Genomic DNA, 114,422 nt, shown 5'->3' with positions numbered 1-114,422 from the left:
GACGCCGCCAAGTGCGCGCTGGCGCGCGGGCCAATGGCTTTACCGCGCCAGGCCGATCACCGCCGTGCCGGTGTAGCCCGCCGACGGGCTGCCGGTGAGCGTCGGCGTCTGCTGCGCGATCTGCGCGGCGGTGTTGTCGCCGAAGACGTTGTCGCTCGCCAGGGTGATGCGGGCGAGGTTGGTGGCGCTGGCAGGATAGGCGGTGGTGTCGGCGTAAACCGCGCTGCACACGGCGGCGGGCAAGGCCAGCTGCGAGACGAGGCTGGCGTAGCGGCCGCTGGTGGCGGTCGACAGGCTGGAGAACACCTCGAAATGGATGTGCGGCCAGCGGCCGGAATAGCAGCCGGGCACGATCAGGGTGAAGGTCACCTGGCCGTTGGCATCGGTGACCTGGATGCCGCGCAGGTAGCTTTCCGCGGCGGCGGTGTAGAGCGAGTAATTGCCCGACCGGTCGCAGCACCAGATGTAGACGGCATAGCCCGCGAGCGGCGCGCAGGTGGCGTTGACGTTGACCACGGTGAGGGTCAGCGTCAGCGCGACGCCGGTGGCGACGGTGGTGGTCGAGAGGAAGCTCGACCGGATGTCGCTGCGCACGATGCCGGTGGCGGTGAGCGCGTTGCTGGTCGAACCCGAGGAGGTGTTGGTGCCGTCGGCGGGGTAGGGGCCGTTGGTCTCGGTGGGATCGACGATGCAGGTGCCGGCCGCGGCGGTCGCGGTGGGGCTGGGCGTCGGCGTGGCGGTGGCGGTCGGCGTGGGGGTGGCCGTGCCGCTGCCGCTGACCACCGCGACGCTGCCGCTCGCATCCGATCCGCTGCCGCCGCAGCCGGCGACGAGGGCGGCGGTGCCGGCGCCGGCGAACCATTGCAGGGCACGGCGGCGTGCGACCTGGGCGTGGAGCAGCGGCAGGTCCTCGGCCAGGCTATGGCCGTGGGGCGGGGCGGTATCGTGATGGTCGTGGGGCATGAGCGCGTTCTCCCGGAAACGTGCCCCGATCCTGGCGCCATTGCTTTGCCGCGATATGTCCGCGCACGGCGTTCATGTTGCCGTCATGTTGCGGCGGTCGATCATTCGGGCGCGAAACCGCGCAGGCCGCGCAGATATTGCAGGCGGATGGTGACCGGGGTGACGCCGCCGCCCGCCTCGATCACCGCCTGTTCGACGCGGGGCCGGGCGCGGCCGATCGCGCGGTCGGCGGGGAAGCCGGCGCCGTCGCTCCAGAAGGAGAATTTGTCCTTGCCGGTGCGGTTGTGGCGGACGAGCAGCGCATAGCGGCCGGCGCGCGGCAGGCGGATGCAGGTGGCGACCGGGCCGGCCGGGGGCAGTGCGAAGCGGATGCGGCGGAAGGTCTTGCCCTCCTGCGCCAGGCTGGTGTCGTCGCGCAGGAAATCGGCCTCGGTGGCGGGGTAGAGCTCGATCCAGAGTTGGCCGCGGCGATCCTTCAGGCCCTGTACGTCGATCGCCACCGCAGGGCCGTGGCCGGGCCGGCAGGCGGCGGCATCCTCGCCCAGCGTCTGGGCGGGCGCGGCGGCGGGCAGGAGGAGGAGGGCGGCGGCGGCAGGCGCGATGCGGCGGATCATGCTGGTGAGACGATGCGGACGGCGGCGATCCGCAGTGCCTCACCGGCGCCGCGGCAGGTCGCGGCGCAGATAGACCAGTAGGTGCGCATCCTCGCGCGGGGCGGCGAGCACCCGGCGATAGTCGCGGGCGAGGGCGGCGGTCATCATCGCCTGCGTCTGCGGGTTCCAGGGGGCCATGGGTTCGTCCATCGTGACGATGACGGGCGGCCGGCCGGCGAGGATGCGTCCGACCTCCGCCACCTCGTCCGCGCCGGAGGCACCGCGTTCCGGCTCGTAGGCGAGGGTGGAGGGAAAGGCGTAGGCGGTGGGAATGCAGGCGCCAGCGAGATGGTAGAGGATGGCGTCGCCCGCGAAGACATAGGGGCAGCCGCCCCGGTCGTTGGCGCGCATCACCTGCGCCACGGCGCGGGCCGAGGCGGCGTCGGTGGGGACGAAGGCGACGCGGGCGGCGAACAGGATCAGCCCATAGCCGATCAGCGCCACCGCTGCGCCGCGTCGCCCGGAGAGCGCCGGGGCGGCGATCATGGCGAGCGGGACCAGGAGCGGCAGGGCGTAATGATCGAAGAAGGCGCCGATCATCGCAAAGGCGATCAGCGCCGCCGCCAGCCAGCCGTAGGCGATGAGGGTTTTGGGCAGGCGCGGCCGCTGGCGCCAGGTCAGCACGGCGCAGACGGCGAAGGGCAGCAATTGCGCCGAGGTGCCCGCCAGCCGGCCGGCGATCTTGGCGGCGGGATAGCCCTTGCGCAGCGCGATCGACCCGAAGTTCGAGAACCAGAAGGCGTCGAACACCTCCGGTCCGCGTCGCCAGTAATCCATGGCGATCGCCGCCGTCGGCAGCACGCCGAGCAGCGCCCATAGCAAGGCCGCCGCGGCGATGCTCCCGAGCCCCGCGCCCGCGCGCCGCAGGTAGACGAGATGGACGAGGCCGAAGAACGCGCCTTCCACGACCGGCGTATATTTGGTCTGGATGGCGAGGCCGGCGAGCAGGCAGGCGGCGGCGCCGTTGGCGACGATGCCGCGCCGGGCGCCCGCGGCGGCGAGTGCCGGCAGCCGCAGGGCGAGCACGCCGGCCGCCGCGACGAACAGGTTGTAGAAGACCGGCGACTGGCCGCCGCGGCCGCTGAGCAGCGACAGCCACAGGATATAGGCGGCACCGGCGACCAGGGCGCCGGTCCGGCTCGCGCCCAGCCGGATGCCGCCCGCCGCCACCAGCCACGCGGTGAGCGCCGCGCAGAGCGTCGCGACCAGCTGATAGGCGAGGATGCCGTCGCCGGGCAGCAGCCGGATGGCGGCGAAGATCAGGAACAGGCCGACCGGCTTCCTGTCCCACAGGTCGATATAGGGCAGGGCGCCGTGCAGCATGCGGTCGCCGACCAGCAGGTAATATTGTTCGTCGACATGGATGATCGGATTGCCGAAATCGCGGCAGCGCACCGCCACCGCCCAGGCGAGCAGCAGCAGCGCGGCTGGCCAGAGCGACGCCGTGCCGGTTGGCGCCCGCACGCGCCCGATCGTTCCGCTGGTCATGGGCGCTCCATAGGGCGGACGGGATTTGCGGTCATGATCGTAAATTTTTCCTGATCGAGGTGAGGATCGGCCGCGGTCGCATCGTCTTCCCCATGAGCATCGCAGCGCCCGGCGCGCGGCCGATGCGGTCCGCCGGGGAGGGTGGCCGCGTCGTGCAGCAGCGGCGGGGGCGGCGGCGCACGGATCACCGGGGGCGTTATGTATCTCATCACCGACCATGACCGATTGTCGCGCAGTGCCGCGGGATCCTCGATCGCGGCGCGGCGGCTGGACCGGCGGCCGACGCCGCTGTGGACGGTGCTGATCCCGTTCTTCAACGAGCGCGACTATCTGGCCGCGACGATCGCCAGCCTGGCGGCGCAGGACGTGCCGCTCATCATGATCCTGGTCGACAACGGATCGACCGACGGCAGTGCCGACGTGGCGCGTGCCGCGGTGAAGGCGCATGGGCTGGACGCGCTGGTCATCACCGAGCCGACGCCGGGCAAGGTCGCGGCGCTGCGGACCGGGCTCGGCTGGGTGCGGACGCGCTATGTCGCGACCTGCGACGCCGATACTGTGTACCCGCCGCATTACCTTGCCGCGGCGGAGCGGCTGCTGGAGCGGGACGGCTGCGTGGTCGCCGGCGCCTATTTCGTCGCGCCCGATGCGAGCCGCGCCGCCTGCGATGCCGAGGCGCGGCGCATCCTGTCGTCGGCGCGGGTGCTGCCGCGGCAATGCCATGCCGGCGGTGCCGGCCAGTGCTTCGCGGTGGAGGCGCTGCGCGCGGTCGGCGGCTTCGATCCGGCGATCTGGAACTATGTGTTGGAGGACCATGAGGTGATCCACCGCACGATGGCGCAGGGCACGATGCTCTACGCCGAGGATTTCTGGTGCACGCCGTCGCCGCGCGAGCGCGACCGCGATTCGATCCGCTGGACGCTCGCCGAGCGGCTGCTCTATTCGGCGACCGCGCCATGGGCGGGCGGCTGGTTCTTCTACCGCTTCCTCGCGCGCCGCCTCAACCGCCGCCGGTTGCAGAGCATCGGCATGCGCGAGCGCGCCTTCCAGCAGACCGATGACCAGCAGACCAACGAAAGGCCGGCCCTTGTCCCGTCTTATTCTGTGCGCTGACGATTTCGCCTTTTCGCGGGAGGTGAGCGAGACGATCGCGGAGCTGGCCGCGGCGGGCAAGCTGAACGCCACCAGCTGCATGACGCTGATGCCCGGCTGGGCGAGGGATGCCGAACTGCTGCGCGCGCTGCCGCCCGGTGTCGCAGTGGGATTGCACCTGACGCTCACCGGCGAACGGCCGCTGACCGCGATGCCGCGGTTCGCGCCCGATGGCATGATGCCGGAGATCGATCCGCTCGCGCGCCTCGCCGCGCGCCGCGAATTGCCGCTGGAGGAGATCGCGGGCGAGGTGGTGGCGCAGTTCGACGCCTTCGTCGCGGCGATGGGGCGGGCGCCCGACTTCGTCGATGGCCACCAGCATTCGCACGCGCTGCCCGGTATCCGCGATATCGTGTTGTTCGAAACCGCGAATCGCGCGCCCGATGCCTGGGTGCGCGATTGCGTCGACCGGTTGGGCGCGATGCTGGCGCGGCCCTTCGCCGGCAAGGCGATCGGCAGCGCCTATCATTCGCGCGGGCTGCGCCGGGCGGCGGCGCGCTATCGCCTGCGCTGCAACGACAGCTTTGCCGGCCACTATGATTTCGCGAGTGATTACCGTGCCTTGTTCCCCCGCTTCCTGCGGCGTGCGGCGGGCATGCACCTGGTGATGTGCCACCCCGGCGCCGGCGTGCGGTCCGGCGATGCGATCGCGGAGGCGCGCCCGCGCGAGGCCAATGCCTTGCGGAAATGGTCGATTGCCGACATGGCAGCGGCGGAAGGGCTGGCGTTTTCGGCCTGATATGGGGAGCGCGCGCGGAGTTTGGCTGACGATCGGCTGGCGGACGGTGGGCTTCGCGCGATCTTCCTGGAACAGCGACCGATGCTGCTGCGGTTGCTCGCCGCGCGCCTCGGCAGCCGCGACGAGGCCGACGATGCGTTGCAGGACATGTGGCTGCGGCTGGATCAGGGGATCGACCGGCCGATCGCGCAGCCGGTCGCCTTCCTCTATCGCGTGGCCAACAATCTGGCGACCGACCGCCGCATCGCCGGTGCGCGGCGCGGCGCGCGCGATGCGGCCTGGCTCGATGCCCAGTCGATCGCCGAGGATATGCCCGACGCCGAACGGGCATTGGTGGCGCGCGACGAATTGCGCTGCGTCCAGGCGGCGATCGACGGCATGCCCGAACGGATGGCGACCGCGCTCAGGCTGTTCCGGATCGAGGCAAGGCCGCAGCGTGCCATCGCCGAGCAACTGGGCATCAGCGTGAGCGGCGTCGAAAAGCTGTTGCAGCGCGCCTATCGGATAATTCTCGCCCGCGTCGAACAGGCTGGTGCGGATGTGCCGCCACCGTGTCGTCATGATGGTGGAAGGGGCAGGGGCCTGTGACCAACGACGTGACCAGCATCATCGACCAGGCGATCGCCTGGCATTTGCGGCAGGACGCGATGGCGGATGCCGATTGGCCGCGGTTCGTCGCCTGGCTGGAGGCGGACCCGGCGCATGCCGACGCCTATGACCGGGTCGCGGCAGGCGATCGGCAAGTTGGCGAAATGGTGTTTCCGGCCGAGCGGCTGGCGGCGAACGACGATATGCCGGTCGAGCGTGGGCGGCGGCCGTGGCGGCTGGTCGGCGGCGGGATCGCCGCGGCGGCGGTCGCGGCGCTGCTGGTGCCGCTGGCGCTGCCGCGCACGCCCGGTGCGCAGGTCTTTGCGACGCGCGACGGCGAGCGGCGCGACGTGCGGCTGCCCGACGGCACGACGATCGCGATGAACGGCGGCACGACGGTGCGGGTGACGGCGGGCGATCCGCGCAGCCTGACGCTGGAGGGCGGGCAGGTGATGCTGAGCGTCGTGCACGATGCCGCGCATCCCTTCACCATCCAGGCGGGCGGGCAGGTGATCCGCGATCTCGGCACGCGGTTCGACGTGACGCATGAAGGCGACGACGTGTCGGTCGCGGTCGCCGAAGGATCGGTGATGTTCCAGCCGGCGTCCCAAAGCGGGACGGCCGCGGTGCGGCTTGGCGCCGGCGATGCGCTGCGCTTCGCCGGGAAGACCGGGCTGATCGCGCGGAGCACGGTCGCCGCGGCGGCGGTCGGCGGCTGGCGCACGGGCATGCTCAGCTTCAACGGCCAGCCGCTCGGCGAGGTCGTCGCCAGCCTGCGCCGGCTGCACGGTACGGTGGTGACGCTGGCCGGCGACTTGCCGCGCCGGCCGTTTACCGGCATGATCCATGTTACCGGGGCCGCCGATCGCGACATTCCGCATCTGGCCGATCTGATCGGGGCGACATGGCGGCGTGAAGGCAAAGGCTGGGTCTTGGCGGAGCGTACGGCGGCGCCTTAATGTAGCATCGTTGTCCATCGCGCTGCTCGCCTGTCCGGCGGGCGCGGCCGGTGCCGCCGATCGCCGGGTGGCGGTGAACCTGCCCGCCGATACGCTGGATGCGGCGCTGCTGGCGCTGGGCGCGGCGAGCGGGACCGAGATCGTCAGTGTCGAGCGCGGGCTGCGATCGGTGCGGACGCGGCCGTTGCGGGGATCGATGACCGTGGGCCGGGCCCTCGACCGCCTGCTGGCGGGGACCGGCTATCGGGCGATTCCCGGCGCGGGCGGCAGCTACCGCGTCGTCGCCGCGCCGCGGCCGCGGCCACGTGCGCCGGTGCGCATGCCGCATGTCGAGCCCGAGCCGGCGGTGCCTGCCGATATCGTCGTCACGGCGAGCAAGCGGCGGGTGCCGCTGCTCCGCTATCCCGGCAGCCTGGCGCTGGTCACCGGATCGCCGGGCCGCGCCGATGGCGGCACCGGGGATATCAGCGACCTGACCCGCACCCTGCCGATCCTGCAGGGCACGCAGCTGGGGCCGGGGCGCAACAAGGTGTTCATCCGCGGCATCGCCGACAGCAGCTTCAACGGCACCACGCAATCGACCGCCAGCGTCTACCTGGACGACGTGCAGCTCAACGCATCCGGGCCGGACCCGGGCCTACGTCTCTACGACATGCATGCCGTCGAGGTGCTGGAGGGGCCGCAGGGCACGCTCTATGGTTCGGGTGCGATCGGCGGCGTGCTGCGGCTGACCTCCAATGCGCCGGACCTGAACCGGGTCGGCGGATCGGCGGCGGGCGGCGTGACGGTGACGCAGGGCGGGGCGCCGGGGTTCGACTTGGCCGAAATGGTCAACCTGCCGCTCGTTCGCGACGCGCTGGCGCTGCGCGGCGTCGTCTACCGTGCGCAGGACGGCGGCTATATCGACGATCCGCGGCGTGCCTTGCGCAACATCAACCGCACCGACACGCTGGGCGCGCGGCTGGCGGTGCGCGCCGATCCGGGGGATGGCTGGCAGGTCGACGCGAGCGGCGTCGCGCAGCGGATCGAGTCGCGCGACGGGCAATATATCGATCGGCCCGATGGCGTGCTGACGCGATCGACCATGGTCGCGCAGCCCTTTGCCGATCGCTTCCTGTTCGGGCGGCTGGTCGTCGCCAAGGATTGGGACAGCGGGTTGCGGCTGGTGTCGGCGACCGGCGTCGCCGATTACGCCACCGCCGACACGTTCGACGCGACGCCCAACATCCGCGCGGCGCGGCGGCCGATCGTCTACACGGTGGATACCGACAAGCTGCTGCTGTCGCAGGAATTGCGGCTGTCGCGATCGCTGCCGGGCGGGCGATCCTGGCTCGCCGGCTTCACCCTGGTCAGCGACCGGTCGATCCTGTCGCGCGGCCTGGGGACGCCGGGCAGCGAGATCGACATCACCGGCGTCAGCAACGTCACCCGCGCCGCATCGGCGTTCGGCGAGGCGACGGTGGTGCTGCTGCCAGGCCTGTCGGTGACGGCGGGGGGGCGCTTCACCACCGCCCGCGTCGACGGCGAGCCGTCCAGCACCCGGCGCCCGGCGAGCTATATCAAGGGGCGATCGACGCAGCGGCTCGATCCGACGCTGGCGCTGTCCTATCGGCTGGCGGCGGAACTGGCGCTGTTCGCGCGCTACCAGACGGGTTTTCGTACCGGCGGCCTCGCGGTCGCGCAGGGGATCGGCCGGGTCGCGACCTATCAGGCCGATGCGATCGGGCTGGTCGAGGTCGGGCTGCGGCGGCTGCGCAGCGGGCCGACCGGGATCGGCCTGTCGGTGAGCGCGTCGACCGCGCATTGGGATCGCATCCAGGCCGACCTCATCAACCGGCGCGGTCAGCCGTTCACCACCAACCTGGGCGATGCGCGCATCCAGACGCTGGAGGCGTCGCTCGACTGGGTGCCGGTGCCGCGGCTGACGCTCGCCGCGTCGGCGCTCTACACCCACAATCAGGTGTTCGGGCCGATGGCCGACCAGTCGCGCGAGGACAACCGGCGGCTGCCCGAAACGCCGCCCTTCGCCGGGCATGCCGGCATCACCTATGCCTGGGCAGATGGCGGCGCGGTGACGCCGCGGGTTGGCGGGACGATCGACTATGTCGGCCGGTCGGTGCTGGGCACCGGCGACCTGCTCGACGTCAGCCAGGGCGATTATGCGACGGCGAGCCTGACCGCAGGCGCGCGCTGGCGCAATCTCGACGTGTCGCTAGGGCTGGACAACCTCACCGACGTGCGGGCGAACCGCTTCGCCTTCGGCAACCCGTTCGGTCTGGCGGGCCGCACGCAGGCGACGCCGCTCAGGCCGCGCAGCCTGCGGCTGGGCATCGCCGCCGCCTGGTAGGCCGCGTCACTGGCCGAAGCCGGTGTCGCCCGCCCGCGCGATGGCGTCGTTGGCGGCGGCGAGGATCGCGCCCGCCTTGGCCTCGCACTCGCGCTGTTCGTAGGCGGGCACGCTGTCGGCGACGATGCCGGCGCCGGCCTGGGCGTGGATGGTGCCGTCCTTCACCACCGCGGTGCGCAGGACGATGCACGAATCCATCGATCCGTCGGGCGAGAAATAGCCGACGCCGCCGGCATAGGCGCCGCGGCGCTCGGGCTCCAGCTCGGCGATGATCTGGCAGGCGCGCACTTTCGGCGCGCCGCTGACCGTCCCGGCGGGAAAGCCCGCGAACAGCGCATCGATCGCATCGGCGGACGGCGAGAGATCGCCGACCACGTTGGAGACGATGTGCATGACGTGGCTGTAGAATTCGATGCCGTAGCTGGCGGTGACCTTGACCGATCCCGGCGCGGCGGCGCGGCCGACGTCGTTGCGGCCGAGATCGAGCAGCATCAGATGCTCGGCGCGCTCCTTGGGGTCGGCGAGCAGGCTGGTCCGGTTCGCCTCATCCTCTGCGGCCGTGCGGCCGCGCGGGCGGGTGCCGGCGATCGGGCGGATCGTCACCTGCCCATCGCGGACGCGCACGAGGATCTCGGGGCTGGAACCGATCAACGCGAAGCCTGGCAGGTCGAGGTGATAGAGGAAGGGCGAGGGGTTGATGCGGCGTAGGCTGCGGTAGAGTTCGAATGGCGGCAGCGCGAACGGCGCGGAGAAGCGCTGGGCGAGCACGACCTGGAAGATATCGCCGGCCGCGATATAGTCCTGCGCGCGGGTGACCATCGTGGCATAGTCGGCGGGTGCGACGGCGGGCGTGTAGGCGACCGGCGCCAGTTCGTCGCGCACGCGCGGCGGGATCGGCGTGGTGGCGAGCCGCGCGGTGGTGGCGTCGAGCCGGTCCTCCGCCTCCGCGACCAAGGCCGCGGGATCGCGGCGCGGATCGGGCCATACCGGCGCGACGAGGTACAGCGCGTCCGCCAGCCGGTCGAACACGCACAACACCGTCGGCCGGACGAACAGCATGTCAGGCAGGCCGAGCGGATCGGCGGCGGGCTGTTCCAGCCGCTCGACGAGGCCGATCGTCTCATAGCCGAAATAGCCGACGAGGCAGGCAAGCGCGCGCGGCAACTCGGCCGGTACGTTGGCGCGGCATTCGGCGACGAGGGTGCGCAGCGCCCCCAGCGTCGGCTCGCCGGCGGGCAGGAAGGCGTCGCGATCGGTCGCCCAGTGGCGGTTGATCTCCGCCCGGTCGCCATGCGCACGGAAGACGAGGTCCGGCGCGAGGCCGATCAGGCTGTGGCGGCCGCGGGTGGCGCCGCCCTCCACCGATTCGAGCAGGAAGTCGCCGCGGCCCGGCTCGATCAGCTTGAGTGCGGCGGCGACCGGCGTTTCGGTGTCGGCGATCTGCCGGCGCCAGACGAGCGCGGGGCGCCCCTCGGCGAGCGCCGCCCGCGGATCGGCCATGTCAGTTGCCGTTGCCGGTGAGGTCCGCACGGACGCGGGCAAGGGCGGCGGCATCGGTCTTGACGCCGACCGTGTTGCGCACCGCGCGGGCGAACTGTTCGGCATATTCACGGCCGACCAGCCGCGCGATGCTGCCGCGCGCGCCGGCGATCGCTTCGGGCACCTTGGCGGCGTTGCCGGGGACGATCGTGTCGAGCTTGACGATCAGCCAGCCGGCATTGTCCGGCGCCTCCAGCAGCTTGGCATTGCCCTGCGCCATCGAGAACATCAGCGCGAGCGGCGCCTGGACGTTGCCCTGCGCCGCGGCGAGCTGTGCGCGGGTAGCGACGGCGGGCTGGACCGGCGGCAGCGGCCGTCCGGCGCCGGCGATCGCCTGCGCGAGCGGGGTGCCCTTGTTGACCTTGGCGAGGATATCGCTGGCGAGCTTGCGGGCGGCGGCGCGGGCGCGGTCGGCGGTGATGTCCGCCACCACCCGGTCGCGGACCTGGGCGAGCGGACGCGGCGCGGCGGGAACGACGCGGCCGATCGCGACGATCGCGAAGGTGCCGTCCTGGCCGATCGGCACCAGCTGCGCCGGATCGCCCTCCGCCATCTGGAAGGCGGCGCCGACGATTGGCGTCAGCGCGGCATCGGGCGCCGTCGTCGGCGCATCGGGGTTGATGCCGCTGGCGAGCAGGGCGGGCGTGGTCCGGGCGGCCAGCGACTGGTCGGCGACCGCTTCGTCGAAGGTCGCGTTCTTGGCGAGCGCGTCGTCCAGCTTGTCGTGCACGTCGGCCAGCGCCTGTTGCAGCTTCTGCTTGGACAGTTCGGCGACGATTTCTGGTCGCGCCTGTTCCAGCGTCTTGCCGGCGACCTGTTCGACCGAATCGACCTTGGCGACCACCCAGCCGAGCGGCCCACGCACCGGACCGATCACGCCGCCCTGTGGGGCGGCAAAGGCCCCGTCGGCGATCTGTGCGCTGCTGGCGGCGGCATAGGCGGCCTTGGTGACGCCGGTCTGCACCGCGGGTTCGAGGCCGGCGGCACGCGCGGCGTCGGCGAGCGAGGCGCCGCCCTTCACTTTGGCGGCAAGGGCGTTGGCGCCCGCCTGATCGGCGACGACGACCTGGCTGATCGTCCGCTTCTCGGCGGCGGCGAAGCGCGGCTTCTGCTGGTTGTAGGCGGCGGCGACCTCCGCGTCGGTCGGCTGGCTGCGCGCCTTCACCTGATCGGGCGCGACGATCGCATAGCGGACGACGCGACGTTCCGGCACGGTGTAGCGGGCGACGTTGCGCTGGTAGAAGGCCTGCAATTCGGCGTCGGTCGGCGCCGCGCCCGTATCCACCGCCTTGGCCGGCACGAAGGCGATTTGGCCCGAGCGCTTTTCCAGCATCAGCGAGGCATAGGGCAGGGCGACCTTCATCGGCACCTGCGTCGCGCCCTGCGTCGGCAGCATCAGCTGCTGGGCGATGATATCGCGCGCGATATCGGTGCGGACCTGCGCATCGGTCAGCTTCTGATCGGCCAGCAGGCGCTGGTAGTTGACCGGATCGAACTGGCCGTTGGGGCCGCGCAGGCCGGGGATGCTGGCGATGACGCCGTCGATCGAGCGCTTGCTGACGATTATGCCCTCATCGTGGCCGAACCGCTCCAGCGCGAGGCCGTTGATCGTGCGGTCCAGCGTCGCCTGCAGGCCGCCCTGGTCGAGCAACTGCTCCATGGTCACGGTCGGCTGCTGCTGGCGCGCGGCCTGCAATTCGGTCTGCACCCGGCTGCGCAGTTCGGCGGCGCCGATCTTTTCGCCGCCGACCGTCGCGACATTGTTGCCCGACAGGCTGGTGGTGCCGCCGCCCAGCCCGGTGATGTCGCCGGCGGCAAAGGCGAGCGCGATGACGCCGAGCACGATGAAGGTGACGATCACGCCGGCCTTGGAATTGATGATCCGGCGAAAGAAGCTGAGCATGGAGAGGCCGATCGTCCCTTTGATTTGGTCCACGCTTTAGGGGCGCGGCGGCTTGCCATCAAGCGCGGGTGGCGGCATTGGTTGTTGAACACGTTAAACGGGAGGTCGGATGACGCGGCGCAAGCTGGTGGCGGGCAATTGGAAGATGAACGGCTCGCTCGGCGCGCTGGCGGAGCTCGACGGCATCGCCGCGGCCGCGGCCGCGGCGGCGGCGGCCGGCATCGACGTGGCAGTCGCGGTGCCCTTCACGCTGATCGCGCCAGCGGCGGTGCGGGTGCCCGGGCTGGAGATCGGCGCCGAGGATGTGCACGAGGCGGAGAGCGGCGCGCACACCGGCTGCGTCTCGGCGGCGATGGTGGCGGAAGCCGGCGCGCGCTTCACCATCGTCGGCCATAGCGAGCGCCGCGCCGACCAGGGCGAGACCAGCCACGATGCCTGGGCGAAAGCGGCAGCGGCGCGACGGCAGGGGCTGCACGTCATCTCCTGCTGCGGGGAGACGGAGGCGGAGCGCGACGCGGACCGCGCCGAGCGCGTGGTGCAGGCGCAGATCGAGAAATCGGTGCCGGACAATGCCGATGGCAGCTGGTTCACGCTCGCCTACGAACCGCGCTGGGCGATCGGGACGGGGCGCACGCCGACGCTGGAGCAGATCGCCGCGATCCATGCGATCGCGCGTGCGAAGCTCAGGATGCTGATCGGCGATGCCGCCGATGGCGTGCGCATCCTCTACGGCGGATCGGTGACGGGCGAGAATGCCGCGACGATCCTAGCTTGCGACAATGTCGACGGCGCGCTGGTCGGCGGCGCGAGCCTGACCGCGGCGAAGTTCGTGCCGATCATCGAGGCGGCGGCGGGGCTGTAGGCTGGAGTCCTTCACGCCTGATCACGGGGAAGCGGCCGGAGGGCAGGCGATAGATTCGCGCAGAGGCGCGGAGGGCGCGGAGATGTTTGGCTTGCCGCCGCCGCCATGCTCTTACATCACGCCGATCGATGAGCAGGGATGCTGCCGCATCCATCCACCCTCCGCGTTCTCCGCGCCTTCGCGTGACACATCATCTTTGCGACTTCGCGGCTTCGCGTGATCTGAATGGCGATCGGCCGCGGTGCGGTCAGCGTTGCGAAAGCCGGGGTGCGGCATCATCTCCGGCATGATGACGGCTCTGACGCCTTCGATACGCGAACGGCTGGTTGCCGCGGCGCTGACTGCGGTGATCGTGGTGGCGCTCGGCTATGCGCTGGTGCTGGGCCTCGCCTTTCGCGGCGTGCCGGCCGCGATCCAGGGCGGGCTGGCGACGTTCGAGGTGGTGCCCGATCCGCCGCTGCCTGAGCGCGTGGTGCCGCCGCCGCGCAAGATCAACCGGCCGAGCGGCAAGGCCTCGCCGCCGAACCTGCGCTCCAAGGCGACGGAGGTGACCGCGCCGGTGCCGGTCATCCAGGTCGTTGTGCCGCCGCCGGTGGTCGTCGCGCCCCTGCCCAACATCGGCGTGCAGGCGACCTCCGGTGCGTCCGACCGGGCGGGGCCGGGCACCGGCGCGGGCGGCATCGGCAACGGCAATGGCGCGGGCGGCGACGGCGATGGCGACGGCAGCGGCTGGGAACGCGTGCCGCGGCTGGTGAGCGGACGGATCAAGGGCTCCGATATCCCGGAGGCGATCCTCGACACCGGCTTTCGCGGCGTCGTCGGCGTGCGCTATCGCGTCGAGACGAACGGGCGGGTGACGGGCTGTTCGATCGCGCGGTCGAGCGGCAATGCGCTGATGGATCAGGCGACCTGCGCCGCGATCGAGAAGCGCTTCCGCTACGATCCGTGGCGCGATGCCGGGGGCAGGCCGGTGCGATCGACGGTGCTGCGCGACCAGCAATGGGACATCGATCCGCCGGCGGTCGATCGATAGCGTCCCCGACCCGCCCGGGCGCGGGGATGAGAGGGATGGTCAGGATCGCCCGTAGCGTCGTTTCAGCACATGATAGCAGGCGCGCAGGGCATAGGCGTCGCCGCCCTTGGGCCGGCCGGGCTTGGCGCTCGGCCGCCAGGCGAAGACGTCGAGGTGCGCCCAGGCCACGTCCGCGGGCACGAAGCGGCGCAGGAACAGCGCCGCGGTGATCGCGCCGGCAAAGCCGCCGTCGGGGGCGTTGACCATGTCGGCGATGTCGGACTTCAACAGATCGTCATACGCACTCCAGAGCGGCAGTCGCCACATCGGATCGTCGAGCGCGTCGCCCGCGGCGAGCAGGTCCTGCGCCAGCGCCTCGTCGTCAGTGAACAGCGGCGGCAGGTCGGGGCCGAGCGCGACGCGGGCGGCGCCGGTGAGCGTGGCGAAATCGAGGATCAACTCCGGCTTGCCCTCGCCCGCCTTGGTCAGCGCGTCGCCGAGGATCAGCCGCCCTTCGGCATCGGTGTTGGTGTTCTCCACCGTCGGGCCGAGCCGGCTCCTCAGCACGTCGCCGGGACGGAAGGCGTTGCCGGCGATGGCATTCTCCACCGCCGGGATGAGCAGGTGGAGGCGCACCGGCAGCCCGGCCGCCATCACCAGCTCGGCCAGCGCCAGCGCATGCGCGGCGCCGCCCATGTCCTTCTTCATCAGGCGCATGCCGGCGGATGGCTTGATGTCGAGACCGCCGGTGTCGAACACCACGCCCTTGCCGACCAGCGCGACGCGCGGATGGGCGGGGTCGCCCCATTCCAGTTCGATCAGGCGCGGCGCGCGCTCCTTCACCGCCGCCTGGCCGACCGCGTGGATCATCGGATAGCCGGTGGCGAGCGCGTCGCCGCGGGTGACGGTGAGCGTCGCGTGATGCCGGCGCGCGAGTTGCTCGGCGGCGGCCTCCAGTTCGGCCGGGCCGAGATCGCCCGCGCCGGTGTTGACGAGATCGCGGACCAGCGCGGTGGCGGCGGCGATGCGCAGGGTTTCCTCGATGCCGGCGGCGTCGCGGGTCAGCAGGATGCGCGGGCCGTGATCGTCGGCCTTGCGGTAGCGATCGAAGCGATACTGGCCGAGCACCCAGCCGAGCGCGGCGGCGCCGACTTCTCCGTGCACGCGATAGGTGCCGGCGGGCAGCGCTTCGGCAAGTCTGGCGAGCGCCCAGGGGCCGGCGTCCGCGGCGATGACGACGGCGCGCACCGCGTCGTCGGTATAGATGGCGTGGCTGCCCGGCGCGCCGGTGAAGCGCTGCGCAGCGAGGGCAGCGCGCGTCCGTGGCGGCTGCGCGGAGAGCCAGCCTTCATAGGCGTCGGGCGCGACGAGGTCGATGGTGGCGGCGGGCTGGCCGCGGTCGGGCTGGAGCAGCGTGTCGGGCATGTCAGTTCGCCGGGCTGACGATGAACTGTTCGTAGCGTTCGGCACCGTCCGGCTCGGCAAAGGTGCCGATCGATAGCGTCTGCTTGGGATAGGTCACCGTGTAGCGCCGCTGGACGAAGCCGCCGCGCAGCCGCTTCGGCCCGGCCAGCTCGAAGCGGATCGGCTGCCCGAGCGGGGCGAGGCTGCTGCGATAGTCGGCGACGACCTGCGGCGTGAAATAATAGGAGGCGTTGGCGGTGAGCAGCCGCCGGTCGAGCGTGCCGTTGCGCAGCGAGTCGAACATCGCCCGGGCGGCCCTGGTCTTCGCCGCTTCCTCCGCATCCGCCGTGGCGGCGGGCAGCACGACCTTGGCGAGTCCTTGCGCGATGGTGACGAAGGCGTCGCCGAAGTCTGCGTTGGTGAGCACGACGATCGCCGCCTTCTGTTCGGGGAAGACGATGTTTTCGGACAGGAAGCCGACCGCCTCGCCGCTATGTTCGACATAGGGCATGCCGCCGCGCTTGCCGACGCTGACGCCCAGGCCGTAATTGGTGCTGCTGCCGTCGGCGAGCATCACCGGCTTTTCCTGTGCCGCCCAGTCGGCGGCGGGCATCAGGCTGCGGTTCAGCCGGGCGACGTCCCATTTGGCGAGATCGCCCGCGCTCATCGACAGCTCTCCCGCGGCGAACAGCCAGCCATCGGCAGGCGGCGGCGCCGCACGTACCGGCCCCAGCGCGTTGCGGTGATAGCCGACCGGGAAGCGGCCGCCGATCGCCTTGTCCTGGTCGTAGGCGGTGATGCCGAGCGGCGCGAAGATGCGCTGCTGGAGGAAGGTCATCAGCGGCTCGCCCGCCGCCTTTTCCGCGATCATGCCGGCGACGACATAGCCGGTGTTGGAATATTGCCATTGCGTGCCGGGCTGGAAGTCGAGCGGCTTCTTCGCCCAGCGGTCGACGATCGCCTGCGGGGTCGTCGGTGTCTCCATGGCGGCGAAGCTGTAGTCCTGCGGCCAGTAATCCTGCAGCCCGGCGGTGTGGCTGAGCAGCTGGCGGATGGTAATCCGATCGCCGCCGCTGATGCCGGGCAGCCATTTGGCGACGGTGTCGTCGAGCGACAGCTTGCCATCGTCGGCGAGCAGCAGCAGCGCCGCGGCGGTGAACTGCTTGGAGATCGACGCGATCTGATAGGGCGCATCGGTCCGCGCGACCGCGGTGTCGGACTGTTTGCCGTACGCCTTGACCAGCACGATCCGGCCGCCGCGCACGATCGCGATCTGCGCCGACGGCGTGCCGGTGCTGGCGAGCCCATCGGCGACGACCTTGTCGACCGCGGTCAGTTCGGCGGGGGTGAGCGCCTGTGCGGCGAGCGGGGCGGGGGCGGCAAGCGCGAGAGCGGCTAGAGCGGCACGCGGAGAAGACAAGGACATGGCGCCACGCTGCCACATCCCGCCGTCTTCACCAAAGTGAAATCTCCGACACCTTTGCGCGGTTCAGACCGGCACCCCGTACAGATCATGCTCGTCGGCATCCTCGATCGCCACGCCGACGATGTCGCCGACCGACAGATGCGCGGCGTCGCGCAGGAAGACCTGGCCGTCGATCTCCGGCGCGTCGGCCTGGCTGCGGCCGGTGGCGCCTTCCTCGCCGACTTCGTCGATGATGACGGGCAGGGTGCGGCCGACCTTGGCGGCGAGCTTCGCCGCGCTGATCGCGGCGGTGCGTTCCATGATCCGCTGGTAGCGTTCCTCCTTCACCTCCTCGGGCACGGGATCGGGAAGGGCGTTGGCGGCGGCGCCTTCGACCGGTTCGAAGCGGAAGGCGCCGACGCGGTCGAGCTGCGCCTCGTCGAGCCAGTCGAGCAGATACTGGAAATCCGCCTCCGTCTCGCCGGGAAAGCCGACGACGAAGGTCGATCGGATGGCGATATCCGGGCGGACCTCGCGCCACTGGTGGATGCGTTCCAGCACCTTGGCGTCGTTGCCGGGGCGCTTCATGCGGCGCAGCACCGAGGGCGCGGCATGCTGGAACGGGATATCGAGATAGGGGAGCACCAGCCCCTCCGCCATCAGGGGGATGACCTGATCGACATGCGGGTAGGGGTAGACGTAATGGAGCCGCACCCAGGGTGCGATCCGGCCCAGTTCGCGGGCGAGATCGGTCATGTGCGGCACCACCTCGCGGCCCTGCCACATCCGCGGTTGCTTGCGGATGTCGATGCCGTAGGCGCTGGTATCCTGACTGATGACCAGCAGTTCGCGCGTGCCGGCGGCGACCAGCTTCTCCGCCTCGCGCAGGATCGCATCGGGGCGGCGGCTGACGAGGTCGCCGCGCAGCGACGGGATGATGCAGAAGGAGCAGCGGTGGTTGCAGCCTTCCGAAATCTTGAGGTAGCTGTAGTGCCGCGGCGTCAGCTTGAGGCCGGCATCCGGGATCAGATCGATATAGGGTGAGAGGTTGGCCGGCGCGGCCTCGTGCACCGCCTCCACCACCTGTTCGTATTGGTGCGCGCCGGTGACCGCGAGCACCTGCGGGAAGCGGGCGCGGATCACCTCCGCCTCCTTGCCCATGCAGCCGGTCACGATGACGCGGCCGTTCTCGGCGATCGCTTCGCCGATCGCCTCCAGGCTCTCCTCCTTGGCGGAATCGAGAAAGCCGCAGGTGTTGACCAGCACCACGTCGGCGCCGGCATAATCGGCGGACATCTGATAGCCGTCGGCGCGCAGCTGGGTGAGGATGCGCTCGCTGTCGACCAGGTTCTTGGGACAGCCGAGCGACACCATGCCGACGCGCGGCGGGGAAGGAAGACGAGTTGCCATGAGTGGGGCGCACATAGTCGTTTTCGCGAGGTTTCGCCAGATGCGGTCGCTTCGTCGCATCGTGCGTCCGGGGTGGCTCGACAGGCGCGGTGGCGGACGGCACAGCACGGGGCGGGAGTTTCAGGCATGCTGGCGATAGGATTGATGTCGGGAACGTCGCTCGACGGGATCGACGCGGCGCTGATCGAGACGGATGGCGAGCGCGCGGTGCGGCCCGTCGCCTTCCGCGGCGAACCCTATTCCGACGCGGCGCGCGCGCAGCTGGCGGCGGCGACCGTGCTGGCGCTGACCTTCGACCGGCCGCGGGCCAGTCCCGATCTGGTCGCGGCGGGCGAGCTGATCGACCGGACGCATGCCTTCGCGGTCCACAAGCTGCTGCGCGAGGCGGGGGTATCCGCCGCCGACGTGGATGTGATCGGCTATCACGGGCAAACGGTGGCGCACCGGCCCGATCGCGGCTGGACATGGCAGATCGGCGATGGCGCCGTGCTGGCGCGAGCGACGGGCATCGCGGTGGTCGGCGATTTCCGCACTGCCGATGTCGCGGCGGGCGGGCAGGGGGCGCCGCTGATCCCCGTCTATCATGCCGCGCTCGCCGCCGGGCTGGAGCGGCCGGTCGCGGTGCTCAACCTGGGCGGCGTCGCCAACGTCACCTTCATCGGCGGCGACGGCGCACTGGTCGCCTTCGACACCGGGCCGGCGAACGGGCTGATCGACGCCTGGGTCGAGGCGGAGACGGGCGCGCGCTTCGACGACGGCGGGGCGCTGGCGGCGGCCGGGCGGGTGGACGAGACGGTGCTGACCGCGATGCTCGATCATCCCTTCTTCGACATGCCGCCGCCCAAGAGCCTCGATCGCAACGATTTCACCATCCAGCCGGCGCGCGGCCTGTCGGCGGCGGATGGCGCCGCGACGCTGACCGCGTTCACGGCGGCGAGCGTTGCCGAGGGGCTGGACCGGCTGCCCAAGCGCCCGCGGCGGCTGATCGTCGCGGGCGGCGGGCGGCACAATCCGACGCTGCTGGCGATGATCGCCGCGCGCACCGGGCTGGTGCCGGAGCCGAGCGATACGCTGGGCTGGAACGGCGATGCGATGGAGGCGGAGGGCTTCGCCTATATGGCGGTGCGGACGCTGAAGGGGCTGCCGATCAGCTTTCCGGGCACGACTGGCGTTGGGGTGCCGTCGGTCGGCGGAGTGCTGAGCCGGCCGTGACGGGCCGTCCCGCACTCACCCTCACCCTCTCGCCGCCTTCGGCGTCTTCTCTCTCTCCCGACGGGCGCAAAGGGTGAACAGCACCCGTGCTGTTTAGGCCATGCCGGGGGCATGGCCGACCCTTTGCGGGAGGGAGGCGCGTAGCGCCGGAAGGGTGAGGGTGGGCGCGATCAGCCCCGCTTGACGCTCACCGGCTTCGGGCAACCATCCACCTTGTTGAGCACGGTGTAGATCGGCTTGGCATCGGGCATCTCGCCGAGCTTGCGCGCGCGAGGCGCCGGCTGGTTGCCGACGCGGCGTCTTTCCGGCGCGATGCATCTGGTTGCGTCCAATGGCTCGTTCAGGACCGGCATGTTGAAAGGCTCGATCCGCAACGTCTGCGCCGGGGCAGCGGCGGGCAGCAGCAGGGCGATCAACGGCAGGTAGCGCATGGTTTTTTCCCGAATCGGACCGATCGTACCATGATCGGGTGACGACGAGAAGACGATGGATCGCGCAGAGCCGCGTTACCGCTTGCGCGTCAGTTCGCGCATCGCGTCGTCCAGTCCGGCGAGCGTCAGCGGGTACATGCGATCGGTCATCAGTTCGCGCAGGATGCGGATCGACTGGCTGTAGCCCCATTGTCCCTCCGGCACCGGGTTGAGCCACACCGCGGCGGGATAGGTGGTGGTGAGCCGCTGCATCCACACCGCGCCCGCCTCTTCGTTGAAATGCTCCACCGAGCCGCCGGGATGGGTGATCTCATAGGGGCTCATCGACGCATCGCCGACGAACACCAGTTTGTAATCGTGACCGAATTTATGGAGCACGTCCCACAGCGGCGTTCGCTCGGCAAAGCGGCGCGTATTGTCCTTCCACACGCCCTCATACGGGCAATTGTGGAAATAGAAGAATTCGAGGTTCTTGAACTCGGCAGTGGCGGCGCTGAACAGTTCCTCGCACAGCTTCACCCAGGGATCCATCGAGCCGCCGACGTCCAGGAACAGCAGCAGCTTCACCGCATTGCGCCGCTCGGGCCGCATGCGGATATCGAGCCAGCCGGCCCGCGCGGTCCCGTCGATCGTGCCGTCGATATCGAGTTCGTCCGCCGCGCCCTCGCGCGCGAAGCGGCGCAGGCGGCGCAGCGCCACCTTGATGTTGCGGGTGCCGAGTTCGCGCGTCGAATCGAGGTTCTTGAATTCGCGCTGATCCCACACCTTGATCGCGCGGCCGTGACGGCTTTCGCCGCCGATGCGGACGCCCTCCGGGTTATAGCCGCCGTTGCCGTAGGGACTGGTGCCGCCGGTCCCGATCCATTTGCTGCCGCCCTGATGGCGCCCTTCCTGTTCCGCGAGGCGCTGCTTGAGCGTCTCCATGATCGCGTCCCAGGAGCCGAGCGATCGGATCTGCTCCATCTCCTCGGGCGTCAGGTATTTCTCGGCGACCGCCTTCAGCCAGTCGGCCGGAATGTCCGCCGGGTCCGTGCCGTAGCTGGTGGCGATGCCGCGAAAGACCTTGGCGAAGACCTGATCGAAGCGGTCGAGCAGGCCCTCGTCCTTCACGTAGGTCGCACGGGCGAGATAGTAAAAGGCTTCGGGTGTCGAATCGATCACCTCGGCGTCGAGCGCCTCGAGCAGCAGCAGATGCTCCTTGAGGCTGGCAGGAATGCCGGCGGCGCGGAGTTCGTCTAGAAAGGCGAGGAACATGGCCGTGATCTTACGGCCGCTTTGCCCGCTGTCTACCGGGGCCGGCTGTCTACCGGCGCGCGCTGGCTACCTGGGGACATAGGCGTCGATCAGCGCGCCGACGTAATCCGGATCGCGGCCGGTCAGTTGCTTGGAGGGGCGACCGCCGTAGATGAAGCCCTCGATCGGATAGACCGTGCCGCCGAGGCCGTCGGCGTCGCGGAACCAGACCTTTACCTCGCTCCAGTCGTTGCCCGCGGATACGTCGTACAGTGTCACGTCCTGCTCGGCATGACCGCGTTCGCCGTTCTGGCGCGACCAATTGGCATGGGTGAGCATCAGCACGCGCTTTTCGACGATGCGGCTGACGACGGCGACGTGGCCGAGCGGCAGGCGCCCGGTCTTGGCGAAGACGATGACCGAGCCGATGCGGGGCGTATGACCGCGGTCGTAGCGGCCGTCAGCCTGGCTCCACCAAGTCCAGGCATCGCCATAGATCTGGATGCCCGACGCCGCGCGCGCAAACGGTACGCATTGGCCGACATAATCGAGCAGCCCCGACGCGGACAAAGGGGCGGCAACCAGCGTTGCCGCATATGTTGCAATGGCCCATCGGCCGACTCTGGGAAGAAAGCCCCGCATTCCGGGGTTTCTACGGCCGCGAGATGACTGCCCGATTGGCGATCGTGGTTAAGCGGACATGAAAACGGCAAGAACTTGCCATCGTTGCGAACACGGAACGATCGGTGCGGAAGGGAGATGACAGCGGGGACGACGGTGGTACGATGATGATCGGTCGGTTTCCGACTAGATCGATGGGGAGCGGGGCCGGTGCCATTGCCCGACGATGCCGATGCCGAGCGCCGCTACGAGGCTTTGCTGGCGGGCCACCTGTCCTTCTACGACGCGCTCCGCCTGCGCGAACGTCGCCCGCGTTCGGCGGCGCAGCGCCAGTTCCAGGAGGTGGCCTGGGGCAAGGCGGCGCCGGTCAGCGAGCATGAGAAAGCCTATGTGTGGCATCTCACCCGCCTGCGGATCGCCCCGTTCCGCGATGCGCCGCCGCCCCTCGATGGCGATGCGGACGGCACCGATCCCGGCCTGCGCCCGGTGAGCGGAGAGGTCGGCGCGAAATGGGACAGGGCCTATCGCGAATATCGGGGCGGCAGAGAGTTCTTCTGAGGTTGAGCCGGCTTCGTTCGAGGCAGACGAGAAGGGCTATCTGCGGATGACAGGGACGTAGAACCGTTCGTGCTGAGCCCGTCGAAGCACAGGTGAGACTCATGCCCTTCGACAGGCTCAGGGCGAACGGTGAGTGCGGATTAACGTTACATCATCAGCGAACACGCTTCGATTCCCCATGCAATCCTGGCCGGTCAGCCGATCCGTTCGATATGCCCCGCCGGGAAGCCGTCGATCGCCAGCGCGACGATCCGCTCCGCCACGACCTCGGGCGGCTTGACCGATTCGGGCGCCTCGCCGGGATAGGCGCGGGCGCGCATCTTGGTGCGGGTGGCGCCGGGATCGACGATCGCGGTGCGGATGCCGCCGATCCCGCTCGTCTCGTCGCCATAGGCACCGATCAGCGTCTCGAACGCCGCCTTGGAGGCGCCATAGGCCCCCCAATAGGCGCGCGGATTGCGACCGACGCTGCTGGTGATACCGATCACGCGGGCGTGGGGCGCCTTGCGCAGCATCGGGTCGAACGCCTGGATCAGCGCGACCTGCGCGCTGACGTTGAGGGTGAGCACCTGCGCCAGTTCCTTGGCATCGATCGCAGGAACGGCGGCGAGGCTGCCGAGCATGGCGGCATTAAGCACCATCACGTCCAGCGCCTGCCAGCGTTCGCCCACCGCCGAGGCGAGCCGCGCGATGCTGTCGGTCTGCGTCAGGTCGAGCGGCGCGATCGTCGCCGAACCGCCGGCCTGGAAGATCGTCTCCTCGACCGATTCGAGGTCCTTGGCGGTGCGCGCGGTCAGCACGACGTGCGCGCCGGCAGCGGCGAGCGCGATGGCGGTGGCAGCACCGATGCCGCGGCTCGCACCGGTTACCAGCGCGAGCTTATTTTCGAGGGGCTTGGTCATCGCTTAGTTGACGCGCTCTTCCAGCATCGCGAACTGATCGACGTCGGCAACATCGTCATGGTCGGTCAGCGTCGTCGGATAATCGCCGGTGAAGCAGGCGTCGCAATATTTCGGCCGGATATCAGCGCGCTTCGCCTCGCCCAGCGCCTTGTAGAGGCCATCGATCGAGACGAAGGAGAGGCTGTCGGCGTGGATGAAGTCGGTCATGCCGCCGAGGTCGAGCTTGGCGGCGAGCAATTTGGCACGCTCCGGCGTGTCGACGCCGTAGAAGCAGCTGTGCCGCGTCGGCGGCGAGGCGATGCGCATGTGAACCTCCGCCGCGCCGGCATCGCGCATCATCTGCACGATCTTGAGGCTGGTGGTGCCGCGCACGATCGAATCGTCGATCAGGACGATGCGCTTGCCCTTGATGAGCGCGCGATTGGCATTGTGCTTCAGCTTGACGCCAAGGTGGCGGACCTTGTCGCCCGGCTGGATGAAGGTGCGGCCGACATAATGCGAGCGGATGATGCCAAGTTCGAACGGGATGCCCGATTGCTGGGCATAGCCGATCGCCGCCGGCACGCCCGAATCGGGGACGGGGATGACGAGGTCGGCCTCGACCGGTTCCTCGATCGCCAGCTGCGCGCCGATCGCCTTGCGCACGGTATAGACCGACTGGTCGCCCGCGATCGAATCGGGGCGGCTGAAATAGACCCATTCGAAGATGCACGGCCGCGGCGCCATCGGCGCGAAGGGGCGGATCGAGCGTACCTCGTTACCCTGCACGATCACCAGCTCGCCCGGCTCGACCTGCCGTTCGAAGGTCGCGCCGCAGACGTCGAGCGCCACCGTTTCCGATGCGAAGATGACCGCGCCGTCGAGGCGCCCCATCACCAGCGGGCGGATGCCGAGCGGGTCGCGGCAGGCGATCATGCCCTCGGGCGTCATCACGACGAGGCTGTAGGCACCCTCGATCTGCTTCAGCGCATCGATGAAGCGATCGAGCAGGGTCCGGTAATTGCTGGTCGCGACGAGGTGGATGATCGTTTCGGTGTCGCTGGTCGACTGGAAGATCGAGCCGCGGCGGATCAACTCGCGGCGCAGCTTCATCGCGTTAGAGATGTTGCCGTTGTGCGCGACCGCGAAGCCGCCGCTCGCCAGCTCGGCATAAAGCGGCTGGACGTTGCGCAGCGCCGTCTCGCCGGTGGTCGAATAGCGGACGTGGCCGACCGCGACGCTGCCCGGCAGGGCGCGGATCACGTCGTCGCGGTCGAAATTGCCGGCGACATGCCCCATCGCGCGATGAGTGTGGAAATGATGGCCGTCGAAGCTGCTGATCCCGGCAGCCTCCTGTCCGCGATGTTGCAGGGCGTGCAGGCCGAGCGCGACCAGCGCGGCGGCGCTGTCGCTGCCGGATACGCCGAACACGCCGCATTCCTCGCGGAGCTTGTCGTCATCGTAGGGGTTGGTCGTCAGCATGGTGGCGGGGGCTCACATCGTGCGGGTGGCCATATAGGAACGCATTCCAGGTTTGTCGCCTGTTTGTCACACGCGAAAACGAACCGTTTCGCGGCCCGGGCGTTTCGGGCGCCGGACGAGGAGGTGAAAGCGATGGCGAAGGACCACGGTGCGCAGGTGAAGGACGATGCGCTCTACGAAGAGCTGCGCAAGCAGGGCAATTCCAAGGAAAAGGCCGCCCGTATCGCCAATGCGAAGGCGAACGGATCGCTCGACCACCGCGGCACCAAGCTGGAGGAGCGCAGCAAGGCCGACCTGCTGAAGGAAGCGCGAGACATCGGCATCGAGGGGCGGTCGACAATGGACAAGGCGGCGCTGGCCAAGGCGATTCGCGGGCACAGGTAATCCTTCCCCGCCATGGGGAGGGGGCCCGTCCAGCGTCAGCCGAATGGTGGAGAGGGGGGCGAGCGATGCCTTCGCCAAAGGAGTGCGTCGCTTACCTCCCCCTCCGTCACGGCTGCGCCGCGCCACCTCCCGCTGGCGGGGGAGGAGTGGGAGACGCCTTCCTGCGCACACCGCCCAGATCCTCCGGACCCTTCGCCGCCGGTGTCGCCGCCGAGGCAGGTGCCGCGGTCAGCAGCACCTGTTGCTTCATGCACTGGCGCCGGTCCGCGCGCTGCACCTGCGCGCAATTCCACAGCGGTTTTTCGATCCCCGTCGCGCCTTCGCGCAGGAAGCTGAAGGTCATCGTCGCGACCTGTTCGGGCGTGAAGGGAAACGCCCTGGGTGCCTTGGCGCCGTCGGCCCAGGCGGCGAAGCGGCAGGACGGGCGGGTGCCGCAGGTGCGCAGCGCCAGCGCCGGATAGGCGTCGGGTTGCAGGCCGCGGGGCAGGGTGGCGATGAAGTCGCCGTCCTCCCCGGCGTCGGTGCCGGCGGCGTCGGCCGGTGCGGCGGTGGCCGCCAGCCCGTTCGCATTGGCGGCGGTGAGCCCCAGCGCCTCCGCCGCGTCGAGCAGCGCCGCATCGGCGCCGGCGAGTGCCGCTGCCGTCTTGTGCGCGTCGGACAGGGGCGCGAGTTGCGCGATCACCGGTTCGCCGGCGGCGGGGCGGCGATCGAAGGCGGGGGGCGTCCCCCACCAGCCGGTCCAGCGAAAGAACAGGTGGCTGTGCACCGCGGCGACCTTGTCCAGGCTCGCCTGCCAATAGGGGACGACCCAGTCGGTATGGTAATGCGTCGCATAGCCGACCGGTTTGTAGACCGATCCGGCCAGCGCCATCGCCGCCACCGCGCGGGCGCGGCGCCAGGCGTCGGCGGTCGGCGTCCAGCGGGTCAGCGCATGGTCGCAGGAAAAGCTGAACTGGCAGCCGGTGCGCCGGTCCTCGCCTTCGAACACGACGCCGCACACCGTCTTGGGAAAGGCGGGATGACGCAGGCGGTTGAGCACCACCTGCGCGACCGCGCGTTCGCCCTCGCCGTCGTCGCCGGCCTCGTAGAGCACGCCCGCTGCCAGGCAATCGGTGGCGCGCGCGCGATCCTCGGCGCTGCCGGCGAAGCGGAACGGCCGCGCCGCCGGGTTGGGCAGGGTGGAGAAGGGGATGCCGGCGTTATACGCCTTGGCATCGTCCGGCGAGAGGTCGACGAAGGCGACGGGCTCGACCGGCGGCAGCTCCGCCGGCGGGACGATGCGGTGGCGCAGCACGACCTTCGGCCGCGGCTTGGGCAGTGCCGGGGGATGGGTGACGACCCATGCCGGCACGGCGATGGCGAGCGCCGATGTCGCGATCAGGACGGCGGAGAGCCATGGAGTGCGTGCGGTGACTCCGCCGGTCGATATGTCGGTTCCCATACCATCGTCATTGCGAGGAGCAGAGCGACGAAGCAATCCAGTGCGTCGCGCGGAACCCTAGATTGCTTCGCTTCGCTCGCAATGACGACGGAAGGCTTATTGCTCCGGCAGGAAGTCAGGCACCGACAGATAGCGTTCGCCGGTGTCGTAGTTGAAGCCGAGCACGCGCACGCCGTCGGGCAGATCGGGCAGCTTCTGCAGGATCGCCGCCAGCGTCGCGCCCGAGGAGATGCCGACCAGCAGGCCTTCTTCGGCTGCCGAGCGGCGCGCCATGTCCTTGGCGACCGCGGCGTCGACCTCGATCACCCCGTCCAGCGCCTGGGTGTGGAGGTTGCGCGGGATGAAGCCGGCGCCGATGCCTTGGATCGGGTGCGGGCCGGGCTGGCCGCCGGCGATGACTGGGGAAGCGGCGGGCTCGACCGCGAAGACCTTGAGGTTCGGCCACGTCTTCTTCAGCGTCTCGGCGACGCCGGTGATGTGGCCGCCGGTGCCGACGCCGGTGATGAGCACGTCGATCGGCGAATCGGCGAAATCGTTCAGGATCTCCTGCGCCGTCGTCTTCACATGGACGTCGATGTTCGCCGGATTCTCGAACTGCTGCGGCATCCAGGCGCCGGGCGTCTGGTTGACGATCTCCAGCGCGCGCTCGATCGATCCCTTCATCCCCTTTTCGCGCGGGGTGAGATCGAAGGTCGCGCCATAAGCGAGCATCAGCCGGCGCCGTTCGAGCGACATCGATTCGGGCATGACGAGGATCAGCTTGTAGCCCTTCACCGCCGCGACCATGGCGAGGCCGACGCCGGTATTGCCGCTGGTCGGCTCGACGATCGTGCCGCCGGGCTTGAGGTCGCCCGATGCCTCCGCCGCCTCGACCATGGCGAGGGCGATGCGGTCCTTGATCGATCCGCCCGGATTAGAGCGTTCCGACTTGATCCACACTTCGGAGTTGGGGAACAGCCGCTGGATGCGGATGTGCGGCGTGTTGCCGATCGTCTCCAGGATGGTGTTGGCCTTCATGGCTTGGCTTCTCCGTGTTGGGGTTCGACCTGTAACATATCGGGTCGATCGAAGGTCCGTGCGCGCTTCAGCTCCGGAAACAGGCGCGCCCAGACAAGGGTGATGCCGATCGCCGCGCAGCCGCCGAAGACGACCGCGCCGACCGGGCCGAGCAAGGAGGCCATCAGCCCGCTTTCCGCCTCGCCGAGTTCGTTGGAGGCCGAGATGGTGAGCTGCGACACCGCGCTCACCCGGCCGCGCATCGCATCGGGGGTGTGCAGCTGGATCAGCGACTGGCGGACGTAGACCGACACCATGTCGGCACCGCCCGCGACGATCAGCGCCGCAAGGCTCAGCGGGAACCAGGTGGAGACGCCGAAGGTGAGCACCGCCACCGCAAAGATGATGACGGCGATCAGCATCTTGACGCCGACATTGCTCTTCATCGGCCGGAACGAGAACCACACCGCCGTCACCGCCGCGCCGATCCCCATGCCGGCGGCAAGCACGCCGAGGCCGGTCGCACCGACGTGCAGGATGTCGCGCGCATAGATCGGCAGCAGCGCCGTCGCCCCGGCGAGCAGCACCACGAACAGGTCGAGCGTGATCGCGGCGAGCACCAGCCGATTGTTGCGCACGTACTGGAAGCCGTCGAGGATGCGGTGGAGCGGCCGCCGGTCCTTCTGCGCCGGCGGCTGCGGCACCTTGCCGATGGTCAGCATGGTGACGAGCGCCACCACGAACAGTGCGGTGATCGTGGCATAGGCGACATCCGGGTGGATCGCGTAGAGCAAGCCGCCGACGCTCGGCCCGGCGATCGACCCGACCTGCCAGGCGATCGAGGATATCGCGATGGCCGTCGGCAGGCTCTCGCGCGGCACGAGGTTGGGGGCGAGCGCCGAATAGGCGGGGCCGGTGAAGGCGCGCGCGACGCCGATCAGCACCGCCGCGCCGAACAGCGCGGGCAGGGTTAGGTCGCCCGCCCAGGTCAGCAGGCCGAGCACCCCCGCGACGGCGGCGATCAGCGCGGTGGTGGCGCGCACGATCCAGCGCCGGTCGACGCTGTCGGCGACCAGGCCGGTGACGGGGGTGAGCAGGAACAGCGGCACGAACTGCGCCGCGCCGATCATGCCGAGCATGAACGCCGCCTGCCGCACGTCCATCGTCTCGCGCGCCAGGCCATAGACCTGCCAGCCGATGACGATCGCAAGCGCGGTCTGCGCGATCGTGCCCGACAGGCGCGACAGCCAGTAGCTGCGGAAATTGGCGATGCGGAAGGGATGCGTGGCCATGTGGGCGGGAGCTTTGGCAAGGGTGGCGCAGAAGGGCAACACAGTTGCGCTATTGGTCCGAGCGTTCCTTCTTCTTGTCATCCCCTGCGTCGGGGCTTGGCCTGTTCCGTCATCCCGGCGCATGCCGGGATCCATGGATGCACGCGGCCAGCGTTTCGCGCCGCTACGGTCCGACCGGGTCCATGGGTCCCGGCGTGCGCCGGGATGACGCTGGAGGCACATGTTGGGTCAGGACCGCATCGAGAAACGCTACGTCACAGCCATGTTGACCCAGGGAATTGATGTTCGCGCCGAACAGCGCCTATAGGCTCACCCACATCCCCCAGGACCGTTGAGGTAATCCGTGGCCAAATCGCCTGCTCCTCCCGCCGTACCGCTTAGCAACCGCGAGCGCCCTGCCGATCCCAAACCGTTCGAGGCGACCAAGGAGCAGTTGCTCGACTTCTACAAGCAGATGCTGCTGATCCGCCGTTTCGAGGAAAAGGCGGGCCAGCTCTATGGCTTGGGCTTCATCGGCGGCTTCTGCCATCTCTACATCGGCCAGGAAGCGGTCGCGGTCGGCCTGCAGTCGGCACTCGACGGCGACAAGGACTCGGTCATCACCGGATACCGCGATCACGGCCACATGCTCGCCTATGGCATCGATCCCAAGGTCATCATGGCCGAGCTTACGGGGCGTGCCGCCGGCATCAGCCGCGGCAAGGGCGGCTCGATGCACATGTTCTCGACCGAGCATAAGTTCTACGGCGGCCACGGCATCGTCGGTGCGCAGGTCAGCCTCGGCACCGGCCTCGCCTTCGGCCACAAGTATTCGAACGACGGCGGCGTCTGCCTCGCCTATTTCGGCGACGGCGCCGCGAACCAGGGCCAGGTGTACGAAAGCTTCAACATGGCCGAGCTGTGGAAGCTGCCGATCATCTTCGTGATCGAGAACAACCAGTACGCGATGGGCACCAGCGTCAACCGCGCCTCGGCCGAAGACCAGCTGTACCGCCGCGGCGAGAGCTTCCGCATTCCCGGCATCCAGGTCGACGGCATGGACGTGCTCGCCTGCCGCGGCGCCGCCGAGGAGGCGCTCGCCTGGGTGCGCGCGGGCAAGGGCCCGGTCATCCTCGAGATGAAGACCTATCGCTATCGCGGCCACTCGATGTCCGACCCCGCCAAGTACCGCAGCCGCGAGGAGGTGCAGGGCGTGCGCGACAAGTCCGACCCCATCGAGCACGTCAAGAAGCTGCTCGATGCGCAGGGCGTGACCGAGGCCGACCTCAAGTCCATCGAACAAGAGATCCGCAAGACCGTGAACGAAGCCGCCGATTTCGCCGAAAGCACGCCCGAGCCCGATGCGGCCGAACTGTATACCGACGTGCTGGTGGAGAGCTACTGAGATGGCGACCGAGATCAAGATGCCCGCGCTGTCGCCGACCATGGAGGAAGGCACGCTCGCGAAGTGGCTCGTCAAGGAAGGCGACACGGTGAAGTCCGGCGACATCATGGCCGAGATCGAGACCGACAAGGCGACCATGGAGTTCGAGGCCGTCGATGAAGGCACGATCGGCAAGATCGTCGTCGCCGAGGGCACCGACAATGTGAAGGTCGGCGACGTGATCGCCATCCTGCTCGAAGAGGGCGAGAGCGCCGACGCCGCTGCGTCGACCGGCGGTGCAACCAAGGACGACAGCCCCAAGGGCGACGCCAAGGCGGACGAGAACAAGCCCGCCGACAAGGTCGAGGACTCCGCGCACCCGGCGCAGGAAAAGGTGGAGACCGGCGCACGCCAGCTGTTCGAGGCGGCGAAGAACGACGGTGTCCAGGACCCCGCGATCCCCGAAGGCACCGAGATGGTGAAGACCACCGTCCGCGAAGCGTTGCGCGATGCCATGGCGGAGGAGATGCGCAAGGACGACCGCGTCTTCGTGATGGGCGAAGAGGTCGCGCAATATCAGGGCGCGTACAAGGTGACGCAGGGCCTGCTCGACGAGTTCGGCGACCGCCGCGTCATCGATACGCCGATCACCGAATACGGCTTCGCCGGGGTCGGCACCGGCGCGGCGATGGGCGGCCTCAGGCCCATCATCGAATTCATGACGTTCAACTTCGCCATGCAGGCGATCGACCACATCATCAATTCGGCGGCCAAGACCAACTACATGTCCGGCGGCCAGATGCGCTGCCCGATCGTGTTCCGCGGCCCCAACGGCGCGGCGAGCCGCGTCGGCGCGCAGCACAGCCAGAACTACGGTCCCTGGTACGCGTCCGTCCCCGGCCTGATCGTCATCGCGCCCTATGACGCGGCCGACGCCAAGGGCCTGCTGAAGGCCGCGATCCGCAGCGAAGACCCGGTCGTGTTCCTCGAAAACGAGCTGATGTACGGCCGCTCGTTCGAGGTGCCCAAGCTCGACGATTACGTCCTGCCCATCGGCAAGGCGCGGATCATGCGGCAGGGCAAGCATGTGACGTTGGTCAGCTATTCGATCGGCGTCGGCCTGGCGCTGGAAGCCGCCGAGCAGCTGGCCGGCGACGGCATCGAGGCAGAGGTGATCGACCTGCGCACGCTGCGCCCGCTCGACAAGGGCACGGTGCTGAAGAGCCTCGCCAAGACTAACCGCCTCGTCGTCGTCGAGGAAGGCTGGCCGACCTGCTCGATCGCGTCGGAGATCGCCGCGTTCGTGATGGAAGAGGGCTTCGACGACCTCGACGCACCGGTGCTGCGCGTCACCAACGAGGACGTGCCGCTGCCCTATGCTGCGAACCTCGAGAAGCAGGCGCTGATCGACGCCAAGAAGATCGTCGCGACGGTCCGCAAGATCGTCTGATCGGCGAGCCCGATCGCCCGTCCCGCATCGGCGGGGCGGGCGGTCAGCAGGTCGATGGCGTGACGTTGGCGACCGGGTAGACCTGGCTGGTATCGCGCCGGTCGCGGACCATCATCGACGCGAATTCCCTGATCTCCTTGCTGCCGAAGATCGAGGTGCGGACCAGCGGCTGGTAGTCGTAGGCGATCTCGACGAACATCGTCGCCCCGCCGTCGGGCGCGGTCACCCGCCGGTCGACCGGGGCAGTCGGGCCGAGGCCGCCGGTGAACGTACCGGTGCGATCGGAATAGGGCGAGGCATAGGCCTTGCTGCCCCGGCAGCGCCGCCAGCCGATCTTATAGTGCGCCTGCGTGGTGTCGGGGCTAGTCGCCGGTTCGAGGCTGGTGATGATGACCCGCCCGCGGCCGAACAGGTCGAGCCCCGCGGCCTGGATCTGCGCACCGGTCAGCAGGTCGTTGATATCGGCCTCCGTCACCATCTTCGCCTGTAACTGGCTGCCCGATCCGATGCGGGCGGCATTGTCCGCGATCTGCAACGCCAGCTGGCTGATCCGCATCCGGGTGACGATGAGGTTGGTAAGCTCCGCACCGGTGAGGCTCAGGGCGAGGAAGATCGGCAGGATATAGGCGAATTCGATCAGCGCCACGCCGCTGCGCGTCCGCCACAGGCGCGCGAATGCTGCCGGCGTCCGGCGCATCACGGGCAGTTCCTGACGACGGCGGCGCCGTAGGCCTGCTGGTCGGCATAGGGCTGGTTGCGCAGGATCGTCTTCGCCGTCACCGTCGTCGTCGCGGGCAGGCCGAGCAGGCGGCCGATCGGCAGGATGCGCGGATAGGTCATCGACACGGCGTAGAGGCTCGCATCCCGCGCGCCGCCCTGGCCGGCATTGCCGCCGTCGCTGTCCCACACATTGTTCCCATTGGCATCGTCATAGGGCTCGCCGGCGTCGCATCGGCGGTTGCCATTGGTGTCGTCGAACTTCTCCGCCTGCGCCGCCGCGGCCGCGGTGAAGCTGCGGTAGAAGCGCCGCGAGATGGTGATCGTCGCGCCGCGGTTCATCAGCATCGCCTGGGTGCGGACAGCCGCGTCGACGCTCGTCTGCGCCTGCGCCGGGTTGGTGGCTTCGAGCGCGGAATCGCGTGCGGCCTTCTGTACGGCACCTTGCAGGATCGCGCGGGTATAGAGCGTATGGGCGATGTCGAACGTCGCCATCAGCACCATGCACATGATCGGCGCGACCAGGCCGAATTCCAACAGTGTCGCGCCGCGCCTGTCCGTGCCGAGCGGCACACGCGTGGAACCGTTCGCGGCGTTCACTGCGTCAGCCTCAGGGAAGATATCTGGTTGGCGATGGTCGCAAAGGTCGACTGGATTTCGGCAGCATTGTTCGCGCTGAAATATTTTCCGGGCGTGGCGCAGTTGGTCATCCGCGTCACCGTGTCAGGTGCCAAATTGCCGAAGGTGATGACCCACAGCGTGATGTTCTTGTTCTTGACGGCAGTGCACAGGGCTTCCGTGCGGGCATTAACCTGATCGGTCAGCGGTGCGCCGCTGGTACATTTGAAACCGCCGGGTTCAACTGTGTCACCGATGGTGCGGCGGTCGTACCAGTTCATGCCGTAGGCCGTGTAGTTCGCGGCGTCCGTGCAGGGATCACCATCCGTCATGAAGATCAGGTGCCGCTCGATCTTTCCGCCCTGCGGCGTGCTGGCATTCTCGCTGGCGAAGAGGCCGGTCGGTGACAGCAGCCGTGCGCCCCAGAGCAGCCCGATATCGTGATACGTATTCCCCTCGGGGTACAGGCTGTCGACATAGCTGCTGAACGTGCTGGCGGCCGGCCATTGCTGCAGCTTCTTGGCTTCGGCCGGGCAGGGGCCGTACGCGTTGTGCTGCATATCCTCGTTGGTGGTGGAGATCGGGTTGCGCGTCCAGACCGCTTTGTTCGCCAGTTGGCCACGCATGTAGATCAGGTCAGGGAGCACGAACGCCCATTGCGTATCGGGATCTCCTGCCACCGGCAGCGAATCGATGTCGAGGTCGTTCGCGCCGGCCGGGCGCGGCGTGTAGCTGGCCTGCGAAACGGTATGCCGTTCCTCGATGCAGCCGGCCCAGGGAATGGTCGCGTTCGCTCCGCGCGAGCCGATCGGCCACTGGAACGCGGCGTTCCAGCCGCTGCCGTTCTTCAACAGACCGACGTGAACCGGATGCTGGTCGTAGATCCACAGCTTGAAAACGCCGATCCCCGCCTGATTGTAGAAGGCCCGCTGATCGGCGAAGACGGTGTGTGCCTCGATCCGGCATTGCCGCTGTGCTGCATCGTAAACGCGGCGATACTGCTTGTATCGGCCATATTGATAGGTCACCCAATAAGGGGTGGGGGGCATGCCCTGCAATGTGCCGTGTTCGACCGGCGAACTCTCTCCGCTCATCGGGTCGAACGCACCATCCGCCGGCACGGATCTGGCGTCGCAATCGCTGCCGGCGGTACTGCCGTATGTCTCCGCCACGGACCAGTCGTTCTGCGGGTTCTTGTTTACCAAGGCATATTGGACATGCTGCGCCCTGCGCGTCTGATAGGGGGCGAGATCGCGAAACCATTCCGGCTTCAGCAGCCTGCCGACATTGGCGTTCATCGCATAGGGAACGAAGCCGAAGCGGATCTGGACCTGGCTGCCGGTGCCGCCGCTGGGGGTGCCGGTGGTGCAATCGGCATCGGTGTCGAGCCGCGCGACGATCTCGTAGAAGCATTTCACCGCGATCTTGAGGCTGGAAATCTTGTTCATCGAGTCGCCGGCTGGCGTGTCGCCCATCGAGCCCGTGGTATCGAGTACGAACATCACATCGGTGTTGGGCAGGCGCATGTCGGCATCGCAGGTCACCGACACCGTCCGGCTCGTCTGCCCGAAGATGCGCATCAGCGTCATCGGGATGGAGGCGGATGCCGTGCCCGTAACCTTGCCGGCTGCCTCGGTGTAGGTGCGCGACAGGTTGGTCGAACTGAACACGCCGCTGGCAAAATTGCCGTCGAAGAACTGGTTGGCCTGCGTCCGGGGATAATAGTTGCTGTAGGACCAGGCGCTGCCCCCCATCGCCTTTCGCCCCGCCAGCGCACCGGCGTCGCATGCGTGCTGCAGGCGGATCTTGAGGATGTACATGCGGCTGACGTCGATGCTGCCGCCGACCATGCCGGCAAGCGGGATCAGCGCCGCCGTCATGATGACGAGCGTGTTGCCGCGCCGATCGTGGAGCAGCCGCATCATCACGCCGCAGCGCTCCCGCTCGGGCGTGCCGCCGGACAGCAGAACCGCCAGCGCGCGGATGAGCAGGCGGGGCGCGAACGCCAGGATCGAGAGGCAGCGGAGCAGGACCATTTCGGACCCACTGACTAAGCTCGATCAGTTTAACGCCGGTTAACGTCCGAAATGGTCAATCCTGCGCGTCGGTCACGTGCCGTAGCGGTTGCAGGTTGCCGGGGTCGCGGAGCTCAACGGATTGTAGATCTGCTTGAAATCGCGTGCGTTGCGCACGATCATCGAGGCGACGTAATGCATGCGGAACGGCTTGGCGAGCCAGCCGCTGACCACCGGCTGATACTGGTAATTCACCTCGACGAAGATCAGGCCGTAGCCCGCGGGCACTTTGACGGTGCGTCCCGGATCGCCCATGCCGGCGGTCTGCGTGGTGCCGGCGTCGGCCAGCGTCGCGGTCGATCCGGCGCTGGAGGTGGTCGTGCCGTAGCTGGAGGCGTAATTGGCGGCGGTCATCGACCCCATGCAGCGTTGCCAGTGGATGCGCTGGACCGGCGCGGTATCGTAGCTCTGCTGGATGTTTTCGAGGCTGGAGACGGTGATCCGCCCATAGGTGCCCAGCTTGATGCCGGCACCCTGCAGCCGCGCCGCCTGGAACACGTCGTTCATGTCGCCTTCGCGGAACTGTTCGATGTTCGACGTCTGGATCTGCCCCATGCGCGAGGCATTGTCGGCGATGCTCAACGCGATCTGGCTGACCCGCATGTGGGTCAGCGCTTGGTTGCCCATCTCGACGCCGTACAGGCCGAGCGCGAGCACCAGCGGCGCGGCGAAGGCGAATTCGATCAGCGCCAGGCCGCGGCGGTCGCGAACCAGATGGCGCAGCGCCGCGGGCAGGGCGCGTGCGGGGGCGGCGCGGGTGCGGGCGGTCAATTGCATAGCCGGGTCGCCGTCGCGCCCGCCTGCGTCGCATAGGGCTGGTTCTTGAGCAGGGTCTGCACCGTCACGGTCTGGTTGGGGCTGGCGCCGATCATCCGCGCGACGGGGAACAGCCGGGGATAGGTGATGCGCATCGTGTAGAGCGTCACGTCGTTGGCGCCGCCCTGGCCGGTCGCTCCCGGTTCCGCATCCCACCGCCCGTTGCCGTTCACGTCGGTATAGCATTCGCCGGTATCGCGCTGGTTGTTGCCGTTGTTGTCGTCGAACGGCTCCGGCCCCACGGCGCCGAAGCTCGCGTAGCTGAGGCGGGTGGAGCAATAGGTCCCGGCCGCCGCCGGCGTCGCGCAGGATGCGGTCGGCGCCTTCATGATCGTGCCCATCATCGCCAGCACCTTGGCATCGATCGCCGCGGTCTGTTGTGCGCCGCCCTGGATGGCGGAATCGCGCGCCGCCTTCTGCACCGATCCGGTCAGCAGCTCCTTGACGTAGACCTGGTAGAGCAGGTCGCCGAGGCCGATCATCAGCAGGCACAGCGCCGGCGCCACCACCGCGAATTCGACGATGGTGACCGCGCGCCGATCGCGCAGGCAGCGGCGGAGCGCGCGGATCATTGCGAAACCCGCAGCATCGCGACCTGGTTGGCGATCTTCTTGAAGGCGGCGCTCAGCGAGGCACTGTCGCTGGCGTAGAAGGCCTGGCCGGGCGAGGCGCATTGCGTCAGCTGCGGCGTCAGCGTCTGGCCGAAGCCAATAACGTACACGGTGATGTTGCGTGCCTTGGCCGCCGCGCATTCGGCGAGGAAGCGCGCATTGTGCCGGTCGGTCAGCGAATTGAAGTCGCCGTTCGTCACCCGCTGGTCGTACCGTTCCACGCCGTACATGCCATAGATGCCGGTATTGGGCGCCATGTCGCCGTCGGTCATGAACACGATGGCGCGGTTGGGCGCGGGGCGGCCCGGCCAGGCGGCGGTGTCCGCGGCGAAGATGCCACCCGGCGACAGCATGCGCGTGCCCCAGATCATGCCGGTATCGTGATAGGTGCCGCCGATCGCCTTGAAGTCGACGGCGTTGACATAGGCGGACAGCTGCGCCCGCGTCATCGTCGTCAGCCGCTGCACGGGCTTTCCGCAGCTTACCCAGCCGCCCGACAACTGGCCGGAATCACCGCCCGTGTTGACGAAATAGTTGTAGTAGGTCTTGTTGGGATAGCGCGTCGGGAAAAGTTCGTCGCTGATATCGTAGCTGTTATAGCCCGACCGGTCGTAGATCTGCTCCGGCCACATCGGCTTCCACTTGGTGTCGTCGTTGTTGGGGATCAGATCGGGGTCGAGATCGGGCGGCAGGTTGTTGATGTCGAAGCTGGTGCTGGCGGTCGTCTGCCGTTCCTCCAGGCAGCCCTGCCAGCGGTTGAGCGAGGTCACCGACTTGCTGGGATCCTGCACCGCGACGCCGGTCGACAGGCTGGCGACATAGCCCGAGATGTCTGCCGGCCATTGCGCGAACCGCCACAGGGCCACGACCGGCTGATTGTTGATGGTGCAGGTGCCCTGCGAGGTGTTCCACCAATTGGCGCTCCAGCTGGCGACCGATTTGTAGGTCGCGGTGCCGTCGGCGCCATAGGTATAGGCGGTGTTGCCGTATTTGTCGGTGCCGAGCGCCGGCACGCGGCCGGCATAGCCGTTGCACGCGGACCGGCTGATGTTGTTGTAGCTCGTCTGGGTCGCATTGCCCCAGTTCTGGTCGTTGATCGCGCGCCGCGTCTGATAATTCCAGTCGGTGGTCAACATATACTGGCTCGGCACCGCCGCCCCGGCGTTCACCGTCGAGGTATAGGGGACCAGGCCATAGCGGACGTGGCTGGAGGGATCGGCGTTGGCGGCGACGGTGTCGTAGAAATCCATCACCGCGCCGCGCAGCGCGACGATCTTCGACGACGGCTTCTCGACATAGCTGTAGCCGGTGGTGCCGTCGGGCCGGTCGTATTTTACCGAGGTCATCGTGCAGCCGCCCGTCTCGGCCGGCGCGCAGACCATCGATCCCGTCGTGTCGAGCACGAACATCACGTCGGTATCGGCGATGTCGTAGCGCGCCTGGCAGGTGACGGTGATCGTGCGCGTCGGCTGGCCGAACATCTTCATGATCGTCATCGGCACCTGCGTCGTCGCGGTGCCGGCGACCTGGCTGTCGGCGGTCTTGCTCGGCGTGAAGGGGACGGACGCCGCGGTATAGGCGGGCGTCCCCATGATGCCGCTGGGGAAATTGTTGGCGAAGAAGGTGCGCGCCTGCGTCGCCGCCGCATCGTCCAGCGTCGCGGCATTGGTGTCGGCCATGAACTTGCGGCCGGCGAGCGCGCCGGCGTCGCAGGCCTGCTGCAACCGCACCTTGACCAGATAGAGCCGGCCGATATCCACCGCCGATCCGGTGAGGGCCGACATGGGGATCAGAAAGGCGGCGAGGATCGCCAGCGTATTGCCGCCGGTCGCCCGCGCCAGCCGCGCCATGAAGGACATCGCGCACCCAGCGTGCCTGTGCTGTCCGGAATTGCCCACCATTCGTCGTCCCAACGCGTACTACGTAAAAGTCCGGATACGCCCGACATTGCATCTCCGCTGTTAGCGATCCTGGTTACCCCGCCGTTCACCATCTTTGCCGAAACCGCTCAGGGGCTTGCCTGTCGCGTGCGTGGCAGGCAGCGATGGCGGCATGACCGATACCGTTCCTCCCGCGGCACCCGACGATCGCGCGCTCGTGCTGGCCATGGCGCCGGCATCGCGCCGGCCGGCGCTGGCGGCGCTGTTCGCCCTCGACGATACGTTGACGCGCATCGTCCGCAGCACGCGCGAGCCGCTGGTCGGACAGATGCGGCTGACCTGGTGGCACGATGCGCTGACCCGGCTGGATGCCGCCGCCGCCCCCGCCGAGCCGGTGTTGCAGGCGGTGCAGCGCGACCTGCTGCCGCTGGGCGTCACCGGCGCTGCGCTGGCGACGATGACCGATGGCTGGGAGGAACTGGTGGTCGGCGACCCGCTGGACGCGGCAGCGCTGCTCCGCCACGCCGCAGCGCGCGGTGCGGGACTGTTCGCGGCGGCGGGGCAGGTGCTGGGCGCCGATTCGCCGCTGCTCGATCCGGCGGGGCAGGGTTGGGCGCTTGCCGACCTGTCGCGCCACCTGACGGTACAGGGGTTGGCAGAAGCCGCGGCGCGCGATGCAGATGCGCGGCTTGATCAAGCATTTTCAACGGCATGGCCGCGTGCCCTGCGACCGATCGCTGTTCTGGCGCTGTTGGTCCGGCTGGAGAAGGGTGTCGGAAGCCCTGCCGTCAAAGCATTGAGAGTGGCGCGTTTTCGTTTATTGGGCCGATGAAGACTTGCCCGTGCCGGCCGGAATGATAGCCTTGCTCTTGACGGGAGGGGCAGGCGATGTGTCGATATTGGGCGGGTGGCGGTGCATTGCTTGCCGCGGCGGGTGCGGGCCTGCTGCTGACCCGCGGCACTGCGCATACGGCGCCGCTACTGCCCTCCGCTCCGCAGGTCGCTGCCGCCCCGGCGGAAACCGCGGCCGGCGACGATGCCGTGCCGGAGGCGACGCCCGCGACGCGCGAGCAGAAACGCTTCAACCGCTACGACAAGGATCGCAACGGCGCGGTCAGCCGCGACGAATATCTCGCCGCCCGCCGCAAGGCCTTCGCCAAGCTCGACGCGAACGGCGACGGCCGGCTCGACTTCGACGAATGGGCGATAAAGGCGCTCACCAAGTTCGGCACGGCGGACAGCGACAAGTCCGGCGCGATGACCCCGCAGGAGTTCGCCACCACCGCCGTCAAGCGGCAGGCACGGCCTCGCGCGAAATGTCCGCCGCCGCAGAGCCAGCCGGCTGAGGAGAGCTGAGCCAGTCCGCAAAGGCGGCACGCGCACGGTCGGTATACATCCGCTTGCGATCGGCCTTCTTGGTGCGCCCCGGAATCGGCGGCATCAGCCCGAAATTGACGTTCATCGGCTGATACGTCTCGGCCTCCGCACCGCCGGTGATGTGGCCGAGCAACGCGCCCAGCGCGGTGGTGACCGGCGGCGGCGGCAACCTGGTGCCCGCGAGTTCGGCCGCGGCGAAGCGGCCCGCCATCAGCCCGATGGCGGCGCTTTCGATATAGCCTTCGCACCCGGTGATCTGCCCGGCGAAGCGGATGTTCGGCCGGCTCTTCAGCCGCAGTGTCGGGTCGAGCAACTCGGGCGAGCGGATGAAGGTGTTGCGATGCAATCCGCCCAGCCGGGCGAACTCCGCGTTCTGCAAGCCCGGAATGGTGCGGAACAGCCGCACCTGCTCGGCATGTTTCAGCTTGGTCTGGAAACCGACGATGTTCCACAGCGTGCCCTGGGCATTGTCCTGGCGCAGCTGCACCACCGCATAGGGCCAGCGCCCGGTGCGCGGATCGTCGAGGCCGACCGGCTTCATCGGCCCGTAGCGCAGCGTGTCGACGCCGCGTTCCGCCATCACCTCGATCGGCATGCACCCTTCGAAATAGGGCGTGTCCTGCTCCCAATCCTTGAACGCGGTCTTCTCGCCCTCGACCAGCCCGGCGTGGAAGGCGAGATACTGCTCCTTGTCCATCGGGCAGTTGATATAGTCATGGCCATCGCCCTTGTTCCAGCGCGACTGGAACCAGGCCGTGTCCATGTCGATGCTGTCGCGGTGGACGATCGGCGCGATGGCGTCGAAGAAGGCGAGCGCATCGCTCCCCGTCGCGGCGCCGACCGCCTCGGCCAGGGGTGCCGCGGTCAGCGGCCCGGTCGCGATGATCGCCGGCCCGTCGGGCAGGGCATCGATCCGTTCGCGCACGATGGTGATGTTGGGATGCGCCGCCAGCGCCGCGGTGACGCCGGCCGAGAAGCCGTCGCGGTCCACCGCCAGCGCCGAACCGGCCGGCACCTTGTGGATGTCGCCCTGCGCCATGATGAGCGACCCCAGCCGCCGCATCTCCTGATGCAGCAAACCGACCGCGTTGCTCTCCGCATCGTCGGAGCGGAAGCTGTTGGAACAGACCAGCTCCGCCAGCCCGTCGGTATGATGCGCCGGCGTCGTGTCGCCGCCGCCGCGCATCTCCGACAGGCGGACGCGGAACCCCGCCTCGGCGAGTTGCCAGGCCGCTTCCGACCCGGCGAGGCCGCCGCCGATGATGTGGATGTGATGCGTGGTCATTGCTGCGTGCCGTATCGATGAAGGGGGGGGGCTCTGCCGTTGCGATATAGCGGCGTCGGGGCGAAACGCCACGGCACGTATGGCGCGGCAGCGGATCCTTGCCCGGGCCGTGGCGCTTTGCCGGTTGAACCAGAACGTCGATCGTTCCGCATCGAAGCAACCATCGCGGTATTGATACAATAATCTTTACCATTCTTCCCGTAAGTTGTTGAATAACAAAGGGGCAAGATTGGACATATGCGACAGGGGATGCGAAAGCCGGCGGCCGCCATGCGCCGGCTGTGGCGGGATCGGCGGGGGTCGGCGATCTCGATGATGGTCGCCGGGCTGATCCCCGGCATCGCCGCGCTCGGCTCCGCGATCGATGCGGGGCGCGTCTATGTCGTCAAGTCGCAGTTGCAGGCCGGGGTCGATGCCGCCGCGCTGGCGGGGGCACGCGCCTACGAACTCGACGACGATACCGCGGCGGGCCGCAATGCGCAGGCGCGGGCCTATTTCTTCGGCAATTTCCCGTCCGGATACATGGGAACGACGGCGCCCGACCTCGCGCCGACCTTCTCGACCATCGACGGCCGCAACAACACCACGGTGCGCGCCACCACCGTGGTGCCGATGTCGTTCATGCGCGCCTTCGGCTTTCGCCAGCAGACCGTCACCGCGGTTGCCCGCGCCGAGATCCAGCCTCACCCGTTGGAGGTGATGATGGTGCTGGACAACACCGGCTCGCTGAAGGCGGACTTGCCGCGTGATGCCAACGGCGTGGTCAAGACGCGCATCACCGCGCTGAAGGATGCGGCCAAGAGCTTCCTCGACGTCCTCTACCAGGGCGGCACCAGCCGCGCGGACCTCGCCATGGGGTTCGTGATGTACGACATCACTGTGAACGTCGGCCGGCTGCTGCCCAACTGGCAGTCGCCGACGGTGGTGCGCCAGCAATTCGCCTTCAACGACAGCTACATCACCATGCGCGGCAACTGGCCCGCCAACCACCTGGCGTGGAAGGGCTGCGTCTTCGCCGACGACAGCGTCAAGGATCTGAACGGCACGCTCACCTATCGCGAGCCCGGCGCCTGGGACATCGACCGCACGCTGCCCGGCGAGGGCGCGCATCCGCCGGTCAGCCCCTATTTCGTGCCGCCCATGTACGTGCCCCAGCTGGCGCAGGGCAGCGCGACGCCGGAGGAACGGGCGAAGGACAACGGCGCCTATTACAAGGTCGCCGGCGTCGAGCCCAACAACAACCTCTACAAGCTCGATTCCCAATACGCCGATGCGATGCTCAACCCGGCGCAATACAATGTCTACGCGCCCAATAACCCGTACCGCCGCTGGATGTACCAGATGTACATCGGCCTCAACGACGGTGCGGCGACGGCCAGCAACGACGTCATCACCACCACCGACGGCAAATATTACGATCCCGCCAACGGCTGGAACTTCGCGACCAACACGGGTACGCCGTTCAAGGTCAATTACGATCGCATCCCGCGCTTCACCTCCGACTGGAAGGAAGCGACCGAATATAGCGTCAACCCGGCGGGCGGCTCGGTCAACGACGGCAACCGCAACAAGACCGACTGGCCCTCGCCCAACTGGCAATGCCCCGAAGAGGCGGTGCCGATCGCTTATGGCCGCGATCGCAGCTTCTACAGCAACGTGATCGACCAGAAGAATGCGGCGATCTATCCCGCCAACGGCACGCTGCACCATGCCGGTCTGCTCTGGGGCTATCGCCTGCTGGTGCGCGACGACGTGTTCCGCCGCACCAATCCGACGCGCGAAAGCCCGAAGCGTGCCCTGGTCTTCATGACCGACGGCGAAACCGCGCTGGGCGCGTCGCAGAACGGCTATACCGACCGCACCTGGACCTTCTACGGCAATTACGCCGACAGCCCGATCTCCGCATCGGCGAGCGGCCTCACCGGCCAGTCGGAACGGCGCTTCGCCAAGACCTGCGCCTCGCTGCAAGCCGAACAGAATCCGCCGACCGTGTATATCGTCGCGCTGACCACGACGGATGCCAACACGCTGTCGATGTTCGAAAAATGCGCACCCGGCCACGTCTATCGCACCTCGGACGCGGCAACGCTGACCGCCGCGTTCAACGACATCGCGGCCGAACTCGTCGACCTTCATTTGGTGCAGTGAGCATGATCCGCATCACCGCCGATCGACGCGGCATCACCATCGTCGAATTCGCCATCATCCTGCCTGCGATGCTGACGCTGATCTGCGGCACGATCGAGATGGGGCACATGATCCTCGCGCGGCAGGTGCTGGAGGGCGCGGTGGTCGACGCCGCGCGCAAGGCGACCGCCAGCATGGAAACCGGCGAGGCGCAGCGCCGCCAGATCATGGTCGACAGCATCGGCCGCTCGATGAGCAGCTTCGCGACCGCGCCCGGGCAGGCGATCGAAATCCAGACGCGGGTCTATGCCGATTTCAGCTCGGCCTATCCCGAAACCTATACCGACCAGAACGGCAACGGCCGCTACGACAGCGGCGAGCCCTATGTCGATCGCAACCGCAACGGCCAGTGGGACAATGCCACCGCCAAGACGGGGACGCTGGGCGGGCCGGGCGACGTGGTGAGCTATACCGTGCGCTACCCCAAGCGCGTGCTGTTCGGCTTCGTCGGCCGCTTCATCGGGCGCAGCACCGGCGTGCTGCCGCTCGCCGCGACCACGGTGGTGCGCAACGAAGCCGTGGTGCGCTCGTGAGCGGCCGGTCGTTCCTCCGCCGGCTGCGCCGTGACAGGCGCGCCGTCTCGATCCTCGAATTCGGCCTGATGCTGCCGCTGTTCCTGGGGTTCGTGCTGACCGGCATCGAATTCGCCAATTACGTGATGGCCAACAACCGCGTCCAGCGCCTCGCTGCGATGAGCGCCGACCTGGTGGCGCAGAGCGGGACGGGGCAGATCGGCGTCGCGGAGGGCCAGGTCTACGACCTGTTCAGCGCGCTCGACCTGACGGCAAAGCCGTTCGACCTGCGCAAATTCGGCCGCGTCGTCATCACCGGCGTGCAGGGCATGGACAGCAACAACGACGGGCAGATCGAAAACCGCATCCTGTGGCAGCGCTTCGACGGCGACTTCGTCACGCCGCCGTCGCTCGGCTGCAACCTCACCACCGCTTATGCGACGCTGCCGCAGAACCGGCAGATGATCCGCGACGAGATCCTGTTCCACGTCCAGGTCAGCTACCGCTATCAGCCGCTGTTCAGCGCCATGCCGTTCCGCTGGCTGTCGCTGCCGACCAGCTTCACCCGCAGCGCCATGTTCCGCGCCCGCAACAAGGATTTCACCACGCCGACGCCGGACAGCCGCTTTCCGCCGAAGAAGAATTGCAATACCGCCAGCGGCCTGTGAGGGGGCCGGCGCATGACGACGATCTACACCATCGGCTATGAAGCGACGACGATGGCGGATTTCCTCGCCGCGCTCACCCGCGCCGGTGTCGAGCGGGTGATCGACGTGCGTGCGCTGCCGCTGTCGCGGCGCCCCGGCTTCTCCAAATCCTCGCTCGCCGCCTCGCTGGCCGAGGCCGGCATCGACTACGTCCACCTCAAGGCGCTCGGCACCCCCAAGCGCGGCCGCGACGCCGCCAAGAAGGGCGACGTCGCCACGCTGGAGGCGGTGTACGACGACCAGCTCGCCCTGCCGGAGGCGCAGGCCGCCGCGGCGATCATGCTGTCCCTCGCCGCCGAAAAGCCCAGCGCCCTCCTCTGCTACGAACGCGACCCCGCGCATTGCCACCGCACCCTGCTGCTCGACGCAGCCGGCGAGGGGGTGGAGGTGGTGGATTTGTTTACCTGAGCAGCGTCACGGCGCGGTCGCTTCGTTCAGCCGCCGCACCCGCCTGATCCGCGGCTCGCGTTCCAGTTCCGCCTCCGCCTTGATCGACTGGCGCAGTTCGTCGCGCTTTTCGTGGATGGAGGCGATCACCGGGCCCATCGCCACGCCCAGGTCGACCAGCACCGCCTCCGACAGTTGCAGCGAGCTTTCCAGCGTCTCCGGCACCGCATCGGTGACGCCGGCGCGGTAGAGTTCGGCGGCGTGGCGGGGATCGCGGGCGCGGGCGATGATCGGCAGGTCGGGGGCGAGGCTGCGCATCCGCCGGGCGAGGCGCACGGTGAGGACGGGATCGTCCATCGTCAGGATCAGCGCGCGAGCGCGGGCGAGGTCGAGCCGGTCGACCAGCTCGGCGCGCGCGATATCGCCGAACAGCACCGGATGGCCGGCGGCGCGGGCCGCGGCGACCGCGTCGATATCCGCCTCCACCGCCAGGTAGCGCTGGTTGTGGACGGCGAGCAGCTCCGCCACCATCTGCCCGACGCGGCCGAAGCCGATCACCACCGCGCCCGGCCCTTCGCCGCCGTCGTCGGCGGGCAGCGCGTCGGCGGCCGGGCCGCGATCGATCCCGCGCGAGAGCAGCTGGCCGGCCTTGGCGAGCAGCGGCGTGATGGTGAGGCCGATCGCGGTCACCGTCTGCCAGAAGGCGGCGGTGGAGGGCAGGATCAGCTGCGCCTGCGCCGCGGTGGCGAGCACGATCAGCGTCGTCTCCGACGGGCTGCCCATCAGCAGCCCCGTCTCCGCCGCGGTGCCGCGCCCGGTCTGCGCGACGCGCAGCAGCAGGAAGGTGACGACCGCCTTGATCCCGACCACCGCGACGACGCCGAGCAGCAGCGAGGGCCAGTTGGCGAGCACTTGGCTGAGGTTCACGCTCATGCCGACGGTGATGAGGAACACGCCCAGCGCCAGCCCCTTGAAGGGCGCGGTCATCACCTCGACCTCGGTATGATATTCGGTTTCGGCGATCAGCAGCCCGGCGAGCAGCGCGCCGACGATCGGCGACAGGCCGGCGGCGGTGGTCGCGACGCTGGCGACGATGACGACGAGCAGCGAGGCGGCGAGGAACAGCTCCGGGCTCTTGGTGCGCGCGGCCTGCGCGAACAGGCGGGGCAAGACGAGCTTGCCGCCGAGGTACATCACCACCACGGTGGCGAGGCCGCGCAGCGCGACGCCGGCGATGCCGACCCAGCCCTCGTCGCTTGCGGTCGGCGCCATCGCCCCCAATGCGAAGATGATCGGCACCAGCGCCAGATCCTCGAACAACAGCATGGCGAAGGCGCCGCGGCCGACCGGGCTGGTGGTGCCGACCAGCGGCAGCACCAATGCGGTGGAGGACAGCGCCAGCGCCAGGCCCAGCCCCGCCGCGCCCGCCCAGTCCTGCCCCAGCCAGTGCACCGCGACCGCGATCAGCAGCGCCGATCCGATCAGCTCGGCAGGCCCGGTGCCGAACACCTGCGCCCGCATCGACCACAATCGCTTGAACGACAGCTCCAGCCCGATCGAGAACAGCAGCAGCACGATGCCGAATTCGGCGAAGGGCTCGATCGAATGCGGATCGGATATGGTCAGGTAATAGAGCCACGGCACCTGCTGGGTCAGCGCGCCGAGCCCCGCGGGGCCGACCAGCATGCCGACCAGGATGAAGCCGATCACCGGGCTCACCCGAAACCGCGCAAACGCAGGGATCACCAGCCCCGCCGCCCCCAGGATCACCAGCGCATCGCTGAAACCCGCATTATCCAGTCCGATCGCCATGGGGGGACTATAGGGGAGGGGGGCGGCTTGTCAGCCCTGCAATGTGCTCCGGCGTCATCCCGGTGTGCGCCGGGATGACGGTGGGGCGCCTCACGCCGCCAGCCGGTAATCCTTGAACTGCTCGCGCAGCGCGGTCTTCAGCAGCTTGCCGGTGGCGGTGTGCGGCAGGCTGTCGACGAACACCACGCCGTCGGGCAGCCACCATTTCGCCACCACGCCGGCGAGATGATCGAGGATCATGCGTTCGTTGACCTCGCTGCCCGGCTTGCGCACCACCACCAGCAGCGGCCGTTCGTCCCATTTCGGGTGTGCGATCCCGATCGCCGCGGCCTCGGCGACACCGGGGCAGCCGACCGCGGCATTCTCCAGCTCCACCGAACTGATCCATTCGCCGCCCGATTTGATGACGTCCTTCGATCGGTCGGTGATCTGCATGGTGCCGTCGGGGTGGATCACCGCGACGTCGCCCGTGTCAAACCAGCCGTCGGCGTCGATCGCATCGGCTTCGGCGCCGAAATAGCGCTTCACCACCCACGGCCCGCGGATGTGCAGCCGGCCGGCGCTGCTGCCGTCGCGCGGTAGGTGGCGGCCGTCATCGTCGATCACCGCCAGTTCGACGCCATAGGGGATGCGGCCCTGCTTGGTGAGCAGGTCGAGTTTGGCGTCCGCGGACCATTCGTCCCAGTCCGGCGGCGGCGCGCCCGCGGTCGCGACGGGCGAGGTTTCGGTCATCCCCCACAGATGCTTCACCTCGATACCCATGCCCATCAGCCGCGCGATCATCGCGCGCGGCGCCGCCGATCCGCCGATCGTCGCCATCCTCAGTGCGCGGGGGGTGTCGCCGGTCGCATCGATATGCGCGAACATCGCCAGCCACACCGTCGGCACGCCGGACGAGATGGTGACGCCTTCGCGATTCATCAGGTCGCACAGCACCTTGGCATCGTTGACTGCGGAAAAGACCAGCTTGGCACCGGCGAGCGGCGCGGCGAACGGCGTGCCCCAGGCGGCGGCATGGAACAGCGGCACCACCGGCAGCAGCACCTCCTTCGACGAAAGGCCGAGCACCGCGGGCGAGACGGCCAGCATCGCGTGCAACAGCGTCGAACGATGTTCGTACAGCACGCCCTTGGGGTTCCCCGTCGTGCCGCTGGTGTAGCACAGCATGCACGGCTCGCGCTCCGGCCCCTCGACCCAGCGATAGTCGCCATCCTCCGCCGCGATCAGCGCGGCGAAGCTGTCGGGGCCATCGCCATCCATTACGATATAATGGTCGATGCTGGTCCACTGCCCGCGCAGCCGGTCGACGATCGGCTGGAATGCGCGGTCGTAGAACAGCACGCGGTCTTCGGCATGATTGGCGATATAGACCAGCTGATCGTCGAACAGGCGCGGATTGATCGTGTGGATCACCCCGCCCATGCCGATCACCCCATACCAGGCGGCAAGGTGATGACCGTGGTTCATCGCCAGCGTCGCCACCCGGTCGCCGCGGCGGATGCCGAGCCGCTCCAGCGCCTGCGCCAGCCGCCGCGCGTCATGGGCCAGGCCGCGCCAGTCGCTGCGCGTCTCGCTGCCATCCGCCCAGCGGGTCACGATCTCCCGGTCCGGATGCTCGCGCTCGGCATGGTCGAGCAGCGTCGATACCCGAAGTTCGAAATCCTGCATCCCGCCCAGCATGCCGCCATCCTCTCGTTAGGGGCGCTGCATGGCGCTCCCTTGTGCAAGGGAGCATACCCGAGGATGGAGCCAGGGCAATCCTATAGCGTGTGAAGAAGGATTGCCGTCGAAAGCTCCTCCCCTTCAGGGGAGGGGCTTTTCCCCAATCAGTTCCTCGACACCGTCGTCGATTGCACGCCGACGCTGCCGTTCACTGCGATCGCGTTCGTCGCCGGCCGCGCGGCGATGCGGATCGCGGCGGCGCCGGGCAGGCCGGGGAAGCGCGGCCACATGCCTTGCGCCAGGGCGGCGCGGCTCGTCGATGCCTTGCGGCCACCCTGCGCCTCGTACATCCAGTAATTGCGCAGCACCGTGGTGACGTAGCCGCGCGTCTCCCAATAGGGGATGCTCTCGATGTAGAGCAGCGGGTCGCCATTGTCGTGGACGATGCCGTTCCATTCGCCCACCGGGCGCGGGCCGGCGTTATAAGCGGCGATCACCTTGGGCAGCAGCCCGCCGGTCACGCCGGCCATGTCGCGCAGCCGTTCGAGGTGGCGCTGGCCGATGTCCATGTTGGTGGCCGGCTTGGTCAGCGCGGTCTTGTCGACGGTGTAGCCCTGTTCGCGCGAATAATCGGTCGCCGCGGCCGGCATGATCTGCATCAGGCCATAGGCGCCGGCGGGGCTGACCACCTTGTTGCGGAAGCCGCTTTCCTCCAGCGTGTGCGCATAGACCAGCGCCTTGTCGACGCGCCAGCCGCTGGTCGGCGTCCAGTTCGGCGTCGGGTAGCGCGCCTCGGCGGCGGCGACGACGCCTTGCGGGCAATTGTGCGCCAGCCACACGGTGGTCGCCGGCAGGCTCAGCGCCTCGGCGACGCGCACCAGGCTGCCGAATTCGGCCGGATCGCCGATCCGCGCCTGCTGGCGCACGACGGTGTCGGCAAGGTCGGTTTCGCCGATCTCGGCCAGCGCGGCGGCGACGCGCATGTTCGGCCGCTTGTCGAGCCGGGTCCAGTCGGCGGCGACGACCTGCGTCGACGGCTTGCCCTTGTCGCGGATCAGCAGCGCCTGCCGGGATAGCTGGCCATAGAAGCTTTCGGAGAATTGCGCCGCCGATTGCAGGCGCGCCTGCACCTTGTCGGGCCGGCCGCACACCATGTCCGCGCGCGACGCCCAGTAGAGCGCGGCGGCGCGCAGGTCGACGTCGGTCGCGCGCGCGGCGACTCCTTCGAAGCCGGTTTCCGCCGCGGCGCAGTCGTTCTGCCGCCAGGCGGACAGCGCGCCCATCCAGCGGCCCTGCACCGCCCAGTCGCTCGATCCGTTCGCCGCCTTGGCCGCCATGACCCGCGCATTGGCATCGTCGCCGGTCAGGAAATACATCCAGGCGATCTTCGCCTGCCATTCGGTCTGCGCCTCCGGCGTCAGGGCGGGCGTCCCCTCCAGCAGCGCCTGCGCGTCCGCGGCCAGGTCGCCTTTGATGAAGGGCTGCATCTTCACCGCCAGATCGGCGGCGATCTCGTCGCTCCTCGTCGCCTTGGCGCGAACGCGGCGGGGGGCACCGTCCTGCCAGATCAGGCGCTGCGTCTGCGGCAGCGGCGGCAGCTCGGTGGCGCCGCGCACCTTGGCGAGCCGGGCGAGGTCGGCGGCCTCGGGCAGTTCGGGCGCCTCGTTGAGCAGCGCGACCAGGGGTTCGAGTTCGACGCGAGGCGAGCCCTTGGCGGTATAGAGTTCGGCGCGGGCGATGGCGTGCAGCGGGCCGGGCTTCATCGCGTCGAGCCCGATCTGCGCATCCTGCCAGCGGCCGTCGCGGATCGCCTGGAACACGGCGCGATAGCCCTCGCGCTGTGCGGCATCGAGCTGGTCGGGAATGCGCTCGGCCGTGGCGATGCCGCCGATCCTGGCATCCCCCGCCGGCTCGGTGCCGGAGGCATGCGCCCCGGCGGGAAGCACGAGAGCGGCCATCGCCAGCGCCAGCGTTCGGGTCATGCGGACAAATCCCCCATCAGCAATTGCAGGTCCTTCCAGGCCTCGGCCTTCGCTGCCGGCTTCTCGATCAGGAAGCGCGGATGAAAGCTGGCCACCACCCCGGTCTGTCCACCCTTATGGTTAAAGGGGTGTAAAGACCCGCGCGTCCCAGGCATTTCCGCCCCCAGAATGGCACGGCTCGCCGCATTGCCCAGGCATAGCACCCGCTTGGGGGCGACGAGCCCGATGTGATGCTGCGCGATCGCCGACAGCCGCGCCTCGACCTCGCGCGGCATCCGGCCGGCGACCGGTCGCTTGGCGCACACCGCGGCGAGGTGGACGGTGTCGCGCGACAGGCCGATCGCGGCGAGCATCCGGTCGAACAGCGCGCCGACCTCGCCGCTCATCAGCATGCCGGCCGCGCCATCGTCCTTGTCGGGGCAGTCTACCAGCACCATCACCGCGGCATCGGGCGGGCCGCTGGCGGCGATCGACACGCCGCGCCATTCGACCTCCGGCACCTGGTCGCCGGCACGCCAGGCGATGAAATCGGCCAGCAGGTCCGGCATGGCCACGGGGGCGGCGGGCACGGGGGGCGCAGGCGCGGCACCCGGCGCGGCGGCCGCGAACGCCAGCGGATCGGGCATCGGCTGCGCGAGCCAGTCGCGCGGCGCCTCGTCGACGAGCGTGTCGACGCCCGCCTCCTGCCACCAGTCGAGCGCGCTCGTGACGCTGCTCATCCAATCGAGATGCTGATCGGCCCCCACGGCTTTCCTTCTTCTCGAGGTTGACGTTTGCGTCAACTTGTCCGATCGCGGATCGGAGACGAGACGTTGTCGGCCTGCGCTTGAACGCTTTTTGCCCGCCCGACAATGCGCAACGCTGACGCCCGGGAGTGGAATGATGTCGGAACGCGAAACCCAAAGAGAGTCGATGCCCTACGACGTGGTGATCGTCGGCGCCGGGCCTGCGGGCCTGTCGGCGGCGATCCGCTTCAAGCAGGTGGCGGCGGAAAAGGGCGCGGACCTCAGCGTCTGCGTCCTCGAAAAGGGGTCGGAGGTCGGCGCCCATATCCTGTCGGGCGCGGTGATCGATCCGCGCAGCCTCGACGAACTGCTGCCCGACTGGCGCGACGACTGCCCGCTCGCCGAGGTGCCGGTGACCGACAACCTCCACTGGGTGCTCACCCCCAAGCGCAAGTTCGTGCTGCCGCACCTGTGGACGCCGCCGTTCCTGCACAACAAGGGCACCTATACCGGCAGCCTCGGCAACCTGTGCCGCTGGCTCGCCGGCAAGGCGGAGGAACTGGGGGTCGAGATCTTCCCCGGCTTCGCCGCCGCCGAGATCCTGTTCGACGAGCAGGGCCGGGTGAAGGGCGTCGCCACCGGCGACATGGGCGTCGCGCGCGACGGCACGCACAAGGGCGATTACCAGCCCGGCCTCGAACTCCATGCCAAATACACCTTCTTCGCCGAGGGCGTGCGCGGGCATCTTTCCAAGGAGATCATCCGCATCTTCGACCTCGCGAAGGATGCGCAGCCGGAGGTCTACGGCCTCGGCATCAAGGAATTGTGGGATATCGATCCCGAACTCCACAAGCCCGGCCGCGTCATCCACACGCAGGGCTGGCCGCTCGGCGACGATGCCAACGGCGGCGGCTGGCTGTACCATCAGGCGAACGGGCAGGTCAGCCTGGGCTTCGTCACCTGGCTGAACTACAGCAACCCCTACCTCTCGCCCTTCCAGGAAATGCAGAAGTGGAAGACGCATCCGGAGATCGCCGCGATCCTGAAGGGCGCCAAGCGCGTTTCCTATGGCGCGCGCGCGATCAGCGACGGCGGGTTGCAGTCGATCCCCAAGCTCGTCTTCCCGGGCGGCGCGCTGATCGGCTGTTCGGCGGGCTTCCTCAACGTGCCGCGCATCAAGGGCACGCATACCGCGATGAAGAGCGGCATGATGGCGGCCGAGGCGGCTGCCGACGCGATCCTGTCGCAGCGCGAACATGACGAACTGACCGCCTATCCCGAGGCCTTCGAGGCGAGCTGGGTGAAGAAGGAGCTGTCGATCGTCCGCAACGTCGTGCCTCTGGTCAAGAAGTTCGGCGACTTCCTGGGTTCGGGCCTATCGGGCGTCACCATGTGGCTGGAGCATTTCGGCCTCAAGATGCCCTTCACCATGAAGCATCACCCGGACCACGAAACCTTGTGGCGCAAGGACATGGTGAAGCCGCCGGTCTATCCCAAGCCCGATGGCGTGCTGACCTTCGACCGCCTGTCCTCGGTGTTCCTGTCCAACACCAATCACGAGGAGGACCAGCCGGTCCACCTGACGCTGAAGGACCCGAACGTCCCGGTCGACTACGACCTGCCGCTCTACGACGAGCCGGCGCAACGCTATTGCCCGGCCGGCGTTTACGAGATCGTCGGCGAGGAGACGGGCGACCCCAGGTTCGTCATCAACGCGCAGAATTGCGTCCATTGCAAGACCTGCGACATCAAGGACCCGACGCAGAACATCAACTGGGTGGTGCCGGAGGGCGGCGGCGGCCCGAACTATCCCAACATGTAAGGGGCGAGTCCGCGGTGCCACGACAGCCGGAGCGCGAGGGTAAGGAGAACCAGCGGCCTATGACGTTCCTGCCCCCGGGCTGCTGGGTTCGCGGAAGCGGGCGACGGATCGTCATCGCGATGGCGCTGACCGGCATCGCCGGTATCGCCGCGCCGGCGAGCGCCGACACCGCGCGCCTTGCCGACTATCTCAAGGCGCGCGCCGCCGATGCCGACGGGCGCACCGCCGCGGCGGTCGCCGGCTATGCGCGCGTCCTGGCGGCGACGCCGGCCAGCCCCGCGGTCGCGCTGCGCGCCTATCGCGAGGCGCTGGCCGCCGGCGATATCGCACTCGCCAGCCGCGCCGCCGCGGTGCTGCGCGGCACGCCCGAAGCCCCGGCCGATCTCGCGCTGCTGCCGCTCGCCACCGCCGCCGCGCGGGGCGACGGCGCGGGCGTGGAGGCGGCCACCGTCGCGCTCGGCCAGACTCCGCTCGCCGTATTGGCGCCATCGCTGCGCGCGTGGCTCGCTTATACGCAGGGTGCGGACGCCGGCCCTGCCATTGCCGCCGCCAATGCCGGCAAGAACCCGGTCGCCCAGCGGCTCGCCGCCGAAACCGTGGCGCTGATCCAGATCGCGCGCGGCGACACCGATCGCGGCCTCGCCACCGTGCAGGCGCTGCGCGAGACCGGTTCGCCGATCGACCTGCGCCTGTCCGCCGCGCAACTGCTGCTCGGGCGCGGCGAGGGCGAGGCGGCGCGCGCGCTGCTGGTCGGCGACGATCCCGCCTTCGCGGCACTGCGCACCGCAGCCGGCGCCAAACCGACCCTCGGCTATGGCGTCTCGCGCCTGCTCGGCCGCATCGCCGGCGACCTGGCCGATCAGGACGCCGCTACGCTGTCGATTGCGCTCTCCCGTACCGCGCTGATCGCCTATCCCGCGAACGATCGCGCCCGCCTGCTGCTGGCCCGCGCGCTGGCCGGGGAGGGGGCGGCAGCGGGGGACGGGTCCGCCGACGCCGCGCTCGCCGTGCTCGACGGTCTGCCCGCCGACAGCCCCTTCGCCGCCACCGGCGTCGCCAGCCGCATCGCCATCCTCACCGCCGCCGGGCGCGCGCCGGAGGCGCTGGCGCTGGCCCGCCGCGCCGCGGAGGCGAAGGGGGCGGGCGAGGGCGACTGGCAGCTCTATGCCGACCAGCTCGTCGCCGCCGGTCGCCATGCCGACGCCGTCCCCTGGTATCGCCGCATCGTCGATGCCGACCCGCAGGCGTGGTCGGCCTGGCTGCAATATGGCGGCGCGCTGGAGCAGGCGGGCGACTGGCCGAAGGGGCGCGAGGCGCTGGAAAAGGCGGTGGCGCTCGCCCCGCGCGAGCCGCTGGCGCTCAACTACCTCGGCTATGCCCAGGCCGAACGCGGCGTCGACGTCGCCGCCTCGATCGCCATGCTGGAACGCGCGCACGCGCTGAAACCGCGCGACCATTCGATCACCGATTCGCTCGGCTGGGCCTATTACCGCAACGGCGATGCCGCACGGGCGCTGCCGCTGATCGAGGCTGCGGCGGCGGGCGACCCGATCAATGCCGAGATCGGCGAGCATCTCGGCGATATCTACTGGACGCTCGGCCGCCGCTACGAGGCGCGCTACGCCTGGCGCGCCGCCGCGCTGACCGCGCCGCCCGCCGATGCGGCGCGGCTGTCCACCCGCATCGCGCGCGGCCTGCCCCGATCATGATCGCCGAACCCGCGCCCGCGAAGATCAACCTCGCGCTCCACGTCCGCCGCCGCCGCGCCGATGGCTATCACGACCTCGAAACGCTGTTCGCCTTCGCGCGCGACGGCGACACGGTGACGGTGGTGCCCGCCGCGGCGGACAGCTTCGCCATCACCGGCCCCTTCGCCGCCGTCTTGCACTCCTCCCCGGAACGGGGAGGGGAACCGGCGCAGCCGGTGGAGGGGCAGCCCCAAGCGCAAAACCTGGTGGTGAAAGCCGCAACCGCCTTCCGCGCCACCTTCGCCATTGCGCAACCCCACGCCATCACCCTCGACAAGCACCTGCCGATCGCCTCCGGCATCGGCGGTGGCTCGGCCGATGCGGCGGCGACGCTGCGAGCACTGGCGAGGCTCCACGCCATCGCGCCCGACGATCCGCGGCTGTTCGTCCTTGCCGAGGCGCTGGGCGCCGACGTGCCGGCCTGCCTCGACGGCCGCACCACGCTTGGCACCGGCAAGGGCGAGGCGTTGGTCGCGGTCGAGGGACTGGCGACCATGCCGCTGCTGCTCGTCAATCCGGGCGTTGCCGTGGGGACAGCAGCGGTGTTCGCCCGCTGGGACGGCATCGATCGCGGCGGCATCGCCGACGGGGGCGGGGTGATCGAGCGTGCCCTGGCCGGCCGCAACGACCTCCAGCCCCCCGCATTGCAGCTGGCGCCGGTGATCGCCGACGTGCTGACCCTGCTGGAGCAGGCGGACGGCGTCGTGCTCGCCCGCATGTCCGGCAGCGGCGCCACCTGCTTCGCGCTGTTCGAGGACGCCCGCGCCCGCGACGCGGCGGAAAAGGATGCGGCGACCCGCGGCTGGTGGACCCTCGCCACCACCCTCTCCTAAGTCCTCCCTCGGCGCAGCCGGGGGAGGGGGACCGCCCGCGAAGCGGGTGGTGGAGGGGGCGCCTCCGCAAGCACCAGTTGGAGAATAACACCTCCGTCGCCCCCACGCGCGCGATGATCGAAATCCAACAGTTCCCCTCTTGTTCCGACGGAACAAACATCGTACATACGGAACAGACGCGTTGCCCTCGGGCGGCGCTTGCTCTAGCGAGGGACCCTTCCGATGGCCGCCAATCTGAAAGTGATCGACACCGGCATGGCAACCGCAAACGCAGACCGTCAAAAGGCGCTCGACGCCGCGCTCGCGCAGATCGACCGCGCCTTCGGCAAGGGCTCGGCGATGAAGCTCGGCCAGAAGGAGGCGATGCAGGTCGAGGCGATCTCGACCGGGTCGCTCGGCCTCGACATCGCATTGGGCGTCGGTGGCTTGCCGCGCGGCCGCGTGATCGAGGTCTACGGCCCTGAATCTTCGGGCAAGACGACGCTTGCCCTGCACGTGATCGCCGAGGCGCAGAAGAACGGCGGCACCGCCGCCTTCGTCGACGCCGAACATGCGCTCGATCCCGTTTATGCCAAGAAGCTGGGCGTCAACATCGACGAACTGATCGTGTCGCAGCCCGACACCGGCGAACAGGCGCTGGAGATCACCGACACGCTGGTGCGCTCCAACGCGATCGACGTGCTGGTGGTCGATTCGGTCGCGGCGCTCGTGCCCCGCGCGGAAATCGAGGGCGAAATGGGCGACAGCCACGTCGGCCTGCAGGCGCGCCTGATGTCCCAGTCGCTGCGCAAGCTGACCGGCTCGATCAGCCGCTCGCGCTGCATGGTGATCTTCATCAACCAGCTGCGCATGAAGATCGGCGTGATGTACGGCAACCCGGAGACGACGACGGGCGGCAACGCGCTGAAGTTCTACGCCTCCGTCCGCCTCGACATCCGCCGCACCGGCGCGATCAAGGACCGCGAGGAGGTGACCGGCAACGCGACCCGCGTGAAGGTCGTCAAGAACAAGGTCGCACCGCCGTTCAAGCAGGTCGAATTCGACATCATGTACGGCGAAGGCATCTCCAAGATCGGCGAGATCCTCGATCTCGGCGTCAAGGCGGGCCTCGTCGAAAAGTCGGGCGCCTGGTTCAGCTACGACAGCGTCCGCATCGGCCAGGGCCGTGAGAACGCCAAGACCTACCTGCGCGAACATCCCGAGATGGCCGACCGCCTCGAAAAGGCGATCCGCCAGCGCACCGAAAAGGTCGCCGAGGAAATGATGACCGGCCCCGAAGAGGGCGACGACATCTGATGCATCGCGCGTCCGCTCAGGATGAGGGAAGGGCTCGCCGGGAACGGCGGGCCCTTTTCGCTTGGGGGCGCATTTCGACGGGGACGTGCCGTAAACTTTGGCAACTTCCGCGCCGTCGAGCGCCGGATGCCGGTAGTCGAAACCATTCCGCTGGCATCGGGCTCAGCCTCTCTCTTCCCCGCCGCAGGGCTATGGCTTGAGCGGCGAGGGGTTGCAGATGGTGTTTGTGAGGAGAGGAATTCCCGCACAGCCCCCGTCACCCCGGACGTGTTCCGGGGTCCACCGCGCCACGACCGTAAAGCTTTCGGCGCTTGGCGCGCCGTGGACCCCGGAACACGTCCGGGGTCAGCGACAGGAGACACGACCATGACGACCGCCAGCGACTGGAGTGCCCGCGTCGGCAGCGTCTGGGCAGAGGAGTGGCGGCGCACCGATCGCGCCTTCGCCGGCCTCGCGCCGCATCTCGACGCCGCGATCCGCGCCGCCGCACCCGCCGGCGCCTTCGCCGCGCTCGATATCGGTTGCGGCGCGGGCGCGACCGCAGCCGCGCTGGCCGCGACGCATCCGCAGGCGACCGTCACCGGCGTCGATCTCTCGCACGACCTGCTCGCCGTCGCGGCCGATCGCCACCGCGACCTGCCCAATCTCGCCTTCCGCCATGGCGACGCGCTCGACACCGCCGCCGCGCTCGCGCCGATCGACCTCCTCGTCTCGCGCCACGGCGTCATGTTCTTCGCCGATCCCGTCGACGCCTTCGCACGTCTCCACGCCGCGACGGCGGCGGGTGGCACGCTGGTGTTCAGCTGTTTCGCCGCCGTCGCCGACAATCCCTGGGCGACGCTGGTCGCCCCCATGCCCGAATCGTCGATCGATTACGCGCCCGGCCCCTTCGCCTTTGCGGACCGACGCGCGGCGGGCGCCATTCTGGCGGAGGCGGGGTGGCGGGACGCACAGGCGCAGCTCGTCCGTTTCGCCTATCGCGTGGGGGAGGGGGACGACCCGGTGGCGGACGCCTTCGCCTTCCTCGCCCGCATCGGCCCGGCCGCGCGCCTGCTGCGCGATGCGGCCCCGGCAGACCGCGCGGCGCTGGTGACCCGCCTGCACGACGCCCTCGCCGCGCAACGAAATGGCGGGGTTATCGATTTCCCCGCAGCAGCGTGGATCTGGACCGCGCGGGCAACAGGGGAACTCCGATGATCATCGTCCACCATCTCGAAAACAGCCGGTCGCAGCGCGTGCTGTGGATGCTGGAGGAACTCGGCCTCGATTATCAGATCAAGCGCTACGAGCGCGACAGGAAGACGATGCTGGCGCCGCCCGAGCTGAAGCGCGTCCACCCCCTCGGCAAGGCGCCGGTGATCGAGGATCTCGACGCTGACGGTGGCCGGGTGATCGCGGAAACCGGTGCGATCGTCGAATATCTGGTCGAAAAGGCGGACGGTCGGCTCGGCACGCCGGCGCATCGCGATGCGGCGCTGCGCTACCGGTTCTGGCTGCATTATGCCGAGGGATCGATGATGCCGCCGCTGCTGCTCAAGCTGGTGCTGAGCCGCGTACCGCTGATGGGCAAGGCGGCGGTGAAGCGCATCCAGCCGATGATCGACGTCCATCTCGACTATGTCGAATCGGAACTGGCGCAGCGCCCCTGGTTCGCCGGCGATGCGATGACCGCCGCCGACGTGATGATGAGCTTCCCCATCGAGGCGGCGCGCAGCCGCGCCGGCCTCGACGCCTCGCGCCCGGCGACGATCGCCTGGCTCGAGAAGATCCACGCCCGCCCGGCCTATCAGGCCGCGCTCGCCAAGGGCGGGCCCTATGCCTATGCCTAGTGGCGGAAGCTCGTCGCCGGCGGGATCACCGGCGCATGGCCGGCGGCGCCCACGCCGATCTCGACCGGCTCGCGCGGGTCGAAGCCGCCCTCCCACTTCGCCACCACCGATGCGGCGACGGCGTTGCCGATCACGTTGGTGGCGGTACGGCCCATGTCGAGGAAATGGTCGATCGCCAGGATCAGCAGCAGCCCCGCCTCCGGAATGTCGAACACGGGCAGCACCGCGGCGATCACCACCAGGCTGGCGCGCGGCACGCCGGCGATGCCCTTGGATGAGATCATCAGGAACAGCAGCATCGCGATCTGCGTGCCCAGCGGCATGGCGATGCCATAGGCCTGGGCGATGAACAGCGAGGCGAAGGTCATGTAGATCATCGACCCGTCGAGGTTGAACGAATAGCCGAGCGGCAGCACGAAGCTGGCGATCCGCGGCGGCACGCCGAACCGGTCGAGCGCCTCCAGCATGCGCGGATAGGCGGCTTCGGACGAGGCGGTGGTGAAGGCGACGAGCAAAGGTTCGCGGACGTAGCGGATGAGGTCGCGGATCCGACGGCCGACGATTAGGAAACCGAGGCCGAGCAGCACCGCCCACAGGACGAGGAGCGCGAGATAGAAGCTGCCCATGAAGAAGGCGAGCTGCCCGATCACCCCCGCGCCGCGCTCGGCGAGCGTCGCGGTCACCGCGCAGAACACCGCCACCGGCGCCACGCGCATCACGTAGTCGGTGATCCGCAGCATGACGGCGACAAGGCCTTCGACGGCGCGGATCAGCGGCCGGGCCGGCTCGCCGACCGCGGTGATCGCGACGCCGACGAAGATCGAGAAGACGACGATCTGCAGGATCTCGTTGGTCGCCATCGCCTCGACCATCGATGCCGGCACGATGTGGGTGATGAACTTGTCGAGGCTGAAGGCGGCAGTAGCGACCCCGGCATCGGTGCCGGCCGGCGGCAGCGGCAGGTTGATGCCGACGCCCGGCTGGATCAGGTTGACGAGGATCAGGCCGAGGCCGAGCGACAGCAGGCTGGCGCCGACGAACCAGCCGATCGCCTTGGCGCCGACCCGGCCCAGCGCGGCGGTGTCGCCCATCTGGGCGATGCCGCTGACCAGCGTCGCGAACACCAGCGGCGCGATGATCATCTTGATGAGCCGCAGGAACACGCTGGTGCCGATCGAGAAATAGCCCGCGATCCCCTTCAGCCGCGCCGCCGCCTCCGGCGTGCCGTCGTCCAGCCAGCCGTTGATCGCCAGCCCGGCGACGATGCCGAGCAACAGCCCGATGACGATGAACACGGTCAGCCTCTTGGCCATGCATTACACTCCCAAACTCGTCCGCCAGCGAAGGGGATTGCGGCCGCCGGGTCAAGCGCCGTATCGCTCGGCGATGGTCTTCTCGCCTTCCCGCCGGGCGCTGCTCGGCGCTGCCGCCGCGCTGCCGCTGCTTCCCTCCGCGGTGCTGCGCGCCGCCGAACCGGACCTGTCGGCCCTGTCCGACATCACGTCCGGCGCCAAGCCGATCGATGCCGCGGAGCGGGCGGCGCGGCTGGGCCGGGCGCAGGCGCTGATGCGGGCGAACGGCTTGGGCGCGGTGCTGATCGAGCCGGGATCGTCGATGATCTATTTCACCGGGGTGCGCTGGGGCCGCAGCGAACGCCCGACGCTGGCGGTATTACCGCGGGAGGGCGAGCCGCTGATCGTCACCCCCTTCTTCGAAGAGCCCTCCGTCCGCCAGTCGCTCGCCGTGCCCGCAGAGGTGCGCGTCTGGCAGGAGGACGGCAACGCGCTGTGCATCGTCGCGGACTGGCTGAAGGAACGCCGCCTCGATCGGCTGCCGATCGGCATCGAGGAGACGGTGCGCGTCTTCATTCCCACCGATCTCACCCGGTTCGCCCCCGAGGCGCGGCAGGTGAGCGCCAATCCGGTGGTGCGCGGCTGCCGCATGGTGAAGACGCCCGCCGAGATCGCGCTGATGCAATGCGCTACCGACGTGACGCTCGCCGCCTATCGCTGGCTCGCGCCCCGCGTAGAGACCGGCATGACCGGCGCGGAGATCGGCGCGCTGATGACCGTGGCGACGCGCAAGCTCGGCGGCGATCCCGAATTCGCGCTGGCGCTGATCGGCCCCGCCGCGGCGTTGCCGCATGGCAGCCGCGAGGTGCACCGGATCGCACCGGAGCAGATCCTGCTGATGGATTGCGGCTGCACCGTGCAGGGCTACCAGTCCGACGTGTCGCGCACCTGGGTGCCAAAGGGCCGCGCCACCGCCGATCAGCGCCGGGTGTGGGATCAGGTCGCCAGGGGCCAGCAGGTCGCGTTCGCCGCCGCGCTTGTCGGCGCCACCGCGGGCAGCGTCGACGATGCCGTCCGCTGTTTCTACACGGGCCTCGGCTATGGTCCCGATTACCGGCTGCCCGGCCTGTCGCATCGCACCGGGCACGGCATCGGCATGGACGGCCACGAACCCGTCAACCTCGTCCGCGGGGAGACGACGCGGCTGGCGCCCGGCATGTGTTTCTCGAACGAACCCGGCCTGTACCTGCCGGGCGCATTCGGCGTGCGGCTGGAGGATTGCTTCCACATGACCGCCGAGGGGCCGCGCTGGTTCAGCACGCCGCCGCGCTCGATCGACGCGCCGCTGGGATGAAGGGGCAATTGGCATCCGCCGGTTTCGCCCCTTGGCCGGATCGACTCGACGGGTCGGCACTCGCCGAACTCGCCGCTCTGTTCGGAACGCTGACGGACAGCCGGCCCGGCGCGCGTATCGATCCGACGTTGTGCCGCCACCTCGGCGCGCTGGCGGCGATCGCGCCACAGGTTCGCGATCTGCTCGGCCCCGCGGCGCGGCCGGTGCGCGCCTTGCTGTTCGACAAGCGTGACGGCGCCAATTGGGCGCTCGGCTGGCATCAGGATCGGACGATCGAAGTGGCCGAGCGGATCGACGTGCCGGGCTATGGCCCGTGGACGATCAAGCAGGGGCGGCCGCATGTCGCGCCGCCGATCGCGCTGTTGGAGGGCATGCTGACGGTGCGCATCCATGTGGACCCGGTGCCTGAAGATAACGCGCCGCTGCTCGTCGCGCCGGGCACGCACCGGCTGGGGCTGATCGCCGAAGAGGCGATCGAGCGAATCGTCGCGCGACATGGCACGGCGTTCTGCCTCGCCGAGGCGGGTTCGGTGTGGTTCTACGCGACACCGATCCTGCACGCATCGGCACGATCGACGGCGGGCGGCCATCGCCGGGTGCTGCAACTCGACTATGCCGCCGTCGATCTGCCCCGTGGCCTGCGCTGGGCGGCGGATGGTCCGACAACGGTGCTTGAGGGCGCTGCCACTCTCGCCTAAGTCGCTTGGCCTATGATCTCGACCAACGACATCCGCCGCGGCTTCCTCGACTATTTCGCGCGCGCCGGGCACACGATCGTGCCGTCCGCGCCGCTGGTGCCGCAGAACGACCCGACGCTGATGTTCGTCAACGCCGGCATGGTGCCGTTCAAGAACGTGTTCACCGGCCTCGAAAGCCGGCCGTACAGCACGGCGACGTCCTCGCAGAAGTCGGTCCGCGCGGGCGGCAAGCACAACGACCTCGACAACGTCGGCTATACCGCGCGGCATCACACCTTCTTCGAGATGCTCGGCAATTTCTCGTTCGGCGATTATTTCAAGGAACAGGCGATCCACCACGCCTGGACGCTGCTGACCGAGGTGTGGGGCATACCGGCCGAAAAGCTGACCGCCACCGTCTACCACACCGATGACGAGGCCTACGGGCTCTGGACGAAATACCTGCCGGAAGAGCGGATCATCCGCATCGCGACCAAGGACAATTTCTGGGCGATGGGCGACAGCGGGCCGTGCGGCCCGTGCTCGGAGATCTTCTACGATCACGGCGACCATATCTTCGGCGGTCCGCCGGGCAGCCCGGACGAGGATGGCGACCGCTTCGTCGAGATCTGGAACCTCGTCTTCATGCAATATGAGCAGGAGGCCAATGAGATCGTCGGCGAACTGCCCAAGAAGTCGATCGACACCGGCATGGGGCTGGAGCGGATCGCTGCGGTGCTGCAGGGTGTCCACGACAATTACGACACCGACACGTTCAAGGCGCTGATCGCCGCCTCCACCTCGCTGACCGGCACCGATGCGGAGGGGCCGCGCAAGGCGTCGCACCGGGTGATCGCCGATCACTTGCGCTCGTCGGGCTTCCTCGTCGCCGACGGCGTGCTGCCGGCCAATGAAGGTCGCGGCTACGTGCTGCGCCGGATCATGCGCCGCGCCATGCGTCACGCGCACCTGCTCGGCGCCAAGGAACCGTTGATGCACCGGCTGGTACCGGCGCTGGTCGCCGAGATGGGCGCCGCCTATCCCGAACTCGTCCGCGCGCAGCCGCTGATCGAGGCGACGCTGCGCCAGGAGGAGACGCAGTTTCGTAAGACGCTGGAAAAGGGCCTCAAGCTGCTCGACGAGGCGACGCAGGGCATGGCCGCCGGCGACACGCTGGCCGGCGAAACCGCGTTCAAGCTCTACGACACCTTCGGCTTCCCCTATGATCTGACCGAGGATGCGTTGAGGGCGCAGGACCTGCACGTCGACCGGGCCGGCTTCGATGCGGCGATGGCCGAGCAGAAGCGCGCCGCGCGTGCCGCGTGGAAGGGGTCGGGTGCCAAGGCGTCCGACGATCTGTGGTTCGACATCGCCGAGGAAACCGGCTCGACCGAATTCATCGGCTATAGCGCCGACGTCGGCGAGGGCGAGGTACTGGCGCTGGTCAAGGACGGCGCGCGGGTCGACGCGGCGACCGCCGGCGACACGGTGGCGATCATCGTCAATCAGACGCCCTTCTACGGCGAGAGCGGCGGTCAGGTCGGCGACACGGGCACGATCACGACCGATGCCGGACTGACCGCGCACGTCGGCGAGACATCGAAGCAATTGGGCCGCGTCTTCGTCCATCATGCGACGATCGAGAGCGGATCGATCAAGGTCGGCGATGCGGTGAAGCTGGCGATCGACGTCGCCCGCCGTGCGCAGATCCGCGCCAACCATTCGGCGACGCACCTGCTGCACGAGGCGCTGCGCCAGCGGCTCGGCACGCACGTGGCGCAGAAGGGCTCGCTGGTCGCGCCGGAGCGGCTGCGCTTCGACGTGTCGCATCCCGTCGCGATGACGGCAGCGGAACTCGCCGATGCCGAGGCTGCGGTCAACGCGCAGATCCGCGGCAACGGCAGCGTCACCACCCGGCTGATGACACCGGACGAGGCGATCGCCGAAGGCGCCATGGCGCTGTTCGGCGAGAAATACGGCGACGAGGTCCGCGTCGTGTCGATGGGCACGGAGGACGGCGGCGAGACCTACTCGATCGAGCTGTGCGGCGGCACCCATGTCAACGCGCTGGGCGATATCGGCCTGTTCAAGGTCGTGGGCGAAGGTGCGGTGTCGTCCGGCGTCCGCCGGGTCGAGGCGCTGACCGGCGAGGCGGCGCGGGCGTATCTGACCGCGCGCGACGAACGGCTCCGCGAAGCGGCGACCGCGCTCAAAACGACGCCCGACGACGTGCCGGCGCGCGTCGTCGCGCTGCTCGACGAACGGCGCCGGCTGGAGCGGGAGCTTGCCGAGGCGAAGAAGGCGCTGGCCATGGGCGGCGGCGCAGGCGGTGCGGCGACCGGTCCGGAACAGGTCGGTGACATTGCCTTCATCGGCCAGGTGCTCGACGGTTTCGAAGCCAAGGGCCTGCGCGGCGCGGTGGACGATGCCAAGCAGCGGCTCGGCGGCTCGGGCGTTGCGGTCATGGTGGCGGTGAACGACGGCCGCGCCTCGGTGGCGGTCGGCGTCACTGACGACCTGACCGGTCGGCTGGGTGCGGTCGACCTGCTGCGGCGCGCGGTGGCCGTGCTCGGCGGGCAGGGCGGCGGCGGTCGGCCCGACATGGCGCAGGGCGGTGGTCCGGACGGGGCCAAGGCGGCCGATGCGGTCGATGCGGTGCGTCAGGCGCTGGCGGAGGCAACGGTCGCCGCGTGAGGGGACTGCTCTGCCTGTAAACGTCCCCTCTGCGGGGCGTGTGGTTCATGGCGTCACATGAACCCGGAGGTCACCCGAACCGTTCGTGCCGAGCCTGTCGAAGCACAGGCGAAACCCAGGCCCTTCGACAAGCCCAGGGCAAACGGTGCGTTTGGGTCAACCTCGCATCGAGAGAGATGACCCAGGTAGAGCGCGCGTGGGACGAGCCTTTCAACAGCCCCGATGCACATGGAGAGGGTAGCGGGTGCATCGCCCGCCACCCTCCACACGATTACTTGGTGGTACCGGCGTTCGCGCCGGCACTGGCCCCGGCGGTCGCCGCAGCCAACTGATCCGCGGTGATGCCGACGACCACCTGGCCGCTCGGATTGACGCTGAAGCCCTTCACCGGCAGCTTCACGTCACCCTTGGCGGTGGTCAGGGTCACGAATTGCGCATCGGCGGCCTTGATCGTGCCCAGCGCCGCACCCTGCATGCCGGTGACCGCCGTGCCCGGCGTCAGCTTGGCGGTGACGGCGGCCTGCGCCTGCGCCTGCGAGGCTGCGACCGCGGCATCCAGATCGGCCTTGGTCATCGCCATCGCGAAGCCCTTGTCCGTCTTGCCGATCGAGGCGGGGGGCACCGGCACCTGCGCCGATCCGGTGTTGAGGACGATCGCCTGCGGGGTGATGCTGGCAACGGTGCCCAGCGCGACGCCGGCGCTGTCATAGATCGTCGCGCCCACGGTCGGGGCGGTCGCGGTGGCCGTTGCGCTCGCGCCGGCGGCGGGGGCCGCAGGAGCCGTTTGGGCTTGCTGTGCCAGAGCCGCGGCGGGCACCATCATCAGGCTGCCGATCGTCAGGGCCAGGGTACGCATCAAGATATCTCCATCTCTTCGTCGTTGTGACAAAGTAACGATGGGGCTCGCCATGCGGTTCCGCCCGTCATTCTCGGCGAGCGGAGCCCTGGACAGGATCAGCCGGTAACGGGCAAACGTACTGTCCCGTCTTCGCCACGTTCCAGCGGTGAATAGGCGACCAGCGTATCCAGCCGCAATGGCTCGTAGAGGTGCGGGAACAACTGGCCGCCGCGCGATTCCTCCCACTTCAACGATGCGGCATAGCTGCCGAGGTCAACCGCGGCGACGTGCAGATCCTCCTGCCCCGCGAAATGCTTGTCGACCGTCTCGGTCAGCTGCGCGGCGGTCGACAGGTGGATGTAGCCATCGGCGAGATCGATCGGCGCGCCCGCGAAGCGGCCGTCGTGCTCCAGCGCGGCCATCTGTTCGCCGGTCAGCACCTTGTACGCCGTCGTCGGCATTTCGCTCATGCGTCGTCCTCCCCGCTTTCGTCGACCTGCTCGTCCAGCGTCTGCGGGCCGGTGCCGTCATCCACCGTCAGCGCGTCGTCCGACGGCGCCACCGTTGCTTCGGCACGTTCCTCGGCGACCAGCGCCTCCGCCTCGTTCTCGGGCTCTTCCTCTTCGTCGATGCGGGCGGCGGAGACGACATGCTCGTCCTTGGCGACGCTGAACAGCGTCACGCCCTGCGTGTTGCGGCCGGTGACGCGCACGTCGCCCACCGACATGCGGATCAGCTTCGCCTGATCGGTCACCAGCATCAGCTGCTCGCCGGAATGGGCGGGGAAGCTCGCCACCACCGGTCCGTTGCGGCCGGCGGAGACGATGTTGGTGATGCCCTGGCCACCGCGGTTGGTGCGGCGATATTCATAGGCCGAGGTACGCTTGCCATAGCCGTTGGCGGTGACGGTGAGGATGAACTCCTCCGCCGCCTCGAACTCCGCCATGCGGTCTGCGGAGAGCGTCATCTCGCGATCGCCCTCCTTCCATGGCGCGGCCTTCAGATAGGCATCGCGTTCCTCGGTGCTGGCGGCGAAGCCGCGCAGGATCGACAGGCTGATGACCTCGTCGCCACTGGCGAGGCTGACGCCGCGCACGCCGGTGGAGGTGCGGCTCTGGAATTCGCGCACGTCGGTGGCCGCGAAGCGGATCGCCTTGCCGGCCTGCGTGGCGAGCAGCACGTCGTCGGTTTCGGTCAGCAGCGCGACGCCGATCAGGCGGTCGTCGGAACCCTCATCGAAGCGCATCGCCAGCTTGCCGTTCGACGGGATGTTGGCGAAGGCGTCCATGGCGTTGCGGCGGACCGTGCCGTTGGCGGTGGCGAACATGACGTGCAGTTCGCCCCAGCGCGCCTCGTCCTCAGGCAGCGGCAGCACGGTGCTGATCGTCTCGCCGGGCGCGAGCGGCAGCAAGTTGATCATCGGCCGGCCCCGCGTCGCCGGGCCGCCTTCGGGCAAGCGCCACACCTTCTTGCGATAGACCTTGCCGTGGTTGCTGAAGAACAGCACCGGCGTGTGCGTCGAGGTGACGAACAGCGAGGTGATCGCATCCTCGTCCTTCGTCGCCATGCCGGCGCGACCCTTGCCACCGCGCTTCTGGGCGCGGAAGGCATCGAGCGGGGTGCGCTTGATATAGCCCTGCACGGTCACGGTGACGACCATGTCCTCGCGCTCGATCAGATCCTCGTCGTCGATGCCATCGGCAGCGGCGGCGATCTCGGTCTTGCGCGGGGTCGCGAAGATGGAGCGGACGTCGATCAGCTCCTCGCGCATTACCTCGTACAGGCGGGCGCGGTTGCCGAGAATTTCCAGCAGTTCCGTGATCGACGCGGCGAGCCCCTTCAGCTCCTCGCCGATTTCGTCGCGACCCAACGCGGTCAGGCGATGGAGCCGGAGGTCGAGGATCGCGCGGACCTGCACGTCCGACAGCGTATAGGTGTCGCCGCTGCGATCACCCTCCACCGCCTCGACGAGGCTGAGGTAGGGGGCGATCTCCGCGATCGGCCAGGCGCGGGCGAGCAACGCGGCACGCGCTTCGGCCGGGCTTCCCGAACCGCGGATGATGCGGACGACCTCGTCCAGGTTGGTGACCGCGATGACGAGGCCGAGCAGGATGTGGGCGCGGTCGCGCGCCTTGTTCAGCTCGAACTTCGAACGCCGCGTGATGACCTGTTCGCGGAACTGGACGAAGGACTGGATGATGTCCTTGAGGTTCAGCGTCTCCGGCCGGCCGCCGCGGATCGCGAGCATGTTGGCGGGGAAGGACCCCTGCGCCGGCGTATGCCGCCACAGCTGGTTCAGCACCACCTCGGGCGTCGCATCGCGCTTCAGGTCGATGACGATGCGCACGCCTTCGCGGTTCGATTCGTCGCGGATATCGCTGACGCCCTCGATCCGTTTGTCTTTGGCGGCCTCGGCGATCTTCTCGACCAGCGCGTTCTTGCCCTGCTGGTAGGGGATGGCGGTCAGGACGATGGATCGCCGGTCGCCGCGCCCTTCCTCGATTGTGTGGCGCGAACGCACGATGATCGAGCCGCGGCCGGTCTGGTATGCGGAGCGCGCGCCCGCCTTGCCGAGGATGATCGCACCGGTCGGGAAGTCCGGCCCCGGCACGATCTCCATCAGTTCTTCGATCGTGATCGCGCCATTGTCTATGTACGCGAGGCAGGCGTCGACCACTTCGCCCAGGTTGTGCGGCGGGATGTTGGTCGCCATGCCGACCGCGATGCCGCCCGCGCCGTTGACCAGCAGGTTGGGGAAGCGCGCCGGCAACACCTGCGGCTCGCGCTCGCTGGCATCGTAGTTCGGCTGGAAATCGACGGTGTCCTTGTCGAGATCCTCCATCAGGTAATTGGCCGATCGCGCCAGGCGCGCCTCGGTATAGCGCATCGCCGCGGGCGGATCGGGGTCCATCGAGCCGAAGTTGCCCTGGCCGTCGATCAGCGGCAGCCGCATCGACCAGTCCTGCGTCATGCGCGCCAGGGCGTCGTAGATCGCGGTGTCGCCGTGCGGGTGGTATTTACCGATCACGTCACCGACGATGCGCGCGGATTTGCGGTAGGGTCGGTTGAAGAAGAAGCCGCTTTCCTGCGCGGAGAACAGGATGCGCCGGTGCACCGGCTTCAGGCCGTCGCGCACGTCGGGGAGCGCGCGCGCGACGATGACGCTCATCGCATAGTCGAGGTAGCTCGACTTCATCTCGTCGACGATGGAGATCGTCGAAATGTCCCCGGGATGGGAGGGGGGTTCGGCGAGGGCGGTCTCGTCGGCCAAGGTCTACGCTTTCGGATTGTTACAGATGTGTGCCGTTCATGTAGGCACGTCCGCAGCGAAAGTCACGCGCGCGTACGCCCATACGCGCGCGTGAGGGTGGCGAGCCCGGGACGGGGCGGCCCTACTTTCTGCAGGCCGCCTTGTTGGCATTGCCGGCCTTGCCGCAATCGTAGGTGACGGTCTTGCCGGTGCTGGTCTTGGTGGTGACGAGCTTGCCCCGGGGCGTCGCCACCGCGGCCTTGGTGGTGGTGCGCGTCGTCGTGGTCGGCTTGCCGATTGCGGGCCTGGTCGTCGTGGTGGTCCTGCTGGTCGCGACGGTCTTTGCCGTGGTCTTCGGCGCAGCCTGCGCGAGGGCGGCCGAACCGCAGCACAGCGACGCTGCGGCGAGGACGGCGAGGGGCAGGGACTTGGTCATGGCATCATCTCCACCTGTCACGGCGCGCACGTCGCGCCGGCTGCATAGGGGGATGCGCCTGTCATGCTGACGGACCGATGGCCGGAAGATGACGATTGCGTCACCTTCTCCGCTTCAGGGAGTGACCTCTTTTCCCTCGAAATCGAACAGCTTGCCACTATCGGGCACCTTCAGCCCATCGATCACGTCGAGCAGCTGCGAGGCGGCGCGATCGGGCGTGAAGAGCGTGCCGGGGCGGACGTTCGCCTGGAACGGCTTGGACAGCGCGGTGTCGACGGTGCCGGGATGCAGGCCGACGACGATGGACCGGTCGTTGCGTCGCCGCTCCTCGATGGCAAGCGTGCGGACCAGCTGGTTCGCCGCCGCCTTGGCCATGCGATAGCCGTACCAGCCGCCGAGCTTGTTGTCGGAGATGCTGCCCACCCGCGCCGAGAGGATCGCAAAGACGGTGCGGCCCTGCTTCGGCATCAGCGGCAGCAGGTGCTTGGCGACCAGCGCCGGCCCGATCGCATTGACCGCCAGCGTGCGCGCGAGCCACGCGGGATCGAGGTCGCGATAGGCCTTTTCCGGCCCCTGCGCGCCATCGTGCAGCAATCCGGTCGCGACGATCACCAGCGCCGGCGCCGGGCCGGCGGCGATGCGGGCCGCGGCGGCAGCGATGCTCGTCTCATCCTCGATGTCGATCGGGTCGGTGCCGCTGCGCGACAGCGCGTGGATGGTATCGAACGTGCCTTCGTCGGTCAGCGCCTCGACCAGTGCGCTCCCGATTCCGCCCGACGAGCCGACGACGACCGCCGCACTCATCGCGCGAAGCGCCATTGCGTGTCGGTGCTGGCACCGGCATCGAAGGCATAGCCGTCGCTGTCGAAGCCCCGCATCGCGTCGATGTCGGTGACGCGATGCTCCACCATCCAGCGCGCCATCATCCCTCGCGCTTTCTTGGCGTGGAAACTGACGAAGCGTTCGCCATCGCGGAAGTCGACGGCGACGACCCGCACGTCCGCCGGCAACTGCCCCGCGACCGCGGCCCAATATTCCTGGCTGGCGAGGTTCAGCACCACGCCCGTGCCCTCGGTCGCCACGTCCTCGGCCAGCGCCTTGGCGATACGGTCGCCCCACCAATCGGTCAGCTTCTGGCGCCGCGGTGCCCAGCGCGTGCCCATCTCCAGCCGGTAGGGGCGCATCAGGTCGAGCGGGCGGAGCAGGCCGTACAGGCCGGACAGCAGCCGCAGGTGATCCTGGGCAAAGGCGACCGCCTCCTCCTCCAGGGTGCGGGCGTCGAGGCCGGTATAGACGTCGCCGTCGAACGCGAACATCGCCGGCCGCTCCGGCGCCTCCGGAAAGTCGCGGAAGCGATCGGCATTGAGCTTCGCCAGCGCCGGCGAGATGTGCATCAGCTCCGACAGCTTCTTCTGCGTCAGGTGCGAGGCCGCCGCGGCCAGCGTCGTCGCCTCCGCGGCGAAGCGCGGCTGCGTCGGCGCGAGGTCGGGCAGTGCGGACTCATAGTCGAGCGTCTTGGCGGGGGAGAGGACGGCGATCATCGCCGTTCCGGTAGACGGGGCGGCCCGCGCGTTCAATCGCCGTTCAGCGCGGGGCGCACATCGTCGGCCATTCCAATGGCTTTGCTTGAACCGTCCCCGGCGGACCGTTAGAGCGCCGCGAACGTTAGCGGCAGCGATGCCCCCACTTGTTGGAGAGAGAGTTAGCATGAAGACCCTTTCGAAGCTCGCGCTGGCCGCGGTGTTCGCTACCGGTGTCAGCGGCCTGGCGATCGTCGCGCCCGCGGCGGCCAAGAAGGAAGAGCAGGCGCAGCCCGGCTTCAAGCTGAGCAAGCCGGTGCAGGCCGTCGCCTTCCAGGCGCAGGAGGCGATCAAGGCGCGCAACGTCGCCACCGCCGAGCCGCTCGTCGCGCAGATCGAGACCGCGGCGACCACCGACGACGACAAATATATCGCCGCCGCGCTCCGCTACGACCTCGAGAACACCAAGCTGCTGCTCGCGCAGACCGCCAATCCCAAGGCGCCGCTCGACGAGACGACGCTGGCCAAGCCGCTCGACGCGCTGCTCGCCGCCAAGAGCACGCCGGCGGCCGATCGCGGCAAGTACCTCTTCCGCCGTGGCCAGCTCGCCTACAACAGCAACCAGTTCCCGGTGGCGACGCAATATTTCACCCAGGCGAAGGAAGCCGGCTATTCCAGCCCCGATTTCGACCTGCAACTCGCCAAGGTGAAGGTGCAGGCGGGCGATACGTCGGGCGGCCTCGCCGATCTCGACCGCTACATCACCGCGCAGAAGGCGGCGGGCCAGGCCGTGCCCGAGGCCTATTACCGCTTCGCCATCGCGACCGCCAACAACAAGAAGATGGCGCCCGAGACGCTGGCCTGGATGCAGAAGTATGTCGCCGCATTCCCGAATGCGAAGACGTGGCGCGACGTCATCCTCACCTATGCGGCCGGCCAGCCGAGCCTGCCGGGTGACAAGGCTCAGATGACCGACGTCTATCGCCTGATGCGGGCGACGGGTGCGATGCCGGACCAGGCGAGCTACGAGGATTACGCCAAGAACGTCTACGACAAGGGCAATCCCTACGAAGCGGCGGCGGTGCTGAAGGAAGGCATGGCTTCGGGCAAGATCCCGGCGTCGAGCACCTTTTCCAAGGGGCTGCTGACCGCGGCGAACAATGCGGTGAAGGCGGAAGGTTCGCTCGCCGGCAGCGAGAAGAAGGCGCTGGCCTCCGCCGACGGCAAGATCGCCGCCGCGACGGCGGACGCCTATCTCGGCCAGGCCAATTACGCCAAGGCCGCCGAACTGTATCGCGCAGCGCTGAGCAAGGGCGGCGTCGATGCCAACGAGGTGAACACCCGCCTCGGCATCGCGCTCGCCCGTTCGGGCGACAAGGCGGGTGCGCAGACCGCGTTCGCCGCCGTGCAGGGCACGCCCCGCGCCGGCATCGCCGCGCTGTGGAACACCTGGACGCAGGTCGGCGCGACGCCCGCCCCCGCGGCCTGACGCTTCGGCAACGATCCAGAGAGGGCGGTCCGGCAACGGGCCGCCCTTTTCGCATAGGCGGTGGAGCGCACGCTTACGTCGGACTGTTCATGCCGGAACCAACGCCGGCATCCCGTCCGCCGTCCGCAGCCGAGACCTCAATCCACCGAGACGGGGATGCCCGACGTCGACTTGGCAGTGCGGATCGTCAGCGAGGTCTTGACGCTGGCGACGTTCGGCGCCGGCGTCAGGTGCGTGGTCAGGATTTCCTGAAAGCTCTTGAGGTCGCTCGCGACGATCTTCAGGATGAAGTCGATCTCGCCGTTCAGCATGTGGCATTCACGCACTTCGGGAATGTCGGCGACATGCGCCTCGAAGGTGGCGAGGTCGTGTTCGGCCTGGCTGCGCAGCGACACCATCGCGAAGACGGTGATCGGGAAGCCGAGGCTGGCGGGGTCGAGATCGGCGTGGTAGCCGCGGATCACGCCCGCCTCCTCCAGCGCGCGGACACGGCGCAGGCAGGGCGGGGCGGTCAGCCCGACGCGTTCGGCCAGTTCGACATTGGTCATCCGCCCGTCCTGTTGCAGGTGGGCGAGGATCTGACGATCGATCCGATCGAATGACATTGCGCAGGACTCTCCGAAAACAGGCCGAACTCGGGCGGCGGCTTCCCCTAATCATAAGAAAATTGCGGCGCAACGCAATTGTCCCACTATGCGACGGGGCGCCGCATCGGTCGAAATCGACTGTATCGCTGCTGAGTCCACCCCGTTAAGGAATCGCGGCGCTCATCCGTCGGTGAGTGCTGATCCGGGAGTTGACGTGCGCTTCGACGACAGCCTGAAGACGGTTCTATCGGCAGACATGGAGAGCGGCGTCGGCGCGCGCTCCGCCTGGCGGCAGCTCGTCGACCTGATGGGCCGCGGGCGTATTCCTGCCGACGAACCGTCGCTGGCGCGGCTGCGCCTGCTGCGGCAGGCGGTGCCGATCGAGGTCCGGGCGGCGAGCGCCCGCGCGCTGGCCTTCGCTACGCCGCCTGCCGCTCTGGTCGGCGTGTTTGCCGAGGACGATCTTGCCGTATCCGCGCCGGTGCTGCGCACCGCGCAGCTGGAAGGCGACGAATGGGCCGCGCTGCTGCCGCGCATGACGCCGCAAGGCCGTGCGCTGCTGCGGCATCGACGCGATCTGCCAGTCGAGGCGGAGCGCGGACTGGCGAGCCTCGGCCCCACCGATTTCGTGCTGCCCTATGAGGTCGCCGACGCGGCTGTTGCCACCGACGCGGCGACTCCCATCGCCGAGCCCGCTCCCCGTCCCGAGGCGAGCGCGCCGCAGCCGCAGCCAGGGATCGCCCCGTCGCCGGCTCTCGCAGCCGTCGAGCCCCCCGAAGTCCGACTGGCGGCGGAGGGTGGCTTCCAGATCGCCGATCTCGTCGCGCGGATCGATGCCTTCCAGCGCCAGCGCGGCCCCGCCGACGCGGTCGAGGAGCATCGTGCCGCACCGGAGGCGGTGACCAGCTTCCGCTTCGATACCGACAGCCTGGGCGTCATCCATGCCGTCGAGGGCGTGTCGCGTGGTGCGCTGATCGGTGCCTCGCTGGCCTATGGTGCGCCGCAGGGCGAGGTGCGCATCGACGCCGTCATCAACGGTGCCTTCCGCCAGCGGCAACGCTTTGCGGGGGCGCGGCTCGATATCGGCGGACTGTCGGACGCCGCGGGCGCGTGGCGGGTTGCAGGCACCCCCCAGTTCGACGCCGCGACCGGCCGCTTCACCGGTTATGCCGCGACCGCGCGCCGGCCGCGGCCCGATGAGGAGGCCGCACAGGCGCCGCGTCAGGCCGCATCCGATTCGCTGCGTCAGCTCGTCCACGAATTGCGTACGCCGACCAATGCCATCGCCGGGTTCGCCGAGTTGATCGAGGCGCAGTTGCTCGGCCCCGTCTCGGCGGTGTACCGCGATCATGCGCTCACCATCCGCGACCAGGCGGCGCGGCTGCTCGGCGCGATCGAGGATCTCGACACGGCGGCACGGATCGAGGGACGCGCGCTGGAGCTGCGCCCGACGCCGGTCGTGTTGCAGCCGCTGCTCGAACGGATCGCCGGCGACCTGCAGCCGCTCGCCGCGCTGCGCGGCACCGCGCTGGATATCCACCCGATGGACGATCATGCCGCGCTGGCCGACGATCGCGCCATGGAGCGGCTGCTGTCGCGCCTGCTCGCCGCGCTGACCGCGGCGGCCGTCGACGGCGAACGGATCGACATCGCCGAGGCGCCGGCACCCGCGGGGCAGGTCGCCTTGTGCTTCGCCCGCCCGCAGGCGCTCGGCACCGGCGGCGAGGATGCACTGCTCAGCATCGACGGCGATCAGGCGGGTGACGACGGGGAGGGCGCACCGCTGCTCGGCACGGGTTTCGCGCTGCGCCTCGCGCGCAACCTCGCGGCCGAACTGGGCGGCGAGCTGATCTTCGGCGAGCATCTCTTGACACTGCGGCTGCCCGCCGCGCTAGATGAAGCGGTGGGGCAGGCGACCAACTGATCGTGGCGGGCGGCGCCGCCATCCCGTATCGGGTCCCGGCGCCATCGCGTGACGCCTATGTCCGCTGGCCCGCCGACTTCGGCCGGCGCTTCATCGTCTTCGTCGATGTGGAAGAGGAATTCGACTGGTCGGCGCCGCTCGACCCGCGGCATCGCGCGGTCACCGCGATGCGGGCGCTGCCGCACGCCCATGCCCGGTTCGCCGAGCGTGGTGTCGGTCTTGCCTGCATGGTCGATCATCCGGTCGCCGGCAATGCGCGCGCCGTCGACATCCTGCGCGCGATCGTCGCGGATGGACGCTCTTCGATCGGCGCACAATTGCACAGCTGGGTAACGCCGCCATTCGCCCCGGCGACCGCGGGTGACAGCTATCCGGGCAACCTGCCGATCGCGCTGGAAGCCGCCAAGCTGGATGCGCTCACCGATCTGCTCGCCGACGCCTTTGGAACCCGCCCCATCGCCTATCGCGCCGGCCGCTATGGCATCGGCGCGGCGACCGCCGGCCTGCTCGCCAACCGCGGCTACCGGATCGAAACGTCGATGCGTGCCGCCTATGATTACCGCGCGGACGGTGGTCCCGATTTCACCGCCATCGGCAACCGCGCGTTCCGGCTGGGGCCGCTGCTCGAACTGCCGCTGACGACGGTGTTCACCGGCGCATTGCGTCGCCACGGACGGGCGCTGTTCCCGCTGCTGGGACGCGTGCCGCATGGCCGTGGCGCCTTCGCGCGCGCCGGGCTGCTCCAGCGAATCGCGCTGACCCCGGAAGACATGCCGATCGACGCTGCCCTCGCCGCCGTCCGCATTGCGCTGGAGCATGACGACGAGCGCCTGCTCGCTTTTTCCTTCCATTCGCCTTCGCTGGAACCGGGGCACACGCCCTATGTCCGCACGGCGGCCGATCTCGCGCGTTTTTGGGCGTGGTGGGAGCGCATGTTCGATACGCTCGATGCGCTGGGCTGCCGTCCGATGACGCTGGCGGAGGCCTTGGCGGCAAGCGGACCGGTGGTCGCACCTGTTGGTACCATGTCAGCAACCGATTGCAATGCAGCAAAGTAAACAAGGTCGGAACATGACCAATACGTCAGCCCGATCCCGCCGCGGGCAAGCGTGACGGACGAAGATACTGTTCTACCTGGCTTTTCGCTGGAGGCGCATCTTGCGACCACGATGATGTCGCGTCGCAATATTGCACTTGTTTTTTGCGAGGATTCTGCCATTGCGTGCAACTCACAGTATGAGGGAAGGGGACCACATGGTTGCCAAGATTCTGATGGCTGCGTCTGCAGTCGCACTCGCCGCCGCGCCTGCCGTGGCTGCTCCTGCCAACCCCGCCGCGAGCCTGTCGGTCGCGAAGTCGGTTCGCACCGGTTCGGCCTCGGCCAAGAAGAACGAGCTGGCCGGTGGCGGTCTGATCGTCGCGCTCGTCGCGGCGGCTGCCGTCGTTGCGGGCATCATCATCGTTGCCGACGACGACAGCGACAGCAACTAAGAGTTTCGTTTTCCGGCGGAGTTCCCAAGACGCTCGCCGGACGACGCAAACTTAGGCAAGGGGGGCTTCGGCTCCCCTTGATGATTCTGGCGCCACGCGATGCGGGGCGCGATACTGATCGGCGGCATGCGACCGTGTCACGGCATCGGCACTGACGCCATGCGCACGCTTGGTCATCCCATCATCGCCGCCGGCCTACTGGTCGCCACGGGTATCGCCGCAGCGTTGCTGACGCTTCCGGTCTGGATCCCGCTGCTCATCTACCGGCCGCTCCCGCTCGTACCTACGGCGCCCGCAGCGTGGGGGCTGTCCCATACCAGCTTCGTACGCGTGCCGGTACGCGGTGGCGGCGCGATCACCGGCTGGTGGACGCCACCCGTACATTGCGACGATCCGGTGGTGCTGCTCGTGCACGGCCGCTCCGGCAACATCGGCTCGCGCGCTCCGGTCCTTCGGGCACTGGCGCAGCAGGGAATGGGCGTGTTGCTCTTCGATCATCGCGGCTACGGCGCCAGTCCCGGTCACCCTTCCGAACGGCATCTGCGGGAGGATACGCTGACCGCCTATGCCGCGCTGCGCCGCCGCGGCATGGCGCCTGCGCGGATCGTCGTGATCGGCCAATCCCTTGGCAACGCGCCCGCCGCCGCGCTTGCGGCGATGCAGCCGGTCGGAGGGCTGGTGCTGGTGTCGCCGTTTACCAGCCTGCCGGGCGCCGCGGCTGCCCGCCTGCGCTGGCTGCCGGTTCGTCGGATGTCCTGGACAAGCAACCGGTCCGACGTCGCCACGCATGTGTCGCACTCGACCGGTCAGGTGGTGTTGATCGCAAGCCGTAAGGACGACTTGATCCCGTTCGCCGACGCTCGGCAGCTTCGGGATGCTGCAACCCGCATCCGCTGGCTCGACGTATCGCCACTCCAGCACGATGGCATGCTGGGGATGATCGCGGAGGACGGTAGACTAGCCCAGGCGATCCATATGGCGCTGGGCCGGCGAAGGGGAAATGGTCGGGGAGACAGGATTCGAACCTGCGACATCCTGCTCCCAAAGCAGGCGCGCTACCGGACTGCGCCACTCCCCGACGGGCCCGCAGGCGATGGGTCCACCCATCCGCCGCTGCGAACGCGGGTTGCTCCTAGGCCGCCGAACGCATCCTGACAAGCGGTTCCGATGGCGTTTCGGCGTTCGCCCCGCCGCTACCCAGCCGCTTCAGCCGAGCGCCGATGACGCCGAGTACCATGCCGGCGGCGATCGATATTGCGACCCACGTCAACACGGCTGCCAAGACCATCTGCACTTTCCCCCGCATGTCGGCCCGTCGCACGACAACAGCGGGAATGGTAAACGCAAATGCTTGCCGATCAAGGCCGTGATACTGACCCGAACAGGATCGGTTGCGATCGTCGGCTGTGGTGGCAATGGTGGGCCCGGCAGGACTCGAACCCGCAACCTAGCCGTTATGAGCGGCCAGCTCTAACCATTGAGCTACAGGCCCCACCGCTGCGAAGCGCTAGCTAGCGCAACCCCGGCCAAAGAAAAAGCCGCCCAACGAAAAAGGGCGCCCCCGCGAACGGGAGCGCCCTTTCGAGAACCATGCAACCGCATGATCGGCGCGCCGGGCAAGCCCGGCGCTGCACGATTACATGTTGTCGGCCTTCTCTTCGGCCGCGTCACGGACGTTGTCCGCAGCCGCGTTGATGTTGTCGGCCTTGTTCTCGAGCACGGCTTCGGCCGTCGCGTTCGAGGTGTTGTCGGCGAGCGCGTCGATGTTGTCGGCCTGAGCTTCCATGTTGTCCGCCAGCATGTCCGCGTTGTTCTCAACGGCGGCGGCTTCGGGCGACTTGTTGCAGGCAGCGACGGACATCAGGCCGGCGGCAGCGAGAACGAAAGCGATCTTCTTCATTCGAATGCTCCCAAGCAAAGCAAATTTCGCGGCCGGCCCGATCGCCGTCGCGAGACAGCCCAAATACCGCACGACTCCCCCCGGTCAATCACCAAATTCATTCATGTGAAAGGTTCTGCCTTCGTTTTGCCGTTATCTGCGGGGGGTGACGGGGCCGATTTCCTCGGGCGCATTGGCGACGATCGCCAGCATCGTCGTCCACGCGGCGACGTTCTGGCGCAGTTGTTCGGGGTCGATCCGCTCCAGCGTGTCGTCGGGCGTATGGTGCGTGTCGAAGTAGCGCGTGCCGTCCTGGTTGAGGTCGATCGCGGCGACGCCCAGCGCCATCGTCGGCCCGACATCCGTGCCGTCGCCGCCGACACCCGCCCCGCGGCTGATCCCGAGCGGCGCCAGCGCCGATTGCAGGCGATCGGCGACCGGCTTCGCGCTGTCGGGCAGGTTGACCTCGAACCGCCAGACGCGATCGGCGCCGAAATCGCTCTCCCCGGCGGTGGCGTGGCGTTCGGCGCCGTGGACGCGGGCATATTCCTTGCCGCCATAGCCGCCCGGCTCTTCGGCGCCGAACCAGACCACGCGGATCGTGCGCTTGGGCCGTGGGCCGTCGAGCAGGCGCTTGGCGGCGGCCGTGGTGATCGCGACGCCCGAGGCATCGTCGATCGCCCCGGTGCCGAGGTCCCAACTGTCGAGATGCCCGCCGATCAGCACGATGCCCGCCTTGGGATCGGTGCCGGGCACTTCGGCGATGACGTTGCCCGAGGTGCCGGTGCCGGCGAAGCGCGGGGTCAGCGTCAGCTTCAGCGTGATCGGCTTGCCGCGTTCCGCCATGCGCTCGATCTGGTCGGCGTCGGATACCGACAGGGCGGCCGCCGGGATCGGCGTCACGCCATCCGGCCAGTTGGTGCCGCCGGTGTGCGGGTTGCGGTGGTGGTCGGTGCCGATCGACTTGATGACCACGGCCAGCGCCCCCTTGCGCGCGGCGAGCGCCGGGCCGACGAAGCGGGCGGTGCCATAGGCGCCATAGCTCGATCCGTCCTGCGTCGGCGTCATCGCATTGCCGATGTAGACGATCCGCCCGCGCACCGCATCGGCCGGGGCGTTGGCAAGCTCGCCATAGGTCTTGAAGACCGCGACCGGCGCGGTGATGCCGGCGGGCGGCGTCGCGCCCGAATTGCCGAGCGCGACCAGCGTCAGTTTCTGGGGGAAGGGGGCGACGACCTCCGCCGTCTCCTGCCCGCGCAGCCACACCGGCATCTGATAGGTTTCGACGTGGACGTTCTTGAAGCCCAGCCCCTTCAGCCGTGCGACCGCCCAGGTCCGCGCGCGTGCCTCCGCCTCCGTCGCGGCGAGCCGCTGGCCGACCTCGGTGGTGAGGCCTTCGACGATGTCGTAGGCGAGGTCGTCCTTCAGCGCCGCATCGCGCAACGCGGCGACCTTGGGGTCGACCGCCGCCGGTGCGGGCGGCGCGCTGCGCTGCGCCGACAGGGCGGTGGACGAGGCGAGGGCCAGCAGGGCCAGGGCAATGCGCGTCATATCGGTCTATCCCCCTATGATCCGTCGGATGTTTCCGGATCGCGGCGGTGTGGGCGAAGCCGCCGCGGATCACAAGCGCCGGCATTTGCACGGGGGGCGCCCAATCGCTACATGGGCAGGCAAATTCCCCGTCCTTTTCGATTCAGGAGCCGTCGGCACATGGCCGTCCAGTATACCTACGTCATGAAGGGTCTGACCAAGACCTTCCCGGGCGCCAACAAGCCCGTCCTCAACAACATCCACCTCCAGTTCATCCCCGGCGCCAAGATCGCGATCATCGGCCCGAACGGCGCCGGCAAGTCGACGCTGATGAAGGTGATGGCGGGCATGGATACCGACTTCTCGGGCGAAGCCTGGGCGGCGGAGGGCGTGCGCGTTGGCTATCTGGCGCAGGAGCCGCAGCTCGATCCGACCAAGGACGTGATGGGCAACGTCAAGGACGGCGTGCGCCCGGTCGCCGACCTCGTCGACCGGTTCAACGCCATCTCGGCCGAGATGGGCGATCCCAAGGACGATACCGACTTCGACGCGCTGATGGAGGAGATGGGCGATCTTCAGGGCAAGATCGACGCGGTCGACGGCTGGACGCTCGACAACCAGCTCGAAGTCGCGATGGAAGCCTTGCGCTGCCCGCCGGGCGATGCCGACGTCACCAGGCTGTCAGGCGGTGAAAAGCGCCGCGTCGCCCTGTGCAAGCTGCTGCTCGAGAAGCCCGACATCCTGCTGCTCGACGAACCGACCAACCACCTCGACGCCGAAAGCGTGTCGTGGCTGGAAAACTACCTCAAGGAATATACCGGCAACGTCATCCTCGTGACGCACGATCGCTACTTCCTCGACAACGTCGTCAACTGGGTGCTCGAGCTTGATCGCGGCCGTTACTACACCTACGAGTCGAACTATTCGGGCTATCTGGAAAAGAAGGCCAAGCGCCTCGAGCAGGAAGAGCGCGAAGAGGCCGGCAAGCAGAAGGCGATCGCCGACGAGCTTGCCTGGATGCGGCAGACCCCCAAGGCGCGCCAGACCAAGTCCAAGGCGCGTATCCGCGCCTTCGACGAACTGATGGCCAAGCAGGAAAACCGCGTCGCCGGCAAGGCGCAGATCCTCATCCAGCTGCCCGAACGCCTCGGCGGCAAGGTGATCGAGGCGAAGGGCCTGACCAAGGCCTATGGCGACAAGCTGTTGTTCGACAACCTCGACTTCACGCTGCCCCCCGGCGGCATCGTCGGCGTCATCGGCCCGAACGGCGCCGGCAAGTCGACCCTGTTCAAGCTCATCACCGGGCAGGAACAGCCCGACAGCGGCGAGATCAGCGTCGGCTCGACGGTGAAGCTCGGCTATGTCGACCAGAGCCGCGACGACCTCGATCCCAACAAGAACGTCTGGCAGGAAATCTCCGACGAGCTGGAGGTCTTCCGCTTCGGCAAGCAGGAACTCGGCACGCGCGCCTATGTCGGCGCGTTCAACTTCCGCGGGCCGGACCAGCAGAAGAAGGTCGGCCAGCTGTCGGGTGGTGAGCGCAACCGCGTCCACATGGCCAAGATGCTGAAGGAGGGCGGCAACGTCCTGCTGCTCGACGAACCGACCAACGACCTCGACGTCGAGACGCTGCGTGCGCTCGAAGAGGCGCTGGAGACGTTCGCCGGCTGCGCCGTGGTCATCAGCCACGATCGCTTCTTCCTCGACCGCCTCTGCACGCACATCCTCGCGTTCGAAGGCGACAGCCATGTCGAATGGTTCGAGGGCAATTACGAATCGTACGAGGAGGACAAGCGCCGCCGCATGGGCGACGCCGCCGACCGCCCGACGCGCCTCGCCTACAAGAAGCTGACGCGCTGAGGGTAGCGATCCTCTTCCCTTTCCCCTGAGCAGGCAGGGCTATCGCATATGGCGATGATGGCTGCCGGCTTCGGGCGAAGGAACATGCCATCCCGATATTCCCCGTCACCCCGGACTTGGTCCGGGGTCCACCGTGCCGCAAATCCATAGCGTATCGGTGTGCGGCACGGTGGATGCCGGGCCAAGCCCGGCATGACGGAAGATCAGAGAAACACCCCCCGGATCAAACCCCCGATATACGATAGCACTGGCTGGGCAGGGGAGAGGGTTACCGGAACCTGCCGGCTGTGCCGGCTAGCGCGGGTTGGGTGAGCGGCAAGCGGACTGCATCCCATGACGCCGGCGTATTCCGGTCGCCCCGTCGCGGCCGCCCGCCACCTGCACCACTCGTCCCGAAGCGGCTTGAAAACGCCCGCACCCGTTCTACTTCCAACCCCATCGTTACCGCACAGCGCGGTCATCCGCGCGCAAGGGGCGCGCGCAAGGGGGATGCGTATCTTGGCAGTGGTCGAACAATCGCCGGGCGGGCAGGACGCGCCGGGCGCGGGGGAATTGCAATATCGGCTGCAGCAGCAATCCGTCCTCGCCAAGTTCGGCATCGAGGCGCTGCGCGCCCGCGACCTCGAACCGATGCTCCAGCGCGCGGTGGAATTATGCGCCGAGGGCATGCGTTCGCGCTTCTGCAAGTTCCTCGAACATTGCGATGACGAGGATGTGCTGTTCGTCCGCAACGGCGTCGGCTGGCGCGACGGCGTGGTCGGCGGCACGGAGATGCGCGCCGATCTCGGCTCGCCGGCAGGCTTTGCCTATCACACCGGCGAAGCGGTCATCTCCAACCACCTCGGAAACGAAACGCGGTTTCGCACGCCGCCGTTCATGGCCGACCATCACATCCGCCGCGCCATCAACGTCCTGGTCGAGGCGGGCGGCCGCCGCTTCGGCGTGCTGGAGGTCGACAGCCCGGACGAGGGCAAGTTCGAGGCCTCCGACCTCGCCTTCATGCAGGGGTTCGCCAACCTGATCGGCGTGGCGATCGAGCGGCAGCAGGCCGAGCGCCGCCTGAACGACGCGCTGGAGCATCAGGAGCTGCTGACGCGAGAGGCGAGCCATCGGGTCAAGAACAGCCTCGCCATGGTGTCGGGTCTGCTCAACCTCCAGATGCAGGCCGATCCCGACACCCGCATCACCCGCCTGCTCGGCGACGCGCAGGCGCGGATCGCCGCGATCGCGCAGGCGCATGACTGGTTGTGGCGCGGCGATCGCGTCGGCATCGTCGCGCTCGACGACCTCATCGGCGGCATCGTCGACCAGCTGCGCGAACAGGCGCCAGCCCATAGCATCGCTTGCGATGTGCCGCGCATCCACATCAGCGCCGACGTCGCGATCCCGATCGGCCTGCTGGTGACCGAACTCGTCACCAACGCGATCAAATACGCCTATGACGAAGGCGGCCCGATCGACGTGCGGGTCGGCGGCGACGGCGGCCAGCTCCAGCTGGCGGTCAGCGACACCGGCCGCGGCATGACCGCGGACTTCGATCTCAAGGCGGCGTCGCGCGAAAGCCTGGGCATGCGGATGATCGCCAGCCTCGGCCGCCAGTTGGGCGGCGCGGTGGCCTTCGAGGACGGGGCACCCGGAACGCGCGCCACGATCTGCTTCCCCGATCCACGCGGGTAGCGCGTCCGGTAAGGGACGTGACGGTCATCCGATGTGACCGTTAGCGCACCGCCGCCCAGCGCAGCGCGTTGGCGATCATCCGTCGGTAATTCGGATCGTCATAGCTTTCGGGATTATGCCCGATCGCCGAATAGAACACCGCGCCGCGCCCCACGCGGTTGATCCAGGCGATCGGATGGACGCGCCCCATCGCCAGCTTCGCGCCGGGCGTGTAGCTTGCCTCGTCGATCGTCGCGAGCAGGTCCGATGCCGGCGGGGCAGGGACCCGGTCGAAGGAATACCATTCGTCCACCGGCTTCCACGGCAGCCGGATGCCGCGCATGATCGGATGGTTGGGCTTCAGGATCGTGACCGCCGCCGGCTGGAATTGCTCGCCGCCGCCGGGGTGGCCGATGAACAGCGCGCCGATGATCCGGTCGCGATAATAGTCCCAGGCATAGCTCGAATCGCCGCCCGCGGCATGCAGCGCGACGACGCGGCCGCCCGCCTCGATCCACTGCCGGAAGGCGGCGCGCTGGTCGGGCGCGAAGGCATCGCCGCTCGAACTCGCCAGCACCACCACGCGGAACCGGCGCAGCAGGTCGGGCCGGAACACCGCCGCATTCTCGGTGGCGAAGCTCCGCCGTCCGCCGGCGCGTGCGAGGTCGCCGATCCCCGCGGTCGCGTGCGGGATCTGTTCGACGTGGCGATAGCCGTTGGTCTTGCTGAAGATCAGCACGCCGTCGCGCAGCGTCGCCGGCACCGCCGGCGCGACGGTATCGACCCGCGGTTCCGGGCGGTGCGGGTCGGCCTGCGCGGTCAGCAGCAGCCCCAACGCGGCGACCATCGCGCGCATCAGCGCACCCGCTTCACGAACAATCCGCTGTCGCGGCGTTCGGACTGGAAGTTCGGCACCGCCTGGATCAGGTCCGACAAGCGCTGATAGCCATAGTTGCGCGTGTCGAAGCTCGACCGGTTGCCGGCGAGCTGCCCCATCGCCGACAGGCTGACATAACCCTTCTCGTCACGCTTCACCGACTGATAGGCATCGATCAGCAGCGCGATCAGCTCGGGGTCGATCGGTTTCTTGACGCGCGGTCCGGCGGCGATCGACGGCGGCAGCGATTCGCCGATCGGCACGTCGACGCTCGCCGGCTTGGCGGCGGCCGCCGCTGCTGCTGCTGCGGGCGGTTCCTTGGCGTCGCTCACCAGCGCTCCCACGTCGATGAAGCGCGTGCACGCCTGCTTGAACGCCTCCGGCGTCTTGGCATTGCCGAAGCCGTAGACGGGGATGCCATCCTGCCGGATGCGCATCGCCAGCGGCATGAAGTCGCTATCCGACGACATGATGCCGAAGCCGCCGATCCGGCCACGGAACAGCAGGTCCATGGCATCGATCGTCATCTTCATGTCGGTGGCGTTCTTGCCCTTGGTGAGGTCGAACTGCTGCTGCGGCTCGATGCCGTGCTTCACCGTCATGTCCCGCCAGCCTTTCAGCGCGGGCTTCGACCAGTTGCCGTAGACGCGGCGGATGTTGACGGTGCCGAGTTCGGCCAGCACCGTCAGGACGGGGTCGATCGCGTGCCAGGATGCGTTGTCGGCATCGATCAGCAGCGCGATGTTGCGGGTGGAGTCTTCCATGGCCGCCATGGTTGCGGGGCGCGGGCGCCCCGGTCAACCGTTATGCAGCCCCGCCTAGCGGTTGGGGCCACGATCCGCAGGCCGCGCCTGGCCATGGTCGATCGCGGTCTGCTTGGACACGCGCTCATGCGCCTCCGGATCGTCGACCGCGCGGGTGAGATCGTCCTGGCTGCCGACGTCGAGGTTAAGCTGTCCGCCGCTCGATCCCGCCACGGCGTCGCCTTCGGGGATCATGCCTTCGATCAGGTCGCGGTCGTCGTGATCGCGCGCGGTCCGGGTGCGAGGATTTTCATCCATGTTTCCATCTCCTTCGCCCGTCCCAACGGTCGGGCGGAGCGGCCCGTTCCGCAGCTGGGCCTCACCCCTGCGGATAGCTGATCGCCATCACCTCATATTCCCGCTCGCCCGCCGGCAGCACGACGCGGCGCAGGTCGCCGATCCCGGCACCGCGCAGCGCGCGCGACAGCGGTGCGTTCCAGCCGATCCGGCCCGCACCCGCCTCCGCCTCGTCGTCGCCGACCAGCGTCAGCACGCGGGTGGTGTCGTCCTCGTCCGCGATCGTCACCGTCGCACCGAACCAGACGCGGCTGCGGTCCTGCGCCTGCGCCGGATCGACGACCTTGGCCGCCTTCATCCGCTTGGACAGCCAGCCGAGCCGCCGGTCGATCTCGCGCAGCCGCTTGCGACCGTAGATATAGTCGCCGTTCTCCGACCGGTCGCCGTTGCCCGCGGCCCAGGCGATCGTATCGACCAGCGCCGGGCGCTCGGTGGCGAACAATCGGTCGTATTCGCCGCGCAGGGCGGCATAGCCCGCCGGCGTAATGTAATTGGGGCGCTGCTCCATCGTGCGGGTCAGCCCGGCCGCCCCTTGCCGAGGTACCAGCTGAGGTTGGCGGGGCCGCGGCTCTTCGCGCGGGCTGGGTTGATGAGGTCGTAGACCACCGCATTCTCCAGCACGCGCTGCACGTAATTGCGGGTTTCCTGATAGGGAATGGCCTCGATCCAGTCGACCATGTCGACGCCGGCGGTGCGCGGGTCGCCATTGGCCCGCAGCCACTTGTTCACATTGCCGCCGCCCGCGTTATATGCCGCGATTGCAAGCGGATAGCTGCCATAGTTGGCAAACACCCGCTGGAAATAGCTCGATCCCAGCATGATCGACATGTTGGGATCGCTGGTCAGGGCCGCGGCGTCATAGGCGATGCCGATCTTGCCCGATTGCTCGCGTGCCGTCGCCGGCATCAGCTGCATCAGGCCGCGCGCACCGGCATGGCTGACCGCGGTCTTGTCGAACTGGCTTTCCTGCCGCGCGATGGCGTGGATCAGCGTCCAATTGTCCTCATAGCCCGTGGGGACGCTGACCGTCGGAAAGCCTGCCGCCGAATAGTCGCTGAGGCCGTTCTGCATCGCGCTGCGCCCGACCATGACGCCCAGGTCCGGCCGCCCGATCTGGCGGGACAGGTCCGCGGCGAGCAGATGGTCCGACTGGCTGGTCGCATTCGCCGCGATCTGACGGACGAAGGCGGTCTGGTCCTGCCACTGGCCGACCATGCCGAGGAACCGCGCCGCACGCACGATCTCGCGATTGGCGAACGCCTGGCGCACGGCAGGATCGATCGCCGGATTGCCGATCGGCGGCGGCGCCACCAGCGGCCGGCCGGTCCGCTCGAGCGCCAGCTGGCCGTAGAATTGATCGCGATAGCCCGCGGCCTGCCCGTAATAGCCGGCCGCTTCCGCTGCCTTGCCCGCCGCTTCCGCCGCGCGGCCTGCCCAGTAGAAGCCCTTGGCGCGCGTCTGCGGCGACTGGCTGCCACGGCCGTAGCGGTCGAACATGACCATCGCATCGGCCGGCCGCCCCAGCTGCTTCAGCGCCACCTGCCCGGCGAGCCAGGCGAGGCTGGTGTAATCGTCGCGCTCGCCATAGGGCTTGGTCGAAACGTCGGTCCCGGCGGGATAGGCATCGTCCACCTGCCGCGCGATGTCGTAGGCGAGCTGGTATTGACCATCGGCGTTGGCCGCGCGCGCGTTGGTCAGCAGCACCTCGTACCATTTCTCGACGTCGCCCGGCCGGCTGGCGAGGCTGCGCGGGCGGGCGAGCCAGTTGCGGGCGGTCGGCGAGGCGCCGGAGCCGCGCAGCCACATCGCCCGATCGGCGATATAGCCGGGATCGGTCGCGAACTGATCCGGCGTGGCCATCGCCAGGTCGGCGGCATTGGCCGCATTGGTGCGGAATGCGAGCCGCGCTTCGAAGGCGGGGCGCCGCGCCGGGCTGGTGAAGCCGATCTGCCGCGCCGCGACGCCGGTCGCATTCTGCCACAGCAGCGCGTCCATGCGCGCGTCCTGGTCGTCGGGCGTCAGCGCGCTGCCGAAACCCGCCAGCACCGCCGCCTCGTCGTTCGCCGACAGGCTGCCGCGCCGCCACGCCGCGCGCGCGGCCGCCTGCGCCTCCGCAGTGCGGCCGAGGGACTGGAGCGCGCGCGCCTGCGCGACGAGGCCGGCGCCGGTTTGGGCCGGGAAACGGTTGAAATAGGCGACCACGCTCGCCGGCGCTGCCGTGCCCGCCTGCCGCTCGGCTGCCCGGCGGTTGGATGCCTCGCCCGGCCAGCCGGGATGCGCCATCAGGAACCCGGCATAGCTGTCGAAGGGGAGGGCATCGGTCTGCTGGACCGCTTTCCACTGCGCGATGGCGGCGATGATCGCGCCGTCGGCGGCATTCTGCGGCGGTTGCACCGGCATGTTCGCCATCTGCGTCCGATAGCGATCGAGCTGGTCGGTGCCCGCCGCTGGCGGCGCGGGCGGCATCGGCAGCGTCTGGACGAGGGGGGCGGCGGTCACCCCGGTGAAGGCCGCAAGAAGGATGCTGATCGGAAGCGTCGCTGGGTGCATGTGGACATCATACCGCCTCCACCCGTATCTGTCCTGAACGAAAACCCGTCGCGGCGCAGCAGGAGCGCAGATTACCTCATGTTTTCAGGTTCTATTCCGGCCCTCGTCACCCCCTTCGACGATCACGGCCGTTTCGACGAAGCCGCCTATCGCGCGCTGATCGACTGGCAGATCGCCGAAGGATCGTCGGCGCTGGTGCCGTGCGGCACGACGGGAGAGGCGGCGACGCTGACCGCCGACGAGCATTTCGCCATCGTCAGGGTCTGCGTCGATCAGGCGGCGGGCCGCGTGCCGGTGATCGCCGGTGCGGGGTCGAACGACACCGTCGTCGCCGCCGCCAATATCGCCCGCGCGCGCGATGCCGGGGCGGACGCGGCGCTGATGGTCCCGCCCTATTACAATCGCCCGAGCCAGGAGGGCATCTACCAGCATTTCGCCCGGCTGGCGCAGGATGCCGCGCTGCCGATCGTGCTCTACAATGTGCCCGCGCGCACAGTGACCGATATTCAGCCGGCGACGATGGCGCGTATCGTCACCGCTTTCCCCGACGTCTTCGTCGCGGTGAAGGACGCGAGCGGCGCCATCGCCCGCGTCTCCGCGCATCGCGCCGGCTGCGGTCCGGACTTCGTGCAATTGTCCGGCAACGACGACATGGCGCTGGCGTTCAATGCCATGGGGGGCAGGGGCTGCATCTCGGTGTCGGCCAATGTCGCTCCGCGGTTGTGCGCGGAGTTTCAGGCGGCGTGCCATGCGGGGGATTATGCCGCGGCGCTCACCCTGCAGGACCGTCTGTTCCCGCTGCACGACGCGCTGTTCACCGATGCCTCGCCCGGCCCGGTCAAATACGCGATGACGCGGGTGCGCCCGGACTTTCCGCGCGGCCTGCGCCTGCCGATGATCTGGCCTTCGGAGGCGTCGCGCGCGGCGGTCGATGCCGCGCTGGAGCATGCCGGGCTGGTATGAGGAACGCTCCGGCGCGTCCCGCCTCTGCGGGCGCGCCGGGCTCAGCCGCCGGGCTGGGCGGGCAGGCCGGTCACGTCCGCCATGCCGTCGTCGCCCAGTGCGATCAGCCAGGCGCTGCCCTCGGTGCAGCGGACCGCCCACACCGGCTTGCCGTTTCGGTTCGCCTGACGGACGGTGTCGGCGATGCCCTGGCACTTCTGCTTGGCGTCGTCGATCGCCCGGTAGAGGACGCCGTTCAACTGGCGCGGGGGCAGGGCCAGCACCTTGGCGATATAGCCGTGCTGTGCGGGCGGCGTCGCCGTATTGCCGACCGCGGTCTGCTCGGCCGGGGGCGATCCGCACGCCGCCAGCGCCATACCCAGCGTCAGGGCCAACCGTCCGCGCATTGCCGTCTCCTTCGTCCGCTTCACGCGTCAGCATAGGCGCGTTGGCCGCTCCGTCACAAGCGGCACGCGGTAACCGGTTGATCTTGCCGCGGTAGCGATGGCATCAGCGGTGGCCATGGATTGGCAGGTTTCCATCGTCCACCACGGCGCGGAGCGTCAGCCGGTCGTCGTCATCGATGGCTTCGCCGACGCCGAGCGGTTTCGCGACGATGCGTCCTTCCTCTCCTTCGCGCCGATCGGCCCGCATTATCCCGGCCTGCGCGCAGTGGTGGCGCCGGTGCTGCTGCGCGACCTGCTCGTCCGGCTCGAACCGGTGGCGCGCGAGGCGTTCGGCCTATCCGGCCTGGTCACCGTCGATTCCTTCTATTCGGTGGTCACGACGCCGCCTGCCTCGCTGACCCCGATCCAGCGGCTGCCGCATTTCGACGAGGTATCGCCGGCGCGCCTCGCCTTGCTCCACTTCCTGTCGCCCGACGAGAGCAGCGGCACCGCCTTCTACCGTCATCGCAGCACCGGCTATGAATCGGTCGATGCCGCCCGGCTCGCGCCATACCGGTCGGCGCTGGATGCGGACCTGCGCCGCCATGGCATACCCGATGCTCGATATATCGCCGGTGACACGCCGGTGTTCGAACGGGTGGCGCTGCACCAGGGGCGCTTCAATCGCGCGATCCTCTACCGGTCCAACACGCTGCATTGCGCGTCGCTGCCCGACACGCTGATGCTCGATCCCGATCCGCTGGTCGGGCGGCTGACGGTCAATACCTTCCTCGAAGCAACGGCTTAAAGGCACCCCTGTTGCATAAAGATCACGCGGCACATTGCGGCCCGTGAATACGTATGTGGCAAACTTCACGACGCACCGCCTCCCGTTCACAAGCCGGCAACACAGTCAGCCGATCGCCCGCGATGGCAGCGGGCGGGGGCATGGCGTCTTGCAGGGGGAGGATCCATCGTGTCCCACATCCATTCCACGTTTTCGAAGCGCGCGCGCCATGCGCTGCGCGGCAGCACGGTTGCGATCGGCAGCATCCTGCTGGTGACCGGCGGCGCCGCCTTTGCGCAGGAAGCGCCGAATCCGCAGTCGCCCAACGCCAACCCGACCTCGGCCGCGACGGTCCAGGCGCCGGCGCCCGCCGCCGAGCCGACCCCGAACCAGGATGCGGCGCAGGAGCAGACCAGCGCCAATGCGGCCGCCGACGCGGCGCAGGGCGATGGCGACATCGTCGTCACCGGCATCCGCGCCAGCCTCGCCAACTCGGCCAGGATCAAGCGCGATTCGACGCTGATCGTCGACAGCGTCTCGGCGGAGGACGTCGGCAAGCTGCCCGACGTGTCGATCGCGGATTCGCTCGCCCGCCTGCCCGGCGTCACCGCGCAGCGACTCGAAGGGCGCGACCAGCGCCTGTCGATCCGCGGCCTCGGCCCCGATTTCTCCACCACGCTGCTCAACGGCCGCGAACAGGTGACGGTGGGCGACAACCGCGGCGTCGAATACGATCAATACCCATCCGAATTCTTCCGCAACGTCAACGTCTACAAGTCCGCCGACGCCTCGCTGATCGCGGCCGGCATCTCGGGCACCGTCGACCTGCGCATGCTGCGGCCGCTCGACCAGGCCGGCCGCGTGTTCGCGATCAACGCCCGCAGGCAGATGAACGGCATCGACAATCTCAATCCGGATTCGTCGCGCTACGGCTATCGTGCGTCGGCGACCTATGTCGACAAGTTCGCGAACGATACCTTCGGCATCGCGATCGGCGTGTCGGGCACCCAGACGCCCTCGCAGAACGAACGCTACAACGCCTGGGGCTATAACGGCACGGGCACCGGCAACACGCCCTTCATCCTCACCGGCGCCAAGCCCTATGTGCAGTCCAACGAGCTGAAGCGCTACGGCGCCGTCGCGACGCTCGAATGGGCGCCGTCGGACAGCTTCCATTCGACGTTCGACGCGCTCTATTCGCACTTTACCGAGGAACAGCGTCTCCGCGGAATCGAATTCCCCCTCGCCGGCCAACTCGACGACCCCACCAACGCCACCGACAACGGCGTGCTGGCGTCGAACCTCAGCCAGTCGGGCGGCTTCGTCACCGGGGCGACGTTCAGCAACGTCTTCGCCGTGCAGCGCAACGACTATAACAAGCGTACCGCGAAAAACCTGTCCCTCGGCTGGAACAACGACCTCAAGCTGACCGACACCATCCACTTCAACGTCGATGCGAGCTGGAGCCGGGCGACGCGCACCGACTTTCTCCTCGAAACCAACACCGGTACCGGCTTCGCCAAGAGCGGCGTCGCCGACACCGTGCGCATCACGCAGAACGGCAACGGCACCTACACCATCGTGCCGACGTTGGACTACACCAACGGCAACATCTTCAAGCTGACCGATCCGCAAGGCTGGGGCAACAACGGGACGCAGCAGGTCGTACAGTCAGGCTTCCTCAACCGCCCGAGCTTCAAGGACGACCTGAAGTCGCTCCGCGCCAGCCTGAACGGCGAGATCGAGGGCAGTCTGGTCAAGAGCTGGGAAGTCGGCGGCAACTTCAGCCGGCGTGAGAAGACCAGCGCCTATACCTCCTATTTCCTCTGCCCCAAGGGCGCGGGCACCGGTTGCACGGTCGCCAGCGGTACGCCGCGTTCGGGCGACGTCCCGAGCGAAGCGCTGCTCGGCACCAACATCCCGCTGACCTATCTCGGCATCCCGGCGATGCTGACGTACGACCCGCTTTACGTCTACAACAACGCGCTCAACTCCGCCTATGACAACCGGCCGTCGGCGCTGGTGCGCGACAATGTGGTGACCGAGAACGTCTGGACCGGCTATGCCAAGATCAACCTCGACGGGGAGGTCGGCGGCAAGACCGTGAAGGGCTCGATTGGCGCGCAGGTCGTGCACAGCGAACAGCGCGGCACCGGGCAGATCGCCAACGTGACCAATGGCGTGGTGACGATCGCGCCCGCCGACCAGCGCGTGAACTACACCAACGTTCTGCCCAGCGCGACCTTCTCGGTCGAGCTGATCGACAACGGCTACGTCAAGCTGGGCGCTTCGCAGACGATGGTGCGCCCGCGCCTCGACCAGGAACGCGTGACGCAGGACGTGGCGATCAACATCGCCAACATCCAGGCCGGCAACACGAACCCGGGGCTCAATCCGGTGTTCACCTCGACCGGCGGCAACGTGGCGCTGCGTCCCTATCAGTCGACCAACATCGATCTGTCGTTCGAGAAATATTTCGACGGCGGCGGCTATGTCGCGCTGTCGGGCTATTTCAAGCACCTCACCGACTTCGTCGATCCGAACAACGCCTATGCCTATGACTTCTCGGGTCTGCTCGGCGGGCTGACCGCGGCGCAACAGGCGATCATCCGCGCCAACAACCTGCAGATCGGCAACGTCAGCGCGCCCGCCAACACCGGCCGCGGCGAGGTGCTCGGTCTGGAGGCGACCGTGTCGCTACCGTTCAAGAAGATCACCAGCGCGCTCGACGGCTTCGGTGTCTTCGCCAGCGGCAACTACACCCAGTCGACGATCACCTACGCCAACAACCCGCAGTCGATCACGCTGCCCGGTCTGTCCAAGTGGACGGGCAGCGGCACCGTGTATTTCGAAAAGTGGGGCTTCCAGGCGCGCGCCAACTATCGCTACCGCTCGAAGTTCCTTGCCGAGGTCGCCGGCCTGTCCGCCAATCCGACGTACCGGACCGCGCGCTCCGAAGGCATCCTCGATGCCCAGATCGGCTATGAGTTCCAGGATGGCTTCTTGAAAGGCTTCTCGATCCTGGCGCAGGCCAAGAACCTGACCGATCGTCCGTTCATCACCTATCAGAACGACGATCCGCGTCAGGTGATCGATTATCAGCGTTACGGCCGCGACTATTACGTCGGCATCACCTACAAATTCTAAGGTCAAGGTTCCTCCCCGAACCTGTCCTCGGGCTGTCGTCATGTGACGGCAGCCCGTTTTCTTGTTAGGCACCTGCGATGAGCGACGCTCCCGTCACTACGATCGTCATCGCCGGCGGCGGCACCGCCGGCTGGATGGCCGCCGCAACGTTCGGCCGGTTCCTCGAAAGCGGCTACCGCATCCGCCTGGTCGAATCCGAGGAGATCGGCACGGTCGGCGTCGGCGAAGCGACGATCCCGCAGATCCGGCTGTTCAACCAGGCGCTGGGCCTGGACGAGGATGCGTTCCTGCGTGCGACCGGCGGTACGTTCAAGCTCGGCATCGCCTTCGACGGTTGGCGCGCACCGGGGCACAGCTACATGCACGCCTTCGGTGATATCGGCCGCGACGTCGGCTTGATCGCCTTCCAGCATTATTGGCTGCGCGCGCGTCGATTGGGGATCGCCAAGCCGCTGGAAGCCTATGCGCTGAACGAGGTGGCGGCGCGGGCCGGGCGCATGCACCGCGACGGGCCGCTGACCGCGGCGACGATCCCGACGATGCCCTACGCCTTCCATTTCGATGCCGGCCTGTACGCCGCTTACCTGCGCCGGTTCGCGACGAACCGCGGCGTCGAGCGGATCGAAGGGCGCATCGCGCAGGTCGAGCGCGATGGCGAGAGCGGCGATGTCGCGGCGCTGGTGCTCGACTCCGGCGAACGGATCGCGGGTGACCTGTTCCTCGATTGCACCGGCTTTCGCGGGTTGCTGATCGAAGGTGCGTTGCGAACGGGATATGAGGACTGGACGCGCTGGCTGCCTTGCGACCGGGCCATCGCGGTGCCGACGGCGAGCGTCGGCGCGCCGCTGCCCTATACGCGGGCGATCGCGCGCGAGGCGGGGTGGCAGTGGCGTATTCCGTTGCAGCACCGCACCGGCAACGGCCACGTCTATTGCAGCGCCTATCTCAGCGACGACGCGGCAGCGGACGCGCTGCTCGCCCATATCGAAGGGAAGGTACAGGCGGAGCCACGCCGGTTGCGCTTCGTCACCGGTCGGCGCAAGCGCGCCTGGAACCACAACGTCGTGGCGATGGGATTAGCGAGCGGTTTCCTCGAACCGCTCGAATCGACCAGCATCCACCTCATCCAGTCGGCGATCGCGCGGCTGGTGAAGCTGCTGCCCGCGCTGCCGATCGCCGAGGCCGCGCGCGCCGAATATAACCGGCAAACCGATTTCGAGATCGAGCGCATTCGCGATTTCCTCCTCCTGCACTATTGGGCGAACGATAGGCCCGAGCCGTTCTGGCAGGCGTGTCGCGCGATGACGCTGCCCGACACGCTGCAGGCCAAGATCGCGCTGTGGCAGCAGACCGGCGGCATCGTGCGCGAACACGAGGAATTGTTCACCGAGGACGGCTGGCTCCAGGTGCTGGCCGGGCAGGGGGTGGAGGCCCTTGCCCATCACCCGCTCGCCGATCAGATCGGTGTCGACGACCTCAGCGACTATCTGGAAACGCTCGAACTGCTCTACCGGCGCGAGGTTCAGGCGATGCCGACACACGAGGCCTTCATCGCCCGGCATTGTGCGGCCAGGACCTAGCACGACGCGCTATGTCGACCCGCGCACGATCAGCCGCGGTTGCAGCAATGCGGGGTCGGTCGGCTGTTCGGCAATGCGCCGCAGCAGCGTGTCGACCAGCACCTCGCCCGCCTTGCGGTAGTCCTGCGCCACGGTGGTGAGCGGCGGCTGGGTGGTCGCGGCGGCGGGAATGTCGTCGAAGCCGATGATCGCCACGTCCTCGGGCACGCGCAAACCGACCTCGGCCAGCCCGCGTACCGCGCCTAGCGCGATGAGGTCCGATGCGGCGAACAGTGCATCGAACGGCAGGTCGCGTGCGATCAGCCGGCGGGTGGCGTCATAGCCCGATTGCTCCACGGACAGGGCATCGACATGCAGGCCGGGATGCACCGGCAGCCCCGCCGCGCGCAGTGCCGCGCACAGGCCACGATAGCGGTCGCGGAACTCGGGATAGCGGTCGTCGGCGTCGCCGATGAAGCCGATGCGCCGCCGCCCGCGCGCGATCAGCTGCTCGCCCGCCATCCGGCCGCCGGCGACATTGTCGCAACCGATCGTCACGCCGATATTGTGGCTGTCGACCGACCCCCAGCGCACGAAATGCGTCCCTTGTGCGACAAGTGCTTCCAGCCGCGCCTTGTAGAGTTCGTAATCGCCATAGCCGAGCAGGATGATTCCATCCGCTTTGCGGCTATCTTCGTAATCCATGTGCCAGTTGGCGGACAGCTGCTGGAACGAGGTGAGCAGGTCGTACCCCCGCGCCGCGCAGGTCCTGAGGATCGATCCCAGCATCGACAGGAAGAACGGGTTGATGAAGCTGCCATCGTCGAGCGGGTCTTCGAAGAAGAGCAGCGCCAGCGTCATGCTCTGCCCGCGGCGCAGCGAAGAGGCGTTCTTGTCCACCTTGTAGTTCAGCTGCCGCGCGATCGCCTCGATCCGCATCCGCGTCGCGCTGCTGACCGTGGGATCGCCGCGCAGCGCCCGGCTGACCGTCGGCTGCGATACGCCGGCAAGCGCGGCGATATCGAACGAGGTCGGCTTGTCGTGCGCGCCCGCTGTTCCCCGCCCTCTGCTCTTCACGGCCATCACAAGGGCTTAAACCAGAGCGGCGCTGAGCGATAGCGCCGTTGAATACGTATGCCCTGGGCTTGGCTTGGCGGTCGGCTGTCCGCACAACGGCGCCCTGGATGCGGCCGGCGAAGGATCGGCTGCGCGCCTTTTGCCGGGGGATGCATGCTGAAGCTCGCCACACGAACCGCGACGGCGCTCGCGCTGCTGTTCGCCGCCCCCGCCGTGAGCGCGCAGGCGAGCGACTACCGGGCACGCCTGCCGCAGGACGAGGTGATCTATTTCCTGCTGCCCGACCGGTTCGAGAATGGCGACAGCGCCAACGATCGCGGCGGCCTTGCCGGCGGTCCGCTCGCCACCGGCTTCGATCCGACGCACAAGGGCTTCTACCACGGCGGCGACCTCAAGGGGCTGACCCAGCGGCTCGACTATATCCAGTCGCTCGGCGCGAGCGCATTGTGGGTCGGCCCGATCTTCAAGAATAAGCCGGTGCAGGGCGGCCCCGGCCAGCAGTCGGCGGGCTATCACGGCTATTGGATCACCGACTTCACGCAGGTCGACCCGCATCTCGGCACCAACGCCGATTTCGATGCGCTGGTGAAGGCGGCGCATGCGCGGGGGATGAAGGTCTATATGGACATCATCATCAACCACACCGCCGACGTGATCCAGTATCGCGAATGCGTGGGCAAGCGCGAATGCCCCTACCGCAGCCGCGCCGATTACCCCTATCAGCGGCAGCTGGGCGTTACGGGCAAGCCGATCAACCCCGGCTTCAAGGGCGACGACGTGCGCACGGCGGCGAACTTCGCCAAGCTGACCGATCCCGGCTATGCCTATACGCCCTTCGTTCCTGCCAAGGAGCAGGGGATCAAGGTGCCGTCGTGGCTCAACGATACCCGCCTCTATCACAATCGCGGCGACACGACCTATCGCAACGAAAGCTCGACGATGGGGGATTTCGTCGGTCTCGACGATCTGATGACGGAGAATCCGCGCGTCGTCGCCGGCATGATCGACATCTTCGGTGGCTGGATCGACCGCTATGGCATCGACGGCTTCCGCATCGACACCGCCCGCCACGTCGACCCGCAGTTCTGGCAGCAGTTCGTGCCCGCGATGCAGGCGCGTGCCGCTGCGAAGGGCATCCCCAACTTCCACATCTTCGGCGAAGTATCGGACCATGAGGTGCGCCCCGCCGTGCTCGCCGAACATACCATCGTCGACACACTGCCTGCCGTGCTCGATTTTTCGTTCCGGCAGGCGGTGGTCGAGACGGTCGCCGGAACCCGCGGCACCGACGCGTTCGAGGCATTGTTCGACGGCGACGTGCTCTACGCCAAGGGCTTCGACACCGCCGTCACCCTGCCGACCTTCACCGGCAACCATGACGACGGCCGCTTCGCCACCTTCGTCCGCAAGGCGTTCCCTGAGGCGAGCGATGACGAGGTGCTGGCGCGCGTGATGCTTTCCAATGCGATGCTGCTGACGCTGCGCGGGGTGCCGACGATCTATTCGGGCGACGAACAGGGCTTCGTCAGCGACGGCAACGACCAGGATGCGCGCGAGGACATGTTCGCCAGCAGGGTCGCTTCCTACAACGACAATCGCCTGCTCGGCACCCGGACGACCACGGCGACGCCGCATTTCGGCACCGACAATCCGCTGTTCGGCGCCATCGCGCAGCTCGCCCGGCTGCGGCGGGCGACGCCGGCGCTGACCCGCGGCCGGCAGCAGCTGCGCGCCCGCGATGAGACGCCGGGCCTGCTCGCCATCTCGCGCTTCGATCCGACGACGGGAGCGGAGGTGCTGCTCGCCTTCAACACCTCCACGGCGCCACTTACCCGGCAGGTGGAGGTCGGCATCGACGCCGCCTCGGCCGATACGCTGGCAGGCAAGGGCTGCGGCGTGGTCGCCGCGCCCGCCAGCCTCACCGTCACGCTGCCGCCGCTCGGCTACGCCGTATGCGCACTGAAGGCCGCCCGATGACCGGCTCCGCGCGCCCCTGGTGGTACGGCGCCACCATCTACCAGATCTATCCGCGCAGCTTCGCCGACTCCAATGGCGACGGCATCGGCGACCTGCCGGGCATCACCGCGCACCTCGATCATGTCGCGGGGCTGGGCGTCGAGGCGATCTGGCTGTCGCCCTTCTTCACATCGCCCATGGCCGATTTCGGCTATGACGTGTCCGATTATTGCGACGTCGACCCGATCTTCGGCACGCTTGCCGATTTCGACGCGCTGGTCGCGCGCGCGCATGATCTCGGCCTCAAGGTGATCATCGATCAGGTCTGGGCGCACACCAGCGACCAGCATCCCTGGTTCGTCGAAAGCCGATCGAGCCGCGACAATGCCCGCGCCGACTGGTACGTCTGGCACGATCCGCAGCCGGACGGTTCGCCCCCCAACAATTGGCAATCGGTGTTCGGCGGCCCGGCGTGGACCTGGGACGCGCGCCGCCGCCAATATTACATGCACAATTTCCTGAAGGAGCAGCCGCAGGTCAACGGCCACCATCCGGCGGTGCAGCAGGCGTTCCTGGATGTCGCACGCTTCTGGCTGGAGCGCGGCATCGACGGGTTCCGCATCGATGCGATCAACTTCATGATGTTCGATCCCGCCTTCCGCGACAATCCGCCGGCGCCGGCCGACGACGGCGTGCCCCGCACGCGGCCGTTCGACTATCAGCTGCACCGCTACAACCAGAGCCATGAGGCGATCCCCGGCTTCCTCGAACGCGTCCGGGCGCTGTTCGACAGCTATGACGCGCGCTTCACCGTGGCCGAGGTCGGCGGCGCCGACAGCGACCGCGAGATGAAGCTGTTCACCGCCGAGGGGCGGCGGCTGCACAGCGCCTACGGCTTCGACTTCCTCTACGCTCCGGCGCTGACCCCGACGGTGGTTGCCGAGGCGATCGACAAATGGCCGGAGGCGGACGGCGTCGGCTGGCCGAGCTGGGCGTTCGAGAACCACGATGCGCCCCGCGCCATCTCGCGCTGGGTCGCGCCCGACCATGCGCAGGCGTTCGCCCGCATGAAGATGCTGCTGCTCGCCTCGCTGCGCGGCAACATCTTCCTGTATTACGGCGAGGAACTGGGCCTGACGCAGGTCGACGTGCCGTTCGAACTGCTGCGCGACCCGGAGGCGATCGCCAACTGGCCGCGCACGCTGTCGCGTGACGGCGCCCGCACGCCGATGCCGTGGCGCGCCGACGCGCCGAACCTGGGCTTCACCGACGCCGCGCCGTGGCTGCCGATCGGCGCCGATCATGCCGCGCTGGCGGTCGACCGGCAGGAGCGCGATCCCCATGCGGCGCTGCACTGGACGCGCGATGTGCTGTCGCTGCGCAAGCGCCACCCGGCGCTGCTGACCGGCGACATCCGCGTGGTGGAGGCGGGCGAGGCGATGCTGGCGATCGAACGGCGCAGCGGCGACGAGACGATGCTGTGCGTGTTCAACCTGTCGCCCGTGCCGCAGCGCTGGGCGCCGGAGCGCCCCGACGCCTGGGAGCCGGTCGCCGAGACGGCGACGCAAGGCTGGCATTTCGGCGGATATGGCGCATTGATCGCCAAAAGGACGGGAGAGACGGTATGAGGCATGGCATGATCGGCGCCGCCATGGCGCTGGCATTGATGGCGACGGCGGGCGCCGCGCAGACCGATCCCAATGCCGTCGCGCAGATCCCCACCACCGCGTTCAAGCCGGTCGCCACCGCCAAGTCTCCCGATGGGACCCTGGCGTTGACCGTCGCCTTCGACAATGACGGCCGACCGACCTATGCGGTCAGCCGCAAGGGGAAGCCGGTGCTCAACCCCGGTCGCCTCGGCATCATGTTCACCGACGCGCCTAAGATCGAGCGCAACCTCGAACTGATCGGCAAGTCGACGGCGAGCGGCGACAGCAGCTGGACGCAGCCGTTCGGCGAATGGACGACGATCCGCGACCGTCACAATGAACTGACCGTCCGCTTCCGCGAGAAGACGGGGCTGCGCCGCGAGATGGACGTCGTCTTCCGCATCTTCGACGACGGCATCGGCTTTCGTTACGCCTTTCCGGATCAGCCCAATCTGCATGCGGCCAACATCGCCGACGAGCTGACCGAATTCGCCTTCGCGCAAGGCGGCACCGCCTGGTGGAAGCCGGCCTATCAGTGGAACCGCGAAGAGTATCTCTACAACAAGACGCCGCTCGACGCTGTCGGCACGGCGCAGACCGTGATGACGGTGAAGCTCGCCGACGGCACGCATGCGGCGCTGCACGAGGCGGCGCTGGTCGATTATGCCGCGATGAATCTCGCGCGCAGCGAGGGCAACACCTTCAAGGCCTCGCTAACCCCGGGCGCCGGCGCGCCCAAGGTGACGCGGACCGCGCCCTTCGCCTCGCCATGGCGTACGGTGATCCTCGCCGACGATGCACCGGGGCTCTACATGAGCCACATCGAGCTGAACCTCAACGAACCCAACAAGCTCGGTGACGTCAGCTGGCTGAAGCCCGCCAAGTTCGTCGGTGTGTGGTGGAACATGATCAAGGGCCAGTGGACCTGGGCGACCGGGCCGAAGCACGGCGCCACCACCGCCAACGTCAAGCGCTACATCGACTTCGCGGCGGCGAACGGCATCCCCGGCGTATTGGTCGAGGGGTGGAACGTCGGCTGGGACGGGGACTGGTTCGGCAACGGCAACGCCATGCAGTTCGACCAGCCGACGCCTGACTTCGACGCCGCCGAACTGTATCGCTATGCCAAGGCGAAGGGCGTGCACCTCGTCGGGCATAACGAGACCGGCGGATCTGCGAGCCACTACGATGCACAGCTCGACCGCGCCTTCTCCTACGCGCGCGACCACGGCATCCCGGTGGTCAAGACCGGCTACGTCACCGACGCCGGCCAGATCGAGCGCGTCGATGCGGACGGCACGAAGAAGCGCGAATGGCACGAGGGCCAGTGGATGGTGAACCACTATCTTCGCGTCGTCGAAACTGCCGCCAGATACAAGGTCGGCATCGACAGCCACGAACCGGTCAAGGATACGGGGCTCCGCCGCACCTATCCCAACTGGCTGTCGCGCGAGGGCGGTCGCGGCATGGAGTATAACAGCTGGCCGGGCAAAAACCCGCCGAACCACGAAGCCAACATGTTCTTCACCCAGTGGCTCGGCGGCCCGATGGATTTCACGCCGGGCGTGCTGAGCCTGGAGGGCGAGGGCGGCAGCCCGATCCAGTCGACCGAAGCGAAACAGCTGGCGCTCTACGTCGTGATCTATTCACCGGTGCAGATGGCTGCGGACACGCCCGAAAATTACGCCAAGCACATGAACGCCTTCCAGTTCATCCGCGACGTGCCCGTCGACTGGTCGGAGACCCGCGTGCTGAACGGCGAGGTCGGCGACTATGTGACGGTCGCGCGCAAGGATCGTGCGAGCGACAATTGGTATCTTGGCAGCATCACCAACGAAGCCGGCCGGACGCTGACCATACCGCTCGACTTCCTCGCGGCCGGGCGCACGTATACCGCGCAAATCTATCGCGACGCAGAGGGTGCCGATTACCGCACCGCCGCCCGCCACGCGATCGCGATCGAAAACCGCACGGTGAAGAAGGGCGACACGATGACGCTCGCGCTGGCGCCAGGTGGCGGCCAGGCGATCCGCTTTGTCGCGAATGGCAAGAGGCGTCGCTAAGTGGCTGAATGCCTGATGGCCTCATGACTGCCGGGCGATCCCCTGCGTCCATCGCCATCCTCGGCGGTGGCACCGCCGGCTGGATGGCGGCGTGCCTGATGGCGCGCGCCTGGCCGGCGGCGCGGATCACCGTGATCGAATCGCCCGACATCGGCATCGTCGGTGTCGGCGAAGGCTCGACGCCGCAGCTCAAGGCCCTGTTCGATACGCTGGGGATCGCGGAGGCCGACTGGATGCCGGCCGCCGATGCGACCTACAAGGCGGGAATCGCCTTTAACGGCTGGGGCGGGGATGCGCCGCTCTATTTCCACCCCTTCGCCGGGCAGATCGACCTTCATACGCAGGATGCGTTTGTCCTCAGTGCGCGTGCGCGGCGGCTGGGCGCCGATGTCGATGCCCATCCCGACCGGTTCTTTCTCAACGCTCGCATCGCCGCCGCGGGGCGGGCGCCGTTGGCCCCTGCGAACTTCCCGTTCGCGATCGGTTACGGCTACCATTTCGATGCGCACAAGGTCGGCGAGGTGCTGCGGGCGCACGCGCTCACCCGCGGCGTCGTGCATCTCGCCCGGCGCGTCGTCGACGTGGCGGTGGATGCGGAGGGCGCGGTCGCTGCTCTCGTCCTCGATGCAGGGGAGCGCATCGCCGCCGACCTGTTCGTCGATGCAAGCGGCTTCCGCTCGGTGATTGCGCAAGGCGCGCTCGGCGTGCCGTTCCGCTCGTTCGCGAACAACCTGTTCGCCGATCGCGCGGTGGTGATGCCGACGCCCCGTGCGGCCGCGCCGATGGCGCAGACCCGTGCGACCGCGCTGTCGGCAGGCTGGGCGTGGGACATTCCGCTCATCTCGCGCACCGGCAACGGCTATGTCTATGCCTCGCGCTACCTGTCGGCGAACGCTGCCGAGATGGAATTGCGCACGCACCTCGGCCTCCGCGATGCCGACGTCGCGGTGCGGCACCTGACGATGAAGGTCGGGCGGGTGGAGACGAGCTGGACCGCCAATTGCCTCGCCATCGGCCTTGCGCAGGGCTTTATCGAACCGCTGGAAGCCACCGCGCTCCACATCGTTCAGGCGACCGTGGAAGGCTTCATCGACGCTTACGATCGCGCGGACCGTGACGGGTTCAACGCGCGGATAGCCCGCCGCTACGAAGGCATCCGCGACTATATCGTCGCCCACTATCGTCTCAACAGGCGCAGCGGCGCTTTCTGGCGGGACAATGCCGACAATGATGCGCTGTCGGACGATCTGAAGGCGATCATGAACGCCTGGTTCACCGGCGGTGACATCGGTGCGGTGGTGCAGGCGCGCGATCTCGCCGGCTATTACGCACCCATGTCGTGGGAGGTGCTGCTCGCCGGCTATGGCACCTTCCCCGATGCGGCGCGGCTACGCCCTGCGGTGCCGGTGGCCGATCTTGCGGCCCTGGATGCGTTCCTTGCCGGCTGCCTCATCAACTTTCCCGATCATCGCGCCGCCCTGGGCGGCGAGCGGAGAATACCATGACCGCCCCACGCGCCACCCGCCCGCGGCAAAGCTGGGCCGGGTTGTGGAACATTTCCTTCGGCTTCTTCGGCATACAGGTCGGCTTCGCGCTGCAGAACGCCAACATGAGCCGCATCTTCCAGTCGCTCGGCACCAGCCTGGACGATCTGCCGGCGCTGTGGATCGCGGCACCGCTGACCGGGCTGCTGGTGCAGCCGGTGATCGGGCATCTCAGTGACCGGACGTGGCTGGGGCGGCTCGGGCGGCGGCGGCCGTATTTCCTTGCCGGTGCGATCCTTGCCGCGGTCGCGCTGCTGCTCATGCCGGAATCGCCGGGGCTGCTGATGGCGGCAATGCTGCTGTGGGTGCTCGATGCCTCGCTTAACGTTTCGATGGAGCCGTTCCGCGCCTTCGTCGGCGACATGCTCGACAAGGATCAGCATGCCGCCGGCTATGCGGTACAAACCGCCTTTATCGGCTCGGGCGCCGTCTTCGGATCGATCTTCCCCTGGATCCTGGAGCAGATCGGCATCTCCAATGCGGCGGCGGGCGGCGGCATCCCCGATACGGTGCGCTACGCCTTCTGGTTCGGCGGCGCGGCCCTGTTCCTCGCCGTGCTGTGGACGGTGCTGACCACGCGCGAATACGCGCCCGATGAAATGGCGGCGTTCCATGGGCAGGACGATGCGGAACCCGAAGGCCATAGCCAGCGGGTGCTGGCGGCGCGCGGCTATGGTGCTGGCGGGGTCTGGATCGCCGCGGGGGCGGTCGTCGTCGCCGGCGTCGCCGCGTTCGCGCTGGAAAAGGAATTGTACCTGCTCGGCGGCCTGCTCGCCGCTTACGGCGTCGCCAGCATCGTCGCCATCGCACGCGCGCGGCAGGGGCGGTCCGCGGGTATGCTCGGCCATATCGTCGGCGACTTCGCGGGCATGCCGGTGTTGATGAAGCGGCTGGCGGTGGCGCAATTCTTCAGCTGGTCGGCGCTGTTCATCATGTGGATCAACACCACGCCGATCGTCGCCGGCGCCTTTTACGGCGCACCGGATGCGCAGAGCCCCTTGTACCAGGACGGCGCCAACTGGGTCGACGTGCTGTTCGCCGCCTATAACGGCATTGCGGCCATCGCCGCGCTGACGCTGCTGCCGCTGCTGTCGCGGCGGATCGGGCAGGCGCGCACCCATATCGTCGGACTGCTGTGCGGCGCGGCCGGGTTCGCCAGCTTCTTCGTGGTGCGCGATCCGCGGTGGCTGCTGGCGAGCGAGATCGGCATCGGCATCGCCTGGGCCTCGATCCTCGCCATGCCCTATGCGATCCTCGCCTCCAGCCTGCCGCAGCGCAAGCTCGGCATTTACATGGGGTTGTTCAACGTGTTCGTGGTGGTGCCGCAACTGCTGGTCGCGACCGTGATGGGATCGATTACTAAGGCGTTCTTCCCGACGGCGCCGATCTGGACGCTGGCCTTCGCGGCGGGATCGTTGCTGATCGCGGCGGCGGCGATGACGCGGGTCAACGCCAGCCGGTGAGCGCCCGGCCGCGGTCGACATCATGCTCGACCATCTGCTGCGTGAGGCGCAGGAATAGGCGCTGCGCATGCCGCCAGGCGACATGCGCCGCGCGCTGATCGCGGACGCGCGCGCCAACGATGAGGCGGCTGCCCCAGCCTGCCATCGCGGCCCGCGCCTCTTCGCCGTTGCCGTCCGGCTGGATGACGAGCGAAGGGAAGGGAAGCTGCGCAGCGGGCGAGGCGAACAGGCCGCCCGCCGTTTCGCTTGCCGGCGCAAACAGGAGCGCGCCGGCGACTTTGCGCACGTCATCCGCCGGCGACAGACGCGCCCACCAGGCGCTCGCCGCGCATCCCAACCCATCGGCGATGAGCAGGACGCGGGCATCGGCCTCGCGCACCGCCCGGTCCAGCCGCGCCGCCCAGACGTTGCGATCGCCGCGCGATGCGGCGGTAAGCGGTACCGAGGCGGCACCTTCTGCCGGCCAGCCAAACATCCGCTCCCACGCCGGAGCGGCCGCGGCCGCAGCGCTCCCGATCGTGACGATCGACAGGCCCGTCGCCGGAAAGCCGGCGGGTGCGAGGACAGGCATAGGCACCTCGTTCGATACGGGTCGCAGGCGGCACGGCGCCGCATACGGCTGGTCGGCGCAACGGATCATGCGCCGCTGCCGGCGGCGCGCCAGCCCGGCGTCGGTCGGATGCGTCGAAGCGGGCCGTCGACGTGCCGAGCCGCGCAGCAGCGTTCCGTCCCGCCGCCGATTGCGATAGGGACCGGCCGGACCGAGCGGGGGTGATGCGATGCCGACGACATTGGTGACGGGAGCAGCGGGCTTCATCGGCATGAGCACCGCCGATGCGCTGCTGTCGCGCGGCGATCGGGTGATCGGCATCGACACGATCAACGCCTATTACGATCCGGCACTGAAACGGGCCCGGCTCGCACGCCTGGCCGAGCGGCATGGGGATCGGTTCAGCTTCCTGCACACCGACTTCGCCGATGCTGCGCAGTTGCGCTCGGCGCTGGAGGGGCATGGGTTCGAGCGGATCGTCCATCTCGGCGCACAGCCCGGGGTGCGCTATTCGATCGATCATCCGGAAGCCTATGGCCAGTCGAACCTCGTCGGCCATCTCAACATGCTGGAACTCGCCCGGCACCGGCAGGTGGCGCATTGCGTCTATGCCTCGTCGTCGTCGGTGTACGGTGGCAATGTCTCGGTGCCGTTCCGCGTCGAGGATCGCGTCGACCGGCCCGTCTCGCTCTATGCCGCCACCAAGCGGGCGAACGAGGTGATGAGCGAGAGCTATGCGCACCTCTACCGCCTGCCGCTAACCGGGCTGCGCTTCTTCACCGTCTACGGACCGTGGGGGCGGCCCGACATGATGATGTGGATCTTCACGCAGGCGCTGTTCGCAGGGGAAGCCATTCCCGTGTTCAACCATGGCGCCATGGAGCGGGACTTCACCTTCATCGACGATATCGTCGCCGGCGTGATCGCCGCGCACGACAATCCCCCGCCCGACGACGGCGCCGAAAAGGCGGGCGGCAGTATCGCGCCGCATCGCCTCTACAATATCGGCAACAACCGGTCGGAGCCGCTCCGCCGCGTCATCGCCCTGCTGGAGGCGGCGACCGGCCGTACTGCGATCCGCAGCGACCTGCCGATCCAGCCGGGCGACGTGGTGCGGACGGCAGCGGACATCGAGGCGATTGCGCGCGACCTCGGCTACCGCCCGACGACGCCGATCGACGTGGGCGTGCCCGCCTTCGTCGACTGGTATCGCGACTATCACGGCATCGCCGCTTAATCCTGCGCCTTGCGCTCCGCACGGAAGCGGTGGAGCAGCGGTTCGGTATAGCCATTGGGCTGCGCTGCCCCCTCGAACACCAGCGCCCGCGCCGCCTGATAGGCGAGGCTGGTGTCGCCCTGGCCGCTCATCGGCCGGTACAGCGGGTCGCCCGCGTTCTGGGCGTCGACCTTGGCCGCCATGCGCGTGAACGCCGCATCGACGTCGGCGGGGGTGGCGATGCCGTGGAGCAGCCAGTTGGCGATATGCTGCGAGGCGATGCGCAGCGTCGCGCGATCCTCCATCAGGCCAATGTCGTGGATATCGGGCACTTTCGAACAGCCGATGCCCTGGTCGACCCAGCGCACGACATAGCCGAGGATGCCTTGCGCATTGTTGTCGAGCTCGGCACGCACCTCGTCCGCAGACCAGTTGCGTCCCGCCGGGGCAAACGGGATGGCGAGCAGATCGGCCAGCGGCGCGACCGGTTCGGTGGCGCGTTCTCTCTGTCGGGCAAATACGTCGACACGATGATAATGGGTGGCGTGCAGCGTCGCGGCGGTCGGGGAGGGCACCCAGGCGGTCGTCGCGCCACTGCGCGGATGGGCGATCTTTTGGTCGAGCATGTCGGCCATCCGATCGGGAGCTGCCCACATGCCCTTGCCGATCTGTGCACGCCCCGACAGGCCGCAGGCGAGGCCGATCTGCACGTTGCGGTTCTCGTAGGCGGCGATCCAGCCACTGGTCTTCATCTCGCCCTTGGGGATCATCGCGCCGGCGCGCATCGCGGTGTGGATTTCGTCGCCGGTGCGATCGAGGAAGCCGGTATTGATGAACACCAGCCGGTGCCGCACCGCCTGGATGCATGCGGCCAGGTTGGCGCTGGTGCGGCGCTCCTCGTCCATCAGCCCGACCTTGATCGTGTGGCGCGACAGGCCGAGCAGATCCTCGACCGCGTCGAACAGTCGGTCGGTGAACGCCGCTTCGGCAGGCCCGTGCATCTTGGGTTTGACGATGTAGATCGAGCCGGTGCGGCTGTTGCCGCCACGATCGTGCAGCGCGACGAGGGCGGTGACGATCGCGTCGAGAATGCCTTCGGGCGCTTCGCTGCCGTCGGGCAGCCGCACCGCCGGCGTGGTCATCAGATGGCCGACGTTGCGCACGAACAGCAGGCTGCGGCCGGGCAGGGTGAAGGCGGCGCCGTCCGGCGCGGTATAATGGCGATCCTCGGCGAGGTGCCGCGTCATCGTCCGGCCGCCCTTGTCGAAACTGGCGGACAGGTCGCCACGCATCAGCCCGAGCCAATTGGCATAGGCCGCGACCTTGTCCTCCGCATCCACGGCAGCGACCGAGTCCTCGAGGTCGCAGATCGTCGTCAGCGCCGATTCGAGGATCACGTCGGCGATCCCCGCAGGATCGGTGCGCCCGATGGGATGATCGGGATCGATGACGAGTTCGATATGCAGACCGTTGTTGACCAACAGAAGCCCGCGTTCCGAGCGGCCACGCCACTGGTCCGGATCGGCAAGCGCCGGGGTCCCGTCGGCCCAGTCCGCCCAACGCCCCTCGGCAAGCGGCACCGCATCGTCCAGGAAGGCCTTCGCCCAGGCGATCACCGCGCTGCCGCGGTCCGGATCGTAGCCGCCCGGGCGCGCCGTACCGGGCAGCGCATCGGTGCCGTACAGCGCGTCGTACAGGCTGCCCCAACGCGCATTGGCCGCATTGAGCAGGAAGCGGGCGTTGAGGATCGGCACGACCAGCTGCGGCCCGGCCGCCGTCGCGATCTCCGGATCGACGCCGGTCGGATCGACCGCGAACGGCTCCGGTTCCGGAACCAGATAGCCGATCTCTTCCAGGAACGTTCGATAGGATGTCGGATCATAGCGATTGGCGTCATGCCAGGCGTCGATGGCCGCTTGCATCCGGTCGCGCTCGGCGAGCAGCGCGCGATTGTCCGGGACGAACCGGGCGAACAATGCAGCGACGCCCTGCCAGAACGTCTCGGCCGCAATACCCGTGCCGGGCAACGCCTCCTCTTCGATGAAGGCGGCAAGCGCGGGGGCGACATGCAGGCCGGCTCGGGTCATGGCGGGGCGATCCTCTTTGCGATGTGTGCCGACGCTAGCGCCGGTGCGATCCGATCGCTAGCATCGAAGATGTTGAAGCAGCTTTTCCTTAGAGGAACGAATGGCATTGGATCCCGACTATGCGCTATTCGTCACCGTCGCCAATAGCGGTGGCCTGTCGGCGGCGGCGCGGCGGCTCCGCATCTCCCCGGCGATGGTGTCCAAACGCCTGCAGCGGCTGGAGAGCCGGCTCGGGGTGACGCTGGTCCACCGTACGACGCGCCGGCTGGCGCTGACGGCGGCGGGCGAACGGTTCCGCGACGATCTCACCGCTATCCTCGCCACGCTGGAGGCGGCGGAAGCGCGGGTCACCGGTGCGACCGGAGCGGTGGCCGGTTCGTTGCGCGTCTCGGCACCGACGTCGTTCGGGCGGCTGCACGTGGCGCCGCATCTCGGTGCGTTTCTGGCCGCCTATCCGGCGGTGCGCCTTGCCTTCGACCTCAGCGACCATTTCGTCGATTTGCTCGGCGAGCGGGTGGATTGCGCGATCCGCATCGCGCGGGACGTGCCGCCCGCGCTCGCCGCGCACCGGATCGGCAGCAGCCGGCGCATCTTGTGCGCTTCGCCCGCCTATCTCGCGGAGGTCGGCCACCCTGCCGACATCGACGATCTTGTCCGTCATCGTGTGCTCGCCGCGGATGGCCAGATGCCCTGGCGGCTGGTGCGGGAGGGGCGCACGGTGGAGATCGCGCGCGACAGTCATGTGCGGACCAATTCCAGCGAGATGGTGCGCGAACTGGCACTCGGCGGCGTTGGCATCGCCCTGCGTTCGCTATGGGATGTCGGCGAAGCGTTGCGCGACGGCCGGCTGGTGCGCGTTCTGCCCGAATGGGGCGGATCGGCCGAGGTCGGCATCTTCGCCGTCCACCTGCATAGTGCGATCGTTCCGCCCGCGGTGACCGCCTTCGTCGATTTCCTCCGTTTCCGCATCGATTCCGCTGCCTGGGACGCGAGCGGATGACGGCTGCGTGACGGCGAATTCATGGAACATGGCGCTTCCGTTGCGGCTTGTTCCCAGCAGGAGGAATGCCATGAAAACCCTGCTGTTCATCGCCGCCGCCGCCACGCTGGTCGCCGCTCAACCCGCCCTTGCCAAGGGATGCATCCGCGGCGCTGCCGCTGGCGGGGTTGCGGGCCATTTCGTCGGCAAGGGGCATGGCGTCGCGGGCGCCGCAATCGGCTGCGTCGCCGCGCACCATCATTATGCCAAGCAGGCGCGCGCGCAGAAGGCCGCGAAAAGGTAAGCGAGCAACGCGGCCGGCCGTGTCGGCCGCGTCACGCCTTGACGGTGCGGCCGCTGAGTTCGTCTCCCGCCCGGCGATCGAAGCGCGCGTTGACGAATACCGCGGTCAGCGAGATCGCCGTCACCGTCCAGAAGGCGAAGCTGAAATCGGGGAAGCCGACCGCGCCCTCTCCCCGCCATAGCACCGATACGTGCAGGGCCGTCGCCCCGATGCAGATGCCGAGCGACAGCATCAGCTGCTGGAAGGTCGAATAGAAGCTGGTGGCCGCGCTCATCCGCTCCTTGTCGATCTCGTCATAGGCGATCGTGTTATAGGCGGTGAACTGGAACGACATCAGGAAGCCGGAAGCGACCAGCACCGCGAACACCGCCGGCAGGGGCCAGTCGGGCCGGAACAGTCCGCAGACCGCATAGGCGCCGGTACCCAGCACGCCCATGACGATCAGGCTGCTGCGGAAACCGAAACGCTTGAGGATGCGCCGTGCCACGCCCTTCATCCCGAACGATCCTATCGCACTCGCGACCGTCATCGCGCCGCTCTGCGCGGCGGTGAGGCCGAAGGCGAGCTGCATCATCAGCGGCAAGAGAAACGGTTGCGCGCCCTGGGTGATGCGGGTCAACGAGCCGCCCAGCACCGACAGGCGAAAGGTGGTGATCCGCATCAGCGTGAGGTCGAGAATCGGGTGCGCCACCCGGTGCGCATGCCGCCAGTAGAGCAGGCCGAACACCGCGCCGATGCCGATCAGCGTCGCCGCGAGCGTCGCATCACCCGGCCGGCTCGCCATCTCGAACCCGAACAGCAGGCACCCGAGCGCAACGCCCGACAGGACAAAACCGCCGGTGTCGAAGCCATGCGGCGCCTCTTCGCGGATATCGGCGATGAAGCGCCCGACGAGGACGATGCCGGCAATCCCGATCGGCAGGTTGAGCCAGAAGATCCAGCGCCAGTCGAGATAGGTGACGATGAACCCGCCGAGCGGCGGTCCCAGGATCGGCCCGATCAGCGCGGGCATGATGAGCCAGGACATGGCCGACACCATGTCGCGCTTGGCCACCGAGCGCAGCAGCACCAGTCGCCCGACCGGCATCATCATCGCGCCGCCGATCCCCTGCACGAAGCGCGCCGCCACCATCAGCTCCAGGCTGGGGGCAAGGCCGCATGCAAGGCTGCCCGCGACGAACAAGCCGATCGCGGCGCGGAACACCGGCCGCGCGCCGAACCGATCGGCCATCGTGCCGGACGCCGGAATGAACATCGCGAGTGCGAGCAGATAGGAGGTGAGGGCGATGCTCATCTCCGGCGCACGCACCCCGAAATCGCGCGCCATCGTCGGCAGCGCGGTGGCGAGCACCGTGGCGTCCAGATTCTCCATGAACATCGCGGTGGCGATGATGAGCGCGACAGTGCGATAATTGCGCGCGCGCGGCTCGCCGCCGTCGTGATCGGCCGTCTGGGCGATCTGGTCGCCGGCCGGGACGATGCCGTCGCGGACCTCTGCGTTGACCGAGGCGATCCCGCGCCGTCGCGGCCTCAACAGGTGGCGCGGATCGAGGACGGCGGGGATGTGCAGGTGCATGCGGACGCTAACGGCTTTCGTGGGTAATCGGGTGCCTCTCCGGCCAGGGCGCCGGTCGTCATGCTGCGGCCGCGTCGCCTGGCCCTATATAGGACAGGATATGCGTCATGCGAGCGCGAGTGCCTGCGATGACAGCGGAGCTGCCGTTAAAACATTGCAAATAAAAGAAAATAATGCCAACGGCCGCCGCCGGGAGGCAATTAATGACACTCAGCGCCGCGCCGCTGGCGCAATGCATCACCGATCAGGCGTGCCGGATCCTGCTCGCCGACGATGCCTATCTGGAGCTGCTGGCGCGCCCTCGCGACGAGGTGGTTGGCCGATCGGCGCTGGATTTCACCGCCCCCGGTGATCGCGCGATCAATCATCTGCTGTTGCAGCGCCTGGAGCGGCAGGGCCGCGCCTTTAGCATCATCAAGCGCTACGTGCGCAGCGACGGCACGCTGCAATGGGTGAGCAATCACGTCTCCGCCTTCAGCGACGGCAGCGGCGCGCGCCGCTTCGTCGCCACATGCCAGCCGCAGGGGGCGGCCGCGGCGGCGACCGGCGCCGTCGCGCGTGCCCGGCAGGAGGCGCTGGCGCTGATCCGGACGATGGGCGCTGCCAAACATGCCTTCGGCGAGGATCTGATCGGATCGCCGGCGCTCGAAATCCTGCTGCACCTGCATATCGCCGAACTGGAGGGTCGATCTCTGACCCCGCACTGCCTCGCCCGGCTGATCCGCCAGTCCGATGCGGCGACGCTGCGTTGGGCCAGGGTGCTGGGCCAGCGCCACCTAGCGGAGCCGGAGCGGGAAGGCCCGCTCGATGGCGCCATGCCGTTGCGCATCGCCGCCGACGCCCAACGGCTGATGGAGGCGGTGGCAGGTACCGCGCGCGTCGGCGCCTGAGCGCTGACGTCAGCCGAGCGAGCGCGCCGCCGCCAGCGCCCGCTCGCGCGCTTCGCGATGGCCGATGATCTTTGCCGGGTATCCCTCGGGCCGCACACCGTGCGCATCGGGGTCGTGGATCGCAGCGTCGGTCAGTCCGGCGAGTTCGGGGACCCAGGTGCGGATATAATCGGCAGCGTCGAACTTCTCCGATTGGCCGAGCGGCGCCATGATCCGGCCGAACATGTTGGCATCGACGCCGGTGCCGGCGATCCATTGCCAATTGATTGCGTTGTTGCCGTAGTCGGCATCGACCAGACAGTCCCAATACCAGCGCTCACCGATCCGCCAGTCGATCAGCAGGTGCTTCACCAGGAAACTCGCCGCGATCATCCGCACCCGGTTGTGCATCCAGCCGCTCGTCCATAGCTGGCGCATGCCGGCATCGACGATCGGATAGCCGGTGCGCCCTTGCTGCCATGCCTGGAGGTCGCGCTGCGCCGCCGCGCCCTTGCGCCAGGGCAAGGCGTCGTATTTCGGCCGCCCGTTGGTATCGCCGTAGTCGGGTAGGGCCAGCAGCACGCCCGAGGTGAAGTCGCGCCAGGCGAGTTCCCGAATGAATGCGGCCGCCTCGCCGCTCCGGCCAAGGGCGTGGTAGACCGTTCGCGGCGAAACCTCGCCATGATGCAGATGCGGCGAGAGGCGCGATGTGCCCTCGTCGGACGGCAGGTTGCGGCGGCGTTCGTAATCCCCGACCGCCTCCGCCCAGTCATTTGCCTTAGCGAGCGCTTCCTCTTCCCCCGGCGTCCAATCGGCGCCGAAGCCGGTCGACCAATCGGGCTTGGTCGGCAGCAGCTGCCAGTCGGCCAGCGCATCGCTCTTCGGCCAGTGCCGCGGTGCGGGAATAGCGTCGGGCGCGTCCAGGGGATTGCCGGGTGGCAGATGCCCCTGCATCGCCCGCCAGAAGGAGGAGAAGACCTTGAAGGGCGTACCGGATCCGGTGGTCACGTCCTCGATCCGCGCGAGATGATTGCCGTCGTGCAGTTCCAGTGCGTCCCCCAGTGCCGCCTCCGCCTTGCGCCACCACGGCTCGTAGTGGCGGATCGCATGGATGCGCGTCGCGCCGGTGTCCGCCATCAGCGCCTGCAGCGTCGCGACCGCGTCGCCCCGGCGCAGGATCAGGCGGCTGCCTTTCCCGGCCAGCGCGTCGGCATGTGCGGCGAGGTTATGGTGCAGCCACCAGCGTTGTGCGCCGCCGATCGCCCAATCACCCGGCGCGTCATCGTCGAGGATGTAGACGGGGATCACCGGCCCTTCTGAGGCAGCGGCGACGAGGGCTGGCTGATCGTGGAGCCGCAGGTCCTGGCGCAGCCACAACAGGGTCGGTTGGGTCATCGCCTGCCCAAGCGATTGGCGCCACGCGAAGTTCCTGTGCTAGCGCGGCGAGTGGCAGGCTGGAGGCTAAGGGTATGAAACGGATCGTGCTGGGCATGCTGCTGTTGGCTGGCTGTTCGCCTGCCGCGCCGGACCAGCCTCCCGCGCCGCGTCTGCCGGTGCCGATCCGCGGTGCCGAACGGATGACACTGGTGCGGGGCAATGCGCTGGAGCGCCTGATCCGCGGCAGTACGCAGACCCGCGCGGCCGTGGAAGGCGGTGGCGCACCGGTGGAGCATTTCGCCGCACGCGGCGATCGCTACACGCTACGCTACGACCGGCCGGACTCTGAAGGGCGTTATCGGATCACGCCCGATCGCCTGTGTCTGCGCTTCCGCGACGAACGCAGCGTCTTCTGCCGCTTCTACCTGATCGACGCAGCGGGGAAGACCTGGGTGGCCGAGGACGACCGCGATTACCCGCTGCACGTCGCGGCGGTCACGATCGTCCACGACAGCTGATCCGGGTCCCGCGTGAGGCGCGACCCGGACCGGCCGATCAGAAGCCGATGTGGGCGCCGGCCGAGATCACGAAGGCATGCGCGTCCTGCAGCAGGCCGTTGGTCACCACCGGGGTCTGCACCGCGGTGCCGGCATAGGCAGCCGTGACGCGGTCGATCGTCGTGTTCTTGAAGTCGACGTAATTGCCGGCGAGGTCGATGCCGAACTTCGGCGTCAGCTGGAAGGTGCCGCCGGCGCCATAGTTCCAGCGGTTGGCGTCGGGCACGCGTGCGTCGCGCAGTCCGTTCTGCGTCGGCGTCGTCGCATGCTGCACACCCGCACGCAGCGTCAGCTTCTGCGACACCGCGTAATCCACGCCGCCCGCCAGGCTATAGCTGTCGCGATAATTCTCGGGCAGCGCCTGGTTGAGCGGTGCGCCGAGGCGGATCGCGTCGAACTTGCTCCAGTTGTAGCGCACCGCCTGGCCGTTCAGCGTCAGCGCCGGGGTCGCCCGGATGCGCGCGCCGACGATGACCTGCGCGGGCGTGTAGAAGCTGGCCTCGACATCGTTCAGCGTCCGGTTCTGCGCGGCGAGCGGCCCTTGCAGCCCTTCGACCAGCAGGTCGCCCTTCAACGTGTGTTCGATGCGCGACTTGTAGCTGATGCCGACCGTCGCCCAGTCGTTGTGCATCTGCACGCCTGCGGTCCAGCCGAGGTCCCAGCCATCGCCTTCCAGCCGCT

General features: G+C 68.5%; 96 protein-coding genes, 2 tRNA genes and 1 pseudogene (1 of these 99 only partly in view). 48 read left to right on the top strand and 51 right to left on the bottom strand.

Annotated features, from left to right (window positions below; translation table 11 throughout):
* Positions 1 to 39 precede the first annotated feature (39 nt).
* From AC4GY7_RS03560 to AC4GY7_RS03550, 3 genes are all read right to left on the bottom strand, one after another.
* Positions 40 to 963, bottom strand: coding sequence for an intradiol ring-cleavage dioxygenase (locus AC4GY7_RS03560; protein ID WP_491112023.1), 924 nt, complete (start codon positions 961 to 963; stop codon positions 40 to 42).
* Between the two features lie 101 nt (positions 964 to 1,064).
* Positions 1,065 to 1,577, bottom strand: a complete 513-nt coding sequence (locus AC4GY7_RS03555; protein WP_491112022.1) for a DUF2141 domain-containing protein — start codon at positions 1,575 to 1,577, stop codon at positions 1,065 to 1,067.
* Between the two features lie 39 nt (positions 1,578 to 1,616).
* Positions 1,617 to 3,104: a hypothetical protein gene (locus AC4GY7_RS03550; RefSeq protein ID WP_491112021.1), complete on the bottom strand. Its 1,488-nt coding sequence runs from the start codon at positions 3,102 to 3,104 to the stop codon at positions 1,617 to 1,619.
* A gap of 198 nt (positions 3,105 to 3,302) precedes the next feature.
* On the opposite strand from AC4GY7_RS03550, the gene AC4GY7_RS03545 reads away from it, so the two are divergent.
* From AC4GY7_RS03545 to AC4GY7_RS03525, 5 genes are read left to right on the top strand one after another with little or no spacing between them, the layout of a single operon-like run.
* The gene (locus tag AC4GY7_RS03545) at positions 3,303 to 4,217 is read left to right on the top strand and encodes a glycosyltransferase family 2 protein (protein WP_491112020.1); all 915 of its coding nucleotides are present in this window, start codon (positions 3,303 to 3,305) and stop codon (positions 4,215 to 4,217) included.
* Positions 4,192 to 4,995 (top strand): ChbG/HpnK family deacetylase, encoded by an 804-nt coding sequence (locus tag AC4GY7_RS03540; RefSeq protein ID WP_491112019.1) that lies wholly within the window; start codon positions 4,192 to 4,194, stop codon positions 4,993 to 4,995. Before AC4GY7_RS03545 ends, AC4GY7_RS03540 begins: the two co-directional genes overlap by 26 nt.
* A gap of 21 nt (positions 4,996 to 5,016) precedes the next feature.
* On the top strand, positions 5,017 to 5,583 hold the full coding sequence (locus AC4GY7_RS03535; protein ID WP_491112018.1) for an RNA polymerase sigma factor: 567 nt from the start codon (positions 5,017 to 5,019) through the stop codon (positions 5,581 to 5,583).
* Positions 5,580 to 6,542: a FecR family protein gene (locus AC4GY7_RS03530; RefSeq protein WP_491112017.1), complete on the top strand. Its 963-nt coding sequence runs from the start codon at positions 5,580 to 5,582 to the stop codon at positions 6,540 to 6,542. Before AC4GY7_RS03535 ends, AC4GY7_RS03530 begins: the two co-directional genes overlap by 4 nt.
* Before the next feature lie 10 nt (positions 6,543 to 6,552).
* Entirely contained in the window at positions 6,553 to 8,889 is a 2,337-nt protein-coding gene (locus AC4GY7_RS03525; protein WP_491112016.1) for a TonB-dependent receptor, read from the top strand.
* Positions 8,890 to 8,895: 6 nt separating this feature from the next.
* Here the strand turns inward: AC4GY7_RS03525 and AC4GY7_RS03520 are convergent, their stop codons facing one another.
* Both AC4GY7_RS03520 and AC4GY7_RS03515 read right to left on the bottom strand, forming a co-directional pair.
* A complete protein-coding gene (locus tag AC4GY7_RS03520; protein WP_491112015.1) occupies positions 8,896 to 10,389 on the bottom strand; it encodes an anthranilate synthase component I family protein in 1,494 nt (497 codons plus the stop codon).
* Between the two features lies 1 nt (position 10,390).
* The gene (locus AC4GY7_RS03515) at positions 10,391 to 12,331 is read right to left on the bottom strand and encodes a peptidylprolyl isomerase (RefSeq protein ID WP_491112014.1); all 1,941 of its coding nucleotides are present in this window, start codon (positions 12,329 to 12,331) and stop codon (positions 10,391 to 10,393) included.
* 109 nt (positions 12,332 to 12,440) lie between these two features.
* Here AC4GY7_RS03515 and tpiA point away from each other — a divergent pair, with 109 nt between their 5' ends.
* Complete coding sequence (gene tpiA, locus AC4GY7_RS03510) at positions 12,441 to 13,193, top strand: triose-phosphate isomerase (protein ID WP_491112013.1); 753 nt, start codon at positions 12,441 to 12,443, stop codon at positions 13,191 to 13,193.
* 286 nt (positions 13,194 to 13,479) lie between these two features.
* The gene (locus AC4GY7_RS03505) at positions 13,480 to 14,226 is read left to right on the top strand and encodes an energy transducer TonB (protein WP_491112012.1); all 747 of its coding nucleotides are present in this window, start codon (positions 13,480 to 13,482) and stop codon (positions 14,224 to 14,226) included.
* A 39-nt stretch (positions 14,227 to 14,265) separates the two neighbouring features.
* On the opposite strand, the gene AC4GY7_RS03500 is transcribed toward AC4GY7_RS03505, so the two are convergent.
* From AC4GY7_RS03500 to rimO, 3 genes are read right to left on the bottom strand one after another with little or no spacing between them, the layout of a single operon-like run.
* On the bottom strand, positions 14,266 to 15,630 hold the full coding sequence (locus tag AC4GY7_RS03500) for a leucyl aminopeptidase family protein (RefSeq protein ID WP_491112011.1): 1,365 nt from the start codon (positions 15,628 to 15,630) through the stop codon (positions 14,266 to 14,268).
* A gap of 1 nt (position 15,631) precedes the next feature.
* The gene (locus AC4GY7_RS03495; RefSeq protein ID WP_491112010.1) at positions 15,632 to 17,053 is read right to left on the bottom strand and encodes a serine hydrolase domain-containing protein; all 1,422 of its coding nucleotides are present in this window, start codon (positions 17,051 to 17,053) and stop codon (positions 15,632 to 15,634) included.
* A 45-nt stretch (positions 17,054 to 17,098) separates the two neighbouring features.
* The gene (gene rimO, locus AC4GY7_RS03490; protein ID WP_491112009.1) at positions 17,099 to 18,424 is read right to left on the bottom strand and encodes a 30S ribosomal protein S12 methylthiotransferase RimO; all 1,326 of its coding nucleotides are present in this window, start codon (positions 18,422 to 18,424) and stop codon (positions 17,099 to 17,101) included.
* Positions 18,425 to 18,550: 126 nt separating this feature from the next.
* Between rimO and AC4GY7_RS03485 the strand changes: the two genes are divergently transcribed.
* Complete coding sequence (locus tag AC4GY7_RS03485) at positions 18,551 to 19,636, top strand: anhydro-N-acetylmuramic acid kinase (protein ID WP_491112008.1); 1,086 nt, start codon at positions 18,551 to 18,553, stop codon at positions 19,634 to 19,636.
* A gap of 170 nt (positions 19,637 to 19,806) precedes the next feature.
* On the opposite strand, the gene AC4GY7_RS03480 is transcribed toward AC4GY7_RS03485, so the two are convergent.
* From AC4GY7_RS03480 to AC4GY7_RS03470, 3 genes are all read right to left on the bottom strand, one after another.
* A complete protein-coding gene (locus AC4GY7_RS03480) occupies positions 19,807 to 20,067 on the bottom strand; it encodes a hypothetical protein (protein WP_491112007.1) in 261 nt (86 codons plus the stop codon).
* Between the two features lie 75 nt (positions 20,068 to 20,142).
* A complete protein-coding gene (locus tag AC4GY7_RS03475; RefSeq protein ID WP_491112006.1) occupies positions 20,143 to 21,321 on the bottom strand; it encodes a vWA domain-containing protein in 1,179 nt (392 codons plus the stop codon).
* A gap of 66 nt (positions 21,322 to 21,387) precedes the next feature.
* Entirely contained in the window at positions 21,388 to 21,942 is a 555-nt protein-coding gene (locus tag AC4GY7_RS03470; protein WP_491112005.1) for a CHAP domain-containing protein, read from the bottom strand.
* 189 nt (positions 21,943 to 22,131) lie between these two features.
* Here AC4GY7_RS03470 and AC4GY7_RS03465 point away from each other — a divergent pair, with 189 nt between their 5' ends.
* A complete protein-coding gene (locus AC4GY7_RS03465; protein WP_491112004.1) occupies positions 22,132 to 22,479 on the top strand; it encodes a hypothetical protein in 348 nt (115 codons plus the stop codon).
* Between the two features lie 194 nt (positions 22,480 to 22,673).
* Here AC4GY7_RS03465 and AC4GY7_RS03460 read toward each other — a convergent pair whose 3' ends face one another.
* Positions 22,674 to 23,381, bottom strand: a complete 708-nt coding sequence (locus tag AC4GY7_RS03460; RefSeq protein ID WP_491112003.1) for an SDR family NAD(P)-dependent oxidoreductase — start codon at positions 23,379 to 23,381, stop codon at positions 22,674 to 22,676.
* Positions 23,382 to 23,384: 3 nt separating this feature from the next.
* Positions 23,385 to 24,842 (bottom strand): amidophosphoribosyltransferase, encoded by a 1,458-nt coding sequence (gene purF / locus AC4GY7_RS03455; RefSeq protein ID WP_491112002.1) that lies wholly within the window; start codon positions 24,840 to 24,842, stop codon positions 23,385 to 23,387.
* Positions 24,843 to 24,974: 132 nt separating this feature from the next.
* On the opposite strand from purF, the gene AC4GY7_RS03450 reads away from it, so the two are divergent.
* Entirely contained in the window at positions 24,975 to 25,226 is a 252-nt protein-coding gene (locus AC4GY7_RS03450) for a DUF7218 family protein (protein WP_491112001.1), read from the top strand.
* 106 nt (positions 25,227 to 25,332) lie between these two features.
* Here the strand turns inward: AC4GY7_RS03450 and AC4GY7_RS03445 are convergent, their stop codons facing one another.
* The 3 genes from AC4GY7_RS03445 to AC4GY7_RS03435 all read right to left on the bottom strand — a co-directional run bounded on the left by AC4GY7_RS03445 (position 25,333) and on the right by AC4GY7_RS03435 (position 28,955).
* Positions 25,333 to 26,667 carry a cell wall hydrolase gene (locus AC4GY7_RS03445; RefSeq protein WP_491112000.1) on the bottom strand — a complete coding sequence of 445 codons (1,335 nt, stop codon included), beginning with the start codon at positions 26,665 to 26,667 and terminating at the stop codon, positions 25,333 to 25,335.
* A gap of 96 nt (positions 26,668 to 26,763) precedes the next feature.
* Entirely contained in the window at positions 26,764 to 27,684 is a 921-nt protein-coding gene (gene cysK / locus AC4GY7_RS03440; RefSeq protein WP_491111999.1) for a cysteine synthase A, read from the bottom strand.
* The gene (locus AC4GY7_RS03435) at positions 27,681 to 28,955 is read right to left on the bottom strand and encodes an MFS transporter (protein ID WP_491111998.1); all 1,275 of its coding nucleotides are present in this window, start codon (positions 28,953 to 28,955) and stop codon (positions 27,681 to 27,683) included. Before AC4GY7_RS03435 ends, cysK begins: the two co-directional genes overlap by 4 nt.
* 343 nt (positions 28,956 to 29,298) lie before the next feature.
* Between AC4GY7_RS03435 and pdhA the strand changes: the two genes are divergently transcribed.
* Complete coding sequence (gene pdhA, locus AC4GY7_RS03430) at positions 29,299 to 30,339, top strand: pyruvate dehydrogenase (acetyl-transferring) E1 component subunit alpha (protein WP_491111997.1); 1,041 nt, start codon at positions 29,299 to 29,301, stop codon at positions 30,337 to 30,339.
* Position 30,340: 1 nt separating this feature from the next.
* Positions 30,341 to 31,768, top strand: coding sequence for a pyruvate dehydrogenase complex E1 component subunit beta (locus AC4GY7_RS03425; RefSeq protein WP_491111996.1), 1,428 nt, complete (start codon positions 30,341 to 30,343; stop codon positions 31,766 to 31,768).
* A 43-nt stretch (positions 31,769 to 31,811) separates the two neighbouring features.
* On the opposite strand, the gene AC4GY7_RS03420 is transcribed toward AC4GY7_RS03425, so the two are convergent.
* From AC4GY7_RS03420 to AC4GY7_RS03395, 6 genes are all read right to left on the bottom strand, one after another.
* Complete coding sequence (locus AC4GY7_RS03420) at positions 31,812 to 32,465, bottom strand: TadE/TadG family type IV pilus assembly protein (protein ID WP_491111995.1); 654 nt, start codon at positions 32,463 to 32,465, stop codon at positions 31,812 to 31,814.
* Positions 32,465 to 33,085 carry a TadE/TadG family type IV pilus assembly protein gene (locus AC4GY7_RS03415; protein ID WP_491111994.1) on the bottom strand — a complete coding sequence of 207 codons (621 nt, stop codon included), beginning with the start codon at positions 33,083 to 33,085 and terminating at the stop codon, positions 32,465 to 32,467. The genes AC4GY7_RS03420 and AC4GY7_RS03415 overlap by 1 nt, the downstream gene beginning before the upstream one ends.
* Positions 33,082 to 35,139, bottom strand: a complete 2,058-nt coding sequence (locus AC4GY7_RS03410) for a TadE/TadG family type IV pilus assembly protein (protein ID WP_491111993.1) — start codon at positions 35,137 to 35,139, stop codon at positions 33,082 to 33,084. Before AC4GY7_RS03410 ends, AC4GY7_RS03415 begins: the two co-directional genes overlap by 4 nt.
* 72 nt (positions 35,140 to 35,211) lie before the next feature.
* On the bottom strand, positions 35,212 to 35,955 hold the full coding sequence (locus tag AC4GY7_RS03405) for a TadE/TadG family type IV pilus assembly protein (protein ID WP_491111992.1): 744 nt from the start codon (positions 35,953 to 35,955) through the stop codon (positions 35,212 to 35,214).
* Entirely contained in the window at positions 35,946 to 36,566 is a 621-nt protein-coding gene (locus tag AC4GY7_RS03400; RefSeq protein WP_491111991.1) for a TadE/TadG family type IV pilus assembly protein, read from the bottom strand. Before AC4GY7_RS03400 ends, AC4GY7_RS03405 begins: the two co-directional genes overlap by 10 nt.
* On the bottom strand, positions 36,563 to 38,464 hold the full coding sequence (locus AC4GY7_RS03395; protein ID WP_491111990.1) for a pilus assembly protein TadG-related protein: 1,902 nt from the start codon (positions 38,462 to 38,464) through the stop codon (positions 36,563 to 36,565). Before AC4GY7_RS03395 ends, AC4GY7_RS03400 begins: the two co-directional genes overlap by 4 nt.
* A 193-nt stretch (positions 38,465 to 38,657) precedes the next feature.
* Here AC4GY7_RS03395 and AC4GY7_RS03390 point away from each other — a divergent pair, with 193 nt between their 5' ends.
* Positions 38,658 to 39,317 (top strand): squalene/phytoene synthase family protein, encoded by a 660-nt coding sequence (locus tag AC4GY7_RS03390; protein WP_491111989.1) that lies wholly within the window; start codon positions 38,658 to 38,660, stop codon positions 39,315 to 39,317.
* A 56-nt stretch (positions 39,318 to 39,373) separates the two neighbouring features.
* Positions 39,374 to 39,841 (top strand): EF-hand domain-containing protein, encoded by a 468-nt coding sequence (locus AC4GY7_RS03385; protein WP_491111988.1) that lies wholly within the window; start codon positions 39,374 to 39,376, stop codon positions 39,839 to 39,841.
* Here AC4GY7_RS03385 and trmFO read toward each other — a convergent pair.
* Positions 39,774 to 41,147: a methylenetetrahydrofolate--tRNA-(uracil(54)-C(5))-methyltransferase (FADH(2)-oxidizing) TrmFO gene (gene trmFO, locus AC4GY7_RS03380; RefSeq protein ID WP_491111987.1), complete on the bottom strand. Its 1,374-nt coding sequence runs from the start codon at positions 41,145 to 41,147 to the stop codon at positions 39,774 to 39,776. The two genes, AC4GY7_RS03385 and trmFO, sit on opposite strands and share 68 nt — an antisense overlap.
* A gap of 249 nt (positions 41,148 to 41,396) precedes the next feature.
* Here trmFO and AC4GY7_RS03375 point away from each other — a divergent pair, with 249 nt between their 5' ends.
* From AC4GY7_RS03375 to AC4GY7_RS03360, 4 genes are read left to right on the top strand one after another with little or no spacing between them, the layout of a single operon-like run.
* Positions 41,397 to 43,295, top strand: coding sequence for a pilus assembly protein TadG-related protein (locus AC4GY7_RS03375; RefSeq protein WP_491111986.1), 1,899 nt, complete (start codon positions 41,397 to 41,399; stop codon positions 43,293 to 43,295).
* A 2-nt stretch (positions 43,296 to 43,297) separates the two neighbouring features.
* The gene (locus AC4GY7_RS03370) at positions 43,298 to 43,867 is read left to right on the top strand and encodes a TadE/TadG family type IV pilus assembly protein (protein WP_491111985.1); all 570 of its coding nucleotides are present in this window, start codon (positions 43,298 to 43,300) and stop codon (positions 43,865 to 43,867) included.
* Positions 43,864 to 44,514 (top strand): TadE/TadG family type IV pilus assembly protein, encoded by a 651-nt coding sequence (locus tag AC4GY7_RS03365; protein WP_491111984.1) that lies wholly within the window; start codon positions 43,864 to 43,866, stop codon positions 44,512 to 44,514. Before AC4GY7_RS03370 ends, AC4GY7_RS03365 begins: the two co-directional genes overlap by 4 nt.
* Before the next feature lie 12 nt (positions 44,515 to 44,526).
* Entirely contained in the window at positions 44,527 to 44,961 is a 435-nt protein-coding gene (locus tag AC4GY7_RS03360; protein ID WP_491111983.1) for a DUF488 domain-containing protein, read from the top strand.
* A gap of 6 nt (positions 44,962 to 44,967) precedes the next feature.
* Here AC4GY7_RS03360 and AC4GY7_RS03355 read toward each other — a convergent pair whose 3' ends face one another.
* The 4 genes from AC4GY7_RS03355 to AC4GY7_RS03340 all read right to left on the bottom strand — a co-directional run bounded on the left by AC4GY7_RS03355 (position 44,968) and on the right by AC4GY7_RS03340 (position 51,142).
* Positions 44,968 to 46,752 carry a cation:proton antiporter domain-containing protein gene (locus tag AC4GY7_RS03355; protein ID WP_491111982.1) on the bottom strand — a complete coding sequence of 595 codons (1,785 nt, stop codon included), beginning with the start codon at positions 46,750 to 46,752 and terminating at the stop codon, positions 44,968 to 44,970.
* A 90-nt stretch (positions 46,753 to 46,842) separates the two neighbouring features.
* Positions 46,843 to 48,432 carry a long-chain fatty acid--CoA ligase gene (locus tag AC4GY7_RS03350; RefSeq protein WP_491111981.1) on the bottom strand — a complete coding sequence of 530 codons (1,590 nt, stop codon included), beginning with the start codon at positions 48,430 to 48,432 and terminating at the stop codon, positions 46,843 to 46,845.
* A 146-nt stretch (positions 48,433 to 48,578) separates the two neighbouring features.
* Entirely contained in the window at positions 48,579 to 50,396 is a 1,818-nt protein-coding gene (locus tag AC4GY7_RS03345; protein WP_491111980.1) for a lytic transglycosylase domain-containing protein, read from the bottom strand.
* Complete coding sequence (locus AC4GY7_RS03340; protein WP_491111979.1) at positions 50,393 to 51,142, bottom strand: uracil-DNA glycosylase; 750 nt, start codon at positions 51,140 to 51,142, stop codon at positions 50,393 to 50,395. The genes AC4GY7_RS03345 and AC4GY7_RS03340 overlap by 4 nt, the downstream gene beginning before the upstream one ends.
* A 166-nt stretch (positions 51,143 to 51,308) precedes the next feature.
* Between AC4GY7_RS03340 and AC4GY7_RS03335 the strand changes: the two genes are divergently transcribed.
* From AC4GY7_RS03335 to AC4GY7_RS03310, 6 genes are all read left to right on the top strand, one after another.
* Positions 51,309 to 52,943, top strand: coding sequence for an electron transfer flavoprotein-ubiquinone oxidoreductase (locus tag AC4GY7_RS03335; protein ID WP_491111978.1), 1,635 nt, complete (start codon positions 51,309 to 51,311; stop codon positions 52,941 to 52,943).
* Between the two features lie 59 nt (positions 52,944 to 53,002).
* Positions 53,003 to 54,652: a tetratricopeptide repeat protein gene (locus AC4GY7_RS03330; protein WP_491111977.1), complete on the top strand. Its 1,650-nt coding sequence runs from the start codon at positions 53,003 to 53,005 to the stop codon at positions 54,650 to 54,652.
* Entirely contained in the window at positions 54,649 to 55,524 is an 876-nt protein-coding gene (locus tag AC4GY7_RS03325) for a 4-(cytidine 5'-diphospho)-2-C-methyl-D-erythritol kinase (RefSeq protein ID WP_491111976.1), read from the top strand. Before AC4GY7_RS03330 ends, AC4GY7_RS03325 begins: the two co-directional genes overlap by 4 nt.
* A gap of 222 nt (positions 55,525 to 55,746) precedes the next feature.
* Positions 55,747 to 56,820, top strand: a complete 1,074-nt coding sequence (gene recA, locus AC4GY7_RS03320) for a recombinase RecA (RefSeq protein WP_491111975.1) — start codon at positions 55,747 to 55,749, stop codon at positions 56,818 to 56,820.
* A gap of 366 nt (positions 56,821 to 57,186) precedes the next feature.
* Positions 57,187 to 58,017: a class I SAM-dependent methyltransferase gene (locus AC4GY7_RS03315; protein ID WP_491111974.1), complete on the top strand. Its 831-nt coding sequence runs from the start codon at positions 57,187 to 57,189 to the stop codon at positions 58,015 to 58,017.
* A complete protein-coding gene (locus AC4GY7_RS03310) occupies positions 58,014 to 58,649 on the top strand; it encodes a glutathione S-transferase family protein (protein ID WP_491111973.1) in 636 nt (211 codons plus the stop codon). Before AC4GY7_RS03315 ends, AC4GY7_RS03310 begins: the two co-directional genes overlap by 4 nt.
* Here AC4GY7_RS03310 and AC4GY7_RS03305 read toward each other — a convergent pair.
* Positions 58,646 to 59,962, bottom strand: coding sequence for a dicarboxylate/amino acid:cation symporter (locus AC4GY7_RS03305; RefSeq protein WP_491111972.1), 1,317 nt, complete (start codon positions 59,960 to 59,962; stop codon positions 58,646 to 58,648). The genes AC4GY7_RS03310 and AC4GY7_RS03305 overlap by 4 nt on opposite strands.
* A gap of 73 nt (positions 59,963 to 60,035) precedes the next feature.
* On the opposite strand from AC4GY7_RS03305, the gene AC4GY7_RS03300 reads away from it, so the two are divergent.
* The 3 genes from AC4GY7_RS03300 to alaS are packed head-to-tail and all read left to right on the top strand — an operon-like array spanning position 60,036 to position 64,666.
* Positions 60,036 to 61,295, top strand: a complete 1,260-nt coding sequence (locus tag AC4GY7_RS03300) for a M24 family metallopeptidase (RefSeq protein WP_491112084.1) — start codon at positions 60,036 to 60,038, stop codon at positions 61,293 to 61,295.
* Entirely contained in the window at positions 61,292 to 61,993 is a 702-nt protein-coding gene (locus AC4GY7_RS03295; RefSeq protein WP_491111971.1) for a phytanoyl-CoA dioxygenase family protein, read from the top strand. Before AC4GY7_RS03300 ends, AC4GY7_RS03295 begins: the two co-directional genes overlap by 4 nt.
* 12 nt (positions 61,994 to 62,005) lie before the next feature.
* Entirely contained in the window at positions 62,006 to 64,666 is a 2,661-nt protein-coding gene (gene alaS / locus AC4GY7_RS03290; protein WP_491111970.1) for an alanine--tRNA ligase, read from the top strand.
* A gap of 271 nt (positions 64,667 to 64,937) precedes the next feature.
* Here alaS and AC4GY7_RS03285 read toward each other — a convergent pair whose 3' ends face one another.
* The 6 genes from AC4GY7_RS03285 to yaaA all read right to left on the bottom strand — a co-directional run bounded on the left by AC4GY7_RS03285 (position 64,938) and on the right by yaaA (position 70,731).
* On the bottom strand, positions 64,938 to 65,522 hold the full coding sequence (locus AC4GY7_RS03285) for a hypothetical protein (RefSeq protein ID WP_491111969.1): 585 nt from the start codon (positions 65,520 to 65,522) through the stop codon (positions 64,938 to 64,940).
* Positions 65,523 to 65,620: 98 nt separating this feature from the next.
* Entirely contained in the window at positions 65,621 to 65,974 is a 354-nt protein-coding gene (locus AC4GY7_RS03280; protein ID WP_491111968.1) for a DUF952 domain-containing protein, read from the bottom strand.
* A complete protein-coding gene (gyrA, locus tag AC4GY7_RS03275) occupies positions 65,971 to 68,775 on the bottom strand; it encodes a DNA gyrase subunit A (protein WP_491111967.1) in 2,805 nt (934 codons plus the stop codon). The genes AC4GY7_RS03280 and gyrA overlap by 4 nt, the downstream gene beginning before the upstream one ends.
* Positions 68,776 to 68,896: 121 nt before the next feature.
* Complete coding sequence (locus AC4GY7_RS03270; protein WP_491111966.1) at positions 68,897 to 69,190, bottom strand: hypothetical protein; 294 nt, start codon at positions 69,188 to 69,190, stop codon at positions 68,897 to 68,899.
* Between the two features lie 114 nt (positions 69,191 to 69,304).
* Entirely contained in the window at positions 69,305 to 69,994 is a 690-nt protein-coding gene (locus tag AC4GY7_RS03265) for an SDR family NAD(P)-dependent oxidoreductase (protein WP_491111965.1), read from the bottom strand.
* Positions 69,991 to 70,731 (bottom strand): peroxide stress protein YaaA, encoded by a 741-nt coding sequence (gene yaaA, locus AC4GY7_RS03260; RefSeq protein ID WP_491111964.1) that lies wholly within the window; start codon positions 70,729 to 70,731, stop codon positions 69,991 to 69,993. Before yaaA ends, AC4GY7_RS03265 begins: the two co-directional genes overlap by 4 nt.
* A 166-nt stretch (positions 70,732 to 70,897) precedes the next feature.
* Here yaaA and AC4GY7_RS03255 point away from each other — a divergent pair, with 166 nt between their 5' ends.
* Complete coding sequence (locus AC4GY7_RS03255) at positions 70,898 to 72,199, top strand: hypothetical protein (protein ID WP_491111963.1); 1,302 nt, start codon at positions 70,898 to 70,900, stop codon at positions 72,197 to 72,199.
* Positions 72,200 to 72,336: 137 nt separating this feature from the next.
* Here AC4GY7_RS03255 and AC4GY7_RS03250 read toward each other — a convergent pair whose 3' ends face one another.
* The gene (locus AC4GY7_RS03250; protein ID WP_491111962.1) at positions 72,337 to 72,804 is read right to left on the bottom strand and encodes an Lrp/AsnC family transcriptional regulator; all 468 of its coding nucleotides are present in this window, start codon (positions 72,802 to 72,804) and stop codon (positions 72,337 to 72,339) included.
* Positions 72,805 to 73,000: 196 nt separating this feature from the next.
* Here AC4GY7_RS03250 and AC4GY7_RS03245 point away from each other — a divergent pair, with 196 nt between their 5' ends.
* The 4 genes and pseudogenes from AC4GY7_RS03245 to AC4GY7_RS03230 all read left to right on the top strand — a co-directional run.
* Positions 73,001 to 74,710 (top strand): histidine kinase dimerization/phospho-acceptor domain-containing protein, encoded by a 1,710-nt coding sequence (locus tag AC4GY7_RS03245; RefSeq protein ID WP_491111961.1) that lies wholly within the window; start codon positions 73,001 to 73,003, stop codon positions 74,708 to 74,710.
* A 2-nt stretch (positions 74,711 to 74,712) separates the two neighbouring features.
* Positions 74,713 to 75,768, top strand: coding sequence for a polysaccharide deacetylase family protein (locus AC4GY7_RS03240; protein WP_491111960.1), 1,056 nt, complete (start codon positions 74,713 to 74,715; stop codon positions 75,766 to 75,768).
* A gap of 196 nt (positions 75,769 to 75,964) precedes the next feature.
* Entirely contained in the window at positions 75,965 to 76,201 is a 237-nt protein-coding gene (locus AC4GY7_RS03235) for a hypothetical protein (RefSeq protein WP_491111959.1), read from the top strand.
* A gap of 99 nt (positions 76,202 to 76,300) precedes the next feature.
* Positions 76,301 to 77,146, top strand: a pseudogene (locus AC4GY7_RS03230) (alpha/beta hydrolase); the annotation flags it as partial.
* Positions 77,147 to 77,202: 56 nt separating this feature from the next.
* Here the strand turns inward: AC4GY7_RS03230 and AC4GY7_RS03225 are convergent.
* The 4 genes from AC4GY7_RS03225 to AC4GY7_RS03210 all read right to left on the bottom strand — a co-directional run bounded on the left by AC4GY7_RS03225 (position 77,203) and on the right by AC4GY7_RS03210 (position 79,631).
* A tRNA-Pro gene (locus AC4GY7_RS03225) sits at positions 77,203 to 77,279 on the bottom strand.
* 338 nt (positions 77,280 to 77,617) lie between these two features.
* Positions 77,618 to 77,693: transfer RNA gene (locus AC4GY7_RS03220), tRNA-Ile, on the bottom strand.
* Between the two features lie 144 nt (positions 77,694 to 77,837).
* On the bottom strand, positions 77,838 to 78,101 hold the full coding sequence (locus AC4GY7_RS03215; protein ID WP_491111958.1) for a hypothetical protein: 264 nt from the start codon (positions 78,099 to 78,101) through the stop codon (positions 77,838 to 77,840).
* Between the two features lie 132 nt (positions 78,102 to 78,233).
* On the bottom strand, positions 78,234 to 79,631 hold the full coding sequence (locus tag AC4GY7_RS03210; RefSeq protein WP_491111957.1) for a M20/M25/M40 family metallo-hydrolase: 1,398 nt from the start codon (positions 79,629 to 79,631) through the stop codon (positions 78,234 to 78,236).
* Between the two features lie 159 nt (positions 79,632 to 79,790).
* Between AC4GY7_RS03210 and ettA the strand changes: the two genes are divergently transcribed.
* Together ettA and AC4GY7_RS03200 are read left to right on the top strand one after the other, a co-directional pair.
* Entirely contained in the window at positions 79,791 to 81,470 is a 1,680-nt protein-coding gene (gene ettA, locus AC4GY7_RS03205) for an energy-dependent translational throttle protein EttA (RefSeq protein ID WP_491111956.1), read from the top strand.
* Between the two features lie 489 nt (positions 81,471 to 81,959).
* Positions 81,960 to 83,147 carry a sensor histidine kinase gene (locus AC4GY7_RS03200; protein WP_491111955.1) on the top strand — a complete coding sequence of 396 codons (1,188 nt, stop codon included), beginning with the start codon at positions 81,960 to 81,962 and terminating at the stop codon, positions 83,145 to 83,147.
* Between the two features lie 40 nt (positions 83,148 to 83,187).
* On the opposite strand, the gene AC4GY7_RS03195 is transcribed toward AC4GY7_RS03200, so the two are convergent.
* The 5 genes from AC4GY7_RS03195 to AC4GY7_RS03175 all read right to left on the bottom strand — a co-directional run bounded on the left by AC4GY7_RS03195 (position 83,188) and on the right by AC4GY7_RS03175 (position 87,653).
* Positions 83,188 to 83,982, bottom strand: coding sequence for a ThuA domain-containing protein (locus AC4GY7_RS03195; RefSeq protein ID WP_491111954.1), 795 nt, complete (start codon positions 83,980 to 83,982; stop codon positions 83,188 to 83,190).
* Positions 83,982 to 84,767, bottom strand: a complete 786-nt coding sequence (locus tag AC4GY7_RS03190; protein ID WP_491111953.1) for an NYN domain-containing protein — start codon at positions 84,765 to 84,767, stop codon at positions 83,982 to 83,984. The genes AC4GY7_RS03195 and AC4GY7_RS03190 overlap by 1 nt, the downstream gene beginning before the upstream one ends.
* Positions 84,768 to 84,821: 54 nt before the next feature.
* Complete coding sequence (locus tag AC4GY7_RS03185; RefSeq protein WP_491111952.1) at positions 84,822 to 85,064, bottom strand: hypothetical protein; 243 nt, start codon at positions 85,062 to 85,064, stop codon at positions 84,822 to 84,824.
* 61 nt (positions 85,065 to 85,125) lie between these two features.
* On the bottom strand, positions 85,126 to 85,611 hold the full coding sequence (locus AC4GY7_RS03180; protein ID WP_491111951.1) for a GreA/GreB family elongation factor: 486 nt from the start codon (positions 85,609 to 85,611) through the stop codon (positions 85,126 to 85,128).
* 8 nt (positions 85,612 to 85,619) lie between these two features.
* Positions 85,620 to 87,653: a lytic transglycosylase domain-containing protein gene (locus tag AC4GY7_RS03175; RefSeq protein WP_491111950.1), complete on the bottom strand. Its 2,034-nt coding sequence runs from the start codon at positions 87,651 to 87,653 to the stop codon at positions 85,620 to 85,622.
* Positions 87,654 to 87,731: 78 nt separating this feature from the next.
* Between AC4GY7_RS03175 and dapA the strand changes: the two genes are divergently transcribed.
* Positions 87,732 to 88,616 (top strand): 4-hydroxy-tetrahydrodipicolinate synthase, encoded by an 885-nt coding sequence (gene dapA, locus AC4GY7_RS03170; RefSeq protein WP_491111949.1) that lies wholly within the window; start codon positions 87,732 to 87,734, stop codon positions 88,614 to 88,616.
* 41 nt (positions 88,617 to 88,657) lie between these two features.
* Here the strand turns inward: dapA and AC4GY7_RS03165 are convergent, their stop codons facing one another.
* Complete coding sequence (locus AC4GY7_RS03165) at positions 88,658 to 89,002, bottom strand: hypothetical protein (RefSeq protein WP_491111948.1); 345 nt, start codon at positions 89,000 to 89,002, stop codon at positions 88,658 to 88,660.
* A gap of 115 nt (positions 89,003 to 89,117) precedes the next feature.
* Here AC4GY7_RS03165 and AC4GY7_RS03160 point away from each other — a divergent pair, with 115 nt between their 5' ends.
* From AC4GY7_RS03160 to AC4GY7_RS03150, 3 genes are all read left to right on the top strand, one after another.
* Positions 89,118 to 89,789 carry a DUF6445 family protein gene (locus tag AC4GY7_RS03160; protein WP_491111947.1) on the top strand — a complete coding sequence of 224 codons (672 nt, stop codon included), beginning with the start codon at positions 89,118 to 89,120 and terminating at the stop codon, positions 89,787 to 89,789.
* A gap of 168 nt (positions 89,790 to 89,957) precedes the next feature.
* The gene (locus AC4GY7_RS03155) at positions 89,958 to 92,915 is read left to right on the top strand and encodes a TonB-dependent receptor (protein ID WP_491111946.1); all 2,958 of its coding nucleotides are present in this window, start codon (positions 89,958 to 89,960) and stop codon (positions 92,913 to 92,915) included.
* A gap of 77 nt (positions 92,916 to 92,992) precedes the next feature.
* Positions 92,993 to 94,495, top strand: coding sequence for a tryptophan halogenase family protein (locus tag AC4GY7_RS03150; protein ID WP_491111945.1), 1,503 nt, complete (start codon positions 92,993 to 92,995; stop codon positions 94,493 to 94,495).
* Between the two features lie 9 nt (positions 94,496 to 94,504).
* On the opposite strand, the gene AC4GY7_RS03145 is transcribed toward AC4GY7_RS03150, so the two are convergent.
* Positions 94,505 to 95,557, bottom strand: coding sequence for a LacI family DNA-binding transcriptional regulator (locus tag AC4GY7_RS03145; RefSeq protein WP_491111944.1), 1,053 nt, complete (start codon positions 95,555 to 95,557; stop codon positions 94,505 to 94,507).
* Between the two features lie 147 nt (positions 95,558 to 95,704).
* On the opposite strand from AC4GY7_RS03145, the gene AC4GY7_RS03140 reads away from it, so the two are divergent.
* The 5 genes from AC4GY7_RS03140 to AC4GY7_RS03120 are packed head-to-tail and all read left to right on the top strand — an operon-like array spanning position 95,705 to position 104,226.
* A complete protein-coding gene (locus AC4GY7_RS03140) occupies positions 95,705 to 97,528 on the top strand; it encodes an alpha-amylase family glycosyl hydrolase (RefSeq protein WP_491111943.1) in 1,824 nt (607 codons plus the stop codon).
* Complete coding sequence (locus AC4GY7_RS03135) at positions 97,525 to 99,135, top strand: alpha-glucosidase (RefSeq protein ID WP_491111942.1); 1,611 nt, start codon at positions 97,525 to 97,527, stop codon at positions 99,133 to 99,135. Before AC4GY7_RS03140 ends, AC4GY7_RS03135 begins: the two co-directional genes overlap by 4 nt.
* 23 nt (positions 99,136 to 99,158) lie before the next feature.
* The gene (locus AC4GY7_RS03130) at positions 99,159 to 101,219 is read left to right on the top strand and encodes a glycoside hydrolase family 97 protein (RefSeq protein WP_491112083.1); all 2,061 of its coding nucleotides are present in this window, start codon (positions 99,159 to 99,161) and stop codon (positions 101,217 to 101,219) included.
* Positions 101,220 to 101,227: 8 nt separating this feature from the next.
* On the top strand, positions 101,228 to 102,724 hold the full coding sequence (locus tag AC4GY7_RS03125; protein ID WP_491111941.1) for a tryptophan halogenase family protein: 1,497 nt from the start codon (positions 101,228 to 101,230) through the stop codon (positions 102,722 to 102,724).
* Entirely contained in the window at positions 102,721 to 104,226 is a 1,506-nt protein-coding gene (locus tag AC4GY7_RS03120; protein WP_491111940.1) for an MFS transporter, read from the top strand. Before AC4GY7_RS03125 ends, AC4GY7_RS03120 begins: the two co-directional genes overlap by 4 nt.
* On the opposite strand, the gene AC4GY7_RS03115 is transcribed toward AC4GY7_RS03120, so the two are convergent.
* Entirely contained in the window at positions 104,210 to 104,797 is a 588-nt protein-coding gene (locus tag AC4GY7_RS03115; RefSeq protein ID WP_491111939.1) for an alpha/beta hydrolase, read from the bottom strand. The two genes, AC4GY7_RS03120 and AC4GY7_RS03115, sit on opposite strands and share 17 nt — an antisense overlap.
* Positions 104,798 to 105,005: 208 nt before the next feature.
* On the opposite strand from AC4GY7_RS03115, the gene AC4GY7_RS03110 reads away from it, so the two are divergent.
* Positions 105,006 to 106,013, top strand: a complete 1,008-nt coding sequence (locus tag AC4GY7_RS03110; RefSeq protein ID WP_491111938.1) for a GDP-mannose 4,6-dehydratase — start codon at positions 105,006 to 105,008, stop codon at positions 106,011 to 106,013.
* Here AC4GY7_RS03110 and AC4GY7_RS03105 read toward each other — a convergent pair.
* Positions 106,010 to 108,079 (bottom strand): malate synthase G, encoded by a 2,070-nt coding sequence (locus AC4GY7_RS03105; protein WP_491111937.1) that lies wholly within the window; start codon positions 108,077 to 108,079, stop codon positions 106,010 to 106,012. The two genes, AC4GY7_RS03110 and AC4GY7_RS03105, sit on opposite strands and share 4 nt — an antisense overlap.
* 100 nt (positions 108,080 to 108,179) lie before the next feature.
* Here AC4GY7_RS03105 and AC4GY7_RS03100 point away from each other — a divergent pair, with 100 nt between their 5' ends.
* Complete coding sequence (locus AC4GY7_RS03100) at positions 108,180 to 109,079, top strand: LysR family transcriptional regulator (RefSeq protein WP_491111936.1); 900 nt, start codon at positions 108,180 to 108,182, stop codon at positions 109,077 to 109,079.
* Between the two features lie 70 nt (positions 109,080 to 109,149).
* Positions 109,150 to 109,362: a hypothetical protein gene (locus AC4GY7_RS03095; protein WP_491111935.1), complete on the top strand. Its 213-nt coding sequence runs from the start codon at positions 109,150 to 109,152 to the stop codon at positions 109,360 to 109,362.
* Between the two features lie 31 nt (positions 109,363 to 109,393).
* Here AC4GY7_RS03095 and AC4GY7_RS03090 read toward each other — a convergent pair whose 3' ends face one another.
* The gene (locus AC4GY7_RS03090) at positions 109,394 to 110,938 is read right to left on the bottom strand and encodes an MDR family MFS transporter (RefSeq protein ID WP_491111934.1); all 1,545 of its coding nucleotides are present in this window, start codon (positions 110,936 to 110,938) and stop codon (positions 109,394 to 109,396) included.
* A 203-nt stretch (positions 110,939 to 111,141) separates the two neighbouring features.
* Here AC4GY7_RS03090 and AC4GY7_RS03085 point away from each other — a divergent pair, with 203 nt between their 5' ends.
* The gene (locus tag AC4GY7_RS03085) at positions 111,142 to 111,828 is read left to right on the top strand and encodes a PAS domain-containing protein (RefSeq protein ID WP_491111933.1); all 687 of its coding nucleotides are present in this window, start codon (positions 111,142 to 111,144) and stop codon (positions 111,826 to 111,828) included.
* 9 nt (positions 111,829 to 111,837) lie between these two features.
* Here AC4GY7_RS03085 and AC4GY7_RS03080 read toward each other — a convergent pair whose 3' ends face one another.
* Positions 111,838 to 113,202 (bottom strand): cryptochrome/photolyase family protein, encoded by a 1,365-nt coding sequence (locus tag AC4GY7_RS03080; protein ID WP_491111932.1) that lies wholly within the window; start codon positions 113,200 to 113,202, stop codon positions 111,838 to 111,840.
* A gap of 74 nt (positions 113,203 to 113,276) precedes the next feature.
* Between AC4GY7_RS03080 and AC4GY7_RS03075 the strand changes: the two genes are divergently transcribed.
* Positions 113,277 to 113,702 carry a hypothetical protein gene (locus AC4GY7_RS03075; RefSeq protein ID WP_491111931.1) on the top strand — a complete coding sequence of 142 codons (426 nt, stop codon included), beginning with the start codon at positions 113,277 to 113,279 and terminating at the stop codon, positions 113,700 to 113,702.
* Positions 113,703 to 113,739: 37 nt separating this feature from the next.
* Here AC4GY7_RS03075 and AC4GY7_RS03070 read toward each other — a convergent pair whose 3' ends face one another.
* Positions 113,740 to 114,422, bottom strand: partial view of an OmpP1/FadL family transporter gene (locus AC4GY7_RS03070; RefSeq protein WP_491111930.1) — the 3' portion only. 616 nt of this gene lie beyond the right edge of the window; the window shows 683 of its 1,299 coding nt (coding positions 617–1,299); the start codon falls outside the window, past its right edge; its stop codon occupies positions 113,740 to 113,742.

The sequence above is a fragment of the Sphingomonas sp. SP5 genome (assembly GCF_058313455.1).
The sequence above is the reverse complement of the archived record's forward strand: the minus strand, read 5'-3'. Positions and strand labels throughout refer to the sequence as shown.

Coding starts and splice junctions, on each gene's coding strand:
- AC4GY7_RS03555 (WP_491112022.1), bottom strand. CDS start 1,577: ATGATCCGCCGCATCGCGCCTGCCGCCGCCGCCCTCCTCCTCCTGCCC.
- ettA (WP_491111956.1), top strand. CDS start 79,791: ATGGCCGTCCAGTATACCTACGTCATGAAGGGTCTGACCAAGACCTTC.
- purF (WP_491112002.1), bottom strand. CDS start 24,842: ATGCTGACGACCAACCCCTACGATGACGACAAGCTCCGCGAGGAATGC.
- AC4GY7_RS03350 (WP_491111981.1), bottom strand. CDS start 48,432: ATGCTGGGCGGGATGCAGGATTTCGAACTTCGGGTATCGACGCTGCTC.
- AC4GY7_RS03175 (WP_491111950.1), bottom strand. CDS start 87,653: ATGCACCCAGCGACGCTTCCGATCAGCATCCTTCTTGCGGCCTTCACC.
- AC4GY7_RS03360 (WP_491111983.1), top strand. CDS start 44,527: ATGACGACGATCTACACCATCGGCTATGAAGCGACGACGATGGCGGAT.
- AC4GY7_RS03270 (WP_491111966.1), bottom strand. CDS start 69,190: ATGACCAAGTCCCTGCCCCTCGCCGTCCTCGCCGCAGCGTCGCTGTGC.
- AC4GY7_RS03335 (WP_491111978.1), top strand. CDS start 51,309: ATGCCCTACGACGTGGTGATCGTCGGCGCCGGGCCTGCGGGCCTGTCG.
- AC4GY7_RS03370 (WP_491111985.1), top strand. CDS start 43,298: ATGATCCGCATCACCGCCGATCGACGCGGCATCACCATCGTCGAATTC.
- AC4GY7_RS03400 (WP_491111991.1), bottom strand. CDS start 36,566: ATGATCCGCGCGCTCCGCCGCTGCCTGCGCGATCGGCGCGCGGTCACC.
- AC4GY7_RS03140 (WP_491111943.1), top strand. CDS start 95,705: ATGCTGAAGCTCGCCACACGAACCGCGACGGCGCTCGCGCTGCTGTTC.
- AC4GY7_RS03500 (WP_491112011.1), bottom strand. CDS start 15,630: ATGCCCGACACGCTGCTCCAGCCCGACCGCGGCCAGCCCGCCGCCACC.
- AC4GY7_RS03405 (WP_491111992.1), bottom strand. CDS start 35,955: ATGCAATTGACCGCCCGCACCCGCGCCGCCCCCGCACGCGCCCTGCCC.
- AC4GY7_RS03475 (WP_491112006.1), bottom strand. CDS start 21,321: ATGTTCCTCGCCTTTCTAGACGAACTCCGCGCCGCCGGCATTCCTGCC.
- AC4GY7_RS03375 (WP_491111986.1), top strand. CDS start 41,397: ATGCGAAAGCCGGCGGCCGCCATGCGCCGGCTGTGGCGGGATCGGCGG.
- trmFO (WP_491111987.1), bottom strand. CDS start 41,147: ATGACCACGCATCACATCCACATCATCGGCGGCGGCCTCGCCGGGTCG.
- AC4GY7_RS03130 (WP_491112083.1), top strand. CDS start 99,159: ATGGCGCTGGCATTGATGGCGACGGCGGGCGCCGCGCAGACCGATCCC.
- AC4GY7_RS03315 (WP_491111974.1), top strand. CDS start 57,187: ATGACGACCGCCAGCGACTGGAGTGCCCGCGTCGGCAGCGTCTGGGCA.
- AC4GY7_RS03445 (WP_491112000.1), bottom strand. CDS start 26,667: ATGGGAACCGACATATCGACCGGCGGAGTCACCGCACGCACTCCATGG.
- AC4GY7_RS03250 (WP_491111962.1), bottom strand. CDS start 72,804: ATGTCATTCGATCGGATCGATCGTCAGATCCTCGCCCACCTGCAACAG.
- tpiA (WP_491112013.1), top strand. CDS start 12,441: ATGACGCGGCGCAAGCTGGTGGCGGGCAATTGGAAGATGAACGGCTCG.
- AC4GY7_RS03545 (WP_491112020.1), top strand. CDS start 3,303: ATGTATCTCATCACCGACCATGACCGATTGTCGCGCAGTGCCGCGGGA.
- AC4GY7_RS03425 (WP_491111996.1), top strand. CDS start 30,341: ATGGCGACCGAGATCAAGATGCCCGCGCTGTCGCCGACCATGGAGGAA.
- AC4GY7_RS03210 (WP_491111957.1), bottom strand. CDS start 79,631: ATGACGCGCATTGCCCTGGCCCTGCTGGCCCTCGCCTCGTCCACCGCC.
- AC4GY7_RS03145 (WP_491111944.1), bottom strand. CDS start 95,557: ATGGCCGTGAAGAGCAGAGGGCGGGGAACAGCGGGCGCGCACGACAAG.
- AC4GY7_RS03485 (WP_491112008.1), top strand. CDS start 18,551: ATGCTGGCGATAGGATTGATGTCGGGAACGTCGCTCGACGGGATCGAC.
- AC4GY7_RS03110 (WP_491111938.1), top strand. CDS start 105,006: ATGCCGACGACATTGGTGACGGGAGCAGCGGGCTTCATCGGCATGAGC.
- AC4GY7_RS03150 (WP_491111945.1), top strand. CDS start 92,993: ATGAGCGACGCTCCCGTCACTACGATCGTCATCGCCGGCGGCGGCACC.
- AC4GY7_RS03180 (WP_491111951.1), bottom strand. CDS start 85,611: ATGGAGCAGCGCCCCAATTACATTACGCCGGCGGGCTATGCCGCCCTG.
- AC4GY7_RS03330 (WP_491111977.1), top strand. CDS start 53,003: ATGACGTTCCTGCCCCCGGGCTGCTGGGTTCGCGGAAGCGGGCGACGG.
- dapA (WP_491111949.1), top strand. CDS start 87,732: ATGTTTTCAGGTTCTATTCCGGCCCTCGTCACCCCCTTCGACGATCAC.
- AC4GY7_RS03505 (WP_491112012.1), top strand. CDS start 13,480: ATGATGACGGCTCTGACGCCTTCGATACGCGAACGGCTGGTTGCCGCG.
- AC4GY7_RS03080 (WP_491111932.1), bottom strand. CDS start 113,202: ATGACCCAACCGACCCTGTTGTGGCTGCGCCAGGACCTGCGGCTCCAC.
- AC4GY7_RS03300 (WP_491112084.1), top strand. CDS start 60,036: ATGGTCTTCTCGCCTTCCCGCCGGGCGCTGCTCGGCGCTGCCGCCGCG.
- AC4GY7_RS03345 (WP_491111980.1), bottom strand. CDS start 50,396: ATGACCCGAACGCTGGCGCTGGCGATGGCCGCTCTCGTGCTTCCCGCC.
- AC4GY7_RS03460 (WP_491112003.1), bottom strand. CDS start 23,381: ATGACCAAGCCCCTCGAAAATAAGCTCGCGCTGGTAACCGGTGCGAGC.
- AC4GY7_RS03355 (WP_491111982.1), bottom strand. CDS start 46,752: ATGGCGATCGGACTGGATAATGCGGGTTTCAGCGATGCGCTGGTGATC.
- AC4GY7_RS03280 (WP_491111968.1), bottom strand. CDS start 65,974: ATGAGCGAAATGCCGACGACGGCGTACAAGGTGCTGACCGGCGAACAG.
- AC4GY7_RS03090 (WP_491111934.1), bottom strand. CDS start 110,938: ATGCACCTGCACATCCCCGCCGTCCTCGATCCGCGCCACCTGTTGAGG.
- AC4GY7_RS03470 (WP_491112005.1), bottom strand. CDS start 21,942: ATGCGGGGCTTTCTTCCCAGAGTCGGCCGATGGGCCATTGCAACATAT.
- AC4GY7_RS03410 (WP_491111993.1), bottom strand. CDS start 35,139: ATGGTCCTGCTCCGCTGCCTCTCGATCCTGGCGTTCGCGCCCCGCCTG.
- AC4GY7_RS03450 (WP_491112001.1), top strand. CDS start 24,975: ATGGCGAAGGACCACGGTGCGCAGGTGAAGGACGATGCGCTCTACGAA.
- AC4GY7_RS03265 (WP_491111965.1), bottom strand. CDS start 69,994: ATGAGTGCGGCGGTCGTCGTCGGCTCGTCGGGCGGAATCGGGAGCGCA.
- AC4GY7_RS03390 (WP_491111989.1), top strand. CDS start 38,658: ATGACCGATACCGTTCCTCCCGCGGCACCCGACGATCGCGCGCTCGTG.
- AC4GY7_RS03160 (WP_491111947.1), top strand. CDS start 89,118: ATGGATTGGCAGGTTTCCATCGTCCACCACGGCGCGGAGCGTCAGCCG.
- AC4GY7_RS03495 (WP_491112010.1), bottom strand. CDS start 17,053: ATGTGGCAGCGTGGCGCCATGTCCTTGTCTTCTCCGCGTGCCGCTCTA.
- AC4GY7_RS03325 (WP_491111976.1), top strand. CDS start 54,649: ATGATCGCCGAACCCGCGCCCGCGAAGATCAACCTCGCGCTCCACGTC.
- AC4GY7_RS03385 (WP_491111988.1), top strand. CDS start 39,374: ATGTGTCGATATTGGGCGGGTGGCGGTGCATTGCTTGCCGCGGCGGGT.
- AC4GY7_RS03215 (WP_491111958.1), bottom strand. CDS start 78,101: ATGAAGAAGATCGCTTTCGTTCTCGCTGCCGCCGGCCTGATGTCCGTC.
- AC4GY7_RS03480 (WP_491112007.1), bottom strand. CDS start 20,067: ATGCGCTACCTGCCGTTGATCGCCCTGCTGCTGCCCGCCGCTGCCCCG.
- AC4GY7_RS03095 (WP_491111935.1), top strand. CDS start 109,150: ATGAAAACCCTGCTGTTCATCGCCGCCGCCGCCACGCTGGTCGCCGCT.
- AC4GY7_RS03190 (WP_491111953.1), bottom strand. CDS start 84,767: ATGGAAGACTCCACCCGCAACATCGCGCTGCTGATCGATGCCGACAAC.
- AC4GY7_RS03560 (WP_491112023.1), bottom strand. CDS start 963: ATGCCCCACGACCATCACGATACCGCCCCGCCCCACGGCCATAGCCTG.
- AC4GY7_RS03310 (WP_491111973.1), top strand. CDS start 58,014: ATGATCATCGTCCACCATCTCGAAAACAGCCGGTCGCAGCGCGTGCTG.
- AC4GY7_RS03295 (WP_491111971.1), top strand. CDS start 61,292: ATGAAGGGGCAATTGGCATCCGCCGGTTTCGCCCCTTGGCCGGATCGA.
- alaS (WP_491111970.1), top strand. CDS start 62,006: ATGATCTCGACCAACGACATCCGCCGCGGCTTCCTCGACTATTTCGCG.
- AC4GY7_RS03195 (WP_491111954.1), bottom strand. CDS start 83,982: ATGCGCGCGATGGTCGCCGCGTTGGGGCTGCTGCTGACCGCGCAGGCC.
- AC4GY7_RS03435 (WP_491111998.1), bottom strand. CDS start 28,955: ATGGCCACGCATCCCTTCCGCATCGCCAATTTCCGCAGCTACTGGCTG.
- AC4GY7_RS03075 (WP_491111931.1), top strand. CDS start 113,277: ATGAAACGGATCGTGCTGGGCATGCTGCTGTTGGCTGGCTGTTCGCCT.
- AC4GY7_RS03115 (WP_491111939.1), bottom strand. CDS start 104,797: ATGCCTGTCCTCGCACCCGCCGGCTTTCCGGCGACGGGCCTGTCGATC.
- AC4GY7_RS03165 (WP_491111948.1), bottom strand. CDS start 89,002: ATGCGCGGACGGTTGGCCCTGACGCTGGGTATGGCGCTGGCGGCGTGC.
- AC4GY7_RS03100 (WP_491111936.1), top strand. CDS start 108,180: ATGGCATTGGATCCCGACTATGCGCTATTCGTCACCGTCGCCAATAGC.
- cysK (WP_491111999.1), bottom strand. CDS start 27,684: ATGAAGGCCAACACCATCCTGGAGACGATCGGCAACACGCCGCACATC.
- AC4GY7_RS03125 (WP_491111941.1), top strand. CDS start 101,228: ATGCCTGATGGCCTCATGACTGCCGGGCGATCCCCTGCGTCCATCGCC.
- AC4GY7_RS03235 (WP_491111959.1), top strand. CDS start 75,965: ATGGTTGCCAAGATTCTGATGGCTGCGTCTGCAGTCGCACTCGCCGCC.
- yaaA (WP_491111964.1), bottom strand. CDS start 70,731: ATGATCGCCGTCCTCTCCCCCGCCAAGACGCTCGACTATGAGTCCGCA.
- AC4GY7_RS03135 (WP_491111942.1), top strand. CDS start 97,525: ATGACCGGCTCCGCGCGCCCCTGGTGGTACGGCGCCACCATCTACCAG.
- AC4GY7_RS03085 (WP_491111933.1), top strand. CDS start 111,142: ATGACACTCAGCGCCGCGCCGCTGGCGCAATGCATCACCGATCAGGCG.
- recA (WP_491111975.1), top strand. CDS start 55,747: ATGGCCGCCAATCTGAAAGTGATCGACACCGGCATGGCAACCGCAAAC.
- AC4GY7_RS03120 (WP_491111940.1), top strand. CDS start 102,721: ATGACCGCCCCACGCGCCACCCGCCCGCGGCAAAGCTGGGCCGGGTTG.
- AC4GY7_RS03515 (WP_491112014.1), bottom strand. CDS start 12,331: ATGCTCAGCTTCTTTCGCCGGATCATCAATTCCAAGGCCGGCGTGATC.
- AC4GY7_RS03185 (WP_491111952.1), bottom strand. CDS start 85,064: ATGGATGAAAATCCTCGCACCCGGACCGCGCGCGATCACGACGACCGC.
- AC4GY7_RS03550 (WP_491112021.1), bottom strand. CDS start 3,104: ATGACCAGCGGAACGATCGGGCGCGTGCGGGCGCCAACCGGCACGGCG.
- AC4GY7_RS03395 (WP_491111990.1), bottom strand. CDS start 38,464: ATGTCCTTCATGGCGCGGCTGGCGCGGGCGACCGGCGGCAATACGCTG.
- AC4GY7_RS03305 (WP_491111972.1), bottom strand. CDS start 59,962: ATGGCCAAGAGGCTGACCGTGTTCATCGTCATCGGGCTGTTGCTCGGC.
- AC4GY7_RS03105 (WP_491111937.1), bottom strand. CDS start 108,079: ATGACCCGAGCCGGCCTGCATGTCGCCCCCGCGCTTGCCGCCTTCATC.
- AC4GY7_RS03285 (WP_491111969.1), bottom strand. CDS start 65,522: ATGCGTACCCTGGCCCTGACGATCGGCAGCCTGATGATGGTGCCCGCC.
- AC4GY7_RS03255 (WP_491111963.1), top strand. CDS start 70,898: ATGAAGACCCTTTCGAAGCTCGCGCTGGCCGCGGTGTTCGCTACCGGT.
- AC4GY7_RS03420 (WP_491111995.1), bottom strand. CDS start 32,465: ATGCGCCGGACGCCGGCAGCATTCGCGCGCCTGTGGCGGACGCGCAGC.
- rimO (WP_491112009.1), bottom strand. CDS start 18,424: ATGGCAACTCGTCTTCCTTCCCCGCCGCGCGTCGGCATGGTGTCGCTC.
- AC4GY7_RS03520 (WP_491112015.1), bottom strand. CDS start 10,389: ATGGCCGATCCGCGGGCGGCGCTCGCCGAGGGGCGCCCCGCGCTCGTC.
- AC4GY7_RS03200 (WP_491111955.1), top strand. CDS start 81,960: ATGCGTATCTTGGCAGTGGTCGAACAATCGCCGGGCGGGCAGGACGCG.